Consider the following 113223-nt stretch of genomic DNA (forward strand, 5'->3'; position numbering starts at 1 on the left):
ACTTCGCCGCGGGCGACCGCATCGCCATCGCCGCGGGGATGAGCTACACGCTCGGCTCCAACGGCGCCGGGGACGCGGTGATCAGCTTCAGCGGCAGCGACGACGTGACGCTGACCGGCGTCCGCAGCATGCCGGCCGACTGGCTCGTCGTGCGCTGACCGCCGCCCGTCAGATCATCCAGTGATCGGCCGAGAGGAAGCCCCGCTCCTCCAGCACCGCCACCACGCGGGCGGCCAGGGCCTCCGGCGGCTCCCCACCGGCAAGCAGGTGCACCTCCGGGGCCTCGGGCGGCTCGTAGGGGCTGCCGATGCCAGTGAAGTTGGGGAGTTGGCCGGCGCGGGCCTTTCGGTAGAGGCCCTTGGGGTCGCGCGCCTCGCACACCTCCAGCGGCGCGTCGACGAAGACCTCCAGGAACTCGCCCTCCGCCACCAGATCGCGCGCCATGCCGCGCTCCTCGCGGAAGGGCGAGATGAAGCTGACCAGCACGATCAGCCCGGCTTCGACCATCAGCTTGGACACCTCGGCGACGCGGCGGATGTTCTCCACCCGGTCCTCGTCGGTGAAGCCTAGATCCTTGTTCAGGCCGTGGCGCACGTTGTCGCCGTCCAGGCTCATGGTGTGGCGGCCACGGCGGTGCAGTTCCTGCGCGACCAGATCGGCGACGGTGGACTTCCCCGCCCCGGACAGGCCGGTGAACCACAGCACGCACGGCTTCTGCCCGTTGAGGGCGGCGCGCGCGGCCTTGTCCACCTTCATGGATTGCCAGTGGATGTTCGACGCCCTGCGCAGCGCGAAGTCGATCATGCCGCAGCCGACCGTGGCGTTGGTCATGCGGTCGATCAGCACGAAGCTGCCGGTCGCCCGGTTGTCGGCGTAGGCGTCGAAGGGCACCGGGCGGTCGAGCGCGATGTTGCAGGCCCCGACCTCGTTGAGGTCGAGGTGCTTGGCCGCGGTGTGCTCCAGCGTGTTGACGTTGACGGTGTGCTTCAGCTCGGTCACCTGGGCGCCCACCGTGGTGGTGCCGAGGCGCAGCGCGTAGGCACGGCCGGGCAGCAGCGGATGGTCGCTCATCCACACCACGTGGGCGGCGAACTGGTCGGCGACCTCCGGCCGGGTCTGGGCGGCGGCGATCACGTCGCCGCGCGACACGTCCACCTCCTCGGCCAGCACCAGCGTCACCGCCTGATCGGCGAAGGCCTCGTCGAGATCGCCGTCCATGGTGACGATGCGCGACACGGTCGTGGTCCGCCCGCTGGGCAGGATCGCCACCCGGTCGCCGACGCGCACCGAGCCGCCGGCGATAGTGCCGGAAAAGCCGCGGAAATCCTGATTGGGGCGATTCACCCACTGCACCGGCAGGCGGAACGGCCGCTCCAGCGCGTCGCCGGCCACCTCCATGGTCTCCAACTGGCCAAGCAGCGTCGGCCCGTCGTACCAGCCCATCGCCGCGGACGGCGTGGTGACGTTGTCGCCGGTCAGCGCCGAGACCGGGATGCAGGCGACGTTCTTGATGCCGAGTTGGGCGGCGAAGGCGCGGTAGTCGGCGGCGATCCGCTCGAAGACCGACTGGTCCCAGTCCACCACGTCCATCTTGTTGACCGCCAGCACCACGTGGCGGATGCCCAGCAGCGAGACGATGTAGCTGTGCCGCCGCGTCTGGGTCAGCACGCCCTTGCGGGCGTCCACCAACAGCACCGCGGCGTCGGCGGTCGAGGCGCCGGTCGCCATGTTGCGGGTGTACTGCTCGTGGCCCGGCGTGTCGGCGACGATGAACTTGCGCTTGTCGGTGGTGAAGAAGCGGTAGGCGACGTCGATGGTGATGCCCTGCTCGCGCTCGGCCGCCAAACCATCCACCAGCAGCGCCAGATCTAGCGCCCCGGCCCCGGTGGTGCCGAAGCGGCCGGAGTCCTTCTCCAGGCTGGCCAACTGGTCCTCGAACAGCAGCTTGCAGTCGTAGAGCAGGCGGCCGATCAGGCTCGACTTGCCGTCATCGACGGAGCCGCAGGTGATGAAGCGCAGGAGATCCTTGCTCTCCTGGCCGCGCAGGTAGGCTTCGACTTCTTCGACTGCGTCGTTCTGAAGGACGTCCGACATCAGAAATAGCCTTCCTGCTTCTTGATCTCCATGGAGGCGGCGGCGTCCTGGTCGATGACGCGCCCCTGGCGCTCCGACGTGGTCGCCAGCAGCATCTCGCGGATGACCTCGGCCAGCGTCTCGGCGCGGCTCTCCACCGCACCGGTGAGCGGGTAGCAGCCCAGCGTGCGGAACCGCACCCACCGGTTTTCCGGCACCTCGCCAGGGTTCAGCGGCAGCCGCTCGTCGTCCACCAGGATGAGCGCGCCATCGCGCTTCACCACCGGGCGCGGCTTGGCGAAGTACAGCGGCACCACCGGGATGCTCTCCTGGTAGATGTATTGCCAGATGTCCAGCTCGGTCCAATTCGACAGCGGGAAGACGCGGATGCTCTCCCCCTTGTCGATGCGGCCGTTGTAGAGGTTCCACAGCTCCGGCCGCTGGTTCTTCGGGTCCCAGCGGTGGGTGTTGGTGCGGAAGGAGAAGATGCGCTCCTTGGCGCGGCTCTTCTCCTCGTCGCGCCGCGCCCCGCCGAAGGCGGCGTCGAAGCCGTACTTGTCCAGCGCCTGCTTGAGCCCTTGCGTCTTCATCACGTCGGTGTGCACGGCCGAACCGTGCGAGAACGGCCCGATGCCCTGCCGCACCCCGTCCTCGTTGACATGGACGATCAGGTCCAGCCCCAGGTCCGCCACCCGCCGGTCGCGGAATTCGATCATCTCGCGGAATTTCCACGTGGTGTCCACGTGCATCAGCGGGAACGGCGGCTTCGACGGGTAGAACGCCTTCATCGCCAGGTGCAGCATGACCGAGCTGTCCTTGCCGATGGAATACAGCATGACGGGGTTGCGGAACTGCGCCGCCACCTCACGCATGATGTGGATGCTCTCGGCTTCGAGGCGTTGCAGGTGGGTGAGTCGAGCGGGCGATACGGACACGGCGGCTGCGGCCTCCAGATCACCGGCCCCTCGACGGGCGCCGGCTTCAGCGACGGTATGACGCGTATACTGCGCCGCGCCCTCGGACGGCAAGCGCAACCCGGCCTCAAACTACATTTTTTTTCGATTATACGAATTTTACGAGTTAAAAGCGCCTCGCCATGACCAAAGACACCCCCGGACACGCCCTTCTGGTGCGTTGCGGCAGGGCCGGAAATCGGCATCATGCTTCAAGGTTCGAGGAGCGGTGATGCCATGTGGAGACTGCTGATCGTCGTGCTGATCGCGCTGGCCCCGATGGGCCTGTCGTACGTGTCGCAGGAAGCCGGGTACCGCGTGACGCTGGATTCCTGGCTGCCGCGCCCGGAGAAGCCGCCATTCGCCCTCGGCCAGACGCCGCCGCCCGACTGGCAGGAACGCGCCTACCTCGCCGCCAACCCCGACGTCGCCGACGCCGTTCGCGCCGGCATCTACGAGACCGGTTACGAGCACTACCGCATGGCCGGCCTGCGCGAGGGCCGCACCGGCGGCTTCCCGGCACAGCGCGCCGTCGCCGAGCTTCCGGCGCGCTAACCTCTACAGGGCGGTTTCGGCCAAGGCGCGGAACCAGCGCAGCTTTTCCTGGTACGGCAGGCGCGCCAGCCCGCTGGGCGACGGCACCACGAAGTCCACCACACCGTCGAACAGCCCCGCCGGCTGCCGCCCCCACTCCGCCCGATCCAGGCCGGAGGCCGCTAGATACACGCCCTTGCCGGTGTAGGCGACGACCCGCGGCCGGCACGCCTCGACAAGGCGGCGGAGCGGCACCACCCCGGCGCGCAGCTCGGCCCGGCTGAGGTCGGCGGCGCTCGGCGTGGGGCGCGACACCAGATTGGTCGAGCCGAGGCCATACTGCACCATCGTGCGGTCCTCCTCGGGCGCCAGCTGGCGAGGCGTGAGCCCGGAGTCGGCCAGCAGCCGCCAGAACTGGTTGCCGCGCCCGGCGTAGTTGTGCCCGGTGGCACCCGAGCGGGTGCCGGGATTGAAGCCGCAGAACAGCACCCGCAGGTCCGGTGCGGCGATGTCGGGGATCGGCTGCGAGTCCGCCATCACACTCACCGCACGAAGAACAGCACGGCCATGACCAAGCCGACGCCGACGATGGCCGGGCGCAGCCGGGCCGGCGGGATGCGGCGCGCCAGCCGCGCCCCGGCGTAGCCCCCGGCGACGGCGGCGACCGCCATCAGCAGCGCCTGCGGCCAGTGCACCGCGCCACCCGCCGCGTAGGCCGCCACGGCGATGGCGGTGAGCACCGCCGACAGCAGGTTCTTCAGCCCGTTCATGGCGTTGAGGCTGGTCAGCCCGAACAGGCTGAGGTGCGCCAGCAGCAGGATGCCCAGCCCGCCGTTGAAGTAGCCACCGTACACCGACACCGCGAACAGCCCGCCCAGCATGGCGCCCCGCCCGTGGATGCCCTGGCGCTGGAGCCAGCGCGACAGCGGCGCGCCGAAGGCGAACAGCCCGGTGGCGGCCAGCAGCAGCCACGGCACGATGGCGCGGAACGTGGCGTCCGGCGTCAGCAGCAGCAGCGCCGCCCCGGCCAGCCCGCCGGCCAGACTGACCGCCGACAGCCACAGCGTGCTCACCCCGTCCACCGGCTCGATGTCGTGGCGGAAGCCGTAGGCGCCGCTGGCGTAGCCGGGCAGCAGCGCCACCGTACCGGTGGCGTTGGCGGCGACCGGCGGCACCCCGGCGTAGATCAGTGCCGGCAGCGTCAGGAAGCTGCCGCCGCCGGCCATGGCGTTGAGGCCGCCAGCCAGGAACGCCGCGGCGAGCAGCAAGAGGGTCAGCGAAGGGTCGGGCATGGCCATGGACGCGGAAAGAGAGGCGCTTTATGTAGCAGATGCCCAGCGGTTTGGCATATGAGACGGCGCTGTGACACACTCGACGCATGACCATCGGCCGCGGGACGCGATGTTGAACCGCCTCAAAGGGTTGAAGCCGAACGATCTGGAGACGGCGCGCGCCGCGCCGCTGTTCCAGCGGATGCCGGACGTCACCATGGACCGGCTGCTGGCCGGCGCCTCGGTGATGGCGGTGCCGCGATTCGGCACGCTGTTCTTCCAGGACGAGCAGGCCGACCGCTTCTATCTGCTGCTCAGCGGCTCGGTGAAGCTGTTCCGCCTGACCGCGGAAGGTGACGAGGCGGTGGTGACGCTGGTGGGGCCGGGGCAGGTCTTCGCCGAGGCGGACGTGTTCGCCTCGGCCCGCTACCCGCTCAGCGCCGAGGCGGTCGAGCCGACACGGGTGCTGATCTTCACCGCCGAGGCGTTCTTCACCTGCATGCGCACCGACCCCGAGGTGGCGCTCCGGGTGGTCGAGGCGCTATCGCAGCGCATCCGCGGCTTCGTCCAGCAGATCGAGCATCTGCACGTGCGCTCGACGCCGCAGCGGGTCGCCAGCTTCCTGCTGAACCTCTGCCCCGAGACCGGCAAGGACGTGCGCTTCGAACTGCCCTTCGAAAAGAGCCTGATCGCGCGCCGCCTGGGCATGCAGCCGGAGACTTTCTCGCGGGCGCTGGCCAAGCTGCGCAAGATCGGGGTGGAAACGCGCGGTGCCGCGGTGTTCATCGCCAACACCGCCAAACTCAAGGACTTCTGCTCGTCCGAGGACGGCGGAGCGGGGATGCCATGGAAACAGTGAGCTGGACCGACGCCCTGCTGACCGGAGTCGATGAGATCGACGCCGAGCACCGCTATTACTTCGAGATCCTGCACCGCTTCAACAAGGCGCGCGCCGACGGCTTCGATCCGCGGCGGATCCGCACGCTGCTGAACGATCTGCTGGCCTACATCGACATGCACTTCCGCAACGAGGAAGCGATCATGCGCGAGGCCGGCTATCCCGCGTTCGACCGCCACATCACCGGCCACCGCCGGGCCGCCGAGGCGATCCAGGAGATGTTCGCCGGCACCCCGGACGACGCGGCGATCCACGAGTTCCTCAACAGCTTCCTGTCGCGCTGGCTGATCAACCACATCCAGAGCGAAGACCGCGCCTTCAGCGACTGGCTGGAGGCCAACGGGAAGACCTGACGGCGTAAACCGCGGCGTCGGATGAAACGGAATGAAACACTATGAAACGCATTTTTGCCGAGTGTATCATCCGCTCGGCATCGTGCGGACGCGCCTCGGCCGACGAGGAATTCCATCCTACGCCGAAGGGCCGACAGGAGCAAGCGAAGGCTGGAGCGGCTTTCCGTTCCATCATGAAGCCCTTCTCCCCTTGGGGGAGAAGGGTTGGGATGTGGGGTCGTTACCCGCCGGAGGCAGGGAAATAGTTTCCGGCCGGCGTTGCCGGCGCCACCCTCTCCCCAACCATCGGCGCTTGCACGCGCCGATCCCCTCGAGGGAGAGGGGCTTCAAACTGTTGCGAAAACTGATCTAGCGGGCCAGATCCCGGCAGGCGTCCGGTGCTTCCGGCGTTTGCAGGAGGTGCGTGCCGAAGGCCGGCGACTGCGACAGGACGCAGACGGTCGGCGGACTGCCGGCGGGCAACTCGCGGTCGAAGGCGAGCGTCAGCCGGAAACCGGCGCGAATCAACCGCGGGTCGCCCAGCGCCGCCACCACGTCGGGACGGTGGACGGCCTCCGCCGTGACGCTCACCGGGGCGACGGACGAGCGCACGAGGAAGCGCCCGCCGCGTTCCAGCAGGCCCCAGCCCAACAGCGTCAGCGTCGTCCGGCCCTGCGCCCGCGGTCCCGTGGCGGCGTCCAGGAAGCCGCCGTAGGGGTGGCGTCCGGCATCCTCGGTCGTCACCGTCTCGACCGGGATGGGTTGCGGCGGGGCCAGGAACGCCGACACCGGCACGTCCACGGAGTCGGGCTGCGGGACCGATGGCGGGGCATTGCCGGGCAGCACGTTGACGCGGGCGTAGCGGTTGAACACGGCGTTGAAGGCCGCGTCGTCCATCTCCGGGAAGCGCTCGCGGAAGAAATCCAGACGCGGCGCGATGGTCACGTGGGAGACCGACGGGTAGCCCCAGCCGTTGAGCGTCGCCCCCGGAAAACCGGTCGCCACGAGCCAGTGGCGCGGGTGCTCCGCCACCATGCGGTCCAATTCCTCGGTGACCGGCGTGCGCGTCCGGTGGAACAGGGGATCGGCCGACTGGATCGGGTTGAAATCACCGGTCGCGACGATATTGGCGAAGGCCGCCGCCCCGACGAGGGCGCCCGCCGAACCGCGCAGCCGCGGGACGAGAAGGATGGCGAACAGCGGAAGCAGGACGGCAAAGTCCCGCCAATCGCTGGCCGCCACCTTGGACAAAGGCGCCGCCTTCACGACGGCCCAGGCCAGCAGAGCCGCCAGAGCGGTGACAAGCACCCGCGAAAGCGTGACCCGCACGGGCGCCGCCGTCAGAATCGTCAGGGCGGTGAGCAGCAGGACCATCCCGCTGGCAAAGACCGCCCGGCCGGGCGGCACGCGGTCGAGCAATAGCAGGCGCCCGACGCCGGCGGGGATGGGGGCGAGCATCCAGGCGGTGAAAAGGGCCGTTCCGGCCAGCAGCACCGCGAGGGTCCAGCGCAGGCGCCGCCCCTCCGGCGAGTGCTCGACGAGGCGGGCCGCGAACGCCCGATGATCGACGAACACCAGCGCCAGCAACAGCAGATAGGTGCCGCCGGTCGCGGCCTCGCAGAGGTTCAGCGCCGGGATGACGGATTCGACCCCGCGGGTCACCAAGAGCGGGAAGAACTGCGCGAACCAGCGCGCCGGCTCCATGGTTCCGCCCATGCTCTGGCGCTGGCCGGGATAGATGGTCTGGGCCATGGCCGCCGCCGGCTCATGCAGGTAGAGGTAGGTGAGGCCGACGCCCACCGCCGCACCCGCGGCCAGCGCCAGGAGGTTGGCCGGGCGCAGCGTCTGCGGCCGGAAGGCGGCGAGCGCCACCGCCCCGGCGATGCCCAGCGACACGACGATAGGCGGGTAGGTGTGCGACAGCAGCCAGAAGGCGGACAGGTACGCCGTGATGCCCGCCTTGAGAAACGGGCGCATGGGTGTGGCGGCGGCGACGAGAATCCAGGGGAACACCGCGAGCAGCGGCCCCGTGGTCGTCCACCAGTACTGGGCGTAGGTGGTGAAGAACAGCGCGAGGCTTCCGCCGATCGACCAGAGCGCCGGAAAACCGAACACCCGCAGCAGCACGGCGTAGCCGATCAGCGACATCGCAATGAAGATCGCGTGCGAGAACGAGAACGCGAGCGCTGGGTCGGCAACGAAGAACAGCCAGTACTGCGGCTTGAAGGGCAGCGCCCAGTCGAGAAGAGGAACGGCGTTGAAGTTGCGCATGTCCTCCCGGTAGGGGGAGGTGGCGTTGGTCCGCTCGAAGCCGTTGTTGACGGCGGCCTGCACGTACGGTGTCCACACCGCCCATTCATCCGAACGGATCGGCTTGGGCTTGCCGGCGATCAGGCCGGTGTCGGCCACGCCGAACGGCCGCAGCGCCAGAGCGTAGGAGCTGGGCGTCCAGTGCAGGGCCGTGTAGGCGGTGCAGAGCACCAACACGATTGCCGCGAACCACGCAAGGCCGCCCGGCCACCGAAGAAAACGAACCATGGAGCGATGGCCTTCAGGGCGCGCGGCCGGAATTGGGGGCGGGAATGGACAGGTAGCGCAGGCGCTTCATCTCACGCCGGCCGTGCGTCACCGTGTCGAGGATCAGGCCGCACACCAGGCTGAAGAAGGCCAGCATCATGGTGCCGGTCGCCAGCACCGCGGTGGGCAGGCGCGGCACCATGCCGGTGCTGACGTAGGTCGCAAGGATCGGCACCGCCAGCGCCAGCGAGATCGCCGCCAAGAGCGCGAAGATCGAGGCGAAGAAGGGCAGCGGGCGCTCCTCCTTGACCAGCACCAGGATGGTGCGCAGGATGCGGAAGCCGTCGCGGTAGGTGCGCAGCTTGCTCACCGAGCCCTCCGGGCGGTCCTTGTAGGGCGCCTTGACCTCGGCCAGCGGCATGCGCAGCTCCAGCGCGTGCACGGTCAGCTCGGTCTCGGTCTCGAAGCCGGAGGCGAGCGCCGGGAAGCTCTTGACGAAGCGGCGCGAGAACACGCGGTAGCCAGACAGCATGTCCTGGATGCGGTGGCCGAAGATCTGCGCCACCAGCCCGGTCAGCACGCGGTTGCCCAGGCGGTGGCCGGGGCGGTAGGCGGCGACGATATCGGTGACGCGGGCGCCGTTGACCATGTCGAGCTGCTCGTCCCACAGCCGCTTGACCATCAGCGGCGCGCTGGCGGCGTGGTAGGTGTCGTCGCCGTCGACCAGCACGTAGACGTCCGCCTCGATGTCCGAGAACATCCGCCGCATGACGTTGCCCTTGCCCTGCAAGGGCTCGGTGCGCACCACCGCCCCGGCTTCGCGGGCGACCGCGACGGTGCGGTCGGAGGAGTTGTTGTCGTAGACGTAGACGGTGGCGTCCGGCAGCGCGGCGCGGAAGTCCTGCACCACTGTCCCGATCGCCGCCTCCTCGTTGTAGCAGGGGACCAGCACGGCGACGGTCGGACCGGCGGAACGTTCGGAGCGGGCCTTGCCCGAACTGCGAAGCGAGGGCTCCGAAGCAACGTTGCTCTCCAACAACATGCCGCCACACCTTCTGCCGCGTCTGTAAAACGTCGCTCTTATAAGCGTACGGCCGCGGCGGCGCTAGCCCAATACCGTGTGCCCGGCGCGGCGGGCCCCGCTTTTCGGGCCGAACAAAACGCCGTCCGCACCGTTCTCATGCGCATGACCCGCATGACCATCGCCGAGGCGCAGAGCCGCGTCACCCGCTTCCTCACCCACGACATGGTGGAGGCGCTGCGCGCCGTTGAGCACGAATCGCCGCCGCTGGCGCGTGAGCCGTCCGACAAGAGCCTGTCCGAGCTGCTGCGCGCCGAGGTGACGTTCAGCCATGTGCCGGGCTCGTCCGACTGCATCTACAAGGTGAGCGCCTTCGGCGACGCGCTGCTGATGAGCCTTCAACTCAACGTGCGGCGTTTCGTGGCGGTTTACCGGGTGCCGGTGGCGGAGCCGCTCGATTCCAACACCATGGCGCCGCGGTTCGAGCGTTGGGCCATCGGCGCCGGGCACGCCGGTTGGATGATCGGCTGGCGCGACGGCGCCGACCCGTGGAAACCCGACGAAAAGATGGTGGAGACCTATTGCTACGCCATGCTGCCGGCCGACTTCCTCGACGACCCGCTGGAGCAGTTGTACTGGCGCACGGACATCGTGCAGATGACCCGCGCCTTCATGGTGGAGGCCAAGCGCATGGGCATCCGGTTGTCGTCCGAAGGCGGGGTTGGGGGCGGGACCTGAGCCCCGCCCTTCCCGCCTACGCCAAGTCGAACACCAGCACCTCCGCCCCGATGCCCTGGTCGAGCGTCAGCGCGGTCTCACCGGTGACGGCAGCACCGTCGCCTTCCTTCAGCGTCACGCCGTTGAGCCGGACGTGCCCGCGCGCCACCTGCACCCAGGCGTGCCGGCCAGGGCGCAGCTCCAACGCGGCGCTCTCGTTGCCGTCCAGCAGGGCGGCGTAGAGGTCCACGTCCTGGTGGATCGTCACGCTGCCGTCCCGCCCGTCGCGCGAGCCGACGAGACGCAGCCGGCCGCGCTTCCCGGCGTCCGGGAACGCCTTCTGCTCGTAGCCGGGGGCGAGGCCCTGGCGCTCCGGCAGGATCCAGATCTGCAGGAAGTGCGCGGGGGCCTCACGCGAGGCGTTGTACTCGTTGTGGCGGATGCCGGTGCCGGCGCTCATGCGCTGCACCTCGCCGGGACGGATGACCGAGCCGGTGCCGATGGAGTCCTTATGCTCCAGGGCGCCGTCCAGCACGTAGGAGACGATCTCCATGTCGGCGTGGCCGTGCGTCGGGAACCCGGCGCCGGGAATCACCCGGTCGTCGTTGATGACCCGCAACGCCCGGAACCCCATGTGCGCCGGGTCGTGGTAGTGCCCGAACGAGAAACTGTGCCGGCTGTCCAGCCAGCCCATGTTGACCGCGCCGCGCTCGTCCCTGTTGCGAACCGTGATCATTTCCGAACCTCCTGGCGGCCGATGGGCCGCGTCCTGTGTCCGTCATGATGTGGCGATGCGGATCGGTACAACAACGTCGGGCGGGGCGACAGGACTGTTCTTATTGGCAGGACAATTACAGGCCGAGATACGCCTGCTTCACCGCCGGGTCGGCGAGCAGCGCCTCGCCGGTGCCGGACAGCACGACGCGGCCGTTCTCCAGCACATAGGCGCGGCTGGCGAGCTTCAGCGAGGCAGCGACGTTCTGCTCGACCAGGATGATGGTCATGCCCTCGTCGCCCAGCGTGCGGATGATGCGGAACAGCTCGTGCACCAGGGCGGGCGACAGGCCCAGCGAGGGCTCGTCGAACATGATCAGCTCGGGCTTGCCCATCAGGCAGCGGCCGATGGCGAGCATCTGCTGCTCGCCGCCCGACAGCGTGCCGGCCGCCTGGTTCAGGCGCTCCTCCAGGCGGGGGAACAGCGACAGGACGTGGGCGAAGGTGTCCTTGGCGCCGGCGCGGGCGCGCGGGATGACGGCGCCCATCTCCAGGTTCTCGCGGATCGACAGCGAGGGGAAGATCTGCCGCCCCTCGGCCACCTGTCCGATGCCGAGGTCGCACACCACGTGGCTGGGCAGCCGGGCGATCTCCTTGCCTTTGAAGCGGATGGAGCCACGCGCCGGCTTGAGGATGCCGGAGATGGTGCGGATCAGCGACGTCTTGCCGGCCCCGTTGGCACCGACGATGGCGGTGGTGGTGCCGGCCTCCACGGTGAGCGACACGGAATCGAGCGCCTGGGCGTCGCCGTAGAACAGGTCGAGGTCGGTGACGGTGAGCATGCGCGGATCTTAGTTTGTCTAGGGGGCTGGCCGGAACGGGGCGCCACTCTAGCGCAGGCGCCGCCGCATCAGAACCGGGAAGTGCGCGGGCGGAGGCACCGCAATCACTCGGCGTCTTCGGCGGCTTTCGATGCCATGATGCTGCGGAGTGCTCCGGCACGGCTCATGCGGTCGTGAACGATGCCGAGGATGTCGACAACTCCATCCGCAGCCACGCAATAGACCAGCGCATGCCGCGGTTTGCGCACACGCCCCGCCGCAACAGGCACGCGGCCGCGGCTGTGCCCAAGATGATAGGTCCGCAGATCCGCATCGACAGCGGGTTCGGTGCGCGATCCGGGCCGCCCCGGATCGGCCGCCACGTCACGCATCGCCGTCACGAACAGGGTCGCGTAGCGCTCCCGTACCACCGTTCCGAAATCCTGCTCGCTTTGAGCGAGGACACGCGCGATCTGCCGTCTCGCCAGCGCCGATAATCGGAACTCAGGCACGGTCCGAAAGGTCCGCACCACTGCGCGCGAGTGCAGCCGCTTCCTCGTTCAGGCTGCGGAGCAGGTCGTCCGTGTCATCGCCGTTTACGAGCGTGAATTCCCCGCGCTCGATCGCTTCCCGTCCAGCGGCGGCCACGGCGCGCAAGGCGGCAATGCGGGCCTCCTCCTCTTCCAGTTCGGTTTCATACCGCCTCAGCGCCTCGCGCACGACTTCGCTGGCGTTTTGATGACGGCCGGCTTCGACCTGCCGGTTGATGAAGCTGCTGAGCCGAGGGGTGAGATTGAAATTTCGTGCGGCCATGAGGAACCTCCAGGAGGAAGGTAGGCCCGTTATCAAAGATTGACAACACCCCGCTCACTCCTTCCCCTCGCTCTCCCGGATCGCCCGATCGCGCAGTTCACGGCGAATGATCTTGCCGGTGGTGGTCATCGGCAGGGCGTCGACGAAGGCGATCTCGCGCGGGTACTCGTGCGCGGCGAGGCGGGTCTTCACGTGCTCCTGGATGTCGCGGACCAGCTCCGGGCCGGGACGCGTGCCCTCGTTCAGCACCACGAAGGCCTTGACGATCTCCGTGCGCAGCGGGTCCGGCACGCCGACCACCGCCGCCATGCGCACCGCGGGGTGGGCGATCAGGCAGTCCTCGATCTCGCCGGGGCCGATGCGGTAGCCGGCGGAGGTGATGACATCGTCGGCGCGGCCGACGAAGCGGATGTAGCCCTCCTCGTCCAGTTCGCCCTGGTCGCCGGTGATGAGCCAGTCGCCGATGAACTTGTCCGCCGTGGCTTTCGGGTTGGCCCAGTATTCCAGGAACATGACGGGGTCCGGCCGGTGCACGGCGATGTGGCCGAGTTGCCCCGGCCCCAGCCGGTTGCCGTCGCCGTCGATCACCGCCACGTCGTGGCCGGGCGCCGGGCGGCCCATGATGCCGGGCTTGCCGGGCATGATCGCAGCGCAGGACGAGACGATCATGTTGCACTCGGTCTGGCCGTAGAACTCGTTGATGGTCACTCCGAAGGTGCGCCGGCCCCAGTCCAGCAACTCCGTCCCCAGCGTCTCGCCGCCCGAGGCGATGGAGCGCATGGAACAGGCGAAGCGCTGTTGCGGGGTCTCGACACCGCGCATCATCTTCAGCGCGGTCGGCGGCAGGAAGGCGTTGCGCACGCCGAACTCGGCGATCAGGCGGAAGGCTTCCTCGGCGTCGAACTTCTCGAAGCGGTGGGCGACCACGGTGACGCCGTGGTGCCACGCCGGCATCAGCACGTCCAGGAGACCGCCGATCCACGCCCAGTCGGCCGGCGTCCAGATGCGGTCGCCGGGCTGCGGGAACAGGTCGTGCGAGACCTCAACCCCCGGCAGATGGCCGAGCAGCACGCGGTGCGCGTGCAGCGCGCCCTTGGGCTGCCCGGTGGTGCCGGAGGTGTAGATGATCAGCGCCGGGTCGTCGGCCAGCGTGCCCACGGGCGCGAAGTCGTCCGGCTGCCGGCCGACCAGCGCGTGGTAGTCGTGGAAGCCGTGCCGCGGCCCGTCGATGCACAGCACGATCTGGAGGTCCGGCAGCTGGTCCTTCAGCGCCGCGATCTTCTCCGCGCCTTGCGTGTCGGTGACCACGGCCTTGGCCCCGCAGTTGCCGAGCCGGTAATGCAGCGCGTCCACCCCGAACAGGCCGAACAGCGGCACCGCGACGGCGCCCATCTTGTAGACCGCGACGTGCGACGCCGCGGTTTCGGGCGCTTGCGGCAGCAGGATGCCGACACGGTCGCCTCGGCTGACGCCCAGGCTGCGCAGCAGGTTGGCGAGCCGGTTGGACTGGCGGCGAATGTCGGCGAAACTGTACTCGGCGACCGTGCCGTCGCGCCGCTTGTAGATCAATGCGGTGCGGCCGGGGTCTCGCTCGGCCCATTTGTCGCAGACGTCGACACCAATATTGTAATGCTGCGGCACCTCCCAGCGGAAGCGCGCGGCGATCTCGGCATAGCTTGCCCCATGCGGCAGCATGCGTGGTCCCTCCCCAGGGATTTATCGTTCCTTGCCAGAGAGCTTAGGACCGAAGTGGCGCGCGCGCCAGATGCCTATCCGAATCGGCTGCGACAGAAAGCGGCAAAGCGCTGATTGTCCGTCGATGATACCGTTCGACAACAGACAATAAATGGGAGGACGCCATGCTCGAGCGCAGCGAAGTCGAATCCATGATCGCGCACCGCCTGACCCAGGACCCCGGATTCCGCAGCCGTCTGATGGCCGACCCGCGCGGCACGCTGGCGGCGGAATTCAAGATCATGCTGGCGCCGACGGTGTCGCTGACGGTGCACGAAGACACGCCGCAAGAGCTGCACATCGTCGTCCCGCCCGCCCCGGACCGCCGCACGGGTGCCCTCGTCGTGGGCGACGACCGCGGGCCGCAGAACCGGACGTATCAGTGAGACACTGGATGGTCCCTCTCCCGGCCCAGCCGGGAGAGGGCTTGACCGCTACGCCGCCTTCACCGCGGACAGGAACACCTCCACCTTCGAGCGCAGCACGCCGGCCTGACCGGACAGCGTGTCGGCGGCGCCCAGAACGTCGTGGGCGGCGACGCCGGTGTCGGTGGCGGCGCGGTTGACGCCGACGATGTTGGTGGACACCTCCTGCGTGCCCTGGGCGGCCTGCTGGATGTTGCGGGCGATCTCCTGGGTGGCCGCCTGCTGCTCCTCGACCGCCGCGGCGATGGCGCCGGAGACATCGCTGATCTGACGGATCGTCCCCATGATGGCGCCGATGGACGACACCGCCCCCTGCGCCTCGCCCTGGATCGAGGTGACCTTGGCGGCGATCTCGTCGGTGGCGCGGGTGGTCTGGTCGGCCAGCGCCTTGACCTCGCTCGCCACGACGGCGAAGCCCTTGCCCATCTCACCGGCCCGCGCCGCCTCGATGGTGGCGTTCAGCGCCAGCAGACGGGTCTGCGAGGCGATCTGCATGATCAGGTCGATGACCTGGGCTATCTCCTGCGACGCCATCGCAAGGCCGCGCATGGACTCGTCCACCCTGCCGGCCTGCGCCACCGCCTCGCCGGCAATGGACGCCGACTGGGCGACCTGACGGCTGATCTCCTGAACGGAGGCGGCCAGTTCCTCGGTGGCGGTGGCGACGGTCTGCACGTTGGCCGAGGCCTGCTCCGACGCCACGGCGACGGCGGTGGACTGGCGCGTCGTCTGCTCGGCGTTGGCGGAGAGCTGGCCGGCGGTCGCCTGCATCTGCGTCGCCGCCGAGGAAACAGACCCTAGCACCGCGCCGGTGTCCTGGTCGAAGCGGCCCGTCAGCTCCTCGATGGCGCGGGCGCGGCGCTCGCGGGTGGCCTGCTCGGCGCGCTCGCGCTCGGCGGCCTCGCGGGCGGCCACCATGCCGTCCTTGAAGATCAGCACCGCCTGGGCCATCACCCCCACCTCGTCACGCCGCCCGACCGCCGGGATCGCCGTGCCGTAATCGCCGCCGGCCAAGCGGTTCATGGCCTCGGTCATGGCGGTCAGCGGGCGGACGATGGAGCGCGCCGTCAGCCGCACCGCCGCCGCGGCGATGGCCAGCCCCAGCACCAGCATGCCCGCCTGCATCAGCATCAGCCGGTTGGCCGCGTCCGCCATGCCGTGCGCGTCGGCTTCCAACAGCATGCGCTGGCGGTCGGTGATGCCATCCACCGGCTGGCCCGCGGCGTCCTTGCCGCCGTCCAGCAGCAGTTTCAGCCGGGCGGCACGCGGCAGCGCCTCCTCGGCGAGGATCTTGATGGAGCGCTCGCGGTCGCCGGCGACGGCCGCGGCCTCGGCGGCGTCCTGCGCCTTGCGCAGTTCGTCCAGCAGCGGCTTCACCTCCGCCCAAGCGCGCTTGTTGGCCTCGCTGGTCCAGGTGGTGGACAGCCGGTCCATCTCGGCGCGCAGGCGGTCGACCTCCACCCAGGCCTCGGCGCGCTCGGCGCGCAACGCCGGGTTGGCCGTCAGCAGGAATCCGCGCATGGCCGCCAGGGAGCCCGTCAGGTTCGCATAGATCCCGTCGCTCGCCAGGGCCGTGGGCATGCGGACATCGGCGATTCTTCCAGCCATCTGCTTGCCGCCACTGGCCATCACCAGCGCGGCGCCGACGTTGATCACCAGCAGCGCGATCACCGCGGCAAAGCCGATCAGCAGGCGTCGCCCGATGCGCAGATCATTGTACCAATTCATGGAATCTCCCCCATCGCTCTCATCCGCCGCGGTCGATCTTATTTTCTTCGGCGTCAGGGAAGGATGCGCGGGAGTCTTTAACAGAGTGTTTCACTAAGGTATTGGGGCGACGCAAAATCGTCACTTTTTTGCGCAATTTTCGCGCCAGGTGCACAAAGACGATGCATTCGCAGCGCCGTCGGAAACGATCTTGCGTCGCCGGGGTTAGAGGCTTTCCGCGCCCAGATAGGACTCGATCACGCGCGGGTCGGCGGTGACGTCGGCCGGGGTGCCCTCGGCGATCTTCTCGCCGTGGTCGAGGACGATTACGTGGTCGGACAGCGCCATCACCGCCCGCATCACGTGCTCGATCATCAGGATGGTCAGGCCGTGTGCCTGGTTCAGGTCGCGCAGCACGTCCACCATGCGGTCCACTTCGGTGGGCCGCAGTCCCGCCAGAACCTCGTCCAGGAGCAGCAGCGTCGGCTTGGTCGCCAGCGCCCGCGCCACCTCCAGCCGCTTGCGGTCGGGCAGCGTCAGGCTGCGCGCCGGGCGTTGCGCCTGATCGTCGAGGCTCAGGCGCTCCAGCACGTCGCGGGCGATGCGCCGGGCTGTCACGACCGACTTCTCGCGGGCCAGCGCGCCGACCAGCACGTTCTCCTCCACCGTCAGGTCGCCGAACGGCTTGACGATCTGGAAGGTGCGGCCGATGCCGGCGGCGCAGATCTGATGCGGCTTCAGGCCGGTGATCGGCGTGCCACCCAGGCGCACCCGGCCCTCGTCGGGCGGGAAGACGCCGGCGATCAGGTTGAAGGTGGTGGTCTTGCCAGCCCCGTTCGGCCCGATCAGCGCGACGATGGAGCCCTGCGGCACCTCGAAGCTGACGTCGGACACCGCGCGCAGGCCGCGGAAGCGCTTGGACAGGCCCTGGACGTCGAGAAGCACACTCATTGTCCGCCCTCGCCCGGCGCGCGCGTCAGCTTCAGGCGGCGCGCCAGCCAGGGCCACACACCTTCGGGGCGGAAGACGATAATGGTCACCAGGGCGGCGCCGTAGAACAGCTGCTTCAGGCCCGGCACGTCGATGCCCAGCGCGCCGATGGCGCTGGTCAGCGCTTCGCCCAGCGGGGTCAGGATGAAGGCGCCGAGGATCGGCCCGAACAGCGTGCCGATGCCGCCGACAATGGCCGGCAGGATGATCTCGATGGAGCGGCCCATGGAGAACACCTGCTCGGGGAACAGGTTGTTGAAGTAGAAGGCCTGGAACACGCCGCCCAACGCGGTCAGCGCCGCCGACACCACCACCGCCTGGATGCGGGCGCGGAACAGGTCGATGCCGACCGCTTCCGCCGCTTCCGCGTCCTCGCGGATCGCCAGCCATTGGTAGCCCAGGCGCGAATGCAGCAGCCGCTTCGCTAGCCCCAAGGCCAGCAGCACCAGCGCCAGGATCACGTAGTAGAACAGCGTCGGCGAGCCGCGCAGGTTCAGCAAATCGTTGCCGCCGCCCACCGGCAGGAACAGCCCGCCCGAGCCGCCGACCCAGCCGATGTGGTCGAAGCCGATGCGCGCCACCTCGGCGAACGCGATGGTCAGCAGCGCGAAATGCACGCCGCGCACACCGAAGCGGAAACCCAGGAAGCCGATGAACGCCCCGGCCGCCACCGCCAGCGCGATGCCGGCGACCAGGCCGAGCCACGGCCCGATGCCGAAATGCACGAACAGCGCGGCGCTGGCGTACGCCCCCAAGCCGACGTACAGCGCGTGGCCGAGCGACAGCAGGCCGGAGAAGCCCATCATCACGTTCCACGCCTGACCCACATAGGCGAACCACAGGACCGTGGTCAGCACCGAAAGCACATAGCTGTCGGCGAACGCCGGCACGACGAGCAGCGCCGCCAGCAGCAGCCCGGCCAGAACCAGAGCGCGCGGCGTCATCACGAGCGCCTCCCCAACAGGCCCTGCGGCCGCAGCAGCAGCACGACGATCAGCACCACATAGCTGAACAGCGCCTTCAAGGACGGCATCAGCAGGAAACCGGCCAGCGCCTCGGACACGCCGATCAGCACGCCGCCCAACAGCGCGCCGGGCAGGCTGCCCAGGCCGCCGACGATGACGATGATGAAGGACAAGAGTGTGTATTCCGGGGCGAGTTGCGGGCGCGCCTCGACCACCAGGGTCAGGAAGGCGCCGGCGATGCCGACCACCCCGGCGCCGATGCCGAAGGTCAGCGCGTACAGCCCGTCCAGGTTCAGGCCCACCACGCGAGCACCCAGCGGGTTGTCGGCGCAGGCGCGGATCGCCTTGCCGGTGCGGCTGAAGCGGAAGAAGGCGAACAGCGCCGCCGCCACGGCGATGGCGCCCAACCCGGCATAGGTGCGCGTGGCGTCCTGGCGCAGCGGCCCGATCTCGAAGCTGTCGAAGACGTAGGGCACCATCACGCCGCGCGAGTCCGGCCCGAAGATCATCAGCAGCAGGTTCAGCACGATGGTGGCGATGCCGAGCAGCAGGATGAACTGCATGTGCTCCGGCCGCTCGACGAACTTGTTGACGAGGCCGCGCTGCAAGGCCCAGCCGAAGACGAACAGCACCGCCGCCACCAGCGGAGCGGCCAGCATCGGGTCGAGGCCGAAAGCGCCGAACAGCAGCACGGCGCCGTACATGCCAGCGACCATCATCTCGCCGTGCGCGAAGTTGACGACGCGCACCACGCCGAAGATGACCGACAGCCCCAGCGCCGCCAGCCCGTACACGAGCCCCGTCAGCAGCCCCGAAGCGACGATGTTCAAGAGGAGGTCGAGGGACATGGACGCCGGACCGTGGAATCAGGCCTGCGGGTTACCAGTCCTTCGTATGGCAAGCAAGAGAGAGATGCGCGCCGCCTACGGAACGGCGAGGGTGCGTTCCATCTTCACCACAGTCTCGGCGCCGCGCGTCAGCGTGACCGTCCCCCGGTACGGTCCCTTGGGCCAGCCGCCGGCCGGGCGCTTGACGCCCTGGTAGGAGAACCAGACCACCTTGTCGGCCGGCAGCGGGGCGGCATGGTCGAACAGCGCGTGGCCGTCCGCCGCCTCGATGCGCACGCGCTGCATGTCGCCGGCCTTCACCCCCATCAGGTCGGTCCACAGCACCAGCATGCCGGCGTCCGGCGTCGGGGCGTCGGCGGCGTATTCGCCACGGCGCGCCGCCTCCGCATCCGGCTGCCGGACGGCGAAGCCGGCGCCCAGGCCCGCGGTCGGCTTGTAGGCCAGCGCCTTGGCCGCGGCCTCGCTCCACAGCGGCGTGTAGGTCTGGCCGCAGGCGGTGAAGGGGGCCTCTCCGACGAAGGGGTCCACCGGCTTGCCGGCGTGCTTGACGCCGAAGTGCACGTGCGGGAACTCCGTCGCCCCCGACAGGCCGACAAGGCCGAGCTTCTGGCCGGTCTCGACGCGCTGGCCCGGCTTCACGGCGACGCTGCCGCGCTTGAGGTGGACGTACCACGTCTCCCAACCGTCACCGTGATCGACGACGATGGCGTTGCCGGCCTCGCGCCCCTTGATCGCCTCGCGGCCGACCACGCGCAGGTTCACGTCCTCCATGCCGTCGCGCACGCGCAGCACCGTGCCGGGGGCGGCGGCCAGCACGGCGACGCCCTTCTCCATCATCACGTAGTCGGGCAGCCGGATGTCGGTGCCGTCGTGGCCGTCGTAGGTCAGCGGGCCGCAACCGTAGTCCTGCCGGCCCGGACCGGGGTCGTGGTCGACGTAGTTCTGCACGACGCAGACCTCGCCCATCGTGCAGTCGATGGGAAGTTCCAGGCTCGGCGGCGCGGCGGCGGCGGGGTGAGCGACAAGAAGCAGGCTGGCGGCGGCGAGGAAAGCAGTACGGATCACGCGGGGTCTTCCGGTTTGCGGGAGGGCGGCTTGCGGGAGGGCGGTGCCCGATCATATGGGGCGCCCGGCGCCGCTGTGGGAGAGCGGTAAGGCTCGACCCCCGCATACTCGAACCAGGGGCGCCGCGGCTTCAGAGTGAGCGCGTCGTCTTCCGCCTCGATGCCGGAATCGAGCCATGGATCGTCTTCGAACATGGAGAAAGCCGCCTGTGTCCTTCGGTCGGGGCTCGGGAGAGCCGCCCATCACCAACACGCGGCGTGGCGTCGGTATTCCCAAGCTCCAGCCATTGTCTACCCTTTCCCGCCCATTAAAAAGAGACAAGACGATGCGGACAATTTTGTGAAAAGTCGGCACGGACGCGCCCGGCATTTTAAAGAAATCGAACAATCCGGCCTTGTCGCAAAAATATCGTCCCAGCAGCGGCTTGGTTTGAGCTTTTTCTTTGTTTGACTGTTTCAGCAGCAAAGCCGCCCCGGCAAAACAGCGGGGCGGGGACGAAGAATAGGAGACGTGCATGGCCGCCGGTGCGACCCCCGTGGCTCTGTCGGGCAACAACCACATCGACGCTCTGCTGACCGGCGTGCGCGCCGACACATCGGATCTCACGTACGGATTCCCCACGGCGAATTCGACCTGGACCGGCTATGCGGCCGGGAGCGAGCCGTTCGACCGCTTCACCACGCTGACCGCCGCACAGCAGAGCGCCGTCACCGCGGCGCTGGCGACGTGGTCGAGCGTGGCCGACCTGACCTTCACGCAGGTCGCCGAGCCGGGGCAGGTGGCGGACATCCGCTATTCCGGCACCGGGCAGGCCAGCACGGCGCACACCTACTACCCGCATTCGTCGCCGCTGGGCGAGGACGTCTGGTTCGGCCCGCGGCTGACCAACGCCGCGGTGTGGCAACCGGGCAACTACGAGTTCGAGACGGCGGTGCACGAGACCGGCCATGCCCTCGGCCTCAAGCACCCGCACGACGCCAGCATCGGCGGCGCGGTCGGCGACAATGCCGAGTCCGTTGAGATGTCGGTGATGAGCTACCTGTCCTACGCCGGTGCGCCGCTCACCGAGAGCTACACCGTAGCGCCCGGCTCCTACCCGGCCGCACCGATGCTCGACGACATCGCGGCGGTCCAGTACATGTACGGGGCGAACTACGCCAGCAACGTCGACGACACCACCTATCGGTTCTCGCCGGACCAGGGCGTGATCTTCCGCACGATCTGGGACGGCGGCGGCACCGACACCTACGATCTGTCGGACTTCCGCGAGGGCGTGAACGTCAACCTCCAGCCCGGCCAGTGGAGCACCTTCGCCCGCGGCCAGCTCGCCCACCTCAACGTCGGCGATCCGACGGTGCTGGCGCGCGGCAACGTCGCCAACGCCTACCTGTACAACAACGACCCGCGCTCGCTGATCGAGAACGCCATCGGCGGCAGCGGCGACGATACCGTCACCGGCAACGACGCCAACAACACCCTGTCCGGCCGGCAGGGGAACGACACGCTGACCGGCGGGAATGGCCAGGACACATTTTTCGGCGGCAACGACAACGACATGATCTTCGGCAACCAGGGCAACGACCTGCTGCTCGGCAACGCCGGGGCCGACACGCTGTTCGGCGGTCTCGGCAACGACACGCTCTACAGCGGGCGCGGCGACGACCTGATGTTCGGCGACGACGGGGACGATGTGCTGTTCGGCGATCTTGGCAACGACACGCTGGACGGCGGGGCCGGGGCGGACATCTTCGCCATGGCGACGCGCGGTCCGGGGAACGGCCACGATGTTATCCTCGACTTCAACGCCGCCCAAGGCGACCGCATCGAGTTGGCAGCCGGGATGAACTACACGGTGTCGTCCAACGCCGCCGGCAACGCCGTGATCGCGTTCTCGAACAACGACGACGTGACGCTCAACGGGGTCCGCGGGACCGACGTGCAGGCCGCCTGGTTCATGATGGTGTGATAAGGCCCCTCCCCCGCGAAGGGGGAGGGACTTTGCACTTTTTAGGCGCGCTTCTGCCAGCCCGGCATCGGGAAGACCGGGTCCATCTCGGCCGAGCCCTTGGGCAGCACGACGGTCGGGCGCTGGTTGCGGTTCTGCACGCAGGCCGACGCCAGATTCACGTTCTGGCCCTTCTCGTCGAAGGTGATGGCGGGACCCACCATCATTTTTTCCTTCAGGTTCGTCTGGCGCAGCGCCTGGAGCATCGGCTCCGACGCGGAGGAGCCGGCGCGCTTGAAGGCATCGGCGGCGACCAGGATCGCCTCCAGCGTGAAGGCGACGTTGAAGGCGTAGCCCTCGAAGCGGTCGTTCGGGTACTGCTTCTTGAAGGCGGCGGCGACGCGCTGCGTCAGGTCCGCCTTCGGATCGTACCAGGGCAGGTTGGTGATGGCGTAGTCCACGTACTTGCCCAGCGCCTTGAAGGTCTGCTCGTCATAGAGGCCGGGCGAACCGGGAGAGACGATGCCCATCGGCTCCCAGCGCTGCTTGACCATCTCCTTGACCATCATGATGGCGTCGGCGGCGCGGGTGGTGACGATGGCGAGGTCGGCGCCCGTCGCCTTGGCCTTGGCGACCTCGATGGAGAGGTCCTGCGCCTTGGGGTCGTACGAGATCGAGTCGAGGATGCCGAACGGCATGTCGAGCTTGGGGAACAGAGCGTCCAGCGCCTTCTTGTTGGCCATGCCGAAGGTGTCGTTGGCGTGCAGGAACACCGCCGATTTCGGCGTCGCCCCGGTCGCCTTGAACAGGTCCTTCATCAGCGCCAGCCCGTTCGACACCAGCATGGTCGAGGTCGGGAAGTTGCGGAACACCGTCTTGTAGCCCTGCTCGGTCAGACCGTCGGCGGCGGCGATGTTCATCACCAGCGGAATCCCGCGCTGCTCGCAGACCTGGGCGGCGGCGGCGGTCTGGCCGCTGTCGAAGGCGCCGACGATGACGTTGGCGCCGTCGTTGATCAGCTTCTCGGCGCGCGAGCGCGCCACGTCGGGGCTCGATTCGGTGTCGGCCGACAGGATCTCGACTTTGTAGCCGAGGTCGGCGAGGACGGCCGGCGCGATGTCGGCGCCGCGCTGGCAGGCTTGGCCGGCCTGCGCCAAGTGGCCGGACCGCGGCAGCAGGACGCCGACCTTGAGCGTGGCCCCCTGGGCGAAGGCCGGCGCCTTGCCGAAGGCGCTCAGCGCACCGGCGGCAACGGCGGCTTGGCCGAACTGACGGCGGGTCAGGCCGAAGCGGGTGGAGCGGATGGTCATGGACGCGTCTCCCTGGGGCGCTTTTATGAGAGACCGAAGAATTTCCCGAACCGCCCGGCGTGTCAAAGGGTTCGTGTCAAAGGGTTATAGCCCCGCTCAGCGCGGCACCAGCGGCCACACCACCGCAATAACGGCGGTGCCGAGCAGCACGATGAGCAGCGACAGCGGCGCGCCCAGGCGCGAATAGTCGCGAAACCGATAGCCGCCCGGTCCCATCACCAGCGTGTTGCACTGGTGGCCGATGGGGGTGAGGAAGTCGCACCCCGCCCCCACCGCCACCGCCATCAGGAAGGCGTCCGGGCGGAGGCCGAGGTGTTCGGCGAGGCTGGCGGCGATGGGCGCCATCACCAGCACCGTGGCGGCGTTGTTGAGGAACGGCGTGATCGCCATGGCCGCCACCAGCATCATGCCCAGCGCGCCCACCGGCGGCAGCGCCTGCGCCACATGCGACAGCCAGCCGGCGATCAGTTCGGTGCCGCCGGTGGTGCGCAGCGCCTCGCTGACCGGGATCAGCGCGCCGAGCAGCACCAGAATCGGCCACTCGATGGCCTCATAGGCCTCCTTCAGCGTCAGCACGCGGAACAGCGCCATGGCGACGGCGGCGCCGAAGAAGGCGGGCGCCACCGGTGCCGCCCCGGTCGCCACCAGCGTCACCGTCACCGCCAGGACCAGCACGGCGAGCCGCTGCTTGCGCGGCCGCCCGAGCGCCAGGTCGCGCTCGGCCAAGGGCAGGCAGCCCAGCGTGCCGAGGGTACCCGTCACGTCCACGGCGCGCATCTGCAAGGCGACGAGGTCGCCGAATCGGAAGCGGATGCGGCGCAGGCGCTGGCGCAACGGCCGGCCCCGCCGGCTCAGCGCCAGCAGATTGACGCCGAAGCGCTCGCGCAGGCATACGTCTTCGACCGTCTGGCCGATGAGCATGGAGCGTTGCTGGACCACCGCCTCGACCAGCTGCAGCTCGTCGGTGCTGGAGACGCCCTCCAGATCCCGCTCGGCGACCAGCTCCAGCCCAACGGCCTGGACGATGCGGGCCAGCGCTTGGGTGTCGCACTCCAACACCAGGATGTCGTCGGCGAACAGCTCCCAAGGACCGGACGGGACGTAGCGCCGGTGCTGCTCGCGGATGATGGCGGCCACCGTCACGTCGCCCTCGCCGGCCTCCTCCAACTCGGCCACGGTGCGGCCGACGAAGGGTGAGGCCGGGGGCAGGCGCGCCTCGGTGGTGAAATCGTCGATGGAGAAGGCGGCCTGCGCTGACGCCGCCCCCTTGTGGCCGGGCAGCAGCCGCCAGCCGAACGCCAGAAACGCCAGACCGGCCACCGAAATGGTCAGGCCGACCGGCGTGAAGTCGAACATGTGGAACGGCTCGCCGAGGATCTCCGCCCGCACGCGCGAGACGATGATGTTGGGCGAGGTGCCGACCAGCGTCATCAGCCCGCCCAGCAGCGAGCCGAACGCCATGGGCATCAGCAGGTACGACAGCGACGTGCCGGTGCGCTGGGCCATCTGCACGGCGATGGGCAGGAAGATGGCGAGCGCCCCAATGTTCTTGACGATGGCCGACAGGAACGTCACCGCCCCGGCGAGGATCACCACCTGGCTGACGGTGTCGCGCATGTACGGGGCGAGCGGGCGCATCGCCGCCTCCACCACGCCGGAGCGGCTGATGGCGGCGCTGACCACCAGCGCCGAGCCGACGATGATGACGATGTCGTCGGAGAAGCCTACGAACGCCTCCTTGGCCGGCACGATGCCGACGATCAGCGCCGCCAGCAGCGCCAGCATCCCGACGAGGTCGTAGCGCACCCGGTCCCAGATCAGCAGCGCGATGACCGCGCCGATGATGGTGAAGGCGAGGATCTGGGGGGTGGTCATGCGGTGCGGCGCCTAGCGTCCGCTGCCCGATGACGGGGCTTTGCCGGGTTTGCCGGAATTTCCCGAACTGCCGGCGCCGACGCCGGACTTGCCGGACGGCGTCCTGGCGTCCTGGATCAGCTGGCCGCAGTGCGCCTGCTCATTGGTGCCGGTGTCCATCAGCGGCAGGATGCTGGCCAGCGGCGTCAGCAGCACGCCCAGCGCCACCGCCGCCGCACCGCGCGCGGCGCTCTCGGTGGCGTCGATGCCGATGGCCGGGTCGCCCAGGGTGCCGCGCACGTTGACCGGCACATGGGTGGCAAAGACTTGCGGCTGCTTGGAGCGGCCGGTGATGCGCATGTCGAGCTGTTCGGTCTTCAGGTTGATGCCGCCGCTGCCGGTCACCAGCGTCTCCGGCGTGTCGAGCACCAGCGCGTTGGTCTTCACGATGCCCTTCTCGACGTCCATGTCGGTGACGAAGCAGTTGAAGGGCAGCGGCTGGCTGCCCGACAGCGCCACGCCCAGTGTCTCCAGAATGTTGGTCTTCAGGCCCTTGACCGCCAGACTGCTGATCCGCCCGCCATCCACCGCCAGCCCCAGCTTGCCGTCGGCCGCCGCCAGGATGTCGGCCACGGTCGGTCCCTTGCCGGCCAGCTCGACACGGCCGGTGACGGTGCCGCCCATGTCCTTGGCGAACTTCGTCTCGCGGAAGAACTCGGCCAGCTTGACGCGGCGGACCTCCAGGTTGGTCTTCAGCGCCGGAGTCTTGCGGTCGCGCCCGTCCAGCAGCACGGTGCCGGCGATCTGCCCGCCGCCGATGCCGAGCTTCAGCGGCTCCACGGTGAGGCGCCCGTTGTCCAGCGTGATCTTGGCGTCCAGGTCGGCCAGCGGCGCGAAGGGCGCCTCCACCCGGTCGCCGTGGAAGCGCACGTCCATGTCGGCGGCGCGCAGCACCTTCAGGTCGATCTCGCGGGCCGGCAGGATGCGGCCCGGCCCCTTGGTCGGGTAGTCCTCCTTGCCGCGTGGCGAGGCCCCGATGAAGCCCGCCATGTCCACCGCCGCCAATCGCTTGGATTTCAGGTCGCCGGTGACCCGCGGCCGGTCCCCGCCCATGTCGGCGGAGACGGAACCGGACAGGTCGCTCTCCCCCACCTTTCCCTGCATGCCGGACAGGGTCCACACGTCGCCCTGGTGCCCGAGATGACCGGTCAGGCTGTAGGGCCGCGTCTTCGGCGCGGGAATGCCGAAGATTGGGAAGATCTCCGCCATATCGTCGCCGTGCAGCTCGATGGACAGGTCCTCGCCTTCCAGTTTGATGGGGTCCCCGACTGAGCCCTCGACCTTGCCCTTGGTCTTGCCGACCGCCGCGTCGACGAGGACCGGGTAGGGTTTGGAGCTGTCGCGCAGGAACCGCAGCCCGCCGCCCTTGACCTGCATGGTGAACGGCTTGCCGGCGAAGTTGCCCTTGCCGTCGAGCTTGACCTCCTCCTCCTTGTTGTCGCCGGTGGCGGTGGAGATGTTGGTGTCGACGTCGATGTCCTTCACCGGGTCGCGGTAGCGCACGCGGCCGCCGTCGATCACCATGGTTTCGATGATCGGGATCTGGTGCCGGTTGTCGGGCTTGACCGCGCCCTTGGCGACCGATTTGCGGGGGTCGGGGGCGAAGGTCCAGTTGTTCTGGCCTTGCTTGTCCTTCTCCATGTCCAGCTTGGGCTGGGTCACCACCAGCTTGGGCATCTCGATGTCGCCGCGCAGCAGCGGCCACAGTCGCAGATCGGCGTCGAGCGCCTTGAGTTCGGCGAAGGTCTTTTCCGTTGCCCACTCGGTGTTGGCGACGCGCAGGCCCTCGACATGGATGTGGATGGGATCGCCCATCTTGACCGAGAAATTGCCGTCGATGGCCACCTCGCGCCCCAAGGCCTTGGTCGCCTGCCGGGCGATGAACCCGCGCGCGTCGTTCCAGTCGAACACCGCCAACGCGATGCCGGCACCCGCCGCCACAAGGGCCACCAGCCCCAGCAGGCCGATGCCGATCCACTTCAAAACGGCCATCGCCGCACCCCTGACCCGTCCCATCCCTGCGGGAGTCAACGGCGCAGACGGCGTGGCGTGGCAGGCTACCCCCAAAGGGCGTAGGGTGACGGCCGGCACAGGAGGCCGCAATGTCCAAAGGCTACACCGGCTGGGCGCTGCCCGAAGCCGACCGCGCCGCGCTGCTGGCGCGCTTTCCGACGGTCTACAAGACCGTGAAGGCGGAGCACATTACCCACACGTTCGGCGCCGGCCCGGAGCATCCGTTGCCGAAGGAGACCACGGGACGCGTGGTCGGCATCGCCGACGACGGCCGCGGCGTGCAGGCGCTGGTGGTGGAGATCGGCGGCGGCACCGCGCGGCCGGACGGCTCGACCTTCCACATCACGTGGTCGCTCGGCCCCGGCCGCACGGCCAAGGAGTCCAACGCCGTCATCGCCGCGCAGGGCTGGACCCCAGTCGAGCCGGTCGCCGTGGCGCTGGTGCCGCGCTTTTTCCGCTGAGGCGTGCCGGCCGGCTCAGTACGGCCGGCCGCTCGACCGCTCCCAGACCTGTCCGGCCTTGGGATCGGGGTGCTCCAGGAAGGGCACGTACTTGCGGTCCTCGCCGAGGATGTGGCTGACCAGCCAGTCGTTGAGAAGCGCCTGGAGCTTGGCCGCCTCGGGCACGCGTCCGTGTTCGATGTCGGACTTCAAGGCGAAGACCACGTCGTACATGCGGTCGTGCAGTTCCTTGTGCGCACGCCAGTCCGGGTAGCCGGCGGCGCGCATCTGCTGCTCCTCTTCGCTGAAGTGGACCAGCACGAACTCCTCGAGCGTCGCCAGCACGTCCTTGATCTCGTCCGCCCGGCCGTCCTGGCCGATCAGCGGCCCCAGCCGGTTCAGGGCGTCGATGATCATCCGGTGGTGCCCATCCAAGGTGTCCGAGCCGACGGACATCCCCGTGGTCCATTCAATGGCCTGCATTCATTCCTCCGACGGCGCCGGAAGTCCCGCGCGCCCAATCACTCTCATGCATCCATCAGCGCCCGGACGTGCGACGCGACGCACGTCGCCAGGGCACGCGTGTCATAGCCGCCTTCCAGCACCGACACCACCCGCCGTTCGCAGCATTCCGCGGCGATCTGCAACAGGCCGCGCGTCACCCAGTCGAAATCGGACACCTGCAAGCGCAGGTTCGCCATCGGATCGGCGGCGTGGCCGTCGAAGCCGGCGGAGATGATCACCAGTTCCGGCGCGAAGGCCCGCAGCTTCGGCAGGATGATGTCGCCGTACGCCATGCGGAAATCGTCCGACCCGCTGCCGGCCGGCAGCGGCACGTTGACGACGACGCAGCCGCCCTCCGGCCCGGTCTCCGACATGGTGCCGGTGTAGGGGTAGGCGTCCTGCTGGTGGGTCGAAGCGTAGAACGTCCCCGGCTCGTTCCACAGCACCTCCTGCGTGCCGTTGCCGTGGTGGACGTCGAAGTCGATCACCGCGACCCGCTTCAGCCCGTGCGCGTCGCGGGCGTGCAGCGCGCCGATGGCGGCGTTCGAGAACAGGCAGAAGCCCTCCACCGAGGCGCGCCCGGCGTGGTGGCCGGGGGGGCGCACCGCGCAGAAGGCGTTGCGGCTGTGCCCGGCCAGAACGTCGTCGATGGCGGCGCAGACCGAACCGGCGGAGCGCAACGCCGCTTCACCCGAACCCGGCGAGGCGACGGTGTCGTTGTCGAACTCGTGATAGCCGTCCTTCGGGATGGCGGCCATGATGCGGGCGATGTGCTCCGGCGTGTGGGCGCGCAGGAGCTGTTCGTCGGTGGCCCGCGGTGCCTCGTCGCGCGACAGGTAGAAGAAGTCCTCGTTCTCCAGGATGCGGGTGATCGCCTTCAGGCGGTCCGAGCATTCCGGGTGAAGGTCTCCGGTGTCGTGCTCCAGGCAGGCCGGATGGCTCAGCAGCAGTGTGGTCATGTCCCCCCGAACGCGGCTCCGGGACGGGGCACCCGTAGGGCGCTGCGTCCGGCATCGTTGATTTTCCGTAACTCAACACGGAAATGGGGCAGAGGTCAGCAGCCGATTGCACGCACCCCGTGCGGCGGGACGTCGCGGTGTCGGCTACTCGGCGGGGCCAAGGCCCGGACCGGCTTCGGCCGCGGTGCCGCGCTTCAGCGCCTGCTCGCGGTGGAAGACGAACAGGCCGCTGGCGATGATCAGCGTGGCGCCCAGCGCCACGCGCACCGAGGGCGCCGTGCCCCAGACCACGAGGTCGAGCACCACCGCCCAGACGATGGACACGTACTGGAACGGCACCACCACCGCGGCCGGGCTGATCCGCAGCGAGCGGTTCATCGCCGCGTGCCCGCCCAGCGCCGCCACGCCCAAGGCGCCCAGCAGCAGGAAGTCCATCAGCCCCGGCGGCGTCCACACCGCGGGCAGCGAGGCGGCGCTGAGGATGCCGGTGCCGAAGGTCTGGAAGCTGACCAGCGTCAGGTTGCCGTCGTCACGCAGCAGGCGGGTGGTGATCATGCCCAGCGAGAAGATCGTCGCCCCAGCCAGCGCGGCCAGCGACGGCACCGGGTCGAACGATCCGGTTGGGTTCAGCACCAGCACGACGCCCGCGAAGCCCACCAGCACCGCCACCCAGCGCCGCCAGCCGACCTTTTCGCCCAACAGCGGCACGGACAGCGCGGTGACGATGAGCGGGGCCGACATGTAGATGGTCATCACGTCGGCCAGCGGCAGCGAGCGCGCCGCCCAGTAGAACAGCGCCACCTCACCGGCGACGCAGCCGACCCGCACGAGATGCAACGGCAGCCGCTTCACCGCGAAGACGGAGCGCAGGCCGGCCCTGGCGATGAGCGGAGCAAGCAGGATGGCGCCGAACAGGCTGCGGATCGCCAGCAGCATGCCGACCGCGTAGTCGGTCACCAGCCACTTGCCGAGCGCGTCGTTGAAGGTGAACAGCGACATGCCCAGCAGCATCATCAGGATGCCGGAACGGGTGTCGACGGCGGGGGCGGTGGTGGCGGTGGTCATGGATGCGGCACTGATTCTGAACAAAAAACGCCGTCATCCCCGCGCAGGCTCTCGGCGGATCGAAAATCCGCCGAGAGCCTGCGCGGGGATGACGGACAGGGGTAAGATGTGGGGAAGGATTGGCTAAATCACGCCCTTATCCCGCAACGCAGCGATGTCTCCGGCGCTTAGGCCGAGCTGTTCGCCGAGCACCGCGTCGGTGTCCGCCCCCAGCAGCGGCGGCGCACGGTCGTGCACCAGCGGAGTCCCCGAGTAGCGGATCGGGCTGGCGATCGTCGGCACGCTGCCCACGGTCGGATGCGGCAATTCCTGGTGGAGTCCGCGCGCCTTCACCTGCGGGTCGTCGAACACCGCCTTGAGATCGTTGATCGGCCCGCACGGCACCCCCAGCGGCTCCAGCGCCGCCAGCCAGTCGCGGGTGTCGCGGGTGCGCATCACCTCGGTGAGGATCGCCACCAGATCCGCCCGATTGGCGACGCGCAGGGAATTGTCGGCGAAGCGCGAATCCTGGGCCAGCTCGGGATTCCCGGCGGCGGTGCAGAACTTGGCGAACTGGCCGTTGTTGCCGATGGCCAGGATGATGTGGCCGTCGCGCGTCGGGAACGCCTGATAGGGCACGATGTTCGGGTGCGCGTTGCCGAGCCGCTGCGGCGCCTTTCCCGACACCAGATAGTTCATCCCCTGGTTCGCCAGGATCGCCACCTGCGTGTCCAGGAGCGCCATGTCCACCGCCTGCCCCTCGCCGGTGCGGTCGCGGTGCGCCAGGGCGCCGAGGATGCCGATGGTGGCGTAGAGCCCGGTGAACACGTCGGTCACCGCGACGCCGACCTTAACCGGGCCGCCGCCGGGCTCGCCGTCCGGCTGCCCGGTGATGCTCATCAATCCGCCCAGGCCCTGGATCATGAAGTCGTAGCCGGCGCGCTGCGCGTACGGCCCGTCCTGCCCGAACCCGGTGATCGAGCAGTAGACCAGCCCAGGGTTGACCGCCTTCAGGCTCTCGTAATCGAGCCCGTACTTCTTCAGCCCGCCGACCTTGAAGTTCTCGATCACCACGTCGGCTTGCGCCACAAGATTACGCACCAGCTCCTGCCCCTCGGGGCGTTCGAAGTCGATGGTGATCGAGCGCTTGCCGCGGTTGGTGGAGAGGAAGTAGGCGGCCTGCCGGTCCTCCCCCTCCCCCACCCAGGGCGGACCCCAGGAGCGGGTGTCGTCGCCGGCGCCGGGCCGCTCCACCTTGAGCACGTCGGCGCCGAGATCGGCCAGCGTCTGCGCCGCCCAGGGGCCGGCCAGCACGCGGGAGAGTTCGAGCACCTTGATGTGGGAGAGAGGCCCGGCCATGGCGATCAGCCCGAGAACGCCTGGAGCCCGGTGATCGCCCGGCCCAGGATCAGGGCGTGCACGTCGTGCGTGCCCTCGTAGGTGTTGACCGCCTCCAGGTTCATGGAGTGGCGGATGACGTGGAACTCGTCGGCGATGCCGTTGCCGCCGTGCATGTCGCGGGCGACGCGGGCGATGTCCAGGGCCTTGCCGCAGTTGTTGCGCTTGATCAGCGAGATCATCTCCGGCGCCGCCTTGCCCTCGTCCATCAGCCGGCCGACGCGCAGCGCGGCCTGAAGGCCCAGCGCGATCTCCGTCTCCATGTTGGCGAGCTTGAGCTGCGGGATCTGGTTCGCCGCCAGCGGCCGGCCGAACTGCTTGCGGTCGAGCTGGTACTGGCGCGCGGCGTGGAAGCAGAACTCCGCAGCGCCCATGGCGCCCCAGGCGATGCCGTAACGCGCCCGGTTCAGACAGCCGAACGGGCCGCTGAGGCCCTTGGCTTTGGGCAGCAGGGCGCTGTCGGGAACGTGCACCTCGTCCATGACGATCTCGCCGGTGATCGAGGCGCGGAGCGAGAACTTGCCCTCGATCTTCGGGGCGGAGAGGCCCTTCATGCCCTTTTCCAGCACGAAGCCGCGGATGTCGCCGGCATCGTCCTTCGCCCAGACGACGAACACGTCGGAGATCGGCGAATTGGTGATCCACATCTTGGAGCCGTTCAGCACGTAGCCGTCCGACACCTTGCGGGCGCGGGTCTTCATGCCGGCGGGGTCGGAGCCGGCGTCCGGCTCGGTCAGGCCGAAGCAGCCGATCCACTCGCCGGTGGCGAGCTTCGGCAGGTACTTCATGCGCTGCTCTTCCGAGCCGTAGGCGTGAATGGGGTGCATGACGAGGGACGACTGCACGCTCATCATCGAGCGATAGCCGCTGTCGACGCGCTCAACCTCACGGGCGATCAGGCCGTAGCAGACGTAGTTGACGTTCGAGCAGCCGTACTTCTCCGGCAGCGTGGCGCCGAGGAAGCCCAGCTCGCCCATCTCGGCGAAGATCGCCGGATCGGTCTTCTCATGCCGGTTGGCCTCCAGCACGCGGGGCATCAGCTTGTCCTGGCAGTAGTCGCGGGCGCTGTCGAGCACCATGCGCTCGTCCTCGGTCAACTGATCGGTCAGCAGGAACGGGTCTTCCCAGTTGAACACCGGACGCGATTCGGACGTCTTCGCCACTGCTTCCTCCATCAATATTCCGTCACGCCACCAGGGCTTTGACGGCCAATGTGCGGAAGGCGGTGTCATAGGTCCAATACATTTCTTTGGCAGTTTTGATATGCTGTGGATATAACTGGAAATCCGGTCCCTGCCCCGGCCACAGGGCGGCGAGTGGAACATTGTGGAACACTTTGGAACAGTGTGCAGAGGGTGTTCCGTTCGTCCTTCGTGACCAAGACATGATAGGACAAATATCCTAGAACAGCATCCTGAGTTTGGCAAGAACTTCCGCCATCCCGAGAGGCCGTTGCCCCCACCCTCCCGCTGCGCGGGCCCCTCCCTCCCCCGCCGGAGGCGGGGGAGGGTTGAGAAAGAATGTCCATGGATCTGCGCCATCTCCGCCACTTCGTCGCCGTCGCTGAGGAGCTGCATTTCAGCCGCGCCGCGGCGCGTCTGGGCATCGGACAGCCGCCGCTCAGCCAGTCGATCCAGGCGCTGGAGGCGGAGCTGGGCACCAAACTGTTCGAGCGCACCAAGCGCCACGTCGAGCTGACCGAGCCGGGGCAATTGCTGCTGGCCGAGGCGCGGGACATCCTGGCGCGCACCGAGCGCGCGGTGGTGCTGACCCGCCGCGCCGCCCGCGGCGAGGTGGGGGAGCTGAAGGTGGGGTTCACCGCCGCCTCGCCGTTCCTGCCGGTGGTGCCGCGGATCATCGACGCCTACCGCCGGGCCAGCCCCGACGTGCATCTGACGCTGACCGAGCTGCCGTCTTTGCGCCAGTTGGCCGCGTTGGCGGACGGGCGCATCGACGTGGGTTTCGTGCGCGAGCCGCGCACGCCGACCGGCGATGCCTTCACCTTCCACACGGTGCTGCGCGAGCCGCTGATCGCCGTGCTGCGCGCCGACCACCGGCTGGCCGGGCTGGACCCGGTGCCGCTGGCCGAGCTGGCCGGCGAGCCGTTCGTCTTCTACCCCTCGGACTACGGCACCAGCACGCTGGAGCAGGTGATGGCGCTGTGCGCGGCGGCCGGCTTCCGTCCCAACGTGGCGCAGGAGGCGCGCGAGGCCTTCACCATCATCGGCCTGATCGCCGCCGGGCTGGGGGTGTCGATCCTGCCGGCGCAGTTGCGGCAGGTGGCGGTGGAGGGCGTGGTGTACCGCAGCCTCGACACCGCCGACGCCTACACCACGCTGCTGCTGGCGCACCGCCGGGGGGAGCGGTCGGCCCTGGTGCGGGCGTTCACCGATCTGGCGGGGCGGTTCGTGTAAAGCTGTGGCTTCAGAACTCCACGAGCCGTCTGGCGATGAGCAAAGTGCGTACGCCGACGGTGCCATTTCTCATAAAATCCGTTCTCTGATCCGCCCCCGCCGGTCAATCGCCACCGACCGTAATGATGACCTCCCTAACCGCCTCCCCTCCCCAGGGTGTCTTGTCGCTTAGGGCGCGGCCGCCGGCGGATGGTGCACAGAGATGTACATGACCAGCGCCCTGAGCTTTTACTCGTTCCAAAGCTTCGATGAGTGTGGCCAACCCGTCATCGTCACAGTCTATTTGAATGGCTTTTCCGCTTTCTGTGATTTGGAAGCTTAACATTAGCCATTCCTCATTTGAAGCTTGGATGATCTCATAACGTTAGAGATGACGGGATCCGAGTAGCACCGGAACAGGAACTCCGATTGGCGTGATCGGCCCTGCCGTTTTCAGAAAACCCATTCCCCGATATTCGCTCAGCAGTCTCCAGCACCGCACCTTGTTCGTATCCAAGGGCCTCCAACCACTTGCCTTTCAGCTTCCCATTCCGGCTCAAGATCTCGAATGGCCTCAAGGGTAGGGTCGTCTTCAAACACATGCCCAATACCGACCACACGGCAGGATCTTGGCGTATCATCATGCTGTGCGCCACATAAAAAGCACCAATCGCCGTCTTCTCGATCCACCAATAATATAGGTTTATCCTTGTTAAAGACGTGGGTGCAGACATAGGCTTTCCCGTGGTAAGGAATTGAATTATTGATCATCATTTAACCTCCTCATGCGTTCTCTGATTCGCCTAATCATCGGCGCAAGAAGGTCGCGTCCATGGTAGGGCGGTCATAATCGAGCAGCCAATCGGCGAATACTTCGTACAGAGGGAGTAATTGGGCGGGGCTCGTGGCAACAACGTCCATTCCTCGGTCATCGTAGACATGGAGGAGGACGCCCCTGTTGAAATCAACCAAGTACAGTAGCGCCCCGCGCAACCTTGGCTCAATCGGCATCTCCCTAGACGCCGCACCCCACAGCAATGCATCAATGGCGTGCGAGCGCGGCGGCAAATTGATGCAGTGACAGTAGCGGAAGGTGCCCCCGTCCAAATCGAACCCTTCATCAGAAGCCCTTCTGCTCGGCTGGCCCAGGTCATGACCGATGCCAAGTGCCTTGATCTGCCGTCGGACTTTGCGCGCTTGGCCTCCCGACCGCGTGCCGGCGACATACGAAATCAGGGCGCTCACGCTCTGCGAGGTCTTGAAAAGCTCCCTGCTGACGGCTCGTGCCCGGTCAAATGCCTGAAGAAACCGAGGCACCGACTCTGTATCGCTGCGGAAGATCTCTCCGCCCAGTTCGAAGCGAAGAGCATGGGGAAAGGCATAAAACAGGGCGCCGGGCAAAGGCGCCACTCCGAAGGTATCAGCCAAGCGCCGAAAGGGATCGCTTGTCATGCGCACACGTCACAGGGCCTGATTTCCTGCATCGCCCCCTCCATCGAGACACGGGAGTTTTTCACGTTCTGATGGGTGCTGAAAGGCCCTTAATGCGCATATTGAACGTTATGGAAAGACTGCCGAAGCCATCCAGCGCATCAACCGGAGGTTCGTGCGGAAAAATCCCTGCTGGAATTCTGGCAACGACGCTTAAGCGCCGCGGCCGTGGAACACGCCGCCGCCCACCCCATTTGTAGACCATGGGCACCGGCAGGAGGTTCGCATGGCGACGCTGAAGGAGTTCGAAGAGGCCCTGAAGGCGGCGGGGAACACCACGGCGCTCGACATCCTGGAGACTCTCCGGGAGCGCGACCGGGTCAACCGCTCGATCCGGCCGGCGCGGCGCCTGACCGGACGGAAGATGACGCCCGAACTGGCGTCCGAGATCCTCTACCTCCACCGGACCACCGAGATGACCCAGCAGGAGATCGCCTTTCACCTGGGCGTGAACCAGGGGCGGGTGAACGAGGTGATCAAGCGGGGCAAGTGGCTGGACGGCGATCCCGCATCCGCCGAAGCCGTCGCCCGCGACAAGGCCGTCGAACGCGCCAAGGCGGGCGTCGGAGTCAGGCCACGTCGTAAGCCGCCGGGGAAGCCGCCGGGGAAGCCGGCGGATGGCGCTTCAGCGGTGGCGGGAAAGCCGCCTGCGAAGAAGAAGGTCCGGGCACCGGGCGCCCCGGTTCAACTGCCGTTCGAGGGGCTGTGAGCGGGCATTTCAGCGTGACGTTGTTGCAGCGAGGCTGCGAAGGCTGCTGAGGGCGATCTCGGTGGCGTGCTCTCCGGTCTGCCGGCGGCGCGCCCCCCGCCGCCCCCGTCAGGACGGCGGGCGCGTCAGTTCGAACGCGTGTGTCCCCCAGGCCGGCATGTCGAGGAAGAGGCCGCGCGACGCGAGTTCCCCGCCCTCGCGCTCGTACCGCGCCGGCCCCAGCCAGTCGGTCAGGACGATCCGTCCGCCGGCCAGACCGGGGCAGCGCAGATAGCACTGCCCGCGGTCGGGCTGATAGTTCACCACGACGATCCAGGGCGTGCCGCCCTCGTTCGCCCAGAGAAAACCGACAAAGCCGTCCCAACTCCCGTTGCCCGTCCAGGCTTCCGCCGGTTCGAGACGCCGCCATGCGCCGTCATGGAACGCCGGCTGGCGCAGCACGCGCAGCAGCCGCTCATAGAAGTCGGACACCGCGGGATCGGCCGGTTCGGAGGGAGCCCGCGACAGGTGCACGGACACATGCCGGACGCGTCCCTCGAACTGGCCCTGGTGGAACAGGCGAAGGCCCGGCGTCAGGTAACTCACCACGGCCGCCGCTTGATGGACCTCCCACGGGAACGTCCCCGCGGCCCGCGGCTCGTCATGGTTTTCGAGGAAGCGGACGAGCCGGCGCTGATAGCCGGGCTCCGCCTGGAGATGATCGCGCACCAACCGGGCGCTCCGGTCGCGAAGGCGGTCGTAGAGACGCTTGTCGTAGGCGCCGTCGAACCCCTGCTGCATCAGCGTCCATTCCAGGTCCCAGTATGCCTCCGCGATGAACAGGAAATCCGGGTGCCGCTCGCGGACGCGGTTGATGGCCTCGGCCCAGAACGGCTCGGCCGCGATCCCCCAGGTCCGTTGGAAGATCTCCGGCAGGATCAGCATCGCCATGTCGCACCGCACGCCGTCGCACAGATCCGCAATGCTCAGCAATTCCTCCCGCATGGCCTCTTGTGTCGCCGGATTCCCGTAGTTCAGCTGCACCACATCGGGCCAAGCCGGAAAGTACGGATCGCGCCCATGGGCGAGGATCAGCGGGCCGCGCTCCGTCTCGACGCGCAGATAACCGTCCGGAACGCGCGCCAGATCGTCCTCAGTGCCCTGGACGAACAGCTCGGGCCGCCGCCGCACCCAGGGGTGGTCGAGCGCCATGTGGTTGGGCACGAAGTCCAGCATCAGCCGCATCCCCCGCCCCTGCATCCGCGTCCGCAGCCGCCGCAACGCCGCGTCCCCGCCCAGGTCGGGATGCACCTCGTACCCGGCGATGGCGAAGCAGGAGCCGCAGATGTCGTCTTCATCAAGGTCGGGAAGCGCTTCCTGGAATGCGCGGCGCCAGTCCGCACGGCTGCGGGAAACCTGCCGTCCCGCCTCCCCGGTCCACCAGACGCCGAGCAGCCAGATCCAGCCGAAGCCCCGTTCGGCCAGCCAGTCCAGTTCGGCGTCCGAGACGTCGTCCAGCGTCGCCGGACGGCCGAGTGCGGACCCGCGCTCGCGCAACCAGACTCGCGTGTTGAGTTCGTAGATCAGCGGACACGGAGCTTGGCCCGGCATGGGCACCTCCTCGCGATCTTCAATAGCGCAGCGTCAAGGCCGTCTCCGCCCCGCCCCCGCCCACGGTGATGGCGGCGTCGGCGAAGCTCGGTGGCGCAAATGTTACGCGGGCGTCATTTCCGAATCCATAACCCTCCGTGGGGATGCCCAGGAAATTGCGGTCGATCCGGCGGTTCCCGTTCTCGTCATGGTAGGCCCGCACCGCATAGGTTCCGGGCGCTACGCCGGCGACGACCACCAGCACCGTCCCCGGCCGGGCCGGCGCCGTGCCGCGATGGGCACAGGTGCCGCCGATGAACATGTCCGCGGTGCAGATTCCCACCACGACCTCGCCGCGGTCGTTCGCCACGCCCTGCACGCGCACCACGACGTCGGCGGCATCCGCGTGCCGGGCCATCAGGGCGCCGATCAGGGCTACGGCCAAGGCGAATGCCACGCGCATCGCACCCTCCAGAGGGAAACGGACGCCCGGCGAAGAATTGGCCCAAGCGCGAACTGGGTACCACTTCCAGCCATTCTGTTCCCGGATGCGGAATGCTATACTTCCGCATCGATTTCCGAAAGCTCGCCAAACGGCCCCCGGTTCATTTCGCTGCCTTACCCGCCTCCGCTCCGCGTTTTTCAACGACAGGAAGCGTTTCCGTGCCTCATTCCACGTTGCACCGGCTGATGGCGTTCGCGCGAGCCTTCCTGGATTCCTGGAGCGTGGCGGCGTGCCGCTGGCCCATCACCACCATCGTGGTGAACCTGCTGCTGTCCGGGCTGGCCGGCTGGTATTCGGTCGAGGCGTTGCGCATCAACACCAGCACCACGGACATGATCTCACCCGAGGTCCCCTTCCGGCGCGACGCGGAAACGTACCGGCGGGCGTTCCCCTTCACCGACGATCAGATCGTGGTGGTGGTCGATTCCCCCTCGCCGGACCAGTCCGACGCGGCGGCAAAGCGCCTGGCCGAGCGGATGCGCGAACACCCGGAGGCGCTGGCCGATGTGGAGGTCCCCTCGGCCGATCCGTATTTCCGGCGTTACGGGCTGCTGTTCCTCGACCCGCCGGCTCTCCAGGATCTCGCGACGCGCCTCGCTGGGGCGCAGGCGGCGCTGGGCACGCTGAACGAGGCCCCCAACCTGCGCGGGCTGGCGGGCATGTTCAACCTCGTCCTGGAGCACGCGGGCGAGGACTCGCCGGCCACCCTGTCGGACCTGCTGAGCCGGCTCGCCGACGCGACGGACAGCGTGGCCTCCGGCCGGCCGGAGCCGGTGTCGTGGACCGGGCTGGTCAAGCTGAACGACGACGAGCGGTTCGGCAACCGGCGCTTCGTCACCGCGCAGGCGGTGTTCGCCGACACGGCGTTCGGGCGCGGCCGGCCGGCGCTGGACGCCGTGCGCGGCGCCATCGACGCCCTGAAGACCGAGCCGGAGGGGAACGGGGTGGAGGCCCGCGTGACCGGTGCCATTGCGCTGCGCCAGACGGAGCTGGACACGGTGGCGAACACGGCGGGCATCGCCACGGTGCTGTCCTTCGTCCTGGTCACGGCGGTGCTGATCGCCGGGATGCGCTCGGCGCGGATGATCGCCGCCATGATGATCACGCTGATGATCGGCCTGACGCTGAGCGCCGGGCTGGCGGCGCTGGTGGTCGGACGGCTGAACCTGATCTCGGTGACCTGCGCGGTGATCTTCTTCGGGCTGGGCGACGATTTCGGCAGCCATCTCGGCCTGCGCTATCAGGAGGAACTGCGCCGCGGCCTGCCCACGCGTGCCGCGGTTCTGGAGGCCGCGCGCGGCGTCGGCGGGCCGCTGTCGCTCAGCACGCTGTGCGCCATCATCGGCTTCATGTCCTTCGTGCCGACCGAGTATCTGGGGCTGGCCGAGTTCGGGGTGATCTCCGCGCTCGGCATGGTGGTGGCGCTGGTCGTCAGCCTGACGCTGCTGCCGGCCCTGTTCATCCTGCTGCGCCCCGGCCCCGGCGTGGTGCGGGTGGAGCGCGAGGACCGCCGCTACGCCGCCTGGATGACCCGGCACAACGGCGCGCTGCTGACGCTCACCGGGCTGACGATGCTGGGCTCGCTCGCCGCCCTGCCGCTGGTGCGGCTGGACGTGAACCCGCTGAACCTGCAGGACCGCCGCACCGAGGCGGTGCGCACCTATCGCGAACTGGCGGAAGTGCCGCGGACCTCCCCCTACTCGGTCAACATCCTGCGGCCGGATCTGGCCGAGGCCCAGACAACGGCGGAGCGGCTGCGAGATCCTGCCCAGATCGGCGAACAGGTCGGCGAGCAGATCGGCGGGGTGCGCACCTTCGCCAGCTTCATCCCCAAGGAGCAGGACGCCAAGCTGCCCATCATCGCCGACATGGCCCTGCTGCTGGGGCCGAGCCTCATGGCACCGGCGGAGGTCCCCGCACTCTCGCCGCCCGAGCGCGCCAAGGCCGTGGCAACGCTCCGCGACGACCTTACCCGGTTCGCGGCGGGCAAGACTGGCAATCCGGAGGCCCGCACCGCAGCGCACCGCTTCGCCGAGGCGCTCGGGCGCCTTCCCTCGGGAGGGGAGGCGGCGCTCGACCGCGCGCTGACCGGCGGCATCCCGCCGCTGCTGGATCGGCTGCGCGACGGGCTGGAGGTGGAACAGCCGGTGACCGCCCGAGACGTCCCGGACTCCATCCGCCGCCGCTGGATCGCCCCGGATGGGCGCGCGCGGGTCGAGGTGCTGCCCACCCACGACATTTCCGACGGCCGCGACATGGCGCGCTTCGCCAACGCGGTGCTGGCGGTGGCGCCGCACGCCACAGGCGCCCCGGTGACGGTGACCCAGGCCGGGGGGATCGTGCTGCGCTCCTTCGCGGAGGCGACGGCGCTGACGCTCGTGCTGATGGCGCTGGTGCTGCTGGCGGTGCAGCGCAGCCTGTCCGGCATCGTGCTGATCCTGGTGCCCCTCGGCATCGCGGCGCTGTGGACCATGGCGGTGGCGGGGCTGCTGGACATCCCCTTCAACTTCGCCAACGTCATCGTCCTGCCGCTGCTGTTCGCCCTGGGCGTGGCGAGCAGCATCCACATGGTCGCGCGCGGGCAGGAGCTGGAACGCGCCGGGACGAGCGGGACGAACTACGGGATGGAGTTGCTGATCACCAGCACGCCGCTCGCCGTGCTGGTCAGCACGCTGACCACCAGCACGGCCTTCGCCACCCTTGCCATTTCCAGCCATCGGGGCCTGTCCAGCATGGGCATCCTGCTGGCCATCGCCATCCTGTTCACGATCATTTCGGCGCTGCTGGTGCTGCCCAGCCTGATGATCGGATGGCACCGCTGGGTCCATCGCCGCACACCAGCAGCCGATCGGACGTTGCCGAGCCGGCAATGAGCCCGCCACGCCAAGCCGCCGCCACGGTGGCGCCCGACAGGCGGCGCCCGTCATCCTCGGCGATCACCTCCACCCCATTCGGCCCCACCCCATTCGGCCCAAGCGCCACGATGCGGGTCGGCGCGGTCTCCCCGCCCGGCAGGCCGAAACGGTGCAGCGCCAGCGCGAACAGCGACGGATGCACCGCCGCCAGCACCCGGCCCGCCAGCACGCCGCCGGCCGCGCGGCTCAGATTGTCGGGGCCGCCGGGCACGGCGATCCGCTCCGGCACCGCCGCCCCGTCACCCGCCAGCAGGGCCGACAGCCGGTAGACGAGCACGGAATCTTCCCGCGTCGCGGCGACGAACAGGCGGTCGGCGGCCGGATCCGGCAGCAGGCCGTTGGCGAAGCCGATCCCCGTCGCCAGGACCAGCACCCGCCCCTCCCCGACGAGACCGACAAAACCGCGATGAAGGTTCAGAACATCCTCCAAGGCCCCCGCCGCCCAGCCGCAGCCGCCGTGGTCGCTGGTGAACAGGAAGCGCTCGCCGTCCAGGAACGCCACCTCGTTGGCGCGGCACAAAAGCGGGCTCTCCACCGTGTTCTGGTGGCGCAGCGCGTCGCCGGTGAGGGAGAAGCGCTCGACCACCGTGTCGCCGTTCCAGCGCCGGTTGACCGCCAGCAGCGAACGGCTTCCATCCGCTTCCACCCGCAAATCCATGCCGTGCGGCCGGAACCCGCCTTGCGGATGGAAACCGGCGCTCAGCTCGACGGCTTCGGCCCGCTCCCCGGCGAGCGCCGCCAAAGGCAGCCGGAACAGCCCGCCGCCCGCCTTCTCGGGGGCCGCACGGCGGTCGTAGGCGGAGAGCACCGCCTGCCCGAGGGCTTCGTCCACCACCAGATCCTCGATGCCGACCACCAGCCGCCCATGCGCCGTGACCGCCACCGCCCGACAGTCCGCGAAGGCCATCCCTGCCCAACCCAACAAAACCGCCAGCGCCGCCAGCGACAGGCAGCGGATCACCGGACGGCCACCGGCGAGCCCCAGCGAGCGACGAAGGGGGCCCAGTGGCGCTCCACCTGCTCCCGCCCGGCCTCGGACAGGCGGTGGTCGTTCTTGGCGTAACCGCGCACCTCGCCCAGATAGGCTTTAAAGCTCGGCTCGGCCGCCGCGTACCCCGGAAGATCGAGCGTGCGGTAGATGCGTTCCGCTTCCGCCAGCGGCTGGCGCTCGAACGTCTCGAACGCCACCTCGACGAAACGGCCGGGCGGCAGGTCGGCGGTGTCGTCCAGCAGCGCCTGCATGATCCGGGGATAATGGTCGAGAACCACCCGCTCCACGTCGATGTGGCCGTAGGGCTGGAGCGCCAGCTTGTCCAGCAGCGTGCGGTAGAAGTGCACCGTTGATACGAACACCGCCCGCGGGTCGCGGTGGATGTGGATGAAGCGTGCGTCCGGCCAGATCTCCCGCACCATGGCGACACGGGCGCTGTAGACCGGATTCTTGATCAGCAGGCGCCGCCCGCCCTGGGAGAGCGCCACCTTCTCCAGAAAATGCACGAAGCGGCGGCGCCAGCCCTGCGTCTCCACCGCCGAGCAGCCCTCGTGGTACAGGCCGCGTTGCAGGTTCTCGTCGAAACGACGGGGGAAGTAGAGCCCGTGGTAGAAGGACAGCGGCGACATGTTCGCCAGCGCGATCTCGTCCTCCTGCGGGGAGTCGGGCCGAACCGCGACGTTATCGATGTAGCGGCGCTCCGGCAGCGCGCGTTCCAGCAAGGGCCGCAGCACGGAGCCCAGGCCCATCATGTCCCATGGCAGCCCGACGGCGACCGGCGAGATGAAGCCGAACTGCGGATCGCGGCTCAGCAGATTGTAGAGGTGCGTGGTCCCGCTGCGCCAATGGCCGAGGATGAAGACAGGAGGGGGCATCGGCCCATAGCGCCGCAGCTCCCACGCCACCCACGCCCGCTCCGCCAGCGAGAACGGTGCCCGCAGCACGGCGGAGGCGAGCGCCGCGACAAGCGTCGGGGCATGGCGCGCATCCACCCCGCCGTTGCGCGCCACGACGCTCAGAAGCGTCAGGGCGTCGCAGCCGTAAAGCGGATGATTGGCGCTGGGAAGCCAGTGTTTCCAGCGGTTCGGTTCGCGCCTCATGGGGATCGTTTCCCTTTTGCTGCACGCTGGCCCGATACTACACCCGCACCCCCCTTGTTGCACCCCATGCAGATGGTTGAACTCGCCCGCCCCGATCGGCATCGTATAGCTGGGGAAGCAGGAACCGAACCCATGGAGACGCCAATGGCTGGAACCCCCATGCCGACGCGCCGCGTTGCCGTGCTGGTGCTTCTGGCGCTCACGGCGTTGCCGCTGGCCCCCCGCGCGGTATCGGCCCAGGTTCCGCCCTCGGTCGCGACGGCCCCCGTCACCCGGCTGAACCAAGCGCTGCTGGACCTGATGAAGAGCGCCGGGCGCGAGCCGACGCGCACCCGGCTCCAGCGCTTCCTTCCCGTGATGCAGGAGACCTTCGACCTGGAGGCCGCTCTGCGCGTGGTCGCGGCCCCCTATTTCGACGGCGCCGGCGAGGCGGAACGGCGACAGGCGCTGGACGCCTTCACCCGGCGCAGCGCCGCCCAGTACGTGGAGCGTTTCGACAACTACGAGGGGCAGACCATCGACCTTGTCGGAGAACGGCCGGGACCGCGCGGCACGACGCTGGTGGACACGACCCTGAAGAAGCCGGGGAAGGACCCGGTGCGTCTCACCTACGTGATGCGGCAAGTGGGGAACGGCTGGAAGATCCTCGACGTGCTCGCCAAGGGCACGATCAGTCAGGTCGCCACCCAGCGCGCTGACTTCCAGACATCGTTGCGCAGCGGCGGTCTTCAGGGCCTGACGCGCGACCTCAACGCCAATGCCGAGCAACTGCTCGGCCGGAGCTGAGGAAATGGGCCTGTCGCTCGTCACCGGCGGCAGCGGCTTCATCGGCGGGCATCTCGTCGCGGCGCTGGCGGAGCGTGGCGAGCGGGTACGGATTCTGGACATGTCCCTCCCCCGCGAACCGCCGCCCGGCGTCACAGCCCTGCAAGGCTCGGTGCTGGACCGCGAGGCGGTGACCACCGCCTGCGAAGGGGTCGAGCGGGTTTTCCACCTCGCCGCTGTGGCGCAGCTCTGGCAGCGCGACCGCTCCGTGTTCGAGCGCGTCAACCGCGGCGGCACGCAAATCATGCTGGAGGCCGCCGCCAAGGCCGACGTGCGCCGGTTCGTCCATTGTTCGAGCCAAAGCGTGCTGATCGATGGGGGAGCCATGGACAACCCTTCCGGCCCGGAGGAACAGGAGGTCCTGGCCGGTCCTTACTGCCGCTCGAAATATCTGGCGGAGAGGGACGCGCTGGCGGCAGCCGCCGGGGGAATGCCGGTCGTGGTGGTCAACCCGACGGCCCCCATCGGCCCCGGCGACCTTGCGCCGACGCCGCCCACCGCCATGCTGCGCATGTTCCTGGGCGGCGGGCCGCGCCTGATCCTGGACTGCATGCTCAATCTGGTGCACGTCCGCGACATCGCCGAAGGCATGATCCTGGCGGCGGAGCGCGGCGCGGTGGGCGAGCGCTATGTCCTTGGCGGCAGCGACGTGCGGCTGTCCGACCTCGCGGCACGCCTGGACCGGCTGGCCGGACGCCGCCCCCGGCGCCGCTGGGCCATCCCCGGCCGGCTGGCCCTGACCACCGCGATGCTGAACGAATGGATCAGCGACCACCTCACCCACCGGCCGCCATTCGCACCGGTCACCGGTGTCCGCCTGGCCCTCGCCGCCGGGGGCGTGGACAGTGCAAAGGCGATGCGCGAGCTCGGCTACCGCCCCCGTCCACTGGACGACGCCTTGGCCGATGCGGCGGCCTGGCTGATGGGCGCAGGGGCTGATGGGCAAGGGGCTGATGCGCAAGGAGGCCCCATGGGCTTCAGCCGAACAGCCGCCCCGTTACGGTAGCCCCGCACGGCATGATACTTCCGGCACGGCATCACCTGCGGCTTGATGCCCAGGGGGCTCCGTCCCCATCCCTTCATACGAAACCGGAATGGGAGGCCGCTCATGGCGGTGAGAGCGAGACTGGCGGCGCTGGCGATCCTGACCCTTGCGCTGCATGCCTTCCATCCAGCGGCGGCCGCCGAGGGCTCGCGCCAGGACAGCCGCGACAGGAAGATCTTCGATCTGCTGGACGACAACCACGACGGCGTCATCTCGATGCCGGAGTTCAAGAACAACCAGATGCTGATCTTCTACCTGCTGGACCGGAACAAGGATCAAGTCCTGGTGCAGAGCGAGACAAACCTGCCGCCCGACGTCTTCGACCGCATCGCCGGCCCCGGCGGCAAGATCAACACCATAGAGTTCCTCAACATCGTGGACGAGGCGTTCAAGCGCGCGGACACCAACCACGACAACGTCATCGACCGGAAGGAGTTCAACGCCCTGATGCGGCGTATCAGGCAACAGTGAGGGGCTGGCGCGGGACCCGCCATCAGCGTTCAGCGGCCCGCCACCCTGTCCAGCTCCCCATCCAGCCGGCGCATGCGGATGGCGGAAAGCGCGCAAGCGAGGGGGAGGTCCAGCTTCGCGCCGGGGTCCAGGCGCGCGGTGTCCGGGCAAACGTCGGCCATCGCCCGGCGCTTTGGCGGCGGCGGCCCGGCGGTGGGGTTGCAGGGGGTGCGGTCGGGCTCGATCGCCTCCCTCCCGGTCGGCGTGCCGACCTCGACGTTCGGGGTGATGCCGTAGCACTCCACGGTGGCCCCGGAGGGCCGGAAGTAATGCGCCGTGGTCAGCCGGATGCCCTCCCCTTCGGGCAGCCAGAAGATGGTCTGCACCGAGCCCTTGCCATAGCTGCGCCCGCCCACGACCAGCGCCCTGCCGTAATCCTGCAAGGCACCGGCGACGATCTCCGACGCTGAGGAGGAGAAGCCGTTGATCAACACCACCAGCGGCCCGCCGCGCAGCGGATCGGCCGCGTCATCGCTGACGACGTGCTGCGTGACCCCGTCCCGGCCGCGGGTGGACACGATCTCCGCAGCACCCAGGAACCGCCCGGCGACCTTCACCCCCTGTTCCAGCAGCCCGCCGGGGTTGTTCCGCAGGTCGAGCACGGCGCCCGCCAGCCGGCCGCCGGCCTCGCCGCGCAGGCTTTCCAGGGCCTGGGTCAGTTCCTGGGTCGTCCGCTCATTGAAGTTGGCAAGGCTGACATAGGCGATGTCGCCGCCCTCCAGCCGGGAGGTGACGGGCGCGAACCTGACGGCGGCGTGGGTCACGATCACCTGCACCGGCACCTTGCTGTTCGGCCGCAGCACCAGGAGCTTGACCGGGCGCCCGGCCTGACCGCGCATGTGCGTCGCGGCGTCGCTCAGGGTCAACCCGCGGACCTGCTTCCCGTCGATGGTGACGATCAGGTCCCCCGACCGCACCCCGGCACGGCTCGCCGGCGAGTCCCGGCTGGAGCGGAGGACACGCAGGAATCCCGTGCTGTCGTCCATCGCGACCTCGATCCCGAGACCGGTGAACTCGCCGTAGATCCGTTCGCGCAGATCGCTCACGCGCTGGGGATCGAGGTAGGCCGAATAGGGGTCGAGCCCTGCCAGCATGCTGTCGATGGCGACCCCGGTCAGCTCGTGCCGGGGCGTCGCCGGATCGCTCTCCCGCCTCTTGCTCATGCCGTCCAGAGCGCTGTTGACCAGGGCTTCCGGATCGGACGCGTCCACATGCGCGGTCAGCACCAAGCGCACCGCCCAGGCGAAAAGGAGGTAGTCGTTGTCCAGGGCCGGCGGAAGCCGGTTCGGGTGCTCCCCGTCGAAGTCGTGATGGTAACGCTCCAGCGCGGCCTGCACGTCCGAACGGTCGGCGGCGCCCCCCGTGCAGGCCGCCGGGAGAGCGCCCAAAAGCAGCAGCAGGGGCACCGCGACCCATCGTGCCTTCGGTCTCGTTCCCCGCTGCATCATGCTGCCTCCCCGCACAGGAGCCGAGGGCGCCACGGACCGGCCGGCGTCAGTAACCGGGCGGCGGGTTGACGGTGACGTAGGTGACGCTTCCGTTCACGTAGCTGCGGTTGTACCAGGTGCCGCTGCAGCCGTAGTAGCTGACCCCCGAGGCGGCCACGACGGTCGGCGAGCAGGGAAGCGTCGTCACATAGGTCGGCGAGGCGATCGCCGCCCCCGCCATGAGGCCCACGGTCGCGCCGACCGCGGCGCCCGCGAAGGCGTATCCCCAGTCGTCGTCATAGTCGTCGTAGTGGTGGTTATCCCAGTTGCCGGACATGTTCTGTGCCGCGTTGGTCCGAGCATCGGTCCGCTCGGTCTGGCCCTGCTGACGGGCCTCGGTGCGCTCGGTCTGCCCCTGCTGCCGTTGCCCTTCGCGCTCGGTGCGCTCCGCCTGACGGGACGAGCCCGCCTCGGCACGGTTGTCCGAACGGGTCTGGCGCGTCTCCGCCCGTTGCCCCGAACGCTCCGTGGCGCCAGCCTGCCGGGCTCCGGCCTGCTGCGATGCGGCCCGCTGCCCCGAGCGCTGCGTGGCGCCGGCCTGCCGGGCTCCGACACCGGCTCCCCCCGCAGACCTCTGCCCCGAGAAGCTGCCGCTCGCCGCCGCGCCGGAGCGGGAGAAACCACCGCCGCCGCCGCCGCCGGCCGGGCGGGAGACGCCGCCACCTCCCCCACGGCCACCACCACCGCCGCCTCCACGGCCGCCGCGCTGCGCAAAAGCGTCCAACACCGGTGCCGCGACCAAAATCAGGGAGGCGGCGAGCGAAAGAGAGATTCGTGTCGTACGGGACGTCATTTCGGCGCTCCTTCTGTGCTACCGGATGCACCCGAGGTTCCCTGAGATGTGTCGTTGGGCGTCTGCCCGGAGGCGGTTCGCGGGACCCTGACCAGGAAGGGGATGCGTTCGGCCCCGTCTGGCGGCCGGAAAGCGAGTTGCGCGGCCGGCACGTCGGGGTTCAGTTGCCAATCCGAAAAGTCCGCCCGGTACTGCGGCTCCCCCTCGTCGTTCTTGTAGGTGATGATGATGCGCTGCGGCAGCGGCGGATCGCTGGCGGCGACCCAGACCTGGAAGTCGATGTCCTCCGTCTGCCCCGCGAGATGGTCGCTCGGCACCGGGGTGAGCCCGTCGCGCTCCACGTAATCGAGAGCCTGGAGGCGCGCGTCCAGTTCCGCCGGCAGCGTGCTGACCAGCAGCAGCGCCAATGGCAGCCGCATCTGGAGGTCCTGGACCAGATGACGCACGGCGTCGTCCACGTTGCCTGTCTTATCGACCCGCGCGTAGACATTCTCCTTAGGGTTGAACACGGTGATCGCCTGACCGTCGAACGTCACCTGGGTGACCTTGCCGTCGCTCTCCTGGGAGTCCACGCGCAGCGCGTCAGGGCGGCTGAGCGTGACGGTGCGCCGTTCGCCGAACTCGATCTTCTGGCCGTCGTCCTGCACCACGTCGTAGGTGCTACGGATGGTCACGCTGAAGCCGCGCGCCTTCGCCAGCGTCTCGGCCATGCGGTTCAGCGTGTCCCGCGCCGCCGCATCGATGGACAAGTCGTCCTGCGCCTCCTGCCCCGCAGCCTGCGGAGGGGTGGCGGAAGGGTTGGCAGGAGGATCGGCGGCCAGCGCCGGCCCAAGCGTCAGAGTGATGCATAGGGCCGGCCATGCCAGCCATCTGAGGCTCTTCATCGATGTCTCCTCGCAATCGGAATGGTGTCAGGAATTCACCCGCCGGCCTCCTTTTTGCGGAAGGGTCGCGAAGCCGCGCGCGATGTCGCGGCTGAGCGCGGTCAGGTTCTCGTTCATCGCCGCCACCAGCGAGGCGTAGCCGTCGTCCGGCACGCGGGTGGCCATGCGGGTCTGGTCGCGGACCAGGGTCTTCCTGGTCGTGCCGTCCAGGATTGCCCAATGGGCGTCGAGGACGCTTTGCCCCGCGGCGGTCCGCTGGAAGCGGTCGAACTCGACGATCACCTCGTAGTCGGGCCGGTCGCCGTTGCGCGTCGGCATGACGTGGACGCGGTCCGTCGCCAGCAGGATGGAAAGGTTTTCCGCCAACACGCGCGTGACGTTGGTCGGCAGCCGCTCCGCCCAGCGATCGTCGCGGTTGGCGTGCAGTTCATTGGTGCTGGCGTAGGAGACGATCTCCGATCGGTCGAGGTATTCCGGCAGCGTCACGAGCGGCACGCCGACCGACCGGTCCCAATCCTTCGTCACCGCGCCCTCTGCCGCCATCGGCGCCAGAACATAGAGCCGCGGCTGAGTGCCGGCGCAGCCGGCCAGCGCAATCGCAGCCATCAGGCCCGACAGGAGGCACCGGCGGATGAAGGCGAATGCGGGCATCGCGGTCACCGTCCGGTTATCAGGATGTTCGGGCTGCGGTCGAGCTGGTCGGCGAAAGAGCGCAAGGACTTCGACGCCACGGACAAGTTGGCGAGGGTCTGTTCCAGGTTGCCGCGCAAGGGCGAACGCGGGTCCAGCGCGGCATCGACCGTCCGCAGCGTGGTGTCCGCCTGCCGGAACGCCTTCTCCGCCGCCGCCGCCGTCCCCTGCACGCGGGCACTGAGCGGCTTCACCTCGCCATCCACCTTGCCGAGGACGCCGCGCAGATCGGCGGCGACCCCCTTCAGCTCCTCCTGCGCCGTGGCGACAGCCTCCCCGGCTTCCTTCGCGGTGCGTCCGATGTCCCCCAGCAGCGGGCCGGATTGCTGGTTCACCGTCGCCATGAGGCCGTCGAACTGCTGCAAGCCGCCGGCCAGCGCGACCACGGCCTCCTTCCACCCCGGTTCGGCCAGCAGTTCGTCCACACGCGTCAGCACCTGCGACAGGGAAGCGGCGATCTGTTCCAGCGGCAGGTTGCTCAGCGTCGATTTGAACGTCTCCAGGTCCGACTGCACCGATGGGATCTCGATCGTCGCGCCCGGCAGCCCTCCGACCATGGTCGCCGGGGTGTCCGGGTAGTAGTTCAGCTCGACCGCCAGCAGGCCGGTCACCAGGCTCTGCGACACCAGCTTGGCGCGCAGCCCTTTGTCGATCAGCCGATGAAACTCATCGGGAGCCGGCGCGTGGGTGCTCCATTCGACCGAGCCGGGGATGAACTCGAACACCACCGGCATGCGCGCCGTGAGTGTGCTGGAGTCCACCTCCAGGCGGATCGACTTCACCTCGCCCACCCGCACGCCGCGGTAGGTCACAGGCGCCCCCGTCTCCAGCCCGGCGACCGAGCCCTGGAAATAGGTGCCGGCACGCTGACGCTTGGCGAAGATGTTGCCGCCGCCGAACAAGGCGACGGCGGCGATCACCAGAACCACGGCTCCGACGACGAAGCCGCCGACCACCTTTGGATTGGCTTTCGCGGCCATAGGCGTTCTCCTCTCCTGCCGGCGGTTCGTCAGGCGTGTGCCGGCGCCGCTTCGCCGCGGCGCAGGAACTCCCGCACTTTCGGGCTTTCCGCCTCGTCGAGCAGGACTTTCGGGTTTCCGTGCGCGATGGCCGTCCGGCTGTCCGCGTCGAGGAAGACGGCGTTGTCGGCGATGGCGAAAATGCTGGCGAGCTCGTGGGTGACGATGACCACCGTGCTGCCGAGGTTGTCCCGCAGTTCGAGGATCAGGTCGTCCAGGCGGTGCGAACTGAGCGGGTCGAGCCCGGCGGACGGCTCGTCCAGGAACAGGATGTCGGGGTCGAGCGCCATGGCGCGCGCCAGCCCGGCACGCTTGCGCATGCCGCCGCTGATCTCCGAGGGATAGTACTCCTCGAAGCCGCGCAGACCGACCAGCGCCAGCTTCAGCGACACCATCTCCGCCACCTCGCGGGCGTCGAGCGCGGTGTAGAGCGTCAGCGGCAGCGCCACGTTCTCGGCCAGGGTCATGGAACTCCACAGCGCACCGCTTTGGAACAGCACGCCGAAGCGCCGGCTGATCGCCATCTGCCGGTCGGTGCCGCCGCCCCAGAAGCTCTCGCCGTCGTAGAACACGTCGCCGCGCGCCGGCCGGATCAGGCCGATCATGTGCTTGAGCATGGTGCTCTTGCCGCAGCCGCTGTCGCCCATGATGACGAAGATCTCGCCGCGGCGGATGCTGAAGCCGACGTTCCTCTGCACCACATAGGTGCCGAACGCCATGTCCAGGTTCCGCACCTCGATCCTGAAAGCGGCCGATTCCATGCGCGTCCCTCCCCTACAGCCCGACGACGTTGAGAAGGACGGCCACGACGGCATCGCTGATGATGATGTAGACGAGCGCGGTGACGACGGCGGACGTCGCGGCGTTGCCGACCGCCGCCGCGCTGCGTCCCGACTGGATGCCGCGCATGCAGCCGGCCACCGCGACCAGCGCGCCGAACAGCACGCTCTTGCCCCAGCCGATGAAGAAGTCGCTGAAGGCGAAGCTGGCGCGCGTCTGCTCCAGGTAGACGGTGCCGGTGAGGTCGAGCATGCCGATGCCGACCAGAAAGCCGCCGATCATGCCGGCGAACGCCGAATAGAGGTACAGCAGCGGCATCATCAGCATCAGCGCCAGCATGCGCGGCAGCACCAGGAAATCGATGGGCGAGATGCCGAGCGTGGCCAGCGCGTCGATCTCCTCGTTGGCCTGCATGGTGCCGAGCTGAGCCGCGAAGGCCGCGCCGGTGCGCCCGGCCAGCACGATGGCGGTCATGATCGCCGCCATCTCGCGCGTCATCGCCACGGTGACGAGGTTCGCCACATAGATCTCCGCCCCGAAGGTGCGCAGTTGCACGGCGCCCACGAAGGCGAGGATCAGCCCGACCAGCAGCGAGATGACGGAGGCGATGGCCAGCGCCTCCGCCCCGCACTCCTGCACCGTCAGCAGCAGGTCGGAGCCGCGGAAGCGCGCCCGCCGCGTCAGCAGCCGGCCGAAGGACAGCGTCGCCTCACCCAGGAAGGCGAGCGTGTCCTGCGCGCCCTTCCAGCTGCGCAGCGCCCCCTCCCCCACGGCTTCGAGCAGGGATTCCCGCTTTGTGGCGCCCCGCGTCCCGGTCTTTTCCGGCACGGCCAGCGCCAGATCCACCAGCCGCCGGACACCGGCCGGCAGGCCGTTCTTGTCGAAGGCGATCGTCCGCGACCGGCACACGGCCTCCAGACCGGCGATGTAGGAAACCAGCGAGGAATCCCACTGTCCCAGGTCCGCCGCCTGCACCGTCACCCGGCCGGGCGCCGGCTCGCCGGCCACATGCCTGACCGCCTCTTCGACGGATGGCATGCCGTGCTGCACGGCCCAATCACCCGCGCAGTAAACCCCCAGGGTTTGGCCGTCGATCCTTTCGAGACGCACGCGCTCAGGCATGGCGCACCCCATGATTCCGTCCGCGTCTCAATCGATCACGTGGTATCCGCCGTCGATGTAGACGACGAGGCCGGTGAGTTGCCGCGCGGCATCGCTGGCGAGAAAGGCCGCGGTCGGCCCGATGTCGTCGATGGTGACGAGCTGGTGCGTCGGCGCCCGCTCCGCGGCCCGCTCCAGCAGCTCGTCGAAGCGATTGATGCCGGAGGCCGCGCGCGTCGCCAGCGCACCGGGAGACAGCACGTTGACGCGGATCTTCCGGCTCCCCAACTCCGCCGCGAGATAGCGGGAAGAGCTTTCCAGCGCGGCCTTGACCGGTCCCATCATGTTGTACTGCTCGACGACCTGTTCGGAGCCGTAGAAGCTCACGGTCATCAGGCTGCCCCCGTTGGGCATCAGCGGTTCGGCCAGCTTCGCCATGCGGATGAAAGAATGGCACGACACCTCCATGGCGAGCGAGAACCCCTCCATCGAGCAGTCGACCACACGGGCGTGCAGGTCCTCGCGCGGCGCGAAGGCGATGGAGTGCAGCAGGAAATCCAGCCGCCCCCAGCGCTCGCGGATGGCATCGAACACCGCTTCCAGTTCGCCCTTGCGGCGGACGTCGCAGGGCAGCACGAGGCCGGCGCCGAGCTGTTCGGCGAGAGGGCGGACGTGCGGCTCCGCCTTCTCGTTCAGGTAGGTAACCGCCAGATCGGCGCCGAGTTCGCGGAACGCCTTGGCACAGCCGTAGGCGATGCTCTGGTCGTTGGCGATCCCCGTCACGAGACCGCATTTCCCCTCAAGCGTGATCAACGTCATGACTGTAAGCTCCCCTATCGCGGACTCCTGTCGCGGGCAGAGCCGGGCCGGCTGTGGCCGTCAGCTCCCCTTCCGCGTCTGCGCACCTTCCTGCTTGCCGCGCTGGTAGGCCGATTCCTCGGTTTTCTTGTGATGGTCGTAGATCAGTCCGCCGGCCAGGCCAGCCCCGGCCCCGATGGCGGCGCCCATGCCGGCGTTGCCGGCCATGGCCCCGATGAGGGCGCCGCCGGCGGCACCACCGGCCGTGCCGGTGAGTGCGCGCTGCTGCGTCGCCGTCATGTCGCTGCACGCGGCGAGCGGAAGGGCTACGGCCGTGATACGGATGAAGTTCTTGGCATTCATGGCTGCACCACTCTTGCTGGCGTTGGACCGGGCGAGGACGGGCGTCAGGCGCGACAAGGGAAGCGCTGCGCCAGGTAGCGGAACATTCCCTCGACCGGCGGCGTGCTCAGCTGTTGGGGATTCTGGTTCGCCCAGACGACGAAGTCGGCAATCAGCTGGTTGCGCGTGGGCGTCGGGTTGGGCGGACAGAACAAGGGCTTCTTGTCGCCCTCGGCCGCCGTGATGATCTGGTGGTACTGATAAGCCCCGACGGCGAAGCCGTGGCAGAAGTGCAGCGCGGCGACGCCGGTGGTGTCCGTCGGCTTGGCCTCGCACAGGCGCACGAGGTCGCCGGTGGTCTTGACCTGGAAGTTGTTTTCCGTCGGGGCGGGCACGGACTGCGCGCCGGCGGATGCGGCATTCATGACGACCAGGGCGGTCGCGATGACGAGTGCGATGCGGGTTTGCATGATCTTCCCCGGAGTTGTCCTGGACGCGTTCAGAAATTGCCGACAGGCGCTGTCAGTGTTCGGTGGGCATGCGATGCAAGGGGAGCGCCTTGCCTTGCGCGACATCGACCGCGGTCCGCAGGTCCCGCGCCGCCTGCCGCACACCGCTGCGCGCGGTGTCCATGGCGGTCAGCGTCGCCTCGGTATCGAAGACGGCCGGCGTGTAGCGGCGAACGGCCGCCGCCAGCAGCTTGGAGGTCTGGGCGTCGTAGATCTCGGTGGCGACGACCAGCGAACCGGTGAAGGCACCGCTTCCCCCGGACGCCCCCTGAACGGCGCTGGACACCGCTCCGATGGGCAGGATCCGCGAGGATGTGGCGGGGGCGGGAGCCCCTTCCTCGACGCTGACGAGCTTCATGACGATGCGCGCGGTGCCGGGAGCGGTGCGCGTCGTGACCGTGTAGGACGATCCCAGCGCGCGCCGGGATTCGTCCGTCAGCATGCTTGCGAGGTCATTGAGCTGGGAAGCGTTCAAGCCGGCGAAACTGGCCTCGGGGCCTTGATAGATGGAGACCGGCTCGACGATGAAGTGCGTGTATTTCTTGAAGTCGACGTTCTGAACCTTGTACAGCCATGCCCCCGGCCGATCCGGGTCCTGGCGCATGGACGTCGCCGATGCCATGTCTGCGGGCCGCTGTGTCATTTCGGAAGGAGTTGAGCACCCCACCAGGCCGGCGACGCTCAGAGTTCCAATCAGAGCTCCGAAGCATTGTGTGAAGGGCTTCATGGCCGTATCCTTGGAAGTGGAAGTCGGTTCCAAGTACCATTCAGCACCACCACACGACCGGATCATAAGTAGCAATCGTCAGGATGGGCCCGTGCTACGGTAACGCGGCTCGGTTCCATGGGCCGGATCGCTCACTCCTCCTACAGGTTTTCAGCGCCCGTCGGTGGACGCCCATTGCGGAGAGATGGTAAGGCCAGCCTTCTGCAAGCCTTCGACGATCTTGGCGATGGTGGCCGGAGCGATGTTCCGCCGCTCGAACTCGACTATGGCCTTGTCGCCGTACTTGGGATCCAGCCGCAGTATTTCCCCTACCTCGTAGGCGGCGTCATCCGTGCGGCCGGTTTGTCCGTAAATCATGGCGAACACCACGTGCGAGAGGATCACGTTGCGCAGTTCCAGCCGCCGGGCTTCCGCCAGCGCCTCGTCGTATCGGCCATGCACGTAATGGTACAGCGCAAAGATGATACGGTACCAATTCGGATTGTCCGGATTGCGTGCGAACGCCTGCTGTATCAGCGGGATGCCCCGCTCCCAATTGCCAAGCAAGCTGTAGCAGCGGCCAAGTTCGGCGAGGATGTCGCTGTCGTTCGGGGCGAGTGCGAGTGCCCGCTCATACGCGATGATGCTGCTCTCCGGCTCGCGGTGCAGCCAATAGGCTAGCCCCATCGCCTGGTACGGCAGAGGATTGTCGGGTGTCAGCGACACCGCGTGCGCCGCCAGTTGCAGACCGGCCGAAACCGGATCGGGACGCGCGCTGACCGGGTTGAAGCCGAGCCGGGCTTCGTCCACGTAGACCATCGCCAGGGCCGCCCATGCGTCCGCGTAAAGCGGATCGGTCTTGATCGCGCGCTCGAGGCAGCCCCTGACCTGGGCGTGCATCTCCACGTTCAACTGCCGCCAGTACTGCCGCGTCCGCAGCATGCATTCATAGGAAGACAGGGCGTTGGGAGCGCGCGCGGCGCTCGCCTGCACCTCCTCCTTGTAGATCACACCGTTCGACTGTGCCAAGGCAGCAGCCACCTGACCGGCAATGTCCTGCCGAACATCGCTTGCATTGGAAGACGTGACGGTGCCGCGGTAGCTGTTGGACCAGATGTAGCGTTTGTCCTTGGCGTTTATCAACGAAACGCTGATCTGGACCTGATCGCCGCTCTGAGCGACGCTGCCCTTCAGGACGTAGTCGAGGGTGACGCCGGGCCCAGCCCTGTTCGGTTCCGAGTCGTTGCGGTGATGGAAAGCCGTGTCGGTACCGAAGACGAACACGCTTTTGAACTGGACCAGCGCACCGATCAGATCCTCGGTGAATCCATCGGCGAAAACATCCTGCGCCGGATTTCCGGTACCGTTCGCAATGGGCAGCACCATAAGAGACGGGCCGCGCATCGTGGCCCCCTGAATGGTCTGCTTGTGGAGCGGCAGCCCCATGACGGCGAACCACACGGACGCCAGCAGCAGCACACATATGACCGCAAGGCCCGCCCCAGCGAGGACAAGCCGTCGCCGGCGCGTGTCGAGGAGGCGGAAAGGCAGCGGTGCTTCGGCCATCTCCGGCGCGGGGGAAGCGTTGCCTTCCTCCACGATCACAATGCCCGGCCGCTCGTCGTGAGCTGGATTGTCGAGCCGTTCCGCCAGGGCTACGTCCTGCACCATGATGAAGTGCGGGACGTAGCCGCCCTTCGGGATCGTTATATGGACAGGGTCTTCGGCGCCTTCGGTCAGGTAATACTGCTCCAGACATCGCCGGATCCGGCCGGCCTGGATGCGGACCACCGGATCGAGCAGCGGGTCGAAGTTCTGGTCGCGATCGAACACGTCCATCGCGATGGTAAAGGCCTTGATCCGATCGGCGTGACCAGCCTGCGTCTCTTGCACGACGAATTTCAGAAATCGGCTCTTCCTTGCGGACCCTCGAAACCCCCGACTGGCCAGGACGCGCTCCAGCGCATCCTCTATGAGCTGCGGTGGAACCGCGTCATCACAAGCCTCGTGCATCGTGTCCCCCTCAGCCTCTCGTCGACGGCCCCCCGGCAACGCCCCCCGGCTCTTGATCGGCTGTGATCGCCCACCGGGCGTGGAGACACCGCTCCGCCGGTGAAAGGCCCCCGCCAATCTTGGATTCGGCAATCTGTAAGACTCGAACCCAACGGCCAGCGAACCGTCAGCATAGCCGTTCTTATTCCCGGATCTCCTGGGAGAGACGGCGCATTTAACGAAAGACTTTATCCTCCAAGTTTGCGCGATATGGAACTGTCGCCAACGGCATACACCCACAAGCCCGCCCCGCGCATTTCCCACCTCTTTCGGTCTTGCTCCTACATTTCTAGATGTATGCGCACCAGGACTTACCTGCCCGATACCGTATCCAAGTGAACTGTTGCACCCTTCAAGACGGAGCGCCTCCGTCGCAGGCTTCATCCAAACGAAACCACACGGGCTTCCCGACATCGGCTCAGACCAGCGAGCGCCTCCATGCCAAGCGAGAGCATCCATGTCGGACAAGACCCAACACGTGGCGGAGCGGTTTCCAGACCTGGCGCAGGCGGTCAAGCAGTACGCCTCGGACAACCGCTTCTTCCGCAGCTTGTGCGAGGACTATGGGGAAGCCGTTGAAATGCTGCGTCGCTGGGAAAAATCAGACGACTCCGAAGCATCTGCGCACTTCGCCGCGTGTCGCGAACTCATCGCAGAACTTGAGCAGGAGATTCTGGCCGAACTTCAACTCTGGAACGAGGGGGGCGCGCCCCCCAGCGCGGGGGTGAAACTGTAGCCGGCAAACGCTCCAGCACGAAAGGACACGCAATGAACGACCCGTGGCAACAACTCCTCACGACGTGGCTTTCCGCCTGGACCGGTGGGGCTCCCTCTCCCTTCACCGCTTCCGCTGACACAGCCCACAGGAGGGCCGGAGACACCGGCCGGCCGGAGCTTCCGCCCTCCCCCATGCCGATCCAGCAATTCGTCGAGTACGGTATCGACGCGATGCAGCGCTGGATCCTGACCCTCGACGTCATGCGCCGCCGCGGCGAGCAGTTCCTTGAGCATGCGGAACAAGGAAAGCCCCCGGTCCTGACCTTCCGGCACGAGATGGTGATGGACGGCCGCAAGCTGAAGCGGCCGTGCAACTACATGCTGCTGCGCATCCTGCCGGATTCCACGGTCCAGACCGATCCGGCCATGCGTCCCTTCGTCATCGTCGACCCTCGCGCCGGCCACGGCCCCGGCATCGGCGGCTTCAAGCCGGACAGCCAGATCGGCGCAGCGCTCGCCGCCGGCCATCCCTGCTACTTCATCGGCTTCTTCCCTGAACCGGTCGAAGGCCAGACGCTGGGCGACGTCGGCATGGCCGAAGCTGCCTTCATCGAACACGTCGGCAAGCTCCACCAGCACGCCGAAGGCAAGCCCTGCGTCATCGGCAACTGCCAGGCCGGCTGGGCGGTGATGGCCTTGAGCGCGGTCCGGCCGGAGCTGATGGGGCCGATCATCATCGCCGGCTCGCCGCTGTCCTACTGGGCCGGCGTGAGGGGCCAGAACCCCATGCGCTACCAGGGCGGGCTCTATGGCGGCGCGTGGCTCGCCGCACTGGCCAGCGACCTCGGCAACGGCCGCTTCGACGGGGCGCATCTGGTCGGCAATTTCGAGAAGCTCGACCCGGCCAACACCTATTGGAAGAAGGCGTACAATCTGTACGCGTCCATCGACACGGAAGCCGAACGCTATCTGGAGTTCGAAAAGTGGTGGAGCGGCTTCTTCCTCCTCAACGGCGAGGAGATCGAGACGATCACCGACGAGCTGTTCGTCGGCAACAAGCTCACCAGCGGCGGCATCGTCCGCAACGGCCGGCGGCTCGATCTGCGGAACATCCGCTCGCCGATCCTGATCTTCGCGTCGTTCGGCGACAACATCACGCCGCCGCAGCAGGCGCTGGGCTGGATTCTCGACCTGTATGACGACGTGGAGGAGATCCGCTCGCACGAGCAGACCATCGTCTATAACCTGCACCACGACATCGGGCATCTCGGGATCTTCGTGTCCGGCCGCGTGGCGAAGAAGGAAACCGCCGAGTTCGTCGAGAACATCGACCTCATCGACCTGCTGCCGCCCGGCCTCTACGAACTGATCATCGAGCCGAAGAACCCCGACGCCCCCGGCGCCGAACTGGTCGCCGGCAACTACGTCACCCGCTTCGAGCCGCGCACGCTCGACGACATCCGCGGCCTCGGCACCAACAGCCCGGAGGACGACCGCCTCTTCGCCACGGTCGCCCGCATCTCGGAAATCAACAAGGGCCTGTACGAGACCTTCGCCCGGCCGGTCATCCGTGGCGCCGTCACCGAGCCGATGGCGGAATGGCTGCGCCAGACCAACTCGGCGCGCATGCAGTACACCCTGTTCTCGCACCTCAACCCCTTCATGGCGCCGGTCGAGCAACTCGCCCAATGGGTGCGGGAGAACCGCCGCCCGGTGGACGCCGGCAATCCGTTCCTGAAGGCGCAGACCATGATGTCCGACGGGATCGTGCGGGCGCTCGACGGCTGGCGCGACCAGCGCGACGCCGCCGTCGAGCGCTTGTTCCTGGGTGTGTACGGCTCGCCGCTGATACAGGCGCTGGTCGGGCTGGCGGCACCGGGCGAGGAGGCCCACCCGCCGCACATCAGCGACGAGGCGTTCGACGCCCTGTTCGAGAAGAAGATGGCCGAGATCAAGGCCCGCGTCGCCGAGGGCGGAATGCGGGAAGCGCTGTTCCGCGTGCTGATCTACGCGCGCCGGCGCGAGGGCGCGCTGGATGAGCGCACCTTCCAGATGCTGCGGAAGGTCCGCGACGAGCATGACGGCGCCGAGCACCAGCCGCTGGAGGTGGTGCGCGCGACCTTCCGCGAGCAGGTCTTCCTCATGCAGATCGACGAAGCCGCCGCCATGGCCGCCTTGCCTCGGCTGCTGTCCAAGGAGCAGGACCGCAAGGAGGTCGTGGCGCTGGCCGAGCGGATCCTGTCGGCCACAGGCCCGCTCACGGCCGAGCAGCGCACCCGCCTCGGCCGGGTCGAGACCTTGCTGTCCCTGGAGGACGGGGCCGACCTCGAGGCGCATCTGCGTGCCCTCCCGCGGGGCGAACAGTCCTCGGTCACCAAGGCGGCCGCCGAAATCAGCAAATCCGCTCGGATCCGCACGCCGCGCGCCGAAAAGGCGAAATGACGCCGTCGCGACGTGTCAGGCCCGAAGTGCCAGAAAGGAGAACCGCGCCATGAGCAATGCCACCCAGCAGCCCAAGACGGGCACCGCCAACCCGGCCCCCGACCTCGACGATCTGGTCACGCCCGAGGAACTCCGCCGGCTCACCGAGGAGCACGAGATGGCATTGCTCCGCGAGGCCCTGGAGCGGGACAAGAAGCGCGAGAAGGAGCATGAGGGCGTCCGCGACGCCTTCATGAACCAGCATGTCCGCCCGGACGCCAAGGAACGCTTCACCCGCGCGGTGCGCGAAGCCGCGCAGCGCGGCGTGAAGGAAATCCAGGTCGCTCGCTTCCCCAGCAGCTATTGCTCCGACGGCGGCCGGGCCATCAACAATTTCGAGCCGGACTGGCCGAACACCCTGACCGGCTACGCCCACGAGGCCTACGAGGTCTACGACCGGTACCTCAAGCAGAAGGGCTACAGGCTCCGGGCGCAAGTGCTGGACTATCCGGGCGGCATGCCCGGCGACGTCGGCCTCTTCCTGCGCTGGTGACGGAGGAGATGCGCCATGGCCGACAGCCAACCCCAAATGGACGGGCCTTCAGACGGATCATCCACGCGCCGGCATGAGAAGTACGAACGGCTCGTCGCGGCGTGCCGGGACATCCCGCCGGTTCCAACGGCGGTGGTCCATCCCTGCGACGCCACCTCGCTGGGCGGAGCGGTGGACGCGGCGAAGCAGGGCTTCATCACGCCGATCCTGGTCGGCCCCGTCGACCGCATCCGGGCCGTGGCCGCGGAGGCCGGCATCGACGTATCGCCCTACGAGATCGCCGACGCCCCGCACAGCCACGCCGCCGCCGCCCTGGCGGTGGAGCTGGTGCGCCAGGGGCGCGCGCAGCTTCTCATGAAGGGCAGCCTGCACAGCGACGAGCTGCTGGCCGCCGTGGCGAAGCGGGATGCCGGGCTGCGGACCGAGCGGCGCATCAGCCACGTCTTCATCATGGACGTGCCGACCTACCCGAAGCCGCTCTTCATCACCGACGCCGCGGTGAACATCGCGCCGACGCTGGAGGAGAAGCGCGACATCATCCAGAACGCCATCGATCTGGCGCGCGCGCTGGGCAACGAGTGCCCCAAAGTGGCGATCCTGTCGGCGGTGGAGACCATCAACCCGAAGATCCCCTCCACCGTGGAGGCCGGGGCGCTGTGCAAGATGGCCGACCGCGGCCAGATCACCGGCGGCCTGCTGGACGGCCCGCTGGCGCTCGACAACGCCATCAGCCCGGAGGCGGTGCGCATCAAGGGGATCACCTCCCCGGTCGCCGGACAGGCGGACATCCTGATGGTGCCCGACCTGGAGGCCGGCAACATGCTGGCCAAGAACCTGACCTTTCTGGCGAACGCCGATGCCGCCGGCGTCGTGCTCGGCGCGCGGGTGCCGGTCGTGCTGACCAGCCGCGCCGACAGCGTGATGACGCGCATGGCGTCCTGCGCCGTGGCGGCGCTGTACGCGCACCGGCTGCGGCTGGCGCAACCGGTCAAGGGGTGAACGCCATGGCCGACACCATCCTCGTCATCAACGCCGGGTCATCGAGCATCAAGTTCCAGCTCTTCGACATCACGGCCGAAGGGGATAAGGACGGGCTCTGCGTGCGCCTGCGCGGACAGATCGAGGGCATCGGCACCAGCCCCCGGCTGGTCGTCCAGGGCGACGCCGAGACGCTGTCCGCCGACGGCGTGCCCGGCGCCATGGCCTTCCTCGGCGGCTGGCTGCGGGAGCGGCTGGGCGGCACGCTCCCGGCGGGGATCGGGCACCGGGTCGTCCACGGCGGGCCGGCCTACGACGCCCATGTGGCGGTGGACGACGAGGTGGTCGCCACGCTGGAGCGTTACGTCCCGCTCGCCCCGCTGCACCAGCCCAACAATCTGGCGCCGATCCGGGCGATCCGCGCCCAGATGCCCGACATGCTCCAGGTGGCGTGCTTCGACACCGCCTTCCACCGCCGCCATTCCGAGCTGGCCGACCGCTACGCGCTCCCCGAGGAGCTGTACCGGGAGGGCGTGCGCCGGTACGGCTTCCACGGGCTGAGCTACGAGTACATCGCCCGTCGCCTGCCGGAGGTTGCCCCAGTCCTTGCCGCCGGGCGCGTCGTCGTCGCCCATCTGGGCAGCGGAGCCAGCATGTGCGCCATCCAGGACGGGCGCAGCGTCGAGAGCACCATGGGCTTCACCGCCCTGGACGGGCTGCCCATGGGGACCCGGCCGGGCCAGCTGGACCCCGGTGTCGTGCTGTACCTGCTGGACAAGGGCATGGACGCCCGCGCCGTCGAGCGGCTGCTCTACCACGACTGCGGCCTGAAGGGGCTGTCCGGCATCAGCAACGACGTGCGCGACCTGCTCGCCAGTTCGGACCCGCGCGCCGCGCTGGCGCTGGAGTACTTCACCCATCGCGCCAGCCTCGCCATCGGGTCGCTGGCGGCGGCCATGGGCGGCATCGACGCGCTGGTCTTCACGGCCGGCATCGGCGAGCGCGCGCCGGCCATCCGCAAGGCCATCGCGCAGCGGGCGGGCTGGCTCGGCCTGACGCTCGACGAACAGGCGAACGAGACGGGCGCGCTGCGCATCACGGCGCCGGACAGCCGGGTCGGGGGCTACGTCATCCCGACCGACGAGGAACGGATGATCGCACTCCACACCCTCGCCATCCTCAAGCGGCGGCGCGCCGCCTGACCCCGCCCGCGGAAGGAAGAAGGATCGCGGACATGCCATGGACCAAGCCCCCGGCAATCGTCGCCCCTCTCATGCTCACGGGCCTCATGCTTATGGGCTGTGAACAGCCCACGCCGCCCGCCGCCGAGGCGATGCTCGTCCGCGCCGTGCCGGTGCAGGTGACGCAGTTCGACCGCACCGCCGCCCTCACCGGCGATATCCAGGCGCGCCGCGAGAGCAACCTGGGCTTCCGCGTCGCCGGCAAGGTCATCGAGCGGCCCGTGGACGTCGGCATGCGGGTGAAAAACGGCGACCTGCTGGCACGGCTGGACAGTCAGGACCAGACGAATGCCGTCAAGTCCGCGGAATCCGACGTCGCCGCGGCGCAGGCCGCCATCGAGCAGAGCCGGACGCAGGAGGAACGCCAGCGCAAGCTGCTGGCCGACGGCTTCACCACCAGGGTCCAGTACGACAACGCGCAGCGCCGCTTCGCCCAGGCGCAGGCGGAGCTGAGCTCGGCCGAGGCGAAGCTGGGGACTGCCAAGGACACGCTGTCCTACACCGAGCTGCGGGCCGACCGCGACGGCGTCATCACCGCCAAGGGGGCGGAGCCGGGGCAGGTGGTCGCCGCCGGGCAGATGGTGCTGCGGCTGGCCGACCCCGCGGAACGGGAAGCCGTCTTCCAAGTGCCGGGCACCGCGTTGCGCATCGAAGGGCAGACGGGGCCGCCGAAGGTGGAGGTCCGTCTGGTCGACAACCCCGACACCGTCACCGAGGGCACCATCCGCGAGGTGTCGCCCGGCGTCGATCCGGTCACCCGCACCTACACCGTCAAGGTCTCCCTGCCCGACGCGCCCGAGGCGTTCCTGCTGGGCTCCTCCGTCGCCGGGCGGGCCAAGCTGCCGGCGCGGCCGGTGGTCAACCTGCCCTCCTCCGCGCTCTTCCAGACGGTGGCGGGCGAGCCGGCCGTCTGGGTGGTGGCGCGGCCGGCCGACACGGTGAGCCTGCGGCCGATCTCGGTCCTGCAATACGACACCGGCACGGTGACGGTGGCGAGCGGCCTGGACGCCGGCGACATGGTCGTGATCGGCGGCGTCCAGAAGCTGCGCTCCGGACAGAAGGTGACCATCAAGCAAGGGAGCGGCGCATGACCATGGCTGGACCACGCGCGCGATGGCTGCCGGCGGCGCTGTTCGCCGTGCCCCTGGCGCTCACCGGATGCGAGAAGGCGTCCCACCACGAGGCTGAGGCGCCGGTGATCCGCCCCGTGCGCTCCGTCACCGTCGAACCGGTGACCTTCCGCCTGCCCGCCCAGGTGACCGGCACCATCGAGGCGCGGGCCGACGCGGATCTGGGCTTCCGCATCGCCGGCAAGCTCATCGAACGGAAGGTCGAGGTGGGTGACCGGGTCAAGGCCGGCGCCGTTCTCGCCCGGCTGGACGACCAGGACCAGCGCAACGCGCTGCGCACCGCCGAGGCCAACCGGTCCGCCACGCAGGCCGAGCTGGTGCAGGCCCGCAACGAGGAAAACCGCAAGCGCCAGTTGCTGGCCAACGGCAACACCTCGCAGATGCTCTATGACGCGGCACTGCTGGCGATGCGCACGGCGGAGGCCAAGCTCGTGGCGGTCGAGGCGGCACTCCAGTCCGCCCGCGATCAGGTCGGCTACACCGAACTCCACGCCGACCGCGACGGCGTGGCGACCGCGGTCGGCGCCGAGCCCGGACAGGTGGTCGAGGCCGGGGAGATGGTGGTGCGGGTGGCCCAGCCGGAAGAGCGGGAGGCCGTCTTCAACATTTCGGAAACCGGCATCCGCACGGTGCCGAAGGACCCGGTGGTGGAGGTCGCCCTGGCCGGCGCGCCGGACATCATGGCGACGGGCCGCGTGCGCGAGGTCTCGCCGCAGGCCGACCCGGTCACCCGGACCCACACCGTGCGCATCACGCTCCTGGACCCGCCCGACGCCCTGCGGCTCGGCTCGACGGTGACCGGCCGCCTGAAGCAGCAGCCCGCCCCGGTGGTCGAGCTGCCGGAAACGGCGGTGTTCGAAGAGGGCGGGAAGAATTTCGTCTGGGTCGTCGATGCGAAGGCCCAGGCCGTCCACCGCCGCCCGGTCACCATCCGGCCCAGGGACGGCGGCGGCCCGGTCATCGTCACCGAGGGCCTGGGGCGCGGCGACATCGTGGTCACGGCCGGCGTGCGCAGCCTGACGGAAGGGCAGCGGGTCCGGCTTTCCCAGAAGATCGAAACGGCGGCGGCACCATGACTGGCTTCAATCTCTCCGAGTGGGCTCTGAACCACCGCTCCTTCGTCTGGTACCTGATCCTCTCGCTGACGCTGGCGGGCGGCTTTTCCTACATGAAGCTCGGCCGCGAGGAGGACCCGGCCTTCACCATCAAGACCATGGTGGTCCGCACCGACTGGCCCGGCGCCACGATCGACGACACCATGAATCTGGTGACCGATCCCATCGAGAAGAAGCTGGAGGAGATCCCCTACCTCGACTACGTCAAGAGCTACACCAAGCCCGGCGTGTCGGTGGTCTACGTCAACCTGAAGGACTACACGCCGGCCCCGGCCGTCCCCGACCTCTGGTATCAGGTCCGCAAGAAGATCGCCGACATGAAGGGCACCCTGCCGCAGGGCGTGGTCGGGCCGGCCTTCAACGACGAGTTCGGCGACACCTTCGGCACGGTCTACGCCTTCACCGCCGACGGCTTCAGCTACCGCGAACTGAAGGACTACGCCGAGACCGCGCGGGCCGAGCTGATGCGGGTGCGGGACGTGGGCAAGGTGCAGTTCACCGGCGTCCAGGACGAGAAGATCTACCTGGACTTCTCTACGCGCCAGCTCGCCGCCATGGGCATCGACCGCGAGCAGGTCATCGCCGAGCTTCAGGCCCAGAACGCCGTGGCGCCGGCCGGCGTGGTCCAGGCCGGCGACGAGAAGGTCACGGTGCGGGTCAGCGGCGCCTTCGCCTCGGAAGAGAGCCTGCGCGCCATCAGCCTGCGCGCCAACGGCAAGTTCTACCGGCTGGCCGACCTCGCCCAGGTGCGGCGCAGCTACGCCGACCCGCCCGCGCCGATCTTCCGCTACAACGGCGAACCGGCCATTGGCATGATCATCTCCATGGCGGCCGGCGGCAACGTGCTGAATTTCGGCGAGGGCATCCACGAGCGGATGCGGCAGGTGGAAGCCAACCTGCCCGTGGGCATCGGCGTCCATCTCGTCGCCAACCAGTCCGTGGTGGTCGAGGAGTCGGTCGCCGGCTTCACCAAGGCGCTGAAGGAAGCGGTCATCATCGTCCTGGCCGTCAGCTTCGTCAGCCTGGGGCTGCGCGCGGGTCTGGTGGTGGCGACCTCGATCCCGCTCGTCCTGGCGATGACCTTCATCGGCATGGAGTTCTACGGCATCGCGCTCCAGCGCATCTCGCTGGGCGCCTTGATCATCGCGCTGGGCCTGCTGGTGGACGACGCGATGATCACCGTCGAGATGATGATCACCAAGCTGGAGGAAGGCAGCGCCCTGGAGAAGGCGGCGACCTTCGCCTACACCTCCACGGCGTTCCCCATGCTGACCGGCACGCTCATCACCGTGGCCGGCTTCATCCCCATCGGCTTCGCCCAGGGCGGTGCGGCGGAATACTGCTTCACGCTGTTCGCGGTGGTCGCCATGGCCCTGCTGTTCTCCTGGATCGTGGCGGTCATATTCGCGCCGCTCATCGGGGTGAACGTGCTGCGCGCCAATGTGGTGAAACAGCATTCCCACGAGCCCGGCCGGCTGATGCGCCTGTTCCGGTCGATCCTGCGCATCGCCATGCGGGCGCGCTATCTGGTGATCCTTGCGACGGTCGCGCTGTTCGCGCTGTCCGTGTTCGGCATGCGCTTCGTCCAGCAGCAGTTCTTCCCCGCCTCCGACCGGCCGGAGCTGCTGGTCAACCTGACGCTGCCGCAGACCGCCTCGATCAAGGCGACGCGCGGCGTTGTGGACCGCTTCGAAAAGGTGCTGGCCGCCGACCCGGACGTCGAGCACTGGAGCTTCTACGTCGGCCAGGGCGCGGTGCGCTTCTACCTGCCGCTGGACGTCCAGCTCGCCAACGACTATTTCGCCCAGGCGGTGGTGGTCACCAAGGGCTATGCCGTCCGCGAGGCCGTCCGCGCGCGGCTGGAGAAAGTCCTGGTCGAGGAGTTCTCCGACCTCAACACGCGCGTCAGCCCGTTGGAGATGGGTCCCCCGGTCGGCTGGCCGATCCAGTACCGCGTGTCCGGCCCCGATGTGGGCGAGGTGCGCGCCCTCGCCGCCCGCATGGCCGACACCATCGGCACCAACCCCTACACGCTGCTGATCAACTACGACTGGAACGAGCCGTCGAAGGTCGTGCGCGTGGACGTGGACCAGGACAAGGCCCGCCAGCTCGGCATCAGCTCCAAGTCGCTGACCCAGGCGCTGAACGCCACGGTATCGGGCACCGCCTTCACCCAGGTGCGCGACGGGATCTACCTGATCGACGTGGTGGCCCAGGCGAGCAATGCCGAGCGCAGCTCCATCGAGACGCTGCGCAACCTCCAGGTCGCCATTCCCGATGGCCACACCGTGCCGCTGGGAGAGGTCGCGACCCTGCGCTACGACCTGGAGCAGCCGCTGGTCTGGCGGCGCGCGCGGCTGCCGACGATCACCGTCCAGGCCGATCTGGTGCCGCCGCTCCAGGCCGCCACGGTGGTGCGACAGCTTGCCCCCGTGGTGGACGAGCTGCGGCGCAGCCTGCCGCCCGGCTATTCCATCGAGGCCGGCGGCACGGTGGAGAACAGCGCCAAGGGCATGGCGTCGATCACCGCGGTCTTCCCGATCATGATCTTCGTCATGCTGACCATCCTGATGATCCAGCTGCAGGGCTTCCAGAAGCTGTTCCTGGTGATCAGCGTTGCGCCGCTCGGCCTGATCGGCGTGGTCGCGGCTCTGCTGCCGACCGGCACGCCGCTGGGCTTCGTCGCCATCCTCGGCGTGGTGGCGCTGATCGGCATGATCGTCCGCAACTCGGTCATCATGATCGCCCAGATCGACGAGCATCTGGCAATGGGCGAGCATCCCTGGGATGCGGTGATCAACGCCACCATGCACCGCGTGCGGCCGATCCTGCTGACCGCCGCGGCGGCCAGCCTGGGCATGATCCCGATCGCGCCGGAGGTCTTCTGGGGCCCCATGGCCTACGCGATCATCGGCGGTCTGATGGTGGCGACGCTGCTGACGCTGCTGTTCCTGCCGGCCCTCTACGTCGCCTGGTTCCGCATCAAGGAGCCCGAAGCCTCGGCACGCGACGCCGCCATGCCGAGACGCGACGACGCGATCCACCCCCACCCGCACGGACCGACGCCAACGCCGACACCGACGCGCGGCGCGTGACCCCATCAACGCACAACCGCACACCATGGAGAGCCAAATGCCGGAAGCTGGTGAACATCGCCGAATGGGCGGAACGGCCGAACACGCCCGGCTCGAGCAGGCGCGCGAGCGGAACGTCCCCTGGCTGACATGGGGTCCCTATCTCAGCGAGCGGCAATGGGGGACGGTGCGCGAGGATTACAGCAATTCCGGCGACAGCTGGGCCTACTTCCCGCACGACCACGCCCGCTCCCGCGCCTACCGGTGGGGGGAGGATGGCTTGGCCGGCATCTCCGACGACCGCCAGCGGCTGTGCTTCGCGCTGGCGCTGTGGAACGGCCGCGACCCCATCCTCAAGGAGCGCCTGTTCGGGCTGGTCAATTCCGAGGGCAACCACGGCGAGGACGTGAAGGAATACTATTACTACCTCGACAGCACGCCGACCCACTCGTACATGAAGTATCTCTACAAGTACCCGCAGGCGGCGTTCCCCTACGTCGACCTGATCGAGACCAGCCGGCGGCGCAACCGGAACGATCCCGAATACGAGCTGATCGACACCGGGATCTTCGAGGGCAACCGCTATTTCGACGTGTTCGTGGAGTATGCCAAGGCGTCCCCCGATCAGATCCTCATCCAGATCACCGTCCACAACCGAGGCCCCGAGGCCGCCGAGCTTCACGTCCTGCCGACGCTGTGGTGGCGCAACCGCTGGTCCTGGGCGGGAGCCACGGAACCGAAGCCGACGCTCCAGGAGGCCCCCGGCTCCGCCGGCCGGCGCACGGTCAAGGCCGTCGATCCCGAGGGAGGGGAATGGACGCTCCACTGCGACGACGCACCAACTCTCCTCTTCACCGAGAACGAAACCAACGCGGAGCGCCTGTTCGGCAGCCCGAACCCCAGCCCCTACGTGAAGGACGGCATCGACTCCTGCGTCGTCCACGGCCGGACCGAGGCCGTCAACCCACAGAAGACCGGCTCGAAGGCGGCGGCGCACTACACCCTGACCCTCGGCCCATCGGAAAGCCGCGTCTTCCGCCTGCGGCTTGATGCCGGAACCGGAGACGAGACCGCCGACCCGTTCGGCCCGGCCTTCGCGGAGATGGTCGAAACCCGGCGCGGCGAGGCCGACGCGTTCTACGCCGCGCTCACCCCGCCCTCGCTCGGGGCCGACGCCGCCAACGTGATGCGCCAAGCCCTGGCGGGCATGCTGTGGAGCAAGCAGTTCTACCAGTACGACGTCGGCGTCTGGCTGCAAGAGCACGGCGCCAGTCCGTTCCGGCCGATCCGCAAGGCAGCGCCACGCAACGACCATTGGCACCACATGCACAACGCCGACATCATTTCGATGCCGGACAAGTGGGAATACCCCTGGTACGCGGCGTGGGACCTCGCCTTCCACGTCATCGCCCTGTCCCTGGTCGATGCGGACTTCGCCAAACAGCAGCTCGACCTGATAGTGCGCGAACGCTACCTGCACCCGAACGGCCAGCTTCCAGCCTATGAGTGGAACTTCGGCGACGTCAACCCGCCGGTCCACGCTTGGTCCAGCATCTTCACGTACCGCATGCTCAAGGCGCGCGGCCGCGAGGAGGATCTGCGCTGGCTGGAGCGGATCTTTCAGAAACTGCTGCTCAACTTCACCTGGTGGCTCAACCGCAAGGACCGCGAGGGCCGGAACGTCTTCGAGGGCGGCTTCCTCGGGCTCGACAACATCGGCGTGTTCGATCGCAGCGCACCGCTGCCGACCGGCGGGTATCTGGAGCAGGCCGACGGCACCGCCTGGATGGCCCTGTTCAGCCTGAACATGCTGGAGATCGCGGCGGAGCTGACCGCCGACAACCCGATCTACGCGGACATGTGCATCAAGTTCTCGGAGCATTTCCTGTGGATCGCCTCCGCCATGACGCGCCTGGGCGACGACAAGGGGATGTGGGACGAGGAGGACGGCTTCTTCTACGACGTGCTGCGCCTGCCCGACGGGCGGGCGGAGCGCCTCAAGGTCCGCTCCATGGTGGGGCTGCTGCCGCTGTGCGCAGTCTGCGTCTTCGACGGCGCCCTGCTGGCCGGTCATCCGGAAATCGCCGAGCGTTTCCGTGCCTTCCTCGACGAGCGGTCGGACATGGTGGGGGCGATGCACGACCCGCGCGTTCCCGGCCACGCCGGCCGCCGCCTCGGCTCCATCCTGAACGAGGACCGGCTGCGCCGCGTGCTGGCCCGCATGCTGGACGAGCGGGAGTTCCTGAGCCCCTACGGCATCCGTTCGCTCTCCCGCCATCACGCCGAGCACCCTTACGTCTTCCACGCCGGGGGCCGGGAGTTCGGGGTCGGCTACCTGCCGGCGGAGTCCGACACCGGCATGTTCGGCGGCAATTCCAACTGGCGCGGGCCGGTGTGGATGCCGGTCAACGCCCTGATCGTGCGGGCGCTGCTCCAGTACTACATGTACTATGGCGACGATTTCACGGTCGAATGCCCGACCGGGTCGGGCAACCGGATGACCCTCTACCAGGTGGCCGAGGAGATCTCCCGGCGTCTGGCGGCCATCTTCCTCAAGGACCAGGACGGCCGGCGGCCGGTCTATGGCGGTGCCCGGACCTTCCAGGAAGACCCGGAGTGGCGCGACAACATCCTATTCTACGAGTACTTCCACGGCGACAACGGCGCAGGCATCGGCGCCAGTCACCAGACCGGCTGGACGGGCGTGGTCGCCCGCCTGATACACCTCTTCGCCACCAGTTCCGCGGCCGAGGCCCTGAACGAGGGCAAGGGTTCCTATGCGGAGAAGACCGCCACTGGGGCCGCCGCGAAGGCGGCAGCCAAAGTCAACGCGGGGGCCGCGACATGACGGACTTCATTCACGACCGGCGCAGGGCCTATACCGAGCCGCCGGAGGCCCCGGAACGCTTCGAGATGGGCTATGTCCGCAAGGCGCTCGTCCTGTCATTGATGCTGGTGCTGCTGGTCGGCTGCTTCGTCGTGCTCCGGCCCTTCATCGCGGCCATTCTGTGGGCGGTCATCCTGACCTTCAGCACTTGGCCGTTGCACCAGCGCCTCGAACGCGCGCTGGGCGGCCGTACGACGCTGTCGGCGGCCATCATGACGCTGCTGGTCATGGCGCTGCTGGTGGGGCCGCTGGTGGCGCTGGGCGTGCGGCTCTCCGAAAACGCCCTGCTGTTCTTCGAGGCCGCCCAAGGGGCCGTGGACCGCGGGCCGCCGCCCCTGCCGGACTGGCTGGCGAGTATCCCCATCGTCGGCGACTGGATGCATGACGTCTGGCACACGCTCGCCAGCGGCGAGGCGAACCTGCGCTCGTTGATCCAGCCTTATTCCGGCCAGATCCGCGACTGGATTCTGGTGAGCGGCAGCAGCCTTCTCTCGGGCACGTCGTTGATCGCCATCAGCGTCCTGATCGCCTTCTTCCTCTACCGCGACGGCCGCGATGGCGTGCGGCGGCTGCAAAGCGTCATGGGACAGATCGCCGGCTTGCGGGCGCGCCAGTCCCTCGACGTGGCGGCGGAGACGATCAACGGCGTGGTGCACGGCGTCCTCGGCACCGCGCTGGTGCAGGCCATTGCCGCCGCCATTGGCTATCGGATCGCCGGCGTTCCGGGCGCCTTCCTCCTGGGCTTCGTGACCTTCTTCCTGTCGCTGATACCGATGGCCCCCGCGATCATCTGGGTGCCTGCGTCGGTCTGGCTAGCCGCCCAGGGCAACACCACCATGGCCATCTTCCTGGTCGTGTGGGTCGGGCTGATCGTGGGAAGCCTCGACAATATCCTGCGCCCGATCCTCATCGGGCGAAGCAGCGAGCTTCCCTTCGTCGTCATCTTCCTGGGGATTGTCGGCGGTCTCGTCGCCTTCGGCCTGATCGGTATCTTCCTTGGCCCGACCTTGCTGGCGGTGGCATACCGCCTCATCGGCGAATGGAGCGGCGGCGGGCAAAGCGAAGCACAGGCGCAGTGAACCGGCGAAGTGACGGGGGGCAATGCGCCCCCCGGATTTTCGCGCTCTACTGCGAGATGCGATCCATCTGGTTGTTGGCAAAGCTGCCCGGCGGGCCGGCCGCGACGCCGCTCGAGGACCCGCCGAGCGGACTCCAGCCCCGCTCGACGCCGGGGTACATCCCGTTGTCGATCCCGCCGACCGAGCCGGCCCGCCAGATCCGGGACTGAAGGTTCGCCGGGTCCTGTGCCGTCCCATAAGCGGCCGTGTAGTCGCTTGAGCCGGAGCTCCCCATTCCGGCCCCCGACGATCCCGACATGGCTGTGGGATTAAAGCTCTCGCCGGTGTAGCTGCAAGCCGCCACACCAAGACACAGGGTGGAGAGCATCAGAATGCGAATTCTCATAGCAACCCCCATTCAGGTCAAACATCTTTGCGATACCAACCATGTCATTCAATATGTGCAGCGCACAATCTGAAATTAAGTGTTGCCTATCAACTCTTAAGTCCACGAGCAGTTCCTCTTATGGAAATTATGTCCATGCCCTGTGCTGATATTCAGCTACACGGCAGAAGCCGGGTCCGCCATGAGATCCGCAAATTTTCGATCAAAATCTCTCTCAGACCGCCCAGTGTGTTCCTACTTTGACTGGATACACACACAGCAAATGCTTCCAAAGAAGCGGGCTGCTGTTACCGTATCCGCATCAACTGTTGCAACCTTCTATGGCGGGTGCGAACGGGCGCACCATGCGTAAACCTCCCTGACGGCCGCCATGTTCCGGCATTCGTCCCGAGTGCTCCGGCAGTGAACCAGGGCAGGCAACCGGGCGAAGTGGCTCGTTCAGGAGGAGCATGATGACCGTCCGCCGTTTTTTCTCGCATTCCATTCCCATGGCCGTCTTCGTCGCTGGCGGCGTTCTGCTGGCCCCCCTGCCGCACCCGGCGGCCGGGCAGACCCAGACCACCCTCACCAACGTCATACCGCAGGATGCGGAGGTCACCGTCCACGCCAAGATCACCGCGCTGGACCCCGCCCGGCGGCGGGTGACGTTGACCGGGCAGTCGGGCGTGCGGGTGATCCTTCAGGCCGCCCCCTCCGTCCGCCTGGAGATGCTCAAGGTCGGGGACGTGGTGGATGCGCAGTACTACCGCTCCGTCGCCTTTCTGATCTCCCCGCCGGGCACGGCAGCGCCCGAGGACGAGATCCAGCGAACCATCGCCCGCCCGGTCCAGGCACCGGGCGGCGTCGGCGCCCAGACGACCCGCATCAGCGGTCTGATCGTCGGTGTCGATCCCGGCGCGCACAGCATCGACCTCGTCGATCCGACCGGCGGCGCGGTCCTCACCGTCAATGTGACCGATCCCGACCGGCGGGCGGCTTTGCCGGCGCTGAAGGTCGGCGACACCATCACCGCCGTCATCAGCGAGGCACTCGCCGTGTCCATCCTGCCGGCGTCCAAAGGACTGTTCTGAGCATCCGCATCAAGGGGTTCGACCATGAGCTTGGATCAAGACGACACCCTGCCGCTCGATCATCTGGTATCGACCATGGAAGCCCGCATGGACGCCTGGCGCGAACTGCACGCCGCCAGCCGCTCCTGGGCCGCGACCGGCGACGGGAAGGCCAAACAGACGGCCGAGCATCACCTGCGCAGCCTGCGCTCGCTGGAAGAGTTCTATGCCTTCCCCGGCCGGCAGTTCATGGGCAGCCTGGCCGAGCTGGTGGCGGTAGGCGACGCCGCCGGCGCCGCGCGGCTGAGCGCTCGGCTGAGCGCCGCGCTGCTGTCGAAGTCGTACCACAACAATCCCGGTGAGTGGGACAGCGGCGAGGAGTCCGCGCTCGACAGCGCGGACCGGCTTCCGTCGGCCCTGAACGGCAGCGACGGCGAAACGCACCGGCCGTACTTCGAGGTGTTGATCGTCACCCCCACGCCGCAGGCCAAATGGGCCGAGGTGAACCGGGAGATGCACCGGCTGCGCCGCCGCCAGGACCCGTTCGTTTATGAACCGGTGATCGTCGGCAGCTTCGAGGACGCGATGCTGGCCACCGTGCTGAACCCGGCGATCCAGGCCGTGGTGATCTACGACGGCTTCCACTTCGCCTCGCAGCACGACGTGCCGTTGCTCCACCGCTTCCTGGAGGCCCACGTGCCGCCCGGCGCCGCCGACCTGTCCGGCGAGGCGATGACCCCGGCGCTGGTGCGGATGATGAAGAACCTGCGGCCCGAACTGGACCTCTATCTGCTCAGCGACCGCAAGGTCGAGGAGATGGCGGCCAACCCTGAATTCGCCTGCGTGCGCCGCGTCTTCTACGAGGTGGAGGAGGCGCTGGAGATCCACCTCAGCATCCTGAAGGGCATCAACGAGCGCTACGAGGCGCCGTACTTCGACAATCTGAAGAAATACTCGCAGCGCCCGATGGGCACCTTCCACGCGCTGCCGGTCGCCCGCGGCAAGTCGATCTTCAAGTCGAACTGGATTCGCGACATGGGCGAATTCTACGGGCTCAACCTGTTCCTGGCGGAATCCTCGGCCACCACCGGCGGGCTGGACAGCCTGCTGGAGCCGACCGGCAACATCAAGACGGCGCAGGACAAGGCGGCGCGCGCCTTCGGCGCCGACCGCGCCTTCTTCGTCACCAACGGCACCTCGACCTCCAACAAGATCGTCGAGCAGGCGCTGCTGCGCCCCGGCGACATCGTGCTGGTGGACCGCAACTGCCACAAGTCGCACCACTACGGCATGGTCCTGGCCGGTGCACGGCCCGTCTACCTCGAAGCCTATCCGATGATGGACTACTCGATGTACGGCGGGGTGTCGCTGCGCACCATCAAGAAGGCGCTGCTCGACCTCAAGGCGGAAGGCAAGCTGGACCGGGTGCGCATGCTGCTGCTCACCAACTGCACCTTCGACGGGCACGTCTACAACGTGCGCCGGGTCATGGAGGAATGTCTGGCGATCAAGCCGGACCTGATCTTCCTGTGGGACGAGGCGTGGTTCGGCTTCGCGCGCTTCTCGCCCTTCTTCCGCCAGCGCACCGCCATGGGCGCTGCGGCGCTGATCAAGCGGGCGGTCGCCGGGGGCGACTACCGCACGGCTCTGGAGGAGCAGCGGCGCGAGGTCGGCGCAGACCTGGACCCGACCGACACCCGCCTGCTCGACCGGCGCCTGGTGCCCGACCCGGACAAGGTGCGGCTGCGCGTCTACCAGACCAACTCGACCCACAAATCCATGTCGGCGCTGCGCCAGGGCTCGATGATCCTGGTCTGCGACCAGGACTTCCACCACATCGAGGAAGCCTTCCACGAGGCCATCTTCACCCACACCTCGACCTCGCCCAACCTTCAGATCATCGCATCGCTGGACGTGGCCCGGCGCCAGATGGAGCTGGAAGGCTACGAGATGGTCATGAAGGCGACCCAGCTCGCCCTGATCATCCGGAGCGAGGTCAACCGGCACCCGCTGGTGTCGAAGTACTTCCGCGTGCTGGACCTGGACGAGATGGTGCCGGCGGAGTACCGCCAGACCGGCCTGTCCAGCCTGACCAGCACCGACTGGACCAAGGCCATCGAATCCATGTGGAACGACGAGTTCGTGCTCGACCCGACGCGGCTGACGCTGGTGTGCGGCTCCGCCGGGTTCGACGGGACGGCGTTCAAGGGGCTGCTGGCCGAGAAGTACGACATCCAGATCAACAAGACCTCGCGCAACAGCATCCTGCTTCAGACCAACATCAACAACACCCGCAGCGACGTCGCCCACCTGATGAAGGTGCTGGTGGAGATCGCCGGCGGCATCGAGGAGCGGCTCGCCACGGGCGGCGAGGCGGAGGTGGCGGCCTTCCAGGCGCGCGTCACGTCGCTGATGAAGGACGTGCCGGACATGCCCAATTTCAGCCGTTTCCACGACCATTACCGCGAGAATCCGCGCAGCGCCACGAGCGAGGGGGACATGCGGTCCGCCTTCTATCTCGCCTACGACGAGGGCTCCTGCGAGCACGTGAAGCTCAACAGCAAGGACATCGACCGCCGTCTGAAGAGCGGCCCCGAACTGGTCTCCGCCAACTTCGTGATCCCCTACCCGCCGGGCTTCCCGATCATGGTCCCCGGACAGGTCATCACGGCCGAGACGATCGAGTTCATGCGCAAGCTCGACGTCAAGGAGATCCACGGATACCAGGCCTCCCTCGGACTGAAGCTGCTGAACCCGAAGGCGCTGGCACTGCAAAAGGCGGTGCGGATCGAAGTGGCGTAGGCGGGATTCCCCAGCCTTTCGCCCTGTACCCCGGATGGAAAAGAGGTGCGTGATGGACGCGTTCTTCCAATTCCTTCAGGCCAACCCGTTTATCCTGCTGTTCTTCACGGTCGGCGCCGCGGTCGGCATCGGGCGGCTCAGCATCAAGGGATACGGGCTGGGCATGGTCGCCGCGGCCATCGTGGTCGGAGCCGGTCTCTCCATCTGGGCTTCGGTCTATGGCGTTAAGCTTCAGCTCAACGAATGGGCGAAGTCGCTCTTCTACTACCTGTTCATGTACGGGGTCGGCCTGCGGGTCGGCCCCAGCTTCATCAACAGCCTGAAGGGCGACGGGCTGAAGTTCGTCGTCCTCGCCTTCGTCTCCTGCTTTGTCGGACTGGCGATCGTCGTCGGCGGCGCCCGCCTGTTCGATCTGCCGACGGGGGCCGCGGGCGGCATGCTGGCCGGATCACAGACCATGTCGGCGGCCATCGGTTCGGCCGAGCAGGCGGTGACCTCTGGCGTCCTCAAACTGCCGGATGGCACCACGCCCGAGCAGGTCAGCGCCATGATCGCGCTCTCCTACGGCATCACCTACATCTGGGGCACCGTCGGCATCATCCTGATCTGCAAGTACCTGCCGCGCTGGTGGGGCGTGGACGCCAAGGCCGCCGCCGCCGAGTACGAGCGGAGCCACGGCGTGCAGAACGTGGACGACACCGGCCTGACCGGCTACCGGCCCTTCGGCCTGCGCGCCTACCGCGTCGAGGGAGCCGAGGCGATCGGCCACACCATCGCCGAGTTCCGCAGCAAGTACCCGATGTACCGCATCGGCAACGTCCAGCGCGCCGGCCATTCCCTGGGCGCCTCCGCCGAATTGGCGCTGGAGCGCGGCGACGTGGTCGCACTGGGCGGCCGCCTGGAGGATCTGACCGTGCACATGGGCGTGATCGGTCCTGAGGTCGCCGACACCGAAGCGCTGAACATCCCGCTCGATCAGGCCGAGATCCTGGTGACCCGCAAGGAGATGGAGGGCAAGCGCCTGATCGACTTCCGCCAGACCGAACTGGCCGGGCAGATCCAGTTGGGCGGCATCGAGCGAGGCGGCGTGCCGATCCCCATCGGCACCGACACCAAGCTGCAACGCCTCGACGTGCTGAAGGTGGTCGGGCTGAAGGCCGCCGTGGAGCGCGCCGCCAACATGATGGGCCGGGTCGCCCGCCTCAGCACGGCCACCGACCTGCTGACCCTGTCCGGCGGCATGATCCTGGGCTTCCTGATTGGGCTGATCCAGTTCCCGGCGTTCGGCGCGAAGGTCGGTCTGGGCAACGCCGGCGGGCTGCTGGTGTCCGGCGTCATCGTTTCCTCGGTGGTGTCGCGGCTGCGCTTCTTCGGCCACACACCCAACGCCGCCCGCAACGTGCTGGAGGACATGGGGCTGGTGGTGTTCGTCGCCATCGTCGGCGTCAACGCCGGGGCCTCGCTGCTGTCGCAGCTGACCGGCGCCATCGCGCTGAAGATCTTTCTGATCGGCTTCGTCGCCTGCACGGTGCCGCCCTTCGTGGTGTGGGCGCTGGGCTATCACGTCTTCAAGATCAATCCGGCGGTGCTGATGGGCGGCGTGGCCGGCGCGCGCAGCCACTCCGGCCCGGCCCGCGAGGCCGCCAAGGAGATCGACAGCTCCGTCCCCTGGATCGGCTTCCCGGTCGGCTACGCCATCTCCGGCATCCTTCTGACGGTGCTCGGCTATTTCGCGATGATGTTGGCCAACTGAGAACCACCCGCGCCAGGAGGACACCATGGACTGGATCGGCAACCTGCTGCGTCACCATCCTGAACTCGCTGTCTTCCTGGTGCTGGGGCTTGGCTACTGGATCGGAACCTTCCGGCTCGGGCTGATCACCCTCGGGCCGGTCACCGGGGCGCTGTTCGCCGGCCTGCTGATCGGGCAGTTCAACATCCCGGTGTCGGACACCGCGCGCTCGCTTCTGTTCCTGCTGTTCCTCTTCGGCAACGGCTACGCGGTGGGGCCGCAGTTCTTCCAGTCGTTGCGCGGCGACGGATTGAAGGCCCTGGCTCTGACCGTGATCCAGTGCGTCGTGGCGCTCGGCGTGACGATCGCGCTCTCCAGGCTGCTCCGTCTGGATCCGGGCATGGCGGCGGGGCTCCTGACCGGCAGCCTCACCCAGTCGTCGGCGATGGGCGCCGCGGTGGAGGCGATCAAGACCCTGCCCCTGACGGAGGCGGAACGGCAGGTGATGTCGGCGCGCGTGGCGATCGGCGACGCGCTGACCTACCTGTTCGGCACCCTGGGCGCCATCCTGTACGTCAGCCAGCTCGGCCCGCGCCTGCTCGGCATCGACCCGCACCAAGAGGCGCAACGGCTGGAGGCGGAGCTGGGCGTCAAGACCAAGCCACCGGGCCTGCTGAGCGCCTACACCACCTTCATCGCCCGCGCTTTCCGGCTCGACCACCCCGAGTTTGCCGGGCGGACCGTGTCCGATCTGGAGAGGACGGCGCCCGGACGCGTCATGATCAACCGCATCCGGCGCGGCGACAGCATCATCGATGCCAACCCAGACACCGCGGTCGCGGAAGGCGACGTGCTGACACTAAGCGGCCGGCGGGCCTCGGTCATGGTGGTCGGCCCCACCCTCGGCCGCGAGACCGACGATCCGGAGGTGCTGGACTTTCCCGTCATCATGGCCCGCCTCACGGTGACCAGCGCCTGGGCGGAGGGCAAGACGATCCAGGAGCTGAGCGAATCCCCCGACACCCGCGGCGTCTTCGTGCGCCGGATGGTGCGGCTAAGACAGACGATCCCGCTGCTGCCGGAAACGCGGGTCAACCGCGGTGACCAGTTCGAGATCGTCGGCGGCGAGCCCGACGTGATGCGCGCCGGCGCCAAGCTCGGCCGCATCGATAAGGAGACCCTGAACACCGACATGACCGCCGTGGGCCTCGCCATCGTGCTGGGCGCCGTCGCCGGCCTGCCGCAACTGGTCCTGGGCTCCCTGCACATCGGCCTCGGCACCAGCGTCGGCGCCCTGCTGGCCGGGGTGATCGTCGGCTGGCTGCATTCCCGCCACCCCAGTTTCGGCCAAGTGCCGCCGGCCGCGCTCGACCTGATGCGGGTCGCCGGGCTGGCCGCCTTCGTCGGCATGGTCGGCATGCAGGCCGGTCCGCACTTCATCGCGGCGCTGCTCGAATACGGTGTCGCCGTCGTGCTGGGGGGGGCCGTCTGCACCCTGGCGCCGCTGTTCGTCGGAACCCTTGTCGGGCGCTACGTCCTCGGGCTCAGCCCGCTGATCGCCCTGGGCGCGGTCGCCGGGGCGCAGACCTCAACCCCGTCGCTGGCCGCCTTGCAGGACCGCTGCGGCAGCCCGGTCGCCGTGCTCGGCTACACGGTGCCCTACGCCATCGGCCAGATCCTGCTGACGGTCTGGGGTTCGGTCATCGTGGGCTTCCTGACATGACTCTCAAGGATCGAACCAGCGATATTGGAGGGTCAGTCCGACGGTCTGGAAGTTCCCGCCAACCCGAGTGATCAGTGATTTCGACCAAGCCAGCTTGACGGAAACGCCTTCGAGGACCGGAACGGAGAAGGTCAGGCCGTATCGCGAATTGCCTTGCAGGTCGCGCTTGCCGGTGCCGTTCACGCTCGTCTCACCGCCGGTGTAGTAGGTCCCATCGACCGCCAGCCACAGGCCCGGACGGAAGTTGTACCCACCGTGCAACTCGAACGTCCAAATCGGGTCTTGGCTGCGCACGTTGCCCCGGAAGAAATTGGTGTTGTCGGTGAACAGCCACACCCCTGCGGAGGCGTCCGCGAACCATTTTCCGATCGGTTGCGACAGCCCGATCTCGGGCTTGAACGCCCAGCGGTGGGAGCTGATGTTGATCAGGTTGGACGGGTTGTACTGGCCGGTCGGCGCCACGATGGTGAGGCTCGCACCAAGCGTGGTGGTCGGGGCGCGTTGCGCGAACTCCGCCGGTGTGAGCGCCGGGCCGCCGAGCAGGTTGGTGGCAAGACGAATCCTGACGTCGCCCAGTCCGGTCCGGGAAACCTGCCGGCTCTGATCTTCGAGGTCTCCGCTGACGTCGCCGTTGACATACGGCACCACCAACGCCGCGCTGGCCGCACGCCCGGCCAAGGCCATGCTCCGCTGATAGCCGAGAACGCCGCTGGTGATGGTGGCCTGAACGTTGGAAATCGGAAGCGATGGATCGGTCGACACGCTGCCGGTCGTCCGTGCATAGCCGCCGATCAGGAAGTTGGTGCCGACCGGGGACACCGAGAAGGCGCGGGGCTCCATCTCCTGGGCTTCCGCCTGGGGAGCATTCGACAAAAAGCCCGCGGCCGCGAGTGCGGCGAGCTTGGCAACAACGCCCGACCGGAATGCGGTCCGTGACTTGAATTGGATGCGCGTCATCAACGCCGAATCTCCTCCCCGCATCGCCGTCCATTCCCCGCAGGCGATCACGGACGCGGCCCTTCGAGGGCGCACTCAACACAGCATCCTGAATGGGCGGGAACAGCTCCGTCAATTGGCCCTTCGCTCCAGCGTCCGTGTCCGAAAAGGTGCCGGGGTGGCCAACGGAAGCAACGCCAAGAGGATGAAGGCATCGTTGCCGGACGGGTTGCTGGGCGGCAGCGGTCCTGAGGATACCGTAGCCAGTTTGGACGAGGAACCGCAACAGCGTGCCGGTTCGGTCGTCCTCAATCGCTGGAGTCGTGTTTCATCATCGCGGCCGTGCTTTGCCTGCTTTTGGCCGCCTCCTCGTAGAAAGGGGACCATGCTGCGACAGCTCCTTCTCGGTGGCATCGTCAGCCTCGGCAACATTGCCATTCACGCCGTTCTGATGACCGCCGTCCTCGGCGCCGCCCGCGTCGCGTCGACGTGGCGACACCGGAATCCCCAAGTGTGGCTTGCCGTCGTGATGGTCGTGATCGTCGGAATCCTGCTGGTCGCGCATGTCGCCGAGGTGATCACATGGTCGCTCATCTATTCGATGCTGGATGTCGCTCCTCCGAAAGCCAATGTCCTGTACTTCGCTTTCGTCAATTACACGACGCTTGGCTACGGAGACATCGTGCCCAATAAGCGCTGGCTCCTTCTCGGGCCGATGACAGCCATGAACGGTGTGTTGCTGTTCGGCTGGTCAACAGCGGTCATTTTCGAAGTGTTGGTTCAGGCAATCCACATCCGTGACCGCACAGAAGGATGAAGGAGCCAACTTGCGCGATCTGACCGTCTTTACCACCCCGACGCTCAGAGAGTGGCGGTGCGTACCGACGACCATTTGCGACGCGGTTCGCCGCCGAGGGGCACGTTCGGCCAAGGAAAGCGGCAATTTTTAAGATTTTAAATGATACAGAAACATAATTGAGGACGTTACCGTATATTACGGTGAGTTGCATTCCAAAATCCGCTATGGTGAATGACAACGCCGCCACAATGATTTGGCTCTTTGCAAGAAATTATGCTGAACGGCAAATTGATGCCCTTGCATCATATCCTGCTTGTAAATTTTATTTTGATTAATGACTGTACTCTCGCGCCTTCATCGCAGGGCGTGATTGATCGATGCTAATCCAAGGGCCAATGGTTCATCATGCTGCCGTCCAGGGAGGCATCGAGATGATGCAGGCAACCTTCCGAAGACGCGTCGTGGGTGCGATTTTGCTCGCCGGGGTTCTCCTCGTCGGCGGTTGCGCGACCCCAATCAGCGTCGAGCGCGTGGACCATGGCACGGTCCATCAGCAGCTCACCCGCAACGTCCTTTCGGCGCACACGCTCAGCGACCCAGCCCACAACGTGCTGCGGCGATGGTCTCTGGAGAACCGTTTCCTGGAGCAGCCCGAGTACGCCATCGCCGACCTCCATAAGGTGGTGGCCGAGGGACGTGGCTCTGCCGATGAGGTCTTCGCCCTCGCGGAGATGTCGTTCCTGCTCGCCGAGAACAAAGGGGCGCGCCCCTATTATCTGGCCTCAGCCATTTACGCCTACACCTTCCTGTTTCCCGATGGCGCGGACCGGCCACCCAGCCCTTACGATCCCCGCTTCCGGCTCGCGACCGACCTGTACAACCGCGGCCTGACCTCAGGATTGGCCTCCGCGGACGGGAAGGGCATGGCCATCCAGGCGGCCAGCTATGAGCTGCCCTTCGGCCGGCTCGACATCGGCTTCGACCCTCGCGAACTGGCGTGGGGCGGGCGCCAGTTGACCGACTTCTTCCCGGTCGCGGAGGTGGCGGTTCAAGGCCTCGACGCCAACTACCGTCAGCCCGGAATCGGCGCGCCCATGGCGGCCGGCACCACGCAAGGCACTCAGGTCAAAGGATTTCAGGTCGCGCCGCGCGTCAAGACGCCGGTCACCGCCCTGCTGCGCATCCAGGCCCCCCGGCGCCAGCTTGCGGGCAGCCTCGTTCGGGGGCAACTCGAACTGTATCCGTCGTCCGATACCGAAACGGTGCTGATCGACCATCAGCAGGTTCCGCTGGAGGTGGAGGGCACGTCCACGCTCGCCTACATGCTGAGCGGGTTGCCGGTCTGGGAGTTCGAATTCGGCGGCTTCCTGCGTGGCGGCATGCTGGACCAGAAGGTGCCGTCCCGTCTGGTTGCGCTGGAACCGTATCGGTCCGGCCGCATTCCTGTCGTCTTCGTCCATGGGACGGCGTCCAGCCCGGTGCGCTGGGCCGAGATGCTGAACGACCTGGAGAGCGACCCGCGCATCCGGGACCATTTCCAATTCTGGTTCTTCAGCTACGAGACGGGCAATCCCGTCCCCTATTCCGCGCTGCTGCTGCGCGATGCCTTGCAGCAGGCGGTGTCCGCCCTGGATCCGTCCGGACGCGATCCGTCGCTGCATGAGATGGTCGTCATCGGGCACAGCCAGGGCGGGCTCCTGACCAAGATGGCGGCGGTCGATTCCGGCGACCGGTTCTGGAACGCGGCATTCCAGAAGCCGCCCGAACAGATGGACCTCGCCCCGGAGAGCCGCGACCTGCTGACACGCGCCCTCTTCGTGAAGCCGGTGCCCTCGGTCAAGCGTTTGATCTTCATCGCCACGCCCCACGGCGGCAGCTATGTCGCCGGCAATCGGATCAGCCAGTTTGTCGGAAGTCTGGTGCGGCTGCCGGGAAACATCCTGAAGGGGATGGCGGACATCGGAAAGCAGGGCAACGCGAGCGCCGCCATGGCCGGACAAGCGGGATTCGGCAGCATCTACGGCATGACGCCCGGCAGCTTGCTGGTTCGGACCCTGGCGGGTACGCCCATCGCCCCAGGCGTCAAGGCGCACTCGATCATCGCCGTGAAAGGCGACGGCCCCGTCGAGACCGGCGATGACGGCGTCGTCGAATACAAGAGCGCTCATATCGAGGGCGTCGAGTCCGAGTACGTCGTTCGCTCCGGCCATTCCACACAGTCCGATCCGCACACCATCGAGGAAGTGCGGCGCATCCTTCTGCTGCACTGGGCGGAGTCCTGTACGAAGCGCCAGGACTGCGGAACGCTTCGCACCAGCGCTCCGCGCGTCGCGAGCCGGTCGCGATGAGGGCCGGCCTGCGACACGCCGCGTTGCTTCCGGTCGTCGTCCTGGCCGGCCTGCTGCTGTGCTCCAGGCCTGTGAGGGCGGATGATCCGCCGGGATTGCCCTTGTCGCAAGTCGTGACCGAACTGTCCCAAAACCCGGACTTCGTGGCGGCTGTATACACGCGCATGGGGCGCAACCCGAAAGCGGGCGGCATTCTGGGGCCGGACGAAATCAGGCGTCTGCGTGAACTGATCCTCGGCAAGGACTTCGAGGCTCTGGATCGGTTTCCGGGTTTGACCATACGGGGAATGGGCCGGTCCGTCCGGCTGGCAGCGGCGACGCTGAGCCAGTCCGGGGACAGCCCCCCACCGCAGCCCAGAGAGGCCAAGGTGCCCGTTGACGATGAACTCGGCATTCCGGCAGCCGGCACGGCTCCGGCAGCGGATGCCTATCTGCGCCCGGCGGGATTCGGATTGGAAATCGGCGACCGGATCGATCCGGCGCTGGCCAAACACTATGCCGATGGCGTGCGCCTTGCCGAGGTGCTGAACCGCCTCTCCTTGAATGCAGCGGACGGCGAGCGGCGCTATCGGATCGTCCTCGGCGGCCGATCCCTGGACACGCCGAGCGCCCTGCTGGAAGCGCTGGCGGTGAACGGTCACGACGTGGAGGTCCGGGACTCCCGGTACTTCGCCAACTTCGGCGATCTGATCTATCACGGACGCGACGTGCTCACGCCGTTCTGGATCGACACCGGACTTCCGGTCCCCGGAACCGATCGGCCCCTGTTGGTCCCGGTAAGCCATTCCCAGCATGAGTTCATCGTTCGTGGCCCCCTGGTCAACGCCGATCTGTCCTTCTATTTCGGGATCGACGGGGAGGCCGTGTTCCGGCCGAGCGTGACGCGCGACCAGGCCTGGGTCATGGGCAAGGTGGCGCACCGTTACCGGGGACAGGAAGCCTTGGAGGTGACCCGCCTTGCCGGCAGCATCGTGCGTGCCTACGAGGCGATCAAACGGCGCCACCCCGACCTTCCGTTCGGGGGCTATTATGCGCTGGGCGTCTGCAACGACGTCAACGCCATGATCGAGCTGCGCATGCAGGGGGAAACGACCCTGTTCCCCCTGACGCTCGACCCTGAGTACTTCACCGAAAACGGCGAGGTCGATCGGCTCGCCCATCGCCTACCGCTGGACAGCCGCTGGGCCGCGAAACCGGATTTTCGGCGCATCCTGGGATCGATCCCCAGCACTGACCTTGCCATGCTTCCGTTTCCCTCTCTTCAGCAGGATCTGGAGACGGTCCGCGCGGCATGGGAGGCCGGTGGTCTCACCCCGACCGGCACACGCTCCATGGTGCTTTTGGGCGGCATGGCGGCGGCCACCATCGCGGTCGGCGTATGGCTCGTCCGGCGAAGGTTGGTCTGATGCGGCCGGCGCGTGAATTGGTCCCGTTCGTCATTCGGTGCTCCGCCGGGGCGCAACCGCCCCTTCGACCATCCTCCGGAAAGCTCCAAAGTCGCGCCTGAGGTCATACACGAAGTAATCGAAATCTTGCCGAAGGCCGGACACAAAGTCGGCGACGGGGTCCGCAACGGGGTCCGCCGGAGTCGGGGCTGGAGTTTGAACGGCGTTCGTCTCGCTCTCGAGGACCCTGGCTTCGACGGTCTGGAGCGACTCCGGCTCCCTGGGGGAATTCCAGGATGGGAAAACCGTGGTGTCCGGCGAGGGCTTCTTCACCTTGGCGGCGTGGCCATGAGGGCGCTTGGCAGGGGGCGCAATCGCCACCTCCGCCGTCTGTGCACCGGCGCCCCTTGGGTCCCGTGCGAAGGTGTCCCGGCACGCCCCCTGTTGACGAGCCTGGTTCAATTCGTCTCCGGCAAGCAGCCAGCAATCGCCAGCCTGCGCCTTGCCCATCGCCGCTGCCGCAAGTGCCAGCGCCAGCACGCCGCATCGAAGTGTCCGCCCCATTTCGGCCTCCTCCGCCTATGGGGACATACACCACCACGCGGGAGACTCTTCCCTGCAAAAAGGAGAGGGCGGCAGGGCCGCCGGCCCCGGAGATCGGGACCGGCGGGTGAGGCCTGCTTACACGGCGACCAATTCTTCGAGCGCCGACTCGATGATGCCCAAGCCCTCGTCCACCACCGCGTCCGACGCGGTGAGCGGGACCAGGATGCGGATGACGTTGCCGTAGTTGCCGCAGGACAGCAGCACCAGCCCCTTCTCCGCCGCCTTGTTCACCAGCGCCTTGGTCAGCTCGGGCGCCGGCTCCTTGGTGGTGCGGTCCTTGACCAACTCGAACGCCACCATGGCGCCAACGCCGCGCACGTCGCCGATGACGTTCAGCGTGTTGCGCTTCGCCATCGCCTCGAAGCGGTCGGTGATGCGCTTGCCCAGCACCTGGGCGCGTTCCACCAGCTTCTCCTCCTCGATGACGTCGAGGACGGCCAGCGCCGCCGTGGTCGACAGCGGGTTGGCGGCGTAGGTGCCGCCCAGGCCGCCGACCACCGGCGCGTCCATCATCTCGGCGCGGCCGGTCAGAGCCGACAGCGGGAAGCCGCCGGCCAGGCTCTTCGCCATGGTCATCAGGTCGGGGATGACGCCGGAGTGCTCGACGGCGAACATCTTGCCGGTGCGGGCGAAGCCGGTCTGGATCTCGTCCACCACGAGCAGAATGCCATGCTGGTCGCAGATCCGGCGCAGCTCGGCCAGCAGCTCCGGCGGGGCCACGTTGAAGCCGCCCTCGCCCTGCACGGGCTCGATGAAGATGGCGGCGACGCGGCTCGGCTCGACGTCCGTCTTGAACAGGCTGTCGAGCGCCTTCAGGCTGTCGGCCACCGAGACGCCGCGGTACGCGTTGGGGAACGGCACGTGGTAGACGTCGCTGGGGAATGGCCCGAAGCCGGTCTTGTACGGCGCCACCTTGCCGGTCAGCGCCATCGCCATCAGCGTGCGGCCGTGGAAGCCGCCGGCAAAGGCGATCACCGCCGGACGGCCGGTGTAGGCGCGCGCCACCTTGACGGCGTTCTCGACCGCCTCGGCGCCGGTGGTGAAGAAGGCGGTCTTCTTGGCGTGCGTGCCCGGCGTGATGGTGTTCAGCCGCTCGGCGAGATCCACGAAGGACTCGTACGGCGTGACCATGACGCAGGTGTGCGTGAAGGAATCCAACTGCTTCTTCACGGCGTCCACCACCTTCGGGTGGCGGTGGCCGGTGTTCAGCACGGCGATGCCGCCGGCGAAGTCGATGAAGCGACGGCCTTCGACGTCCCACATCTCGGCGTTCTCGGCGCGCTCGATGTAGACCGGCAACATCGCCGAGATGCCCCGCGCAACGGAGGCGTCACGACGGGCGTGAAGCGACTGGTTCGACATGATGCTCTTCCCCTCGTGTCTTGCTCTCACAGGCCCATGCACAGGTACTTGATCTCGAGGAAGTCCTCGATCCCGTACTTGGAGCCTTCGCGGCCGATGCCGCTTTCCTTGATGCCGCCGAACGGCGCCACCTCGTTGGAGATGATGCCTTCGTTGATGCCGACGATGCCGTACTCCAGCGCCTCCGCCACCCGCCAGACGCGGCCGATGTCGCGGCTGAAGAAGTAGGCGGCCAGACCGAACTCGGTGTCGTTCGCCATGCGGATGGCGTCGGCTTCCGTCTCGAAACGGAACAGCGGCGCCACCGGCCCGAAGATCTCTTCGCGGGCGACTCGCATGTCCGTGGTGATGCCGGTCAGCACGGTCGGTTCGAAGAACAGCTCACCCGCCGCATGCCGCTTGCCGCCGGTGACGACCTTGGCACCCTTGGCGAGCGCGTCGCCCAGCAGTTCCTCGACCTTCGCCACACCGGCGGCGTTGATCATCGGACCCTGGGTGGTGCCGGCCTCCAGGCCGTTGCCGACGTTGATTTTGCGCACCGCCGCGGCGAGCTTCTCGGCGAAGGCGTCGTAGACGCTGCTCTGCACCAGCAGGCGGTTGGCGCACACGCAGGTCTGGCCGGAGTTGCGGTACTTCGACGCCATGGCGCCGGCCACCGCCGCGTCCAGGTCGGCGTCGTCGAAGACGATGAACGGCGCGTTGCCGCCCAGCTCCAGCGACACCTTCTTCACGGTGTCGGCCGACTGCCGCATGAGGATCTTGCCGACCTCGGTCGAGCCGGTGAACGACAGCTTGCGCACCAGCGGCGACCCGGTCAGCTCACCGCCGATGGCGACGGGGTCGGAGCCGGTGACGATGTTGAAGATGCCGGCCGGCAGCCCGGCGCGCTCGGCCAGCACGGCCAGCGCCAGGGCGGACAGCGGGGTGTCCTCGGCCGGCTTGATCACCACCGGGCAGCCGGCGGCCAGCGCCGGGGCGACCTTGCGGGTGATCATCGCCGACGGGAAGTTCCACGGCGTGATGGCGGCCACGACGCCGATCGGCTCCTTCAGCACGACGAGGCGCGTGCCGTGCTTGTGCGTCGGGATGACGTCGCCGTAGACGCGCTTGCCCTCTTCGGCGAACCACTCGATGAAGGAGGCGCCGTAGGCGACCTCTCCGCGCGCTTCGGTCAGCGGCTTGCCCTGCTCGGCGGTCATCAGGACGGCCAGATCTTCCTGATTCGCCATGATCAGTTCGAACCAGCGGCGCAGGATCACCGCGCGCTCCTTGGCGGTCTTGGCGCGCCACGCCGGCCAGGCGTCGGCGGCAGCGGCGATCGCAGCCCGAGTCTCCTCGGCGCCGAGGTCGGCGACCTGCGCCAGTTCGGCCCCGGTCGCCGGGTTGGTCACGGGGAAGGTCTTGCGGGCGAACCCGTCGATCCAGGCGCCGTTGACGTAGGCCTGGGTGCGCAGCAGGGACGCGTCTTTCAGGGCAAGCATGGGACGGACCGCATCGGTGGTTTTGGGTACGGGAGGAAGGTACCAGTGTTTAAGAATTTAAACAACCCCACTCGGGGTGTCGAGATTCCCGTGACGCGCCCCGCCGATTCCGCTATGCCATTCCCTGGAGAGTTGCAAAGAAGCCGGGAGCCGGCCCATGGATTTCGATGTCGGCGCACGCCTGAAGCAAGTGCGTGAAGCGCAAGGCCTGTCCCAGCGTCAGCTTGCGCAACGGGCCGGCGTGACCAACGGCACCATTTCTCTGATCGAGCAGAACCGGTGCAGCCCGTCGATTTCCTCGATGCGCAAGGTGCTGCAAGGCGTTCCGATGACACTGGCGGAGTTCTTCTCCACCGACGATCTGCCGCCGCAGGAGCAGATCTTCTTCAAGAAGGACGAGCTGGTCGAACTGTCCAGCATGCTGGTGAAGGGGAAGGTCGGTCAGGTGTCGTTCCGACAGGTCGGCGACCTGCGCGGCCGGAACCTGCAAGTGCTGCATGAGCGCTATGCGCCGGGCGCCGACACCGGGCGCAGCATGCTCCAGCACGAGTCCGAGGAGGGCGGCATCGTCGTCCGCGGGAAGATCGAGCTGACGGTCGGCGAGCGCAAGGAAATCCTTGGTCCCGGCGACGCCTACCTGTTCGACAGCCGCATCCCGCACCGTTTCCGCAACCTGGGCGACGAGGAATGCGAGATCGTCAGCGCCTGCACGCCGCCGTATCTGTGATTTCTCATATGACTTTGCGGTTAAGCTCTTGTTAGCAATGTCGGCGCAGGGTCCGCCGCAGTGTAACAACCGTATGTGCAAGGCGCCGAAATGGCCAAGGTCATCGTTAAGCTGTCGGACAAGGGCTCGTACCGTGAGGTCGAGATCGAGACGTTGCCGCGCAATGTGCGCGCCGCGATCACCGACCTGACCACCAAGACTCCGCAGTCCAGCGTCACCGTCGACCAGCTGGGCGCGCTCTACCGCATCCACCTGTCCGAGCCGGCCAACGTCTGCCTGGACGTGCTCGCCGTCGCGTAACGCGACGCCGAATCGAACGGCACCGAGGCCACGCCGCAGGGCGTGGCCTTTTTGCTGTCTATCCGAGAAGCGCCGTTCCAACGTCGGTGCGGGAAAAGTCGTCGCCGACATACAGAAGCGGGATGTTCCGTTCGTGCGCCAGCGCATAGGCGAAACAGTCGCCATAATTCAGGGAAGCCGGATGAACTCCCTTGCCCCAGCGGGCATAGGCATCGGCTACCTGCCGCGCGGCCGCCAGCGTTACGGTCACGATGTCGAGGCCGAGCCCCGACACCAAGCGCTCCATTTCCGCCCGCACGTTGCACCGTTCCGCAACGATCAGTGCCTCGGCCAACGTTCCGGCCGACATTACCAGCGTCTCGGCGGCCTCCAGACACGCCATGCACTCCTCCGCCTCCGGCTCATCGAGAATGATGGCCATCAGTGCCGACGTATCGACCACCATCACGACGGCAGGCCCGACTCGTCGTACAAAAAGTCCTGGCTGCGCGCTGCATTGGGCCCAGGCACCGCCTTCGCACGGCCAGCCGCACGGATCTCCTCCATGAGCGCCCGACGCTCCGTCGCAGAGGGGTGTGCCGCTACGGGAACCAACCGCACAATGCCGCGGCCATACCGCGTCAACGTCACCTCTTCACCGGCTTCCGCGCGGCGAACCAGTTCGGTGAGTTGAGCCTTTGCCTCGGTGACCGATACGTTCACGTCACCCCCGTAACTCTCCATCGCACTGACAGAAAAATTGGACCGCCGAATGGTCCAAGTCAACAGTGCGAAAGCAGGGAGCGCGCTCCTGCCCCGTCAACGCCTCAGTTCGGCGGAGCAAAGGGCTGCGCGATCTCCCGGAACGGCTCCAGGGCTTCACAGCGAGTGGCGTGCGCCGCCAGAGCCGGCCAGTGCGTCTCCTGGACGATGCCGGGATGCGCATCCCGCGTGAAGCGAAGAGCGCAGGCCACGGCGATGTCGGCGTGACCGATGGCGTCGCCGAACCAGAAAGGCCGGGACCGCGCGGCACGGTCAGCCTCCAGGGCATCGAGAACGCTGGAGATCTGCGCCGTGCAGCGCTCCGTCCAGGTCTGCGACGTCTCTTGATGCAGCGCTCGCTCGTAGAAGAGGCTGACCGCCTTGTCGGCCAAGCCCGTCGCCAGCGCGCAGACTTTCAGCGCCCGGCGGCGGTCCGGTCCGTCGGCCGCGATCAACGCCTTCGACGGGCCGGCCACTTCGTCCAGATGGTCGAGGATCGCCGCGCTCTCGATCAGGGCTTCGCCGTCGTCGAGGACAAGCGTCGGCACCCGCCGCAACGGGTTGTAGCGCGCGACCTGCTCGGCGTCGGCGAACACCGACCACGGACGATGCTCAAAGGCCAAGCCGTACAGGCGAAGCGCGATGCCGACACGGCGCACGAAGGGGGAATCGTATTGACCGATGAGGATCAACGCGCCCTCCCCTTTCACTGCACCGTGAGTTTCAGCTTCTCCCCGCGGCGGCGCAGCCATTCCAGACAGCTCAGCAGCGCCACCGAGAAGATGGTCAGGATCACCGCTGCGGCGGTGATGGTCGGGCTGATGTTCTCACGGATGCCGGCGAACATCTCGCGCGGCAGGGTGCGCTGCTCCGGCCCGGCGAGGAACAGCACCATCACCACCTCGTCGAAAGACGTGGCGAAGGCGAACAGCGCGCCCGACGCCACGCCCGGCAGGATCAGCGGCAGCACCACCTTGAAGAAGGTCAGAACCGGCGGCGCCCCCAGGGACGCGGCGGCGCGCGACAGGTTGGTGTCGAAGCTCTGCAGCGTCGCGCTGACGGTGATGACCACGAAGGGTGTCGCCAGCGCCGTGTGCGCCAGGATCAGGCCGGCATAGCTGCCGGTCAGCCCCAGCGGTGCGAAGAAGAAGTAGGTGCCCACGGCGGTGATGATCACCGGCACGACCATCGGCGACAGCACGACCGCCATCACCAGCGGCTTCCAGCGGCTTTTCCACTGCGCCAGCCCCAGCGCCGCCAGGGTGCCGAACACCATGGACAGCACGGTCGAGGCGATGCCGATGATGAAGCTGTTCTTCAGCGACAGCATCCACTTGTCCGACGCGAACAGGTCGGTGTACCAGCGCATGGACAGGCCGGGCAGCGGATACGTCAGATAGGTGGAGGAGCTGAAGGACAGCGGCACGATGGCGAGGATCGGCGCCATCAGGAAGACGAACACCAGCGTCGCGGCGACGATGGTGCCGTTCCAACCCAGCTTTTGGCTGAGCGTGCGGGGGGCGTGATTTTCGCTCAATTCTTGAGTCCTCCCGTCGTCGCCTGCCCATGCACCAGCTTGCCGTAGACCACGGCCAGCACCAGCGTGGCGGACAGCAGCACCGCGCCCAGCGCCGAGGCGAGGCCCCAGTTGACCGTCTCGGTGGTGTAGAAGGCGATGAAGTAGCTGATCATCTGGTCGCTGGCACCGCCGACCAGGGCCGGCGTGATGTAGTAGCCGATGGCCAGGATGAAGACCAACAGGCTGCCCGCCCCGATTCCCGGCAGCGTCTGCGGCAGGTAGATGCGAACGAACGCCACGACCGGCGGTGCGCCCAGACTGGACGCCGCCCGCATGTAGGCCGGCGAGATCGCCTTCATGACGCTGTACAGCGGCAGTATCATGAAGGGCAGCAGCACGTGCGTCATGGCGACGAAGACGCCGATGCGGTTGAAGATCAGCCGCACGGGGTGGTCGACGATGCCCAGCCAGCGCAGGCCCTCGTTGATCAATCCCTGGTCCTGGAGCAGCACGATCCAGGCGCAGGTGCGCACCAGCAGCGACGTCCAGAACGGCAGCAGCACGAAGATCATCAGCATGTTCGACTGCTTCGGCGGCAGCGTCGCCAGCAGATAGGCGACCGGGAACCCCAGAACCAAGCAGGTCAGCGTGACGCCCAGGCCGATGCCGAAGGTGCGCAGGAAGATGCCCTGGTAGATGGACTGCTCCTCCGGCGCGTGGACGATGGAGCCGTCCAGATTGCGTTGCAGGTCGAGCGCCGCCAGCAGGTAATAGTCAGTGACCGGCCCGCGCGCACTCTTGATGGCCGCCCAGGTGACGCGCTCGCCCCAGGCCGGGTCGATGCCGACCAGCGTCGCCTTAGCCTCACCCGCAGCGGGCTGTTCCTTCAGCGCCCGCCCGGTCTTGGCGAGCAGCGTGCGGAAGCCGTTGGACACGTAGTTGAGCCGCTTGCCCGCCACCGCCAGCGTGCGGTCCGCGGTGGCTTGGCGGATGTCGGAGGCCAGAGCGGCGTACACCGGCTCGGCCGGCAGTTCCTTGCCGTCCCAGGACGCGACGGCCTCGGCCGTGCGCGGCAGGGTGCGCCCGACTTCCCGGTCCTCGACGCTGTGCCACAGCATGCCGCCAATGGGCACGAGGAAAGTGAACAGCAGGAAAACCAGCAGCGGCAGCACCAGCCCAAGCGCCTTGAACTGCCGCGCCCGCTCCGACCGGCGGAGCCGGCGCTTCAATGGGATATCCGCCCCGGCGACGAATGCGGCCATGAAAAAACTCCTGTCGTTGCTCCCTCTCCCCTCTGGGGAGAGGGTTGGGGTGAGGGGGTTGCGCACAGCGGACGTTCAGCGTCCCCCGACATCCCCCTCACCCGACGCCTTCGGCGTCACCCTCTCCCCGGAGGGGAGAGGGTTAGACCCTTACTTCGCCGCCCACTTGTTGAAGCGTTCGGTCAGACGGTCGATGTTCTCCAGCCAGAAGTTGGTGTTGATCTCGATCGCGTTCGCCATGTTCTGCGGCGCGGTCGGCAGATCGGCCAGCATCGCCTTGTCCATCTTCGCCGTGGCGTTCTTGTTGGACGTGCCGTAGGCGATGTACTGCGGCAGCTTGGCCTGGTTCTCGGCCTGGCCGACGAAGTTCAGGAACTTGTACGCCGCCTCGGTGTTCGGGCTGCCCTTCAGGATCACCCAGCTGTCGATGGTGAACAGCGCGCCGTTCCACACCATGCCGAAGTTCTTCTTCTCGGCCTTGTTGGCGGCGTCGATGCGGCCGTTGTAGACCGAGGTCATCGCCACTTCGCCCGAAGCCAGCAGCTGCGGCGGCTGGGCGCCGGCCTTCCACCAGACGATGTCGTTCTTGATGGCGTCGAGCTTCTTGAAGGCGCGCTCGATGCCCGCCTCGGTGCCGAGCACCTGATAGACGTCCTTCGGCGCCACGCCATCGGCCATCAGCGCGATTTCCAGCGTGGTCTTCGGGCCCTGGCGCAGGCCGCGCTTGCCCGGATACTTCGTGGTGTCGAAGAAGTCGGCCCAGCCCTTCGGCGCGGTCTTCAGCTTGTCCTTGTCGTAGCCGAGCACGAAGTCATAGACGATGGCGCCGACGCCGCAGGGGTTGACGGTCTCCGGCAGGTACTGCTGCTCGCCGCCGATCTTCGCGTATTCGATCGGCTGGAACAGCCCCTCGTCGCAGCCGAGCGCCAGTTCCTCGCTCTCGACCTGCACCACGTCCCAGGTGGCGTTGCCGCCCTGCACCTTGGCGCGCAGCACGCCGATGCCGCCGTCCCACGACTCGTCGTTCATGGGGACGCCGGTCGCCTTCTTGAACGGCTCGAAATAGACCTTTTTCTGGGCGTCCTGATAGGCGCCGCCCCAGGACACCACGGTCAGGTCGCGGGCGTTGGCGGCCGAAGCCAGCGCCACACCGGCGGTGAGCGTCGCCACAAATCCAAAGGACTTCCACATGCTGCGCATCTTCCCTGTTCCTCTTCTATGCTTGGTTGAAAGACGGTGAAGGCTGATGTCCGGCGACCTATGCCCGATCGAGGGCTCGGCAGTCCTCGGCGCGGAAGGCGATGGTGACCGGCAGGCCGGCCGTGAGCCCGGCGTGGCTGCCGCCGCTGAGCTTCACCATGAATTCCTCGTTGTCGGCGACCGTCAGCACGGTCAGCGCGTGGTCGCCCAGGTAGATCGTGTTCTGCACGCGGGCCGGCAGGTGGTTGGGCTGCCCCGCCCCCTCGCTGCCCTTGAGGATGCTCACCCGCTCCGGCCGCACCGAGACCGAGGTGGCTTGGCCGGCGCGGTCGACCCCGACCGCCGTCGCCATCACCCGTTCGCCGGTGGCGAGGCGCACGGAGCAGAACCCCTGTTCGAGATTTTCAACAGTGCCGTGCAGCATGTTGTTCTCGCCGATGAAGTTGGCGACGAAGCTGTTGACCGGGCGCTCGTACAGCGAATCGGGCTTGTCGATCTGCTGGATGACGCCGTCGTTGAACACGGCGATGCGGTCCGACATGGTCAACGCCTCGCCCTGGTCGTGGGTGACGTAGACCACGGTGATCCCCGTATTCTGGTGGATCTGCTTGATCTCCAACTGCATGTGCTCGCGCAGGCGCTTGTCCAGGGCCCCCAGCGGCTCATCCATCAGGACCAGCGTCGGGCTGAACACCAGCGCGCGCGCCAGCGCCACGCGCTGCTGCTGGCCGCCGGACAGCTGACCGGGACGGCGCGTCGCCAGATTCTCCAGCTTGATCATGGAGAGCGCTCGCGCCACCCGCTCCTTGATTTCGCCCTTCGGCGTCTTGCGCACCGACAGCGGGAAGGCGAGGTTCTCCTCCACCGTCATGTGCGGGAACAGCGCGTAGTTCTGGAACACCATGCCGATGTCGCGCTTGTGCGGCGGCACGTTCTTGATGGGACGCCCGTCCAGCACGATCTCGCCGTGCGTCGGGATCTCGAACCCGGCGAGCATCATCAGCGTCGTCGTCTTGCCCGAGCCGGACGGCCCGAGCAGCGTCACGAACTCACCCCGCTTGATGTCGAGGTCGAGGTTCTTCACCACGAGGTGTTCGCCATCGTAGGTCTTCTGAACGCCTGTGAAGCGAACCAGCGTTTCTTTTGTCGCTTCCACCATGCCGCCGTCCATCGGTCCTTGTCCTCCCCGTGGGTCCCGTGCGCTGCGCGCCGTGAGCTCTCAAACCAGGACGCGACCGTACCACGTGTTTAAGAAATTCGACAAGCTGTTGCGTAGATCACCATGCTAATGAGCGAATTGCTGCGCGACTGTGCAGAAAATTCGCTCATGACCGCCGTGTGAGCGCCGCTTTGCCCATTCAGCGGTCCGTCCGCCGCCCCCATCATGCGCCCCACCGATCACCCGCCCGCCATGCCCTGCCCCGGCCACCGCCCGAGTCGCCCCTTATCACGCCTTGCGCCGGGCCGCCGCGCCGTAGACGAAGCTGTCGAAACTGTTCTCGGCGACGCTGAACCACAGATATTCCTCGTCGCGGAACGCCTTCCACGCCTCATACACGCGCTGGAAGCGCGGATTTCCGTCGGCAATCTCGTCATACAGATCGAAGGCCACCTCGTAGCAGGCCTCCATCACCTCACGCGGGAACGGCTTCAGCACCGCGCCGGCCGCCACCAGCCGTCGCAGCGCCGCAGCGTTCAGCGCGTCATACTTGGTCAGCATCCAACTGTTGGCCTCGGCGCAGGCCTGCTCCAGCGCCACCTGATACGCCCGCGGCAGCGCCTCCCAGGCATGGAGGTTGACGAACAGCGGGATCTGCGCCGCGCCCTCCCACCAGCCGGGGTAGTAGTAGTATTTCGCCACCTTGTGGATGCCGAGCTTCTCGTCGTCGTAGGGGCCGACCCACTCCGCCGCGTCGATGGCGCCGCGCTCCAGCGCCGGAGTGATGTCGGCGCCGCCGATCTGCTGCGGCTCCAGGCCGAGCCTGGAGAGGATCAGCCCGGCAAGGCCCGCCACCCGCATCCTGACGCCGCGCAGGTCGGCGACCGTGCGGATCTCCTTGCGGAACCAGCCGCCCATCTGGGCCCCGGTGTTGCCGGCGGGGAGCGCCATGACGTTGAAGTCACGGTAGAAGGCGCGCATCAGCTCCCGCCCGCCGCCGTGCGTCATCCACGCCATCTGCTGACGGGTGTTGAGCCCGAACGGCATGCCGGTGTCGAAGCAGAAGGTCGGGTCCTTGCCGATGTAGAAGGAGGCGGCCGACTGCCCGCAGGCAACCGTGCCGTCCTGCACGGCGTCCAGCACCTGCAACGCCGGCACGATCTCGCCGGCCGCGAACGGTTGGATGCGGAAGCGGCCGCCGGTCACCTCGCCAACGCGCTCGGCCATCAGTTCGATGGCGCCGTAAACGGTGTCGAGGCTTCGGGGATAGCTGGAGGCGAGCCGCCATTCGATCTGAGGCAAGCCCTGCGCGAGCGCCGGTGCGGCCAGCGCCGCGGCGCCCAGCCCGGTCCCTGCCGCCGTCAGGAAGCTGCGCCTCTTCATGCCCTCCCCTCCCGTCTTTCGCGGTATTTCGTCCATTAAGCAACCGGAGCGCGGGGGCGCGCAAGGCGAAATATTTTCATGCGACGTCGCATAGACGCCCGCCCGGCCCCACCGTTACAGTACGCAAAACCAAACGGAGGAAAACGGCATGGATGCCGACGCGCTGCGCGCGCTGCAAGCGCCGCTCAAGGACCAGTACAAGCAAGACCCCAACTCCGCTGTGGTCACTCTGAAGGCTCGCGGCGATCTCGACGGCGAAGGCATCGCCTGCAAGGTGGACACCGGACGCGCGCTGGTCGAGGCCGGCCTGCACCCGGCGACCGGCGGCCCCGGCACCCAGGCGTGCTCGGGCGACATGCTGCTGGAGGCGCTGGTGGCCTGCGCCGGTGTCACGCTGAAGGCGGTCGCCACGGCGCTGGCCTTCGATTTGCGCGGCGGCAGCGTCTCGGCCGAGGGCGACCTGGACTTCCGCGGCACGCTGGGCGTGGCGAAGGACGCGCCGGTCGGCTTCCGCGAGATTCGCCTGCGCTTCGATCTGGACACCGACGAACCGCAGGAGCGCATCGACGCGCTGACCAAGCTGACCGAGCGCTATTGCGTCGTCTATCAGACGCTGGCCAACCCGCCGCCGCTGGCGCTCAAGATTACGAACAGCCGGTAGACGCATCGGGGGATGGCGCGCCACGGGCGAGGTCGCCTTGGCGAAGTACGCCCATCCCCCCGTCCCCCTCTCCGCCGTCGCCCCGTGTTGCACCGGGGGCGGCGATGAACGGAAGGGGGCGTCTTCATGTCTTTCGATCTGGCGATCATCCACTTCCTGAACGGCTTCGCCTACCACAGCGTGACGTTCGACAAGGCCATCTACGTCGTGGCGCAGAGCCACTCGCTGAAGGGGGGCGTGCTGTTGGCGTGTCTGTGGTGGTGCTGGTCGCGGCGCACCGGCACTCTGATCGGCGCCGACCTTTATGCGGTCCGCACCATCGGCGGCGCCCTGCTCGCCATCATCGTGGGACGGCTGATGCAGAACGAGTTGCCGCTGCGCCTGCGCCCCGTGCACGATCCCAGCGTCGGCTTCAACGTGACGACCGACGTCAAGATCGCCGCGCTGGATGGCTGGAGTTCGTTTCCCAGCGACCACGCCGTGCTGTTCTTCGCCCTGTCCACCGCGGTGTGGTGGAGCAGCCGCCGGGTGGGTGCGGCGGCGTATGTGTGGACCCTGGTGGTGATCTGCCTGCCGCGGGTCTATCTGGGCCTGCACTTCCCCACCGACATCCTCGCCGGGGCCGTGGTCGGCGTGGCGGTGATGGCGGTGGTGTTGCGCATGCCGCTGCCGGCCGCCTTGCCCATCTGGCTGACCCGACTGCAGAGCGCGCAACCCGGCCTGCTCTACTCCGCCGCGTTCGTGGTAACGCTCCAGATGGCGACTCTGTTCGAGGACTCCCGCCGCCTGCTCGGCGGCGTCGCCCAAGTGTTGCTGGGCTGGTGAGGTGGCATCACGCGTCCTTTTGCACCGGCCGCAGCCCGGCGCCCTTCAGCCGGGTTTCGCTCAGTTCGCCGGTCCGCTTCAGGATCGGGTAGGCAACCGACGCGGCGTGCGCGTTGATGCGCTTCAAGTCGCGCAGCAGGTCGAGGGTCAGCGCGCTGGTCTCGATGCTCTTTGTGCGCCCCTCGCGCACGCGCATCAGGTGGCCCTCGGCCGAGGCGCGTTCGAGCGTGCGGATGGCATCCTTCTCGGCGATCAGCTGGCGGGCCAGCCGCCGGTCCTCGGAGATGAAGATCCCCAGCGCCGTGCGCAGATTGCTCACCGTGCGCAGGTGCAGCGCCTCGATGGCCTGGAAATCCTCAGCCGGAAAACGCAGGCCGAGGCGGATCTTCTTGGCCGCCATCTCCACCAAGCTCTTGTCGACGATGTCGCCGATGTGTTCGAGGTTGATGGCGAAGGCCATGATCTCGCCGACGCGCCGGCTGTCCTCCTCCTCCAGTTGCCCGCGGCCGAGCTTGACGAGGTAGAGCTTGATCGCCGTGTGCAGCGCGTCCACCGCGTCGTCGGTGCGGCTCACCTCCGCGATCAGGCGCTCGTCGTCGTGGCGCAGCACCTCCAGCGTGCGGCAGAGCATCCCTTCCACCAGATCGCCCAGGCGCAACGTCTCGCGCACCGCGCAGGCGATCGCCACCGTCGGCGCCTCCAGCACGGATTCGTCCAAGTGCCTTGGCCGCGCCGCGTCTTCGCCCGGCGGACGGTCGGGGAAGGCGTGCACGGTCAGGCGGGCCACCGGCTCCACCAGGGGCAGAAACAGCGCTGCCAGCGCTATGTTGAAGCCGGCGTGCAGCAGCACCGTCGCGTGGGCGTCGGCCGCTCCCGCCAGAATCGTTACGAACGGCAGAGCCGCCAGCGCCGTGACCGCCCGCATGATGAGGTTGCCGAGCGGCACCCGCCGCGCTTCCGGTGCGTCGCGCGCCGTCGCCAGCAGCGGTGGCACTGCCCCGCCGAGGTTGGCGCCCAGCACCATGGCCGCGGCGCCCGGCAGATCCAGCAACCCGCCGCCGGCCAGCGAGGCGATCAACAGCACCACCGCCAGACTGGAGTGCAGCAGCGCCGTCAATCCCGCCGCGACAATCAACGCGAACGCCGGCTCTCCCGCCAAACCGGTCAGTAGCGCATGGATCAACTCGGACTCGCGCACCGGCACCGTGGCCTCGGCCAGCAGGCGCAACGCCAGCAGCACGAGGCCGAGCCCGACGAAGGTCCGGCCCACGGCGCGGCGCGGCCGGCGGCCCTCGCCCACCGCGAACAGCGCCGAGCCCAGCAGCACCAGCACCGGCGACAGCCAGCGCACGTCCAGCGACAGCAGCCCCGCCACCACGCTGGTGCCGATGTCGGCGCCAAGCATGACGGCAAGCGCCATGGCGGTGGTCATCAGCCGCTGCCCAGCCATGGCCGAGGCCATCAGAGCCGTCGCCGTGCTGCTTTGCAGGCCGAGCGTCACTCCAAAGCCGGCGAGGAAGGCGACGACCCGATTGCGTGTCCCGTGCCCCACCCAGCGCCGCAACCCAGCGCCGAAGGCGCGGAACACGCCGGTCCGCACCAGCCGCAATCCCCACAGCAGCAGGGCCACAGCTCCCAGTATGTCGATCAGGACGAGGGTTGGGGAATGCGGGACCATCATTTTGTAACAATGGCCCTGCCGATGCGATCCCCCAACCCCCGCCCAACGGAAGGAATACGTATTCTTGTGGCACCCTCCAGGCGGCAGAGGCGGGCTGCGTAATGTTGTGGAGGCCGAGTCGGACGGGTTCTGCGGAACCGGGCCTGGAGCAGCCGAAAAGCGACCCTTTTGCCCGCTGTATGGGCGCCGGAACGCCTCCTCGATTCGTAATCTTGTGGCACCGCGTAATCTTGTGGAGCCCTGCCCGGCCGCCGCGTCGCCTCCTGCCGATGCGTAGTCTTGTGGATGCCCTTGATCCTGAGTCGTTTTTGGTCGTTTCCACCAGACAGCGCGTGCCCCGGAACGGCAACGGCGGCTTGGGTGGGTGCCCAAGGCCGCCGTGCGTAATTTTGTGGAAGCTGCTGATTCTAAAGCGTTTTTGGCGCGTAATCTGGTGGAAACCGGCCTTACATGCCGATCAGCGCGGCCTGGCGGCGATCCGACGCCACCGGCGGCAGGGACGGGTGCATCGTCAGCCCTTCGCGGCCCACCTCCACCCTAGCCTCCGGATAGACGTTCAGCGCCACGCGCAGCGTCTCCGGGAAGCGGGTCTTGAAGTGCCGAAGCTCGTCGTAGCCGGCGCCGAATTGCGCGTACAGCGACTGCCAGGAGATCCGCGTGGCCTCGTTCAGCGAATGCAGGCGATAGGCCAGCCAAATATAGACGTCGATCGCCATGGACTTGGACGAGATCTCGCGGATCGCCGACTCCAGGACCGGCACCGGATGCTCGCGCAGCGACTTGAAGAAGCTTTCGGAGAGCAGCACGCGCTCTTCCCACAGCGTGCCCTGGCGGTCGTCGTCCGCCGTGAAGGTCAGGCCGCCGACGACGATGGAATCTTTGGCGAACTTGCTGCCGCCGCGGCCCTTGGTTTCCAGATCGTCCCAGAAGAAGGTCAGATGGCAGGCGGACAGCCGGTTGCACTGCTCCTTCACGTCGCGGTACGACTGGCCGCCGGTGGAGACGTTCATACGGCTCATCCAGTCGCGCATGGAGCCGCCCAGTTCGACCTCGCGGCTGTTGGACTGGAGCGCCTTCGTCTGCAAATACAGGAGGATCAGCCGGGCCCGCGAGCCATACGGCACGCCGTACATCTTCTCCTTGCCGCTGAGCAGCAGAACACCCGGCTGCACCACGAGCGTCACCCGGTGGCCGTCACGGCGCCACGTCTGATCGTCGGCCAAACGCTTGTGCGGCAAGGCGGTCAAGCAGAAGCCACTGTAGGTGATGCCCATCGCCCGCGATTCATCGGCGAGCACCGCGGCAGCGGCGTCGACCAACGGGCGCTGTTCGCGCGGCACGAGTTCGCGGGCACGGTCGCGACCGTGCTGGATGATGAGCTGGTGAATTTCGGCCATGGCTGTCTCCCGACCGTTACGCAAGCTGAACGATCCAGCAGCAATCTGGTTCTGTTGACGGCGACCGTCAACTCGTATTCTTGTGGAGAAACCTAGTAGGTATTAGTTGATTCTAACTATTAGTATGTGCCACCAGACTACGCGGGGAAACCCGAGTCGCGCCCACTAGAATACGCAGATCCCGCACCAGATTACGCGGGAAAAAACGCCGCCGCTGTGGACAGTCTGTCTTGTCGGCACGCGAATCGGAACGACTCGGCACGGCCTCGAAGAGCTTACCCGAATCGGTGAGGACGATCCATACGGGTCATCAAACGTTGTTCCTGCTGATGGTCGCCCCGACGATGGAGCGCAGTCTCCGCGACTCGGGGCCTTGTGAAATCGGCGCTGTAAGTTGACACTACCATTTTTACGGCGTATCAACCTAACCGGTGACGCCCTCCATGCGACGTCGCATATCACGATGCCGCGTCAACACGCTGTTGACATCCACTGTCAACAGAGGCACGGTCGCCCGGAAGAGGTAGCGGGCCGAGGGGACTCCATGACCGGCGAGGATTTGCAAGCGATTCGGGAAGCGCGCGGCGTCACCCAACAGGAGTTCGCGGCGTGGCTGAACGAGCAACTCGGCCGGCGTTACGACCGCGCGCGCATCAGCCGCTGGGAAAGCGGGGCGGAGCGCATCCCGCCGCGCGTCGAGCTGTTCATCAAGACCGGTTCCGAGGGCTCGCCCAAGCCGCAGCCGCGCGTTAGGCGGGCGGTCACCGTGGCGGTGGCGAACCAGAAGGGTGGGGTTGGCAAGACGACGACGGCGGTCAACCTCGCCTACGCGCTGGCTCGTGAGGGCGAGAAGGTGCTGCTGATCGACGCTGACCCGCAGGCCAGCGCCACCATCTTCCTCGGCCAAGACCCGCGAGCGTTGGAGCAGCGCAAGGCCACCATCTATTACGCGCTCTTGAAGGACCAGGAGCTGGGCGGAATCGTCCTCCCCGGAATCTTCGATCTGGTGCCGTCCTCGATCACGCTGGCGGCGGCGGACACCGAATTGATGGCGGAGCCCTTCGCCTCGTCGGTGCTGCGCGAGAAGATCGAGGGGGTTCGCACCAGCTACGATTACGTGGTCATCGACTGTCCGCCCAACCTGTCGCTGCTGACGGTCAACGCGCTGTCGGCGGCCGATCGGGTGATCATCCCGGTCAAGACCGAGTTCCTCGACATCATGGGCATCCCGCTGTTGCTGGACACGGTGGAGAAGATCCGCCGGCGCGGCAACACGCAGCTCACCGTGCTCGGCATCCTGCCCACCATGTTCAATCCGCGCTACACGCAGGACAACGAGACGCTGAAGGAACTGCGCGAGAGCTTGGGGGGTAAGACCCGGATCTTCGCGCCGATCAACCGCTCGACCGGATACGGGCAGTCGGCAGCCGCCGGCAAGCCGACGCTGGAAGTGCTGCCCGACACGCCTGGCGTACAGGGCTATGTGGACTTGGCAAGGGAACTGATTGGTCATGGCGAAGCCTGATAAGACCCGCAACTTCGGCATGTTCCGCGGCGCCGTGGAGACGCAGGCGAAGGACGCGCTGTTCGGCACCAGCGCCGACTTTCCCAAGCTGGTCGAGGTCGACCTGACGCGGATCTCCCGCAACCCGGAGCAGCCGCGCAAGCACTTCGACCCCGACGAGATGGAAGCGCTGGCCGAGTCCATCCAGCGCTACGGCCTCAAGCAACCGATCCTGGTGCAGGAGGCCGGGCAGAGCGGCTTCATGCTGGTGGCCGGCGAGCGCCGCTTCCGCGCCCATGAGATGCTGGGCCGCGACACCATCTTCGCCATCATCACCTCGGGCGACGCCGACGAGCTGGCGCTGGTGGAGAACGTGCAGCGCGTCGATCTGGACGCGCTGGAGTTGGCTATGGCGTTGGGCCGCCTGATGGAGCGGCACGGCTACACCCAGGAGGAACTGGGCGGCATCGTCGGCAAGAGCCAGAGCTACGTCAGCCACACGCTGCGCCTCAACGCCCTGCCCGACCTCATCAAGCGCGAGTATGCGACGTCGCATAGGGAGGTCTCACGCTCGGTGCTGGTCGAGATCGCCTGGGTCAAGGACGAGGCCGAACAGATGGCGCTGTGGCAGCGCGTCAAGGCCGGCGAGGGCACGGTGAAGGCCGCCCGCACCCGCAAGGCGCGCACTCCGCCGCCCGAGCCCACCGCGCTGTCGCTGTTCTTCACCACCGTGCGGCTGGCCCGCAAGCAGGCAACCGACGTGCAGGGGTATCGCGGCGGAATCACCGACGAGCAGCGCGCCGAGTTGAGCGCGCTGCGTCGGCAGATCGACGAATTGCTCGACGAATAGGCGGCCCTAAAGCCACCCCCGCCGGATCCGGAGAGCGCTCCCCTACCCCGCCAGCCGGGCCTTGATCCCTTCGGCCGCACGCAATGTCAGGGCGGCGATGGTCAAGGTCGGGTTGGCGGTGGCGACGGTGGGGAAGGTGCTGCTGCCGAGGATGTACAGATTGTCGTGATCCCAGCTCCGCAGGTCGGGGCCGACCACGGAATCCGCTGGGTCGGCGCCCATCCGACAGGTGCCCACCACGTGGCCGGCGCCGTAGTACTGGTCGCTCTGGCCGTTGTAGGTGAAGGTGGTGGGGCTGGCGGCCGGAGTCTTGTCCGTTGCCTGCTCCGTCCCCATCGCCTCGAACAGCCGGTCGGCGGTGCGCCGGGCCGATTCGAAGCCGCCCTTGGTGTAGTCGGACAGGGAACAGGCGATCTGTGGCCGCGGCAGGGGCTGTTCGACCAGGAAGGCCATGCGGAACTGGCGCGTGTAGAGGCCGTTGATGCTGGGATCGTACTTGGCCTGGATCGGGCAGATCGGAATGCCGTTGGTGTTGCCGCCGCACGCCCGGCGGTGCTGGTAGGAGCGGGAGTTGCAGCCGGCCGGGGTGACGGTGACGTTCACCGTCTGTCCGTCCACTTTCAGCCCGTCTACGCCCGCGGCCACATATTGGTCCACCAGTGTGTCGGGCAGCGCCGGCATTGGGTATTCGTAGCCGGGCGGGAAGGTGATGCCCAGGAAGGCCTGATCGGCGGCGTCGGCCGACACGCCGATCTCCGCCTCGCCCTCACCGTACGGGCTGCGGCGTAGACCTGCACCTTGAGGTTGAAGGTGTCGAAGGAGGGGGCGATGATGCTCTGCGCGACGCCGGTCAGGATGGCGGACAGCGCGACGAAAGTGTCCATGTCGGACGCGGTGTTGGAAACGCTCATGGCGAGGGTCGCTCCGGTGTCGGTCAGGGGGCATGGGCGGGGGAAGATTTCTTGCCGGCCAGCGAGAGGATATAGGTGAAGTCCGACGGGCGGCCGGCCGTATCGACGGCGTTGTTGTGGCAGCCGATGCAGGTCGAGCTGCTCTGCGGCACCGTGTCCTGCGTGTAGGTTTCTCTGGTGGTGTTGGCCAGGAACAGCGGGAACGGATAGCCGGTAGGGCTGCCTTGGTTGTCGGGCTGGGTCGGCCACTGGGTACCGATGGCTCATAGTTCGCCCACACCGTTCCGGCCAGCGGCGCCTGGAGTGCCCTTGGTGATCGGCGTCTGTTGGAAGCTGCCGGGGAAGGTCATGGTCGGCACGGTGGAGTTCGGCGGGGTGACGGTCGGCTTGTAGGCGGCCTACCCCTCTTTGGTGTTCAGCCGGTTGCCGATGATGAAGTCGTACATCGGCTTGTTGACCAGGATCTGAAAGCGCGTGTAGCGGCCGTTCTGGTCAATCAGCGGGCCGCTGTCGAAGGGCTGGGTCGAGGCGGTCAGCAAGTCCGGCGTCTTGCCGACCATGAACAGCAGCGGCCCCTGCCCCACGCGCTTGCACGCCGCCGGCAGCGGCGCGGTGGTTCCCCAGGCCGGTGGGTTGGGCGTCATCAGGGTGAAGGCGTCGGCCCAGCCCTGCCGGACCGCCGGGGCGTCGCCGCCGGGGCTCGCGTTCTTGCCGATGGTCGCGCCGCCGGCCGACCAGTTCAGCGCGACGAAGCTCTGCCAGGAGACGGTGCCTAAGCTCTCCTGGATCAGCGCCGGCGTCATGGTGGCGGGCAGGCTCGGATCCATCCTCTGCGAGGTCGGCGCGTCGCAGAGCATCAGCGGGCTGAGCGCCGCGGGGTCCTGGAATGTGTTGGCGTTGCAGGTGACGGGCTGGGAATAGGGCTTGCGGCGGCGGGTTGACGTGTTGCTGAGCGCCGGTCGAGGGGGTTATTAGACGTCTAATCGTCGAAGGGAATCCGCCGTCGCGATTAGACGTCTAATAGGCTCAGTGGTCGAGCAGGGCGTCGATGTCGGCGCGCAGCGCCAGGAGAGCCCGGCGTTCCTCGTCGCCGAGCTTGGCGCCGCCATGGCTCAGGTCGCGCACTTTGGCGACGCCGTTGTGCAGGGCCTTGAGCACCGGGCGGAACGAGGCCACGCTGTGGCCAGAGGAGGGCGCAGCCTTGTGCTGCTGCTTGGCCTCGCGCACCGCCTTCACCGTCAGCCCGGCGCCAGCTCGTACGCTCGCCCACAGGGCGCGCTGCGCCTTCGGGTCGGTCAGTTCAGCCAGTTCCATCAGCAGCGAGACCGACACCTGCGCGTGTTCCGGCGCCTCGTTCAGAATGTCCGCCGGCAGCCGCAGGATACCCAGCAGGCGGGCCACATACTCCTGCGATTTGCCAATCAGGGCGGCGGCCTGCTCCTGCGTCAGTCCCTTGTCGGAAATCAGCCGCTCCAGCGAGCGGGCGAGGTCCACCGGATGCAGGTCGATGCGCTGCACGTTCTCGATCAGCGCCAGGGCCTGGGCATCGTCGGTGTCGAGGATCAGCGCCGGGATCGTCTCGCGGTCCAGTTGGCGGAACGCCCAGTAACGCCGCTCGCCGGCGACGATGCGGAAGCGGTCGGCCGCGACTTCCCGAACGTTGATGGGCTGCAACAGCCCCTTCTGCTCGACGGAAGCGGCGAGTGTCCCGACATCGGCATCCTGCGCGTTGCGGCGCGGCTGATCGGGGTCCGGCTCGATCTGGATAAGCGGGATCTCGCGGTAGCGCATCTTGGCGCTCAGCCCGAACAGCGCGGCGTTGCCGCCGCCGCCCGATCCAGTGCGGCTGACCGCCCGCTTGAACAGCCCGGCGTTGGAGGTGTCGAACTTACGCGCCATGGCGCACCCCTTCCCTGGCGAGATTCAGCAGTGCGGACGCGATTTCCGCATAGCTCTCTGCCCCTGCGGAGTTCGGGTTGATGGCGAGCCCCGGCCGCCCGGCCATGACGCTCTTGGTGTAGTCGGCGGCGCGCCGCACCGGCGAGAAAAGCCGCAGATTCTCGGCCGCTGCCAACTCGCGCAGCTCGTTCATCACCTGCTCGTCCTGGAGCCGGCGCGGGCTGAACATGGTCGGCAGGATGCCCAGCACCTCGAGCCGCGGGTTCACCAGCTCGCGCACGCCCGCGATGGTCTCGAACAGCTGCGGGATGCCCATCATCGACAGCATCTCCGTCTGTGTCGGGATGAGCAGCTGATCGGCCGCGTTCAGCACCGACACCGTCAGCTCTCCCAGATGCGGCGGGCAGTCCAGCACCACGTAATCATAATGCCCGGCCAACTGCGCGATCTTCGCCCGCAGGATCAGGGTGCCGTTCGGCTGGCGCAGCAGCTCACGATCGGCCGCCGCCAGCGAGATGGAGGAGGGGAGGAGGTCGAACACGCCGCCGCACACCGGCGTCACGAACTCGCGCATCGGCCGGGTGGAGCGCAGCGCGTGGGTCAGCGTCGCCTTTGCCAGCTCCTGCTCGTGCGGGTCGATGCCCAAATGGACGGTGGCGTTGGCCTGCGGGTCGCAATCGATCAGCAGCACCCGCCGCCCCTGTCTGGCCAGGAGCCACGCGACGTTGACGCAGGTCGTCGTCTTGGCCACGCCGCCCTTCTGGTTGGCCGCGCAGAACACCACCGGCGCGTGGCGCACGGCGTGCGCCGCCGGGATGCCCACCGGCTCGGTCGCGTCCTTCAGCGTCGCGGCGACGGTTTGCGGAATGCGCTCCGCACCGGTCTCCCAGCGGGAAATCTTGGCCCGGTCGTAGCGCCGGTTCAGCCGTTGGTTGAGCCAGGAGACCAACTCCTGCTGGTTCATGCCGCGCTGTTCGCGGTAGCTGCGCAGCTCCTCGCCGCTCATGTCGTGCGCCACGGGATCCTCCTTTCCGGAATACCGCGCACGATGAGTCATGTTGACGGTACTGTCAACCGGCGTGCCGGTCGCTGTGCAGCACGCGAGGTGCCGGGACCACGAGCCGTCGCCGCCACGCCAGCAGTGTCCCAATGCAGTCAAGGTGCCGGCTATCGTGCGGCGTTGCCTTGTTCGACTTTGTTGCATGACCCCGTCGAATCCGGTGGCAGCACCGCGTCATGGTTGACCATCACCACCGTCCTCCCGCGCAACAGATCCGTTTTCCACAGTTCGGCCTGGGTGGCGCGGTCGATGTTGGCCAGTGCCTCGTCAAGCAGCAGGATCGGCCGGCTGGAGGCGAAGGCGGCGGTCAGGGCGATCAACTGGCGCTGGCCCCCCGACAGGTTGCCGCCACCGGGAGGCAATGGCGTGTCGAGCCCCATCGGCAGGCGCTCGATCAGGGCGAACAGGCCGGTTCGGCGCGCGGCGGCCATGGCTTCCGATAGGGGCACGCCGGACAGCAGTTCGAGGTTCGAGCGGATGGTGCCCTCGAACAGCCGGGTGTTTTGGGGCAGGTAATAAACCGCCTGACGCGCCGCCTCGGGGTCGAGGCCGCAGACCGACACCTCGCCCCGTTCGGGCTGCTGCAACCCGGCGAGAATACGCAGCAGGGTGGTCTTGCCGCTCCCCGAACGGCCATCGAGCTGCACCACCGATCCCCATTCCACCCGCAAGTCCCGGCCGGTCAGTATCCACGGCAGGTCCGGGCCGTAGCGGAACCACAGCCCCGCGGCCTCGATGGCCGGACCGCCGCTGCGGCGCGGCAGTGGGCGGCGCGGGGTCGGCCGCGGGGCATCGCCGAAAATCTCCTCGACCCGGCCGAGATGGACCGCCGCTCCCGAAACCGCGAGCAGGCCATGGGCGAAGCCGAGCACCGCCTTCATCACCCGGTCGGCCATCATCACGGCGGCGAACAGGCCGCCCAGGCTCATCGCTCCGTCCAGACAGCGTGCCGCCGCCCACACCAGCACCGCCGCCCGCGCCGCGCCATAGCCGCCGTCGAGCAGAAGATCCAGCCACAAGGCGCACCGCTGGCGGCGCAGCACCGCGGTCTCCTGATCGACCAGCCGCCGGATCCAAGCGGCGAAGCCCTTCGGCCCGGCACCGCAAGCCACCAGCGTCGGTGCCGCTGCGGTCAGTTCGTACAAGGCGCCGGTCTGCTCTTCGGCCGCGGCGATTTCGGCGCGCTGCAAGGCGGCGTGGCGGGTGGCGAGCAGCGCGCAGGCCGACAAAAGCAGGATGCCGAACCCAGCCAAGGGCAGCGCCAGTCCCGACGGTGTTGCCGCCAGTCCGGCCAGGGCGGCGGCGAGCATGGCGGCGTCGAGGACGAAGCCGCTCGCCGTCTGGAGGACGGTGCGGTTCAGGGTGTCGGCCGAGGCCAGCGGTTGCAGCAGCCCGCCCAGGTCGCGGCCCAGCAGCGCCGCCAGGGGCTTGGCCAGAATGTGGGAGAACGAGGCACCCAGCACCCTGGCCTCGAGCTTGGCGCCGAGGAGGCGGGCCACCCACTCGCGGCAGGCATCGAGCGCCAGCAGGTGCAACTGAATCACCGCCAGACCGGCGACGACCAGCACCAGCGCGTCCGGCTGGGCGCCGGGCATCAGCCGGTCGATGAGGCCGCCGGTGACCAGCGGCACCGCCACGCTGCCGGCCTGGACCAGCAGGCAGAGTCCGGCCAGTTGCAGCCCCAGCCGCCGCTCGCCGACCAGGGCGCGCAGCAGGCGGACGGGAAGGTTCGCTCCGGGCGGCAGCGGCCGTGATGCCTCGATGACCGTCATGCCCTGGGCGGCCAGCGTGGTGACGGCGACGCGGGTCCGCGTGCCGTCCCCGTCTTCCAGCTCCGCCGTCCCGCGGCGGACCCGGCGCAGGATCCGGGCTTCATCCGCTCCGTTCAGCACCAGACAGGGCGTGGACAGATGCCGCCAGTCTCGGGCCGCCGGGCGCAGGGCGCGAGCGCCGAGCCCGTGCTCGCGCAGCGCCGCGGCCAGCGTCTCGGGGCCACCCGCGGCGGACAGGTCGGCGGCGGCGTCGCCCGTCAGTTCGGCCAGCAGGCGGCGGGCGAGGAGGGTGGCGGTCATGGACAGGTCTCCGCGATGCGGCCGCGCGCCATCGTCAGCACCCGGTTGGCGCCGCGCAGGGCGGACGGCCGATGGGCGATGACGATGCGGGTGCAGCCGAGGCTGGCGAGGTTGGCGGCGACCCGCCGCTCGATGTCCGGGTCGAGGGCGCTGGTCGATTCGTCGAGCAGCAGGATGCGCGGGCGGCGCAGCAGCACGCGGGCCAGTGCCAAGCGCTGCCGCTGCCCGCCGGACAGCAGGCAGCCGTTCTCGCCAATGGTGGTGTCCAGCCTGGCGGGCAGGTGGGCCACGACCTCGTCCAGGCAGGCGAGGCGGCAGGCTTCGGCCAACCGCGCCTCGGTGTCAGCCGGGGTGTCGGCCTGGCCGTCGTGGTGTTCGTCGGGAAGGAAGCGCAGCAGGTTGTCGCGCAGGCTGGCGTTGAAAAGCACCGTCTCCTGCGGCACCACGCCCAACCGCCGGCGCAAGGCGGCACGGTCGAGATCCGCCATCGCCACCCCGTCGATGGTCACCATACCGGCGCTGGGCGGCAGCAGCCCCACCAGCAGGCGGCCCAGCGTCGACTTGCCGCTGCCCGAGCGGCCGAGGATCGCCACCGTCTCACCGGCGGCGATGTCCAGGGTGACGCCGCGGCACACCGGCTCGCTTGTCCCGTCGTAGGCGAAGCTCAGGTCACGGGCGGAAATGGCCCCGCGCAGGCCGGGCAGCACCACGCCGCCGCTGGGCTCGGGCTTGGCGGCGAGCACGTCGTCGAGGCGTGCCATCGCCGCCCGCGCGGCGGTCAGGCGCTCGCCCAGGCCGGCAAGCGAGGCCAGCGGTTTGGACAGCAGGCTCTGGGCGCCGAGCAACGACACCAGCGTTCCCGGTGAGGATTCGCCCGCCATCGCCGCCACGCCGCCGGCCCCCAGGAACAGCAGCGAGGTGGCGAGGTCGAACAGCTGAATGGCGCCGCCCAGCCGCTGCTCCAGCGCGCCGGCCCGCAATCCGATGTTGAGACGCACCGCCATGCGGTCGGCATGGCGCAGGCCCATGCGCGCCTCCAAGCCCAGCGCCTTGACCGTTTCCGGGGCGGCGACGGCGTCGATCAGCGCGTTGACCTCGCCGGCATGGGCGGCCAGCTCCGCCTCCGCGAGGCGCCGCCGACGCTCCAGCCCCAGCCAGGGCAGGGCCAGCCGCAGCAGGCTGGCGCCGAGGACGATGGTGCCGAGCCGCAGGTCGAGGACCAGCATCACCGCCCCATAGGCCAGCACCAGCACGCCGTCGAGCGCGGCCTCGGCCAGTTGCAGCACCAGCGCGCGCAGCTCGGTGTTGGCTTGCAGGCGCTGCATCAGGTCGCCGGGGCTGCGCCGGGCGAAGAACAGAGCTGGCAGCCCGAGCAGATGGCGGACCGAGGCGCCGGTCAGGCCGATGTCGAGCGCGAAGATCAGGCGGTGCAGCATCAGGTCGCGCCCCAGCCGCAGCGCCGCCTGGGCCAGCACCGCCGCGGCCAGCCCGGCGGCGATGACGCTCAGCATCAGCCGGTCGCCGGCAGCGACCACCCGGTCCACCACGAGGTTGAGACCGACCAGCGGCACCAGCGTCAGCGCCTCGATCATCAGGAGGGCCGCCACCATCACCGGCAGGGTGTGGCCGGTGCCGCGCAGGGCGCGGCCGATGTGGGCGTGGGCGGTGTGGCGCGGTCGGCGCCGGATCAACGCCGGGGTGGGGTGGAAGGTCAACGCGACGCCGCCGAAGTTGCGGGCCAGCTCGTCGCCGTCAATCTCGATCCGGCCCCGGCGCGGATCGACAAGGACGGCGCCGCGCCGGCTCACTCGCTCGACGACGACGAAATGGGAGCCGCGCCAATGCGCCACCGCCGGCATCGGCAATCCGGACAGGCCGGCGGCGTCGACGCGGAAGGCCTCGACCTCCAGCCCCAACGCCCGCGCGGCACGGGCCAGCGCCGCTGCCGACAGGCCGTCGCGTCCACCCCCGCAGGCCTCCCGCACGTCGTCGAGGGGCATCGCGCAGCCGTGATGACGCAGCACCATGGCCAGACAGGCGGCGCCGCAATCCGACAGTTCGGTCTGCAACATCGGCTCCACCCGTCGCGTCCGGGCGATCATGGCGCCGTGCCTCCGGTCTGGCAGGAGGGCGCTGCCACGGCATGGGGGGCCAGCACGTGCGGGGCGAGGCTGCCGAGCCCATTTCCTGCGGCCATGGCGCCGCCGGTCAGCACCAGGACGGCGACCACAGCCATCGGCAGCCACAACGAGGGCGGGCAGGTGCGCAGCACCTCGGTGGGCAGGCGGTCGGCCTCGAACGCGGCGGCCACGGTCTCGGCGATGTCCGGGCCGGGGAAGCTCATCGCCTCGCCTCCTTATCGGCGAACAGCGGGGCGAGCATCACCGAGGCCCGCAGTTCGTCGAGCAGCGCGCGCAGCCCGCTCTCCTGCGCCCGCACCGCCGCCTCGCCATGGCGGTGCGCCAGCGCGGCGAGCACCGCGTCGTCGCCGTCGCCGTGCAGCAGCCGCTCCAGGACCGCCAGCGACACCTCGTTGAAGTCCATGCCGATGCTGCCGGCCTGCGACATGCGCCCGACGATCTCCACCAGCGCCGTCACCGGCTCGCGCGCAGGAAAGCGCAGGCGCATGGTGTCGAGGATGGCGGCGCGGTCGGGCAGGTTGAGCAGCAGGGCGAGGAGGAAGCGCTCCTCCGGGTCGGTGGTGCGGGCGCGGCGCAGGGTGATGTTCTCGATCCGCCGCCGCTCGGTCAGGCAGGCCGGCACCAGGTCGATCCAGTCGCCGTGGCGATGCCGCGCCGCGGCGATCAGGCGCTCGGTCAGTTCTGGGGTGCAGCGCGCGCCGGCCAGTTCGAGGATGCGGAAGGCGCCCCAGGCGTCGGAGCGCGCGAGCGCCAGCTCGAAGAACCCGGCCAGCTCGGGATGGGCGAGGTCGCACAGGGTCTGCAACATGCGCAGCTGGGTGACCTGCGGCTGCGGCTCGTGGAACGGGTCGATGGCGATGAACGGCTTGTGGTAGGTGAACTGCGGCCCGACCGGCTCATCGACGCTCTGCACGACGATGCTGACCGAGGGGTGGTCGAGGTGGAACAGCGAATGGATCAGCGCCCGGCCGCTGCCGATCTCGCGCACG

General features: G+C 68.0%; 101 protein-coding genes (1 of these 101 only partly in view). 36 read left to right on the forward strand and 65 right to left on the reverse strand.

What is annotated here, in order from left to right; all coding sequences use genetic code 11:
• Positions 1-168: 168 nt before the first annotated feature.
• Together cysN and cysD are read right to left on the reverse strand one after the other, a co-directional pair.
• Positions 169-2094: a sulfate adenylyltransferase subunit CysN gene (gene cysN, locus ACSVDD_RS21810; RefSeq protein WP_448191502.1), complete on the reverse strand. Its 1926-nt coding sequence runs from the start codon at positions 2092-2094 to the stop codon at positions 169-171.
• A complete protein-coding gene (gene cysD, locus ACSVDD_RS21815; protein WP_448191503.1) occupies positions 2094-3008 on the reverse strand; it encodes a sulfate adenylyltransferase subunit CysD in 915 nt (304 codons plus the stop codon). Before cysD ends, cysN begins: the two co-directional genes overlap by 1 nt.
• A gap of 255 nt (positions 3009-3263) precedes the next feature.
• Here cysD and ACSVDD_RS21820 point away from each other — a divergent pair, with 255 nt between their 5' ends.
• Entirely contained in the window at positions 3264-3581 is a 318-nt protein-coding gene (locus ACSVDD_RS21820; RefSeq protein WP_448191504.1) for a hypothetical protein, read from the forward strand.
• Between the two features lie 3 nt (positions 3582-3584).
• Here ACSVDD_RS21820 and ACSVDD_RS21825 read toward each other — a convergent pair whose 3' ends face one another.
• A complete protein-coding gene (locus ACSVDD_RS21825; protein WP_448191505.1) occupies positions 3585-4097 on the reverse strand; it encodes a mismatch-specific DNA-glycosylase in 513 nt (170 codons plus the stop codon).
• Between the two features lie 5 nt (positions 4098-4102).
• The gene (locus ACSVDD_RS21830) at positions 4103-4852 is read right to left on the reverse strand and encodes a sulfite exporter TauE/SafE family protein (RefSeq protein ID WP_448191506.1); all 750 of its coding nucleotides are present in this window, start codon (positions 4850-4852) and stop codon (positions 4103-4105) included.
• A 109-nt stretch (positions 4853-4961) separates the two neighbouring features.
• Here ACSVDD_RS21830 and ACSVDD_RS21835 point away from each other — a divergent pair, with 109 nt between their 5' ends.
• On the forward strand, positions 4962-5690 hold the full coding sequence (locus ACSVDD_RS21835; protein WP_448191507.1) for a Crp/Fnr family transcriptional regulator: 729 nt from the start codon (positions 4962-4964) through the stop codon (positions 5688-5690).
• Positions 5678-6082, forward strand: coding sequence for a bacteriohemerythrin (locus ACSVDD_RS21840; RefSeq protein WP_448191508.1), 405 nt, complete (start codon positions 5678-5680; stop codon positions 6080-6082). Before ACSVDD_RS21835 ends, ACSVDD_RS21840 begins: the two co-directional genes overlap by 13 nt.
• 348 nt (positions 6083-6430) lie before the next feature.
• Here ACSVDD_RS21840 and ACSVDD_RS21845 read toward each other — a convergent pair whose 3' ends face one another.
• Complete coding sequence (locus ACSVDD_RS21845) at positions 6431-8599, reverse strand: DUF7657 domain-containing protein (protein WP_448191509.1); 2169 nt, start codon at positions 8597-8599, stop codon at positions 6431-6433.
• 13 nt (positions 8600-8612) lie between these two features.
• Complete coding sequence (locus ACSVDD_RS21850) at positions 8613-9620, reverse strand: glycosyltransferase family 2 protein (protein ID WP_448191510.1); 1008 nt, start codon at positions 9618-9620, stop codon at positions 8613-8615.
• A gap of 138 nt (positions 9621-9758) precedes the next feature.
• Here ACSVDD_RS21850 and ACSVDD_RS21855 point away from each other — a divergent pair, with 138 nt between their 5' ends.
• Entirely contained in the window at positions 9759-10337 is a 579-nt protein-coding gene (locus ACSVDD_RS21855; RefSeq protein WP_448191511.1) for a hypothetical protein, read from the forward strand.
• A gap of 16 nt (positions 10338-10353) precedes the next feature.
• Here ACSVDD_RS21855 and ACSVDD_RS21860 read toward each other — a convergent pair whose 3' ends face one another.
• The 5 genes from ACSVDD_RS21860 to ACSVDD_RS21880 all read right to left on the reverse strand — a co-directional run bounded on the left by ACSVDD_RS21860 (position 10354) and on the right by ACSVDD_RS21880 (position 14359).
• Complete coding sequence (locus ACSVDD_RS21860) at positions 10354-11052, reverse strand: pirin family protein (protein WP_448191512.1); 699 nt, start codon at positions 11050-11052, stop codon at positions 10354-10356.
• A gap of 115 nt (positions 11053-11167) precedes the next feature.
• Positions 11168-11872: an ABC transporter ATP-binding protein gene (locus ACSVDD_RS21865; protein ID WP_448191513.1), complete on the reverse strand. Its 705-nt coding sequence runs from the start codon at positions 11870-11872 to the stop codon at positions 11168-11170.
• Positions 11873-11976: 104 nt separating this feature from the next.
• On the reverse strand, positions 11977-12363 hold the full coding sequence (locus ACSVDD_RS21870; protein WP_448191514.1) for a hypothetical protein: 387 nt from the start codon (positions 12361-12363) through the stop codon (positions 11977-11979).
• Positions 12356-12664: a type II toxin-antitoxin system ParD family antitoxin gene (locus ACSVDD_RS21875; protein WP_448191515.1), complete on the reverse strand. Its 309-nt coding sequence runs from the start codon at positions 12662-12664 to the stop codon at positions 12356-12358. The genes ACSVDD_RS21870 and ACSVDD_RS21875 overlap by 8 nt, the downstream gene beginning before the upstream one ends.
• 54 nt (positions 12665-12718) lie before the next feature.
• Positions 12719-14359 carry an acyl-CoA synthetase gene (locus ACSVDD_RS21880; RefSeq protein ID WP_448191516.1) on the reverse strand — a complete coding sequence of 547 codons (1641 nt, stop codon included), beginning with the start codon at positions 14357-14359 and terminating at the stop codon, positions 12719-12721.
• A gap of 164 nt (positions 14360-14523) precedes the next feature.
• On the opposite strand from ACSVDD_RS21880, the gene ACSVDD_RS21885 reads away from it, so the two are divergent.
• Entirely contained in the window at positions 14524-14784 is a 261-nt protein-coding gene (locus ACSVDD_RS21885; protein ID WP_448191517.1) for a hypothetical protein, read from the forward strand.
• 48 nt (positions 14785-14832) lie between these two features.
• Here the strand turns inward: ACSVDD_RS21885 and ACSVDD_RS21890 are convergent, their stop codons facing one another.
• From ACSVDD_RS21890 to ACSVDD_RS21910, 5 genes are all read right to left on the reverse strand, one after another.
• Positions 14833-16551, reverse strand: a complete 1719-nt coding sequence (locus tag ACSVDD_RS21890) for a methyl-accepting chemotaxis protein (RefSeq protein WP_448191518.1) — start codon at positions 16549-16551, stop codon at positions 14833-14835.
• 204 nt (positions 16552-16755) lie between these two features.
• The gene (locus tag ACSVDD_RS21895) at positions 16756-17481 is read right to left on the reverse strand and encodes an ABC transporter ATP-binding protein (protein WP_448191519.1); all 726 of its coding nucleotides are present in this window, start codon (positions 17479-17481) and stop codon (positions 16756-16758) included.
• Positions 17478-18464, reverse strand: coding sequence for a branched-chain amino acid ABC transporter permease (locus ACSVDD_RS21900; protein ID WP_448191520.1), 987 nt, complete (start codon positions 18462-18464; stop codon positions 17478-17480). The genes ACSVDD_RS21895 and ACSVDD_RS21900 overlap by 4 nt, the downstream gene beginning before the upstream one ends.
• Positions 18464-19333 (reverse strand): branched-chain amino acid ABC transporter permease, encoded by an 870-nt coding sequence (locus ACSVDD_RS21905; RefSeq protein ID WP_448191521.1) that lies wholly within the window; start codon positions 19331-19333, stop codon positions 18464-18466. The genes ACSVDD_RS21900 and ACSVDD_RS21905 overlap by 1 nt, the downstream gene beginning before the upstream one ends.
• A gap of 75 nt (positions 19334-19408) precedes the next feature.
• Positions 19409-20398 (reverse strand): M23 family metallopeptidase, encoded by a 990-nt coding sequence (locus ACSVDD_RS21910; RefSeq protein ID WP_448191522.1) that lies wholly within the window; start codon positions 20396-20398, stop codon positions 19409-19411.
• A 514-nt stretch (positions 20399-20912) separates the two neighbouring features.
• Here ACSVDD_RS21910 and ACSVDD_RS21915 point away from each other — a divergent pair.
• Positions 20913-22364 (forward strand): M10 family metallopeptidase C-terminal domain-containing protein, encoded by a 1452-nt coding sequence (locus ACSVDD_RS21915; RefSeq protein ID WP_448191523.1) that lies wholly within the window; start codon positions 20913-20915, stop codon positions 22362-22364.
• Positions 22365-22405: 41 nt separating this feature from the next.
• Here ACSVDD_RS21915 and ACSVDD_RS21920 read toward each other — a convergent pair whose 3' ends face one another.
• From ACSVDD_RS21920 to ACSVDD_RS21930, 3 genes are all read right to left on the reverse strand, one after another.
• Positions 22406-23653 carry an ABC transporter substrate-binding protein gene (locus ACSVDD_RS21920; RefSeq protein WP_448191524.1) on the reverse strand — a complete coding sequence of 416 codons (1248 nt, stop codon included), beginning with the start codon at positions 23651-23653 and terminating at the stop codon, positions 22406-22408.
• 96 nt (positions 23654-23749) lie between these two features.
• Positions 23750-25528: an SLC13 family permease gene (locus ACSVDD_RS21925; protein ID WP_448191525.1), complete on the reverse strand. Its 1779-nt coding sequence runs from the start codon at positions 25526-25528 to the stop codon at positions 23750-23752.
• 12 nt (positions 25529-25540) lie between these two features.
• Positions 25541-27559, reverse strand: coding sequence for an AsmA family protein (locus ACSVDD_RS21930; RefSeq protein ID WP_448191526.1), 2019 nt, complete (start codon positions 27557-27559; stop codon positions 25541-25543).
• A gap of 110 nt (positions 27560-27669) precedes the next feature.
• On the opposite strand from ACSVDD_RS21930, the gene ACSVDD_RS21935 reads away from it, so the two are divergent.
• Positions 27670-28041: a hypothetical protein gene (locus ACSVDD_RS21935; protein WP_448191527.1), complete on the forward strand. Its 372-nt coding sequence runs from the start codon at positions 27670-27672 to the stop codon at positions 28039-28041.
• 15 nt (positions 28042-28056) lie between these two features.
• Here ACSVDD_RS21935 and ACSVDD_RS21940 read toward each other — a convergent pair whose 3' ends face one another.
• From ACSVDD_RS21940 to ACSVDD_RS21960, 5 genes are all read right to left on the reverse strand, one after another.
• The gene (locus ACSVDD_RS21940; protein ID WP_448191528.1) at positions 28057-28503 is read right to left on the reverse strand and encodes a bacteriohemerythrin; all 447 of its coding nucleotides are present in this window, start codon (positions 28501-28503) and stop codon (positions 28057-28059) included.
• A 44-nt stretch (positions 28504-28547) separates the two neighbouring features.
• A complete protein-coding gene (locus tag ACSVDD_RS21945; protein WP_448191529.1) occupies positions 28548-29483 on the reverse strand; it encodes a histone deacetylase family protein in 936 nt (311 codons plus the stop codon).
• 144 nt (positions 29484-29627) lie between these two features.
• Positions 29628-30548, reverse strand: coding sequence for a DMT family transporter (locus ACSVDD_RS21950; protein ID WP_448191530.1), 921 nt, complete (start codon positions 30546-30548; stop codon positions 29628-29630).
• Between the two features lie 123 nt (positions 30549-30671).
• Entirely contained in the window at positions 30672-31886 is a 1215-nt protein-coding gene (locus ACSVDD_RS21955; RefSeq protein ID WP_448191531.1) for a CaiB/BaiF CoA transferase family protein, read from the reverse strand.
• 5 nt (positions 31887-31891) lie between these two features.
• Positions 31892-33088 (reverse strand): acyl-CoA dehydrogenase, encoded by a 1197-nt coding sequence (locus ACSVDD_RS21960; RefSeq protein WP_448191532.1) that lies wholly within the window; start codon positions 33086-33088, stop codon positions 31892-31894.
• A 357-nt stretch (positions 33089-33445) separates the two neighbouring features.
• Between ACSVDD_RS21960 and ACSVDD_RS21965 the strand changes: the two genes are divergently transcribed.
• Positions 33446-34339 carry a LysR family transcriptional regulator gene (locus ACSVDD_RS21965; protein ID WP_448191533.1) on the forward strand — a complete coding sequence of 298 codons (894 nt, stop codon included), beginning with the start codon at positions 33446-33448 and terminating at the stop codon, positions 34337-34339.
• Positions 34340-34798: 459 nt separating this feature from the next.
• Here ACSVDD_RS21965 and ACSVDD_RS21970 read toward each other — a convergent pair whose 3' ends face one another.
• Both ACSVDD_RS21970 and ACSVDD_RS21975 read right to left on the reverse strand, forming a co-directional pair.
• Positions 34799-35092 (reverse strand): hypothetical protein, encoded by a 294-nt coding sequence (locus ACSVDD_RS21970; protein ID WP_448191534.1) that lies wholly within the window; start codon positions 35090-35092, stop codon positions 34799-34801.
• Positions 35093-35125: 33 nt separating this feature from the next.
• Positions 35126-35770, reverse strand: coding sequence for a DUF3885 domain-containing protein (locus tag ACSVDD_RS21975; RefSeq protein WP_448191535.1), 645 nt, complete (start codon positions 35768-35770; stop codon positions 35126-35128).
• Between the two features lie 265 nt (positions 35771-36035).
• Between ACSVDD_RS21975 and ACSVDD_RS21980 the strand changes: the two genes are divergently transcribed.
• On the forward strand, positions 36036-36518 hold the full coding sequence (locus ACSVDD_RS21980; protein WP_448191536.1) for a sigma factor-like helix-turn-helix DNA-binding protein: 483 nt from the start codon (positions 36036-36038) through the stop codon (positions 36516-36518).
• A gap of 108 nt (positions 36519-36626) precedes the next feature.
• Here the strand turns inward: ACSVDD_RS21980 and ACSVDD_RS21985 are convergent, their stop codons facing one another.
• Complete coding sequence (locus tag ACSVDD_RS21985; RefSeq protein WP_448191537.1) at positions 36627-38108, reverse strand: alpha-amylase family glycosyl hydrolase; 1482 nt, start codon at positions 38106-38108, stop codon at positions 36627-36629.
• A gap of 19 nt (positions 38109-38127) precedes the next feature.
• Positions 38128-38550, reverse strand: a complete 423-nt coding sequence (locus tag ACSVDD_RS21990; RefSeq protein WP_448191538.1) for a DUF2141 domain-containing protein — start codon at positions 38548-38550, stop codon at positions 38128-38130.
• Between the two features lie 200 nt (positions 38551-38750).
• Between ACSVDD_RS21990 and ACSVDD_RS21995 the strand changes: the two genes are divergently transcribed.
• Positions 38751-41465 carry an MMPL family transporter gene (locus ACSVDD_RS21995; RefSeq protein ID WP_448191539.1) on the forward strand — a complete coding sequence of 905 codons (2715 nt, stop codon included), beginning with the start codon at positions 38751-38753 and terminating at the stop codon, positions 41463-41465.
• Here ACSVDD_RS21995 and ACSVDD_RS22000 read toward each other — a convergent pair.
• The gene (locus tag ACSVDD_RS22000) at positions 41362-42468 is read right to left on the reverse strand and encodes a hypothetical protein (protein ID WP_448191540.1); all 1107 of its coding nucleotides are present in this window, start codon (positions 42466-42468) and stop codon (positions 41362-41364) included. The genes ACSVDD_RS21995 and ACSVDD_RS22000 overlap by 104 nt on opposite strands.
• The gene (locus ACSVDD_RS22005; RefSeq protein WP_448191541.1) at positions 42465-43598 is read right to left on the reverse strand and encodes a sulfotransferase family protein; all 1134 of its coding nucleotides are present in this window, start codon (positions 43596-43598) and stop codon (positions 42465-42467) included. Before ACSVDD_RS22005 ends, ACSVDD_RS22000 begins: the two co-directional genes overlap by 4 nt.
• Before the next feature lie 144 nt (positions 43599-43742).
• Between ACSVDD_RS22005 and ACSVDD_RS22010 the strand changes: the two genes are divergently transcribed.
• The 3 genes from ACSVDD_RS22010 (at position 43743) to ACSVDD_RS22020 (ending at position 45939) form a co-directional block, all read left to right on the forward strand.
• Positions 43743-44384 (forward strand): ABC transporter substrate-binding protein, encoded by a 642-nt coding sequence (locus ACSVDD_RS22010; RefSeq protein ID WP_448191542.1) that lies wholly within the window; start codon positions 43743-43745, stop codon positions 44382-44384.
• Positions 44385-44388: 4 nt separating this feature from the next.
• Positions 44389-45429 carry an NAD-dependent epimerase/dehydratase family protein gene (locus ACSVDD_RS22015; protein ID WP_448191543.1) on the forward strand — a complete coding sequence of 347 codons (1041 nt, stop codon included), beginning with the start codon at positions 44389-44391 and terminating at the stop codon, positions 45427-45429.
• 102 nt (positions 45430-45531) lie between these two features.
• Positions 45532-45939, forward strand: a complete 408-nt coding sequence (locus tag ACSVDD_RS22020) for an EF-hand domain-containing protein (RefSeq protein WP_448191544.1) — start codon at positions 45532-45534, stop codon at positions 45937-45939.
• A 29-nt stretch (positions 45940-45968) separates the two neighbouring features.
• Here the strand turns inward: ACSVDD_RS22020 and ACSVDD_RS22025 are convergent, their stop codons facing one another.
• The 12 genes from ACSVDD_RS22025 to ACSVDD_RS22080 form a co-directional block, all read right to left on the reverse strand.
• A complete protein-coding gene (locus ACSVDD_RS22025; protein WP_448191545.1) occupies positions 45969-47384 on the reverse strand; it encodes a S41 family peptidase in 1416 nt (471 codons plus the stop codon).
• Between the two features lie 88 nt (positions 47385-47472).
• The gene (locus ACSVDD_RS22030; protein WP_448191546.1) at positions 47473-48258 is read right to left on the reverse strand and encodes a hypothetical protein; all 786 of its coding nucleotides are present in this window, start codon (positions 48256-48258) and stop codon (positions 47473-47475) included.
• On the reverse strand, positions 48255-49142 hold the full coding sequence (locus ACSVDD_RS22035; protein WP_448191547.1) for a DUF2092 domain-containing protein: 888 nt from the start codon (positions 49140-49142) through the stop codon (positions 48255-48257). The genes ACSVDD_RS22030 and ACSVDD_RS22035 overlap by 4 nt, the downstream gene beginning before the upstream one ends.
• 27 nt (positions 49143-49169) lie before the next feature.
• Positions 49170-49793, reverse strand: a complete 624-nt coding sequence (locus ACSVDD_RS22040; RefSeq protein WP_448191548.1) for a PqiC family protein — start codon at positions 49791-49793, stop codon at positions 49170-49172.
• Positions 49794-49798: 5 nt separating this feature from the next.
• On the reverse strand, positions 49799-50812 hold the full coding sequence (locus ACSVDD_RS22045) for an MlaD family protein (protein WP_448191549.1): 1014 nt from the start codon (positions 50810-50812) through the stop codon (positions 49799-49801).
• Positions 50813-50841: 29 nt separating this feature from the next.
• A complete protein-coding gene (locus tag ACSVDD_RS22050) occupies positions 50842-51612 on the reverse strand; it encodes an ABC transporter ATP-binding protein (RefSeq protein ID WP_448191550.1) in 771 nt (256 codons plus the stop codon).
• A 13-nt stretch (positions 51613-51625) separates the two neighbouring features.
• Positions 51626-52669, reverse strand: coding sequence for an MlaE family ABC transporter permease (locus ACSVDD_RS22055; protein WP_448191551.1), 1044 nt, complete (start codon positions 52667-52669; stop codon positions 51626-51628).
• 111 nt (positions 52670-52780) lie between these two features.
• Complete coding sequence (gene fabI, locus ACSVDD_RS22060) at positions 52781-53551, reverse strand: enoyl-ACP reductase FabI (RefSeq protein ID WP_448191552.1); 771 nt, start codon at positions 53549-53551, stop codon at positions 52781-52783.
• A 60-nt stretch (positions 53552-53611) separates the two neighbouring features.
• Positions 53612-53893: a YMGG-like glycine zipper-containing protein gene (locus ACSVDD_RS22065; RefSeq protein ID WP_448191553.1), complete on the reverse strand. Its 282-nt coding sequence runs from the start codon at positions 53891-53893 to the stop codon at positions 53612-53614.
• A 44-nt stretch (positions 53894-53937) separates the two neighbouring features.
• A complete protein-coding gene (locus tag ACSVDD_RS22070; RefSeq protein ID WP_448191554.1) occupies positions 53938-54342 on the reverse strand; it encodes a Rap1a/Tai family immunity protein in 405 nt (134 codons plus the stop codon).
• Positions 54343-54394: 52 nt separating this feature from the next.
• Positions 54395-55003 (reverse strand): DUF3313 domain-containing protein, encoded by a 609-nt coding sequence (locus ACSVDD_RS22075; protein ID WP_448191555.1) that lies wholly within the window; start codon positions 55001-55003, stop codon positions 54395-54397.
• A 255-nt stretch (positions 55004-55258) separates the two neighbouring features.
• Entirely contained in the window at positions 55259-57100 is a 1842-nt protein-coding gene (locus ACSVDD_RS22080) for a tetratricopeptide repeat protein (protein WP_448191556.1), read from the reverse strand.
• Positions 57101-57596: 496 nt separating this feature from the next.
• Between ACSVDD_RS22080 and ACSVDD_RS22085 the strand changes: the two genes are divergently transcribed.
• The 10 genes from ACSVDD_RS22085 to ACSVDD_RS22130 all read left to right on the forward strand — a co-directional run bounded on the left by ACSVDD_RS22085 (position 57597) and on the right by ACSVDD_RS22130 (position 72334).
• Complete coding sequence (locus tag ACSVDD_RS22085) at positions 57597-57875, forward strand: hypothetical protein (protein WP_448191557.1); 279 nt, start codon at positions 57597-57599, stop codon at positions 57873-57875.
• A 173-nt stretch (positions 57876-58048) separates the two neighbouring features.
• Positions 58049-60298, forward strand: coding sequence for a DUF3141 domain-containing protein (locus tag ACSVDD_RS22090; protein WP_448191558.1), 2250 nt, complete (start codon positions 58049-58051; stop codon positions 60296-60298).
• Positions 60299-60347: 49 nt separating this feature from the next.
• On the forward strand, positions 60348-60830 hold the full coding sequence (locus tag ACSVDD_RS22095; RefSeq protein ID WP_448191559.1) for a hypothetical protein: 483 nt from the start codon (positions 60348-60350) through the stop codon (positions 60828-60830).
• 15 nt (positions 60831-60845) lie between these two features.
• Positions 60846-61829: a bifunctional enoyl-CoA hydratase/phosphate acetyltransferase gene (locus ACSVDD_RS22100; protein ID WP_448191560.1), complete on the forward strand. Its 984-nt coding sequence runs from the start codon at positions 60846-60848 to the stop codon at positions 61827-61829.
• 5 nt (positions 61830-61834) lie between these two features.
• Positions 61835-63010: an acetate/propionate family kinase gene (locus ACSVDD_RS22105; RefSeq protein WP_448191561.1), complete on the forward strand. Its 1176-nt coding sequence runs from the start codon at positions 61835-61837 to the stop codon at positions 63008-63010.
• A gap of 32 nt (positions 63011-63042) precedes the next feature.
• Positions 63043-64140, forward strand: a complete 1098-nt coding sequence (locus ACSVDD_RS22110; RefSeq protein ID WP_448191562.1) for an efflux RND transporter periplasmic adaptor subunit — start codon at positions 63043-63045, stop codon at positions 64138-64140.
• A complete protein-coding gene (locus ACSVDD_RS22115) occupies positions 64137-65255 on the forward strand; it encodes an efflux RND transporter periplasmic adaptor subunit (protein WP_448191563.1) in 1119 nt (372 codons plus the stop codon). The genes ACSVDD_RS22110 and ACSVDD_RS22115 overlap by 4 nt, the downstream gene beginning before the upstream one ends.
• Positions 65252-68389, forward strand: a complete 3138-nt coding sequence (locus ACSVDD_RS22120) for an efflux RND transporter permease subunit (RefSeq protein WP_448191564.1) — start codon at positions 65252-65254, stop codon at positions 68387-68389. The genes ACSVDD_RS22115 and ACSVDD_RS22120 overlap by 4 nt, the downstream gene beginning before the upstream one ends.
• 37 nt (positions 68390-68426) lie before the next feature.
• Positions 68427-71216 (forward strand): MGH1-like glycoside hydrolase domain-containing protein, encoded by a 2790-nt coding sequence (locus ACSVDD_RS22125; RefSeq protein ID WP_448191565.1) that lies wholly within the window; start codon positions 68427-68429, stop codon positions 71214-71216.
• Positions 71213-72334 (forward strand): AI-2E family transporter, encoded by a 1122-nt coding sequence (locus ACSVDD_RS22130; RefSeq protein ID WP_448191566.1) that lies wholly within the window; start codon positions 71213-71215, stop codon positions 72332-72334. The genes ACSVDD_RS22125 and ACSVDD_RS22130 overlap by 4 nt, the downstream gene beginning before the upstream one ends.
• A gap of 46 nt (positions 72335-72380) precedes the next feature.
• Here ACSVDD_RS22130 and ACSVDD_RS22135 read toward each other — a convergent pair whose 3' ends face one another.
• Positions 72381-72701, reverse strand: a complete 321-nt coding sequence (locus tag ACSVDD_RS22135; RefSeq protein WP_448191567.1) for a hypothetical protein — start codon at positions 72699-72701, stop codon at positions 72381-72383.
• Between the two features lie 470 nt (positions 72702-73171).
• Here ACSVDD_RS22135 and ACSVDD_RS22140 point away from each other — a divergent pair, with 470 nt between their 5' ends.
• From ACSVDD_RS22140 to aspT, 4 genes are read left to right on the forward strand one after another with little or no spacing between them, the layout of a single operon-like run.
• The gene (locus ACSVDD_RS22140) at positions 73172-73789 is read left to right on the forward strand and encodes a hypothetical protein (protein ID WP_448191568.1); all 618 of its coding nucleotides are present in this window, start codon (positions 73172-73174) and stop codon (positions 73787-73789) included.
• A 24-nt stretch (positions 73790-73813) separates the two neighbouring features.
• Positions 73814-76570, forward strand: a complete 2757-nt coding sequence (locus ACSVDD_RS22145; protein WP_448191569.1) for an ornithine decarboxylase — start codon at positions 73814-73816, stop codon at positions 76568-76570.
• Between the two features lie 52 nt (positions 76571-76622).
• Positions 76623-78323 (forward strand): aspartate:alanine exchanger family transporter, encoded by a 1701-nt coding sequence (locus ACSVDD_RS22150; RefSeq protein WP_448191570.1) that lies wholly within the window; start codon positions 76623-76625, stop codon positions 78321-78323.
• A 25-nt stretch (positions 78324-78348) separates the two neighbouring features.
• Entirely contained in the window at positions 78349-80025 is a 1677-nt protein-coding gene (aspT, locus tag ACSVDD_RS22155; protein ID WP_448191571.1) for an aspartate-alanine antiporter, read from the forward strand.
• 3 nt (positions 80026-80028) lie between these two features.
• Here the strand turns inward: aspT and ACSVDD_RS22160 are convergent, their stop codons facing one another.
• Positions 80029-80982, reverse strand: coding sequence for a transporter (locus ACSVDD_RS22160; protein ID WP_448191655.1), 954 nt, complete (start codon positions 80980-80982; stop codon positions 80029-80031).
• Here ACSVDD_RS22160 and ACSVDD_RS22165 point away from each other — a divergent pair.
• The 3 genes from ACSVDD_RS22165 (at position 80972) to ACSVDD_RS22175 (ending at position 85514) form a co-directional block, all read left to right on the forward strand.
• Entirely contained in the window at positions 80972-81778 is an 807-nt protein-coding gene (locus ACSVDD_RS22165; protein WP_448191572.1) for a potassium channel family protein, read from the forward strand. The genes ACSVDD_RS22160 and ACSVDD_RS22165 overlap by 11 nt on opposite strands.
• Before the next feature lie 413 nt (positions 81779-82191).
• Positions 82192-84108, forward strand: a complete 1917-nt coding sequence (locus ACSVDD_RS22170) for an esterase/lipase family protein (protein WP_448191573.1) — start codon at positions 82192-82194, stop codon at positions 84106-84108.
• The gene (locus tag ACSVDD_RS22175) at positions 84105-85514 is read left to right on the forward strand and encodes a hypothetical protein (protein ID WP_448191574.1); all 1410 of its coding nucleotides are present in this window, start codon (positions 84105-84107) and stop codon (positions 85512-85514) included. The genes ACSVDD_RS22170 and ACSVDD_RS22175 overlap by 4 nt, the downstream gene beginning before the upstream one ends.
• A gap of 660 nt (positions 85515-86174) precedes the next feature.
• Here ACSVDD_RS22175 and gabT read toward each other — a convergent pair.
• Together gabT and ACSVDD_RS22185 are read right to left on the reverse strand one after the other, a co-directional pair.
• Complete coding sequence (gabT, locus tag ACSVDD_RS22180) at positions 86175-87461, reverse strand: 4-aminobutyrate--2-oxoglutarate transaminase (RefSeq protein WP_448191575.1); 1287 nt, start codon at positions 87459-87461, stop codon at positions 86175-86177.
• A gap of 26 nt (positions 87462-87487) precedes the next feature.
• The gene (locus tag ACSVDD_RS22185; protein ID WP_448191576.1) at positions 87488-88942 is read right to left on the reverse strand and encodes an NAD-dependent succinate-semialdehyde dehydrogenase; all 1455 of its coding nucleotides are present in this window, start codon (positions 88940-88942) and stop codon (positions 87488-87490) included.
• A gap of 157 nt (positions 88943-89099) precedes the next feature.
• On the opposite strand from ACSVDD_RS22185, the gene ACSVDD_RS22190 reads away from it, so the two are divergent.
• Entirely contained in the window at positions 89100-89669 is a 570-nt protein-coding gene (locus ACSVDD_RS22190; protein ID WP_448191577.1) for a cupin domain-containing protein, read from the forward strand.
• Between the two features lie 90 nt (positions 89670-89759).
• A complete protein-coding gene (locus ACSVDD_RS22195) occupies positions 89760-89969 on the forward strand; it encodes a hypothetical protein (RefSeq protein ID WP_448191578.1) in 210 nt (69 codons plus the stop codon).
• Positions 89970-90027: 58 nt separating this feature from the next.
• Here the strand turns inward: ACSVDD_RS22195 and ACSVDD_RS22200 are convergent, their stop codons facing one another.
• The 8 genes from ACSVDD_RS22200 to ACSVDD_RS22235 form a co-directional block, all read right to left on the reverse strand.
• Positions 90028-90414 (reverse strand): type II toxin-antitoxin system VapC family toxin, encoded by a 387-nt coding sequence (locus ACSVDD_RS22200; RefSeq protein ID WP_448191656.1) that lies wholly within the window; start codon positions 90412-90414, stop codon positions 90028-90030.
• On the reverse strand, positions 90414-90671 hold the full coding sequence (locus tag ACSVDD_RS22205) for a type II toxin-antitoxin system Phd/YefM family antitoxin (RefSeq protein ID WP_448191579.1): 258 nt from the start codon (positions 90669-90671) through the stop codon (positions 90414-90416). The genes ACSVDD_RS22200 and ACSVDD_RS22205 overlap by 1 nt, the downstream gene beginning before the upstream one ends.
• 104 nt (positions 90672-90775) lie before the next feature.
• Positions 90776-91402 carry a glutathione S-transferase family protein gene (locus ACSVDD_RS22210; RefSeq protein ID WP_448191580.1) on the reverse strand — a complete coding sequence of 209 codons (627 nt, stop codon included), beginning with the start codon at positions 91400-91402 and terminating at the stop codon, positions 90776-90778.
• Between the two features lie 14 nt (positions 91403-91416).
• Entirely contained in the window at positions 91417-92247 is an 831-nt protein-coding gene (locus tag ACSVDD_RS22215) for an ABC transporter permease (RefSeq protein ID WP_448191581.1), read from the reverse strand.
• Positions 92244-93491, reverse strand: a complete 1248-nt coding sequence (locus tag ACSVDD_RS22220; protein ID WP_448191582.1) for an ABC transporter permease — start codon at positions 93489-93491, stop codon at positions 92244-92246. The genes ACSVDD_RS22215 and ACSVDD_RS22220 overlap by 4 nt, the downstream gene beginning before the upstream one ends.
• Before the next feature lie 150 nt (positions 93492-93641).
• The gene (locus ACSVDD_RS22225; RefSeq protein ID WP_448191657.1) at positions 93642-94682 is read right to left on the reverse strand and encodes an ABC transporter substrate-binding protein; all 1041 of its coding nucleotides are present in this window, start codon (positions 94680-94682) and stop codon (positions 93642-93644) included.
• Between the two features lie 67 nt (positions 94683-94749).
• On the reverse strand, positions 94750-95862 hold the full coding sequence (locus tag ACSVDD_RS22230) for an ABC transporter ATP-binding protein (RefSeq protein WP_448191583.1): 1113 nt from the start codon (positions 95860-95862) through the stop codon (positions 94750-94752).
• Between the two features lie 276 nt (positions 95863-96138).
• A complete protein-coding gene (locus ACSVDD_RS22235; RefSeq protein ID WP_448191584.1) occupies positions 96139-97233 on the reverse strand; it encodes a TRAP transporter substrate-binding protein in 1095 nt (364 codons plus the stop codon).
• 148 nt (positions 97234-97381) lie between these two features.
• Here ACSVDD_RS22235 and ACSVDD_RS22240 point away from each other — a divergent pair, with 148 nt between their 5' ends.
• Positions 97382-97894: an OsmC family protein gene (locus ACSVDD_RS22240; protein ID WP_448191585.1), complete on the forward strand. Its 513-nt coding sequence runs from the start codon at positions 97382-97384 to the stop codon at positions 97892-97894.
• 126 nt (positions 97895-98020) lie between these two features.
• Positions 98021-98719 (forward strand): phosphatase PAP2 family protein, encoded by a 699-nt coding sequence (locus ACSVDD_RS22245; RefSeq protein WP_448191586.1) that lies wholly within the window; start codon positions 98021-98023, stop codon positions 98717-98719.
• 7 nt (positions 98720-98726) lie between these two features.
• Here ACSVDD_RS22245 and ACSVDD_RS22250 read toward each other — a convergent pair whose 3' ends face one another.
• Both ACSVDD_RS22250 and ACSVDD_RS22255 read right to left on the reverse strand, forming a co-directional pair.
• Positions 98727-100400 carry a Na/Pi cotransporter family protein gene (locus tag ACSVDD_RS22250; protein WP_448191587.1) on the reverse strand — a complete coding sequence of 558 codons (1674 nt, stop codon included), beginning with the start codon at positions 100398-100400 and terminating at the stop codon, positions 98727-98729.
• 446 nt (positions 100401-100846) lie between these two features.
• On the reverse strand, positions 100847-101797 hold the full coding sequence (locus tag ACSVDD_RS22255; protein WP_448191588.1) for a replication protein RepA: 951 nt from the start codon (positions 101795-101797) through the stop codon (positions 100847-100849).
• Between the two features lie 544 nt (positions 101798-102341).
• On the opposite strand from ACSVDD_RS22255, the gene ACSVDD_RS22260 reads away from it, so the two are divergent.
• Entirely contained in the window at positions 102342-103322 is a 981-nt protein-coding gene (locus ACSVDD_RS22260; protein WP_448191589.1) for an AAA family ATPase, read from the forward strand.
• A complete protein-coding gene (locus tag ACSVDD_RS22265; RefSeq protein ID WP_448191590.1) occupies positions 103309-104151 on the forward strand; it encodes a ParB/RepB/Spo0J family partition protein in 843 nt (280 codons plus the stop codon). Before ACSVDD_RS22260 ends, ACSVDD_RS22265 begins: the two co-directional genes overlap by 14 nt.
• Before the next feature lie 42 nt (positions 104152-104193).
• On the opposite strand, the gene ACSVDD_RS22270 is transcribed toward ACSVDD_RS22265, so the two are convergent.
• The 9 genes from ACSVDD_RS22270 to ACSVDD_RS22310 all read right to left on the reverse strand — a co-directional run.
• Positions 104194-104898, reverse strand: coding sequence for a GMC family oxidoreductase (locus tag ACSVDD_RS22270; protein ID WP_448191591.1), 705 nt, complete (start codon positions 104896-104898; stop codon positions 104194-104196).
• A 187-nt stretch (positions 104899-105085) separates the two neighbouring features.
• A complete protein-coding gene (locus ACSVDD_RS22275; protein ID WP_448191592.1) occupies positions 105086-105214 on the reverse strand; it encodes a hypothetical protein in 129 nt (42 codons plus the stop codon).
• A gap of 246 nt (positions 105215-105460) precedes the next feature.
• Positions 105461-105889: a hypothetical protein gene (locus tag ACSVDD_RS22280; RefSeq protein ID WP_448191593.1), complete on the reverse strand. Its 429-nt coding sequence runs from the start codon at positions 105887-105889 to the stop codon at positions 105461-105463.
• Positions 105890-106088: 199 nt separating this feature from the next.
• The gene (locus tag ACSVDD_RS22285; RefSeq protein ID WP_448191594.1) at positions 106089-106961 is read right to left on the reverse strand and encodes a ParB/RepB/Spo0J family partition protein; all 873 of its coding nucleotides are present in this window, start codon (positions 106959-106961) and stop codon (positions 106089-106091) included.
• On the reverse strand, positions 106951-107979 hold the full coding sequence (locus ACSVDD_RS22290; RefSeq protein WP_448191595.1) for an AAA family ATPase: 1029 nt from the start codon (positions 107977-107979) through the stop codon (positions 106951-106953). Before ACSVDD_RS22290 ends, ACSVDD_RS22285 begins: the two co-directional genes overlap by 11 nt.
• Before the next feature lie 149 nt (positions 107980-108128).
• A complete protein-coding gene (locus tag ACSVDD_RS22295; protein WP_448191596.1) occupies positions 108129-110093 on the reverse strand; it encodes an ATP-binding cassette domain-containing protein in 1965 nt (654 codons plus the stop codon).
• Complete coding sequence (locus ACSVDD_RS22300) at positions 110090-112195, reverse strand: peptidase domain-containing ABC transporter (RefSeq protein ID WP_448191597.1); 2106 nt, start codon at positions 112193-112195, stop codon at positions 110090-110092. Before ACSVDD_RS22300 ends, ACSVDD_RS22295 begins: the two co-directional genes overlap by 4 nt.
• Positions 112192-112437: a hypothetical protein gene (locus tag ACSVDD_RS22305; protein ID WP_448191598.1), complete on the reverse strand. Its 246-nt coding sequence runs from the start codon at positions 112435-112437 to the stop codon at positions 112192-112194. Before ACSVDD_RS22305 ends, ACSVDD_RS22300 begins: the two co-directional genes overlap by 4 nt.
• Positions 112434-113223, reverse strand: the 3' portion of a protein-coding gene (locus ACSVDD_RS22310; RefSeq protein WP_448191599.1) for a cupin domain-containing protein. The gene runs 425 nt beyond the window's last position; 790 of the gene's 1215 nt are visible here — the last part of the coding sequence; its start codon lies off the right edge, out of view; the stop codon is at positions 112434-112436. Before ACSVDD_RS22310 ends, ACSVDD_RS22305 begins: the two co-directional genes overlap by 4 nt.

Source organism: Azospirillum terrae (genome assembly GCF_053470425.1).

Bases quoted from the DNA above. Each gene is read 5' to 3' on its own strand.
- ACSVDD_RS22090 (WP_448191558.1), top strand. From the start codon at position 58,049: ATGCCGATCCAGCAATTCGTCGAGTACGGTATCGACGCGATGCAGCGC.
- ACSVDD_RS22105 (WP_448191561.1), top strand. From the start codon at position 61,835: ATGGCCGACACCATCCTCGTCATCAACGCCGGGTCATCGAGCATCAAG.
- ACSVDD_RS22280 (WP_448191593.1), bottom strand. From the start codon at position 105,889: ATGGATCCGAGCCTGCCCGCCACCATGACGCCGGCGCTGATCCAGGAG.
- ACSVDD_RS22195 (WP_448191578.1), top strand. From the start codon at position 89,760: ATGGCCAAGGTCATCGTTAAGCTGTCGGACAAGGGCTCGTACCGTGAG.
- ACSVDD_RS22110 (WP_448191562.1), top strand. From the start codon at position 63,043: ATGCCATGGACCAAGCCCCCGGCAATCGTCGCCCCTCTCATGCTCACG.
- ACSVDD_RS22115 (WP_448191563.1), top strand. From the start codon at position 64,137: ATGACCATGGCTGGACCACGCGCGCGATGGCTGCCGGCGGCGCTGTTC.
- ACSVDD_RS22295 (WP_448191596.1), bottom strand. From the start codon at position 110,093: ATGACCGCCACCCTCCTCGCCCGCCGCCTGCTGGCCGAACTGACGGGC.
- ACSVDD_RS22140 (WP_448191568.1), top strand. From the start codon at position 73,172: ATGACCGTCCGCCGTTTTTTCTCGCATTCCATTCCCATGGCCGTCTTC.
- ACSVDD_RS21920 (WP_448191524.1), bottom strand. From the start codon at position 23,653: ATGACCATCCGCTCCACCCGCTTCGGCCTGACCCGCCGTCAGTTCGGC.
- ACSVDD_RS22220 (WP_448191582.1), bottom strand. From the start codon at position 93,491: ATGGCCGCATTCGTCGCCGGGGCGGATATCCCATTGAAGCGCCGGCTC.
- ACSVDD_RS21890 (WP_448191518.1), bottom strand. From the start codon at position 16,551: ATGAATTGGTACAATGATCTGCGCATCGGGCGACGCCTGCTGATCGGC.
- ACSVDD_RS22100 (WP_448191560.1), top strand. From the start codon at position 60,846: ATGGCCGACAGCCAACCCCAAATGGACGGGCCTTCAGACGGATCATCC.
- ACSVDD_RS22085 (WP_448191557.1), top strand. From the start codon at position 57,597: ATGTCGGACAAGACCCAACACGTGGCGGAGCGGTTTCCAGACCTGGCG.
- ACSVDD_RS22160 (WP_448191655.1), bottom strand. From the start codon at position 80,982: ATGACGCGCATCCAATTCAAGTCACGGACCGCATTCCGGTCGGGCGTT.
- ACSVDD_RS22120 (WP_448191564.1), top strand. From the start codon at position 65,252: ATGACTGGCTTCAATCTCTCCGAGTGGGCTCTGAACCACCGCTCCTTC.
- ACSVDD_RS22230 (WP_448191583.1), bottom strand. From the start codon at position 95,862: ATGGACGGCGGCATGGTGGAAGCGACAAAAGAAACGCTGGTTCGCTTC.
- ACSVDD_RS21940 (WP_448191528.1), bottom strand. From the start codon at position 28,503: ATGCAGGCCATTGAATGGACCACGGGGATGTCCGTCGGCTCGGACACC.
- ACSVDD_RS21915 (WP_448191523.1), top strand. From the start codon at position 20,913: ATGGCCGCCGGTGCGACCCCCGTGGCTCTGTCGGGCAACAACCACATC.
- ACSVDD_RS21900 (WP_448191520.1), bottom strand. From the start codon at position 18,464: ATGACGCCGCGCGCTCTGGTTCTGGCCGGGCTGCTGCTGGCGGCGCTG.
- aspT (WP_448191571.1), top strand. From the start codon at position 78,349: ATGGACTGGATCGGCAACCTGCTGCGTCACCATCCTGAACTCGCTGTC.
- ACSVDD_RS22265 (WP_448191590.1), top strand. From the start codon at position 103,309: ATGGCGAAGCCTGATAAGACCCGCAACTTCGGCATGTTCCGCGGCGCC.
- ACSVDD_RS22200 (WP_448191656.1), bottom strand. From the start codon at position 90,414: ATGGTGGTCGATACGTCGGCACTGATGGCCATCATTCTCGATGAGCCG.
- ACSVDD_RS21895 (WP_448191519.1), bottom strand. From the start codon at position 17,481: ATGAGTGTGCTTCTCGACGTCCAGGGCCTGTCCAAGCGCTTCCGCGGC.
- ACSVDD_RS21840 (WP_448191508.1), top strand. From the start codon at position 5,678: ATGGAAACAGTGAGCTGGACCGACGCCCTGCTGACCGGAGTCGATGAG.
- ACSVDD_RS22075 (WP_448191555.1), bottom strand. From the start codon at position 55,003: ATGGCATCGGCGACGTCCATGCGCCAGGACCCGGATCGGCCGGGGGCA.
- ACSVDD_RS22040 (WP_448191548.1), bottom strand. From the start codon at position 49,793: ATGCCCGCATTCGCCTTCATCCGCCGGTGCCTCCTGTCGGGCCTGATG.
- ACSVDD_RS22245 (WP_448191586.1), top strand. From the start codon at position 98,021: ATGTCTTTCGATCTGGCGATCATCCACTTCCTGAACGGCTTCGCCTAC.
- ACSVDD_RS21950 (WP_448191530.1), bottom strand. From the start codon at position 30,548: ATGACCACCGCCACCACCGCCCCCGCCGTCGACACCCGTTCCGGCATC.
- ACSVDD_RS22020 (WP_448191544.1), top strand. From the start codon at position 45,532: ATGGCGGTGAGAGCGAGACTGGCGGCGCTGGCGATCCTGACCCTTGCG.
- ACSVDD_RS21865 (WP_448191513.1), bottom strand. From the start codon at position 11,872: ATGCTCACCGTCACCGACCTCGACCTGTTCTACGGCGACGCCCAGGCG.
- ACSVDD_RS22145 (WP_448191569.1), top strand. From the start codon at position 73,814: ATGAGCTTGGATCAAGACGACACCCTGCCGCTCGATCATCTGGTATCG.
- ACSVDD_RS22285 (WP_448191594.1), bottom strand. From the start codon at position 106,961: ATGGCGCGTAAGTTCGACACCTCCAACGCCGGGCTGTTCAAGCGGGCG.
- ACSVDD_RS21930 (WP_448191526.1), bottom strand. From the start codon at position 27,559: ATGGCCGTTTTGAAGTGGATCGGCATCGGCCTGCTGGGGCTGGTGGCC.
- ACSVDD_RS21975 (WP_448191535.1), bottom strand. From the start codon at position 35,770: ATGACAAGCGATCCCTTTCGGCGCTTGGCTGATACCTTCGGAGTGGCG.
- ACSVDD_RS21850 (WP_448191510.1), bottom strand. From the start codon at position 9,620: ATGTTGTTGGAGAGCAACGTTGCTTCGGAGCCCTCGCTTCGCAGTTCG.
- ACSVDD_RS22225 (WP_448191657.1), bottom strand. From the start codon at position 94,682: ATGTGGAAGTCCTTTGGATTTGTGGCGACGCTCACCGCCGGTGTGGCG.
- ACSVDD_RS21885 (WP_448191517.1), top strand. From the start codon at position 14,524: ATGCTCGAGCGCAGCGAAGTCGAATCCATGATCGCGCACCGCCTGACC.
- ACSVDD_RS21955 (WP_448191531.1), bottom strand. From the start codon at position 31,886: ATGGCCGGGCCTCTCTCCCACATCAAGGTGCTCGAACTCTCCCGCGTG.
- ACSVDD_RS22005 (WP_448191541.1), bottom strand. From the start codon at position 43,598: ATGAGGCGCGAACCGAACCGCTGGAAACACTGGCTTCCCAGCGCCAAT.
- ACSVDD_RS22070 (WP_448191554.1), bottom strand. From the start codon at position 54,342: ATGCAAACCCGCATCGCACTCGTCATCGCGACCGCCCTGGTCGTCATG.
- ACSVDD_RS21970 (WP_448191534.1), bottom strand. From the start codon at position 35,092: ATGATGATCAATAATTCAATTCCTTACCACGGGAAAGCCTATGTCTGC.
- ACSVDD_RS22135 (WP_448191567.1), bottom strand. From the start codon at position 72,701: ATGCTCTCCACCCTGTGTCTTGGTGTGGCGGCTTGCAGCTACACCGGC.
- ACSVDD_RS22015 (WP_448191543.1), top strand. From the start codon at position 44,389: ATGGGCCTGTCGCTCGTCACCGGCGGCAGCGGCTTCATCGGCGGGCAT.
- ACSVDD_RS22010 (WP_448191542.1), top strand. From the start codon at position 43,743: ATGGCTGGAACCCCCATGCCGACGCGCCGCGTTGCCGTGCTGGTGCTT.
- ACSVDD_RS22305 (WP_448191598.1), bottom strand. From the start codon at position 112,437: ATGAGCTTCCCCGGCCCGGACATCGCCGAGACCGTGGCCGCCGCGTTC.
- ACSVDD_RS22095 (WP_448191559.1), top strand. From the start codon at position 60,348: ATGAGCAATGCCACCCAGCAGCCCAAGACGGGCACCGCCAACCCGGCC.
- ACSVDD_RS22175 (WP_448191574.1), top strand. From the start codon at position 84,105: ATGAGGGCCGGCCTGCGACACGCCGCGTTGCTTCCGGTCGTCGTCCTG.
- ACSVDD_RS22150 (WP_448191570.1), top strand. From the start codon at position 76,623: ATGGACGCGTTCTTCCAATTCCTTCAGGCCAACCCGTTTATCCTGCTG.
- ACSVDD_RS21875 (WP_448191515.1), bottom strand. From the start codon at position 12,664: ATGGCCGCACGAAATTTCAATCTCACCCCTCGGCTCAGCAGCTTCATC.
- ACSVDD_RS22255 (WP_448191588.1), bottom strand. From the start codon at position 101,797: ATGGCCGAAATTCACCAGCTCATCATCCAGCACGGTCGCGACCGTGCC.
- ACSVDD_RS22190 (WP_448191577.1), top strand. From the start codon at position 89,100: ATGGATTTCGATGTCGGCGCACGCCTGAAGCAAGTGCGTGAAGCGCAA.
- ACSVDD_RS21880 (WP_448191516.1), bottom strand. From the start codon at position 14,359: ATGCTGCCGCATGGGGCAAGCTATGCCGAGATCGCCGCGCGCTTCCGC.
- ACSVDD_RS22185 (WP_448191576.1), bottom strand. From the start codon at position 88,942: ATGCTTGCCCTGAAAGACGCGTCCCTGCTGCGCACCCAGGCCTACGTC.
- ACSVDD_RS22035 (WP_448191547.1), bottom strand. From the start codon at position 49,142: ATGAAGAGCCTCAGATGGCTGGCATGGCCGGCCCTATGCATCACTCTG.
- ACSVDD_RS22045 (WP_448191549.1), bottom strand. From the start codon at position 50,812: ATGGCCGCGAAAGCCAATCCAAAGGTGGTCGGCGGCTTCGTCGTCGGA.
- ACSVDD_RS21820 (WP_448191504.1), top strand. From the start codon at position 3,264: ATGTGGAGACTGCTGATCGTCGTGCTGATCGCGCTGGCCCCGATGGGC.
- ACSVDD_RS21845 (WP_448191509.1), bottom strand. From the start codon at position 8,599: ATGGTTCGTTTTCTTCGGTGGCCGGGCGGCCTTGCGTGGTTCGCGGCA.
- cysN (WP_448191502.1), bottom strand. From the start codon at position 2,094: ATGTCGGACGTCCTTCAGAACGACGCAGTCGAAGAAGTCGAAGCCTAC.
- ACSVDD_RS21860 (WP_448191512.1), bottom strand. From the start codon at position 11,052: ATGATCACGGTTCGCAACAGGGACGAGCGCGGCGCGGTCAACATGGGC.
- ACSVDD_RS22065 (WP_448191553.1), bottom strand. From the start codon at position 53,893: ATGAATGCCAAGAACTTCATCCGTATCACGGCCGTAGCCCTTCCGCTC.
- ACSVDD_RS21990 (WP_448191538.1), bottom strand. From the start codon at position 38,550: ATGCGCGTGGCATTCGCCTTGGCCGTAGCCCTGATCGGCGCCCTGATG.
- ACSVDD_RS22050 (WP_448191550.1), bottom strand. From the start codon at position 51,612: ATGGAATCGGCCGCTTTCAGGATCGAGGTGCGGAACCTGGACATGGCG.
- ACSVDD_RS22235 (WP_448191584.1), bottom strand. From the start codon at position 97,233: ATGAAGAGGCGCAGCTTCCTGACGGCGGCAGGGACCGGGCTGGGCGCC.
- ACSVDD_RS22260 (WP_448191589.1), top strand. From the start codon at position 102,342: ATGACCGGCGAGGATTTGCAAGCGATTCGGGAAGCGCGCGGCGTCACC.
- ACSVDD_RS22125 (WP_448191565.1), top strand. From the start codon at position 68,427: ATGCCGGAAGCTGGTGAACATCGCCGAATGGGCGGAACGGCCGAACAC.
- ACSVDD_RS22130 (WP_448191566.1), top strand. From the start codon at position 71,213: ATGACGGACTTCATTCACGACCGGCGCAGGGCCTATACCGAGCCGCCG.
- ACSVDD_RS22055 (WP_448191551.1), bottom strand. From the start codon at position 52,669: ATGCCATCCGTCGAAGAGGCGGTCAGGCATGTGGCCGGCGAGCCGGCG.
- ACSVDD_RS21830 (WP_448191506.1), bottom strand. From the start codon at position 4,852: ATGCCCGACCCTTCGCTGACCCTCTTGCTGCTCGCCGCGGCGTTCCTG.
- ACSVDD_RS22240 (WP_448191585.1), top strand. From the start codon at position 97,382: ATGGATGCCGACGCGCTGCGCGCGCTGCAAGCGCCGCTCAAGGACCAG.
- ACSVDD_RS21935 (WP_448191527.1), top strand. From the start codon at position 27,670: ATGTCCAAAGGCTACACCGGCTGGGCGCTGCCCGAAGCCGACCGCGCC.
- ACSVDD_RS21985 (WP_448191537.1), bottom strand. From the start codon at position 38,108: ATGCCGGGCCAAGCTCCGTGTCCGCTGATCTACGAACTCAACACGCGA.
- ACSVDD_RS21905 (WP_448191521.1), bottom strand. From the start codon at position 19,333: ATGTCCCTCGACCTCCTCTTGAACATCGTCGCTTCGGGGCTGCTGACG.
- ACSVDD_RS21980 (WP_448191536.1), top strand. From the start codon at position 36,036: ATGGCGACGCTGAAGGAGTTCGAAGAGGCCCTGAAGGCGGCGGGGAAC.
- ACSVDD_RS21825 (WP_448191505.1), bottom strand. From the start codon at position 4,097: ATGGCGGACTCGCAGCCGATCCCCGACATCGCCGCACCGGACCTGCGG.
- ACSVDD_RS21925 (WP_448191525.1), bottom strand. From the start codon at position 25,528: ATGACCACCCCCCAGATCCTCGCCTTCACCATCATCGGCGCGGTCATC.
- ACSVDD_RS22030 (WP_448191546.1), bottom strand. From the start codon at position 48,258: ATGACGTCCCGTACGACACGAATCTCTCTTTCGCTCGCCGCCTCCCTG.
- ACSVDD_RS22165 (WP_448191572.1), top strand. From the start codon at position 80,972: ATGCGCGTCATCAACGCCGAATCTCCTCCCCGCATCGCCGTCCATTCC.
- gabT (WP_448191575.1), bottom strand. From the start codon at position 87,461: ATGTCGAACCAGTCGCTTCACGCCCGTCGTGACGCCTCCGTTGCGCGG.
- fabI (WP_448191552.1), bottom strand. From the start codon at position 53,551: ATGACGTTGATCACGCTTGAGGGGAAATGCGGTCTCGTGACGGGGATC.
- ACSVDD_RS21855 (WP_448191511.1), top strand. From the start codon at position 9,759: ATGCGCATGACCCGCATGACCATCGCCGAGGCGCAGAGCCGCGTCACC.
- ACSVDD_RS21965 (WP_448191533.1), top strand. From the start codon at position 33,446: ATGTCCATGGATCTGCGCCATCTCCGCCACTTCGTCGCCGTCGCTGAG.
- ACSVDD_RS22300 (WP_448191597.1), bottom strand. From the start codon at position 112,195: ATGATCGCCCGGACGCGACGGGTGGAGCCGATGTTGCAGACCGAACTG.
- ACSVDD_RS21945 (WP_448191529.1), bottom strand. From the start codon at position 29,483: ATGACCACACTGCTGCTGAGCCATCCGGCCTGCCTGGAGCACGACACC.
- ACSVDD_RS22250 (WP_448191587.1), bottom strand. From the start codon at position 100,400: ATGATGGTCCCGCATTCCCCAACCCTCGTCCTGATCGACATACTGGGA.
- ACSVDD_RS22170 (WP_448191573.1), top strand. From the start codon at position 82,192: ATGATGCAGGCAACCTTCCGAAGACGCGTCGTGGGTGCGATTTTGCTC.
- ACSVDD_RS22080 (WP_448191556.1), bottom strand. From the start codon at position 57,100: ATGCACGAGGCTTGTGATGACGCGGTTCCACCGCAGCTCATAGAGGAT.
- ACSVDD_RS21835 (WP_448191507.1), top strand. From the start codon at position 4,962: ATGTTGAACCGCCTCAAAGGGTTGAAGCCGAACGATCTGGAGACGGCG.